Annotated in this window: 109 protein-coding genes, 1 tRNA gene and 1 pseudogene (2 of these 111 only partly in view); 57 read left to right on the top strand and 54 right to left on the bottom strand. The window is 69.3% G+C overall.

The features are described from left to right. Window positions 1–382, bottom strand: the beginning of a protein-coding gene (locus tag ACIBVQ_RS26885) for a histidine kinase (RefSeq protein WP_386190821.1). The gene continues 1,121 nt to the left of window position 1, outside the view; only the first 382 of its 1,503 coding nucleotides appear in the window; it begins with the start codon at window positions 380–382; the stop codon falls past the left edge of the window. Between the two features lie 132 nt (window positions 383–514). Between ACIBVQ_RS26885 and ACIBVQ_RS26890 the strand changes: the two genes are divergently transcribed. The 4 genes from ACIBVQ_RS26890 (at window position 515) to ACIBVQ_RS26905 (ending at window position 3,594) form a co-directional block, all read left to right on the top strand. Further along, window positions 515–1,414 (top strand): ABC transporter ATP-binding protein, encoded by a 900-nt coding sequence (locus ACIBVQ_RS26890; RefSeq protein WP_399180783.1) that lies wholly within the window; start codon window positions 515–517, stop codon window positions 1,412–1,414. A gap of 5 nt (window positions 1,415–1,419) precedes the next feature. Further along, window positions 1,420–2,145, top strand: coding sequence for an ABC transporter permease (locus tag ACIBVQ_RS26895; protein ID WP_362917303.1), 726 nt, complete (start codon window positions 1,420–1,422; stop codon window positions 2,143–2,145). Between the two features lie 81 nt (window positions 2,146–2,226). Then, window positions 2,227–2,802: a TetR family transcriptional regulator gene (locus ACIBVQ_RS26900; RefSeq protein ID WP_352013668.1), complete on the top strand. Its 576-nt coding sequence runs from the start codon at window positions 2,227–2,229 to the stop codon at window positions 2,800–2,802. A 21-nt stretch (window positions 2,803–2,823) separates the two neighbouring features. After that, window positions 2,824–3,594: an SDR family NAD(P)-dependent oxidoreductase gene (locus ACIBVQ_RS26905; RefSeq protein WP_399180785.1), complete on the top strand. Its 771-nt coding sequence runs from the start codon at window positions 2,824–2,826 to the stop codon at window positions 3,592–3,594. On the opposite strand, the gene ACIBVQ_RS26910 is transcribed toward ACIBVQ_RS26905, so the two are convergent. Further along, window positions 3,583–3,987, bottom strand: coding sequence for a helix-turn-helix domain-containing protein (locus ACIBVQ_RS26910; protein ID WP_352013666.1), 405 nt, complete (start codon window positions 3,985–3,987; stop codon window positions 3,583–3,585). The genes ACIBVQ_RS26905 and ACIBVQ_RS26910 overlap by 12 nt on opposite strands. 99 nt (window positions 3,988–4,086) lie before the next feature. Here ACIBVQ_RS26910 and ACIBVQ_RS26915 point away from each other — a divergent pair, with 99 nt between their 5' ends. Together ACIBVQ_RS26915 and ACIBVQ_RS26920 are read left to right on the top strand one after the other, a co-directional pair. Further along, on the top strand, window positions 4,087–5,022 hold the full coding sequence (locus tag ACIBVQ_RS26915; RefSeq protein ID WP_399180992.1) for an NADP-dependent oxidoreductase: 936 nt from the start codon (window positions 4,087–4,089) through the stop codon (window positions 5,020–5,022). A 37-nt stretch (window positions 5,023–5,059) separates the two neighbouring features. Further along, window positions 5,060–5,779: a metallophosphoesterase gene (locus ACIBVQ_RS26920; protein WP_399180788.1), complete on the top strand. Its 720-nt coding sequence runs from the start codon at window positions 5,060–5,062 to the stop codon at window positions 5,777–5,779. 3 nt (window positions 5,780–5,782) lie between these two features. Here the strand turns inward: ACIBVQ_RS26920 and ACIBVQ_RS26925 are convergent, their stop codons facing one another. Both ACIBVQ_RS26925 and ACIBVQ_RS26930 read right to left on the bottom strand, forming a co-directional pair. Next, entirely contained in the window at window positions 5,783–6,358 is a 576-nt protein-coding gene (locus ACIBVQ_RS26925) for a YdeI/OmpD-associated family protein (RefSeq protein WP_362917214.1), read from the bottom strand. 142 nt (window positions 6,359–6,500) lie between these two features. Then, entirely contained in the window at window positions 6,501–9,803 is a 3,303-nt protein-coding gene (locus ACIBVQ_RS26930; protein WP_399180790.1) for a replicative DNA helicase, read from the bottom strand. A 327-nt stretch (window positions 9,804–10,130) separates the two neighbouring features. Here ACIBVQ_RS26930 and ACIBVQ_RS26935 point away from each other — a divergent pair, with 327 nt between their 5' ends. Both ACIBVQ_RS26935 and ACIBVQ_RS26940 read left to right on the top strand, forming a co-directional pair. Continuing rightward, window positions 10,131–11,441: an MATE family efflux transporter gene (locus ACIBVQ_RS26935; protein ID WP_399180792.1), complete on the top strand. Its 1,311-nt coding sequence runs from the start codon at window positions 10,131–10,133 to the stop codon at window positions 11,439–11,441. A gap of 218 nt (window positions 11,442–11,659) precedes the next feature. Continuing rightward, entirely contained in the window at window positions 11,660–13,081 is a 1,422-nt protein-coding gene (locus ACIBVQ_RS26940; protein ID WP_399180794.1) for an APC family permease, read from the top strand. A gap of 3 nt (window positions 13,082–13,084) precedes the next feature. Here the strand turns inward: ACIBVQ_RS26940 and ACIBVQ_RS26945 are convergent, their stop codons facing one another. The 7 genes from ACIBVQ_RS26945 to rpsF form a co-directional block, all read right to left on the bottom strand. Further along, window positions 13,085–13,837, bottom strand: coding sequence for an amino acid ABC transporter ATP-binding protein (locus ACIBVQ_RS26945; RefSeq protein WP_352013659.1), 753 nt, complete (start codon window positions 13,835–13,837; stop codon window positions 13,085–13,087). Continuing rightward, the gene (locus ACIBVQ_RS26950; protein WP_386190848.1) at window positions 13,834–14,697 is read right to left on the bottom strand and encodes an amino acid ABC transporter permease; all 864 of its coding nucleotides are present in this window, start codon (window positions 14,695–14,697) and stop codon (window positions 13,834–13,836) included. Before ACIBVQ_RS26950 ends, ACIBVQ_RS26945 begins: the two co-directional genes overlap by 4 nt. Then, the gene (locus tag ACIBVQ_RS26955; protein WP_399180797.1) at window positions 14,697–15,581 is read right to left on the bottom strand and encodes an ABC transporter substrate-binding protein; all 885 of its coding nucleotides are present in this window, start codon (window positions 15,579–15,581) and stop codon (window positions 14,697–14,699) included. Before ACIBVQ_RS26955 ends, ACIBVQ_RS26950 begins: the two co-directional genes overlap by 1 nt. 167 nt (window positions 15,582–15,748) lie before the next feature. Continuing rightward, window positions 15,749–16,195 carry a 50S ribosomal protein L9 gene (gene rplI, locus ACIBVQ_RS26960; protein WP_352013656.1) on the bottom strand — a complete coding sequence of 149 codons (447 nt, stop codon included), beginning with the start codon at window positions 16,193–16,195 and terminating at the stop codon, window positions 15,749–15,751. A gap of 14 nt (window positions 16,196–16,209) precedes the next feature. After that, window positions 16,210–16,446, bottom strand: coding sequence for a 30S ribosomal protein S18 (gene rpsR, locus ACIBVQ_RS26965; RefSeq protein ID WP_012895699.1), 237 nt, complete (start codon window positions 16,444–16,446; stop codon window positions 16,210–16,212). A gap of 109 nt (window positions 16,447–16,555) precedes the next feature. After that, the gene (locus ACIBVQ_RS26970) at window positions 16,556–17,140 is read right to left on the bottom strand and encodes a single-stranded DNA-binding protein (protein ID WP_352013655.1); all 585 of its coding nucleotides are present in this window, start codon (window positions 17,138–17,140) and stop codon (window positions 16,556–16,558) included. A 76-nt stretch (window positions 17,141–17,216) separates the two neighbouring features. After that, window positions 17,217–17,507 carry a 30S ribosomal protein S6 gene (gene rpsF, locus ACIBVQ_RS26975; protein ID WP_068928239.1) on the bottom strand — a complete coding sequence of 97 codons (291 nt, stop codon included), beginning with the start codon at window positions 17,505–17,507 and terminating at the stop codon, window positions 17,217–17,219. Window positions 17,508–17,796: 289 nt separating this feature from the next. Here rpsF and ACIBVQ_RS26980 point away from each other — a divergent pair, with 289 nt between their 5' ends. Beyond that, the gene (locus ACIBVQ_RS26980) at window positions 17,797–18,033 is read left to right on the top strand and encodes a hypothetical protein (RefSeq protein ID WP_399180800.1); all 237 of its coding nucleotides are present in this window, start codon (window positions 17,797–17,799) and stop codon (window positions 18,031–18,033) included. Here ACIBVQ_RS26980 and ACIBVQ_RS26985 read toward each other — a convergent pair. The 4 genes from ACIBVQ_RS26985 to ACIBVQ_RS27000 all read right to left on the bottom strand — a co-directional run bounded on the left by ACIBVQ_RS26985 (window position 18,024) and on the right by ACIBVQ_RS27000 (window position 23,697). Continuing rightward, a complete protein-coding gene (locus tag ACIBVQ_RS26985) occupies window positions 18,024–18,791 on the bottom strand; it encodes a deoxyribonuclease IV (RefSeq protein WP_399180802.1) in 768 nt (255 codons plus the stop codon). The two genes, ACIBVQ_RS26980 and ACIBVQ_RS26985, sit on opposite strands and share 10 nt — an antisense overlap. A gap of 121 nt (window positions 18,792–18,912) precedes the next feature. Next, a complete protein-coding gene (locus ACIBVQ_RS26990; RefSeq protein ID WP_386190859.1) occupies window positions 18,913–19,779 on the bottom strand; it encodes a hypothetical protein in 867 nt (288 codons plus the stop codon). A 10-nt stretch (window positions 19,780–19,789) separates the two neighbouring features. Next, the gene (locus tag ACIBVQ_RS26995; RefSeq protein ID WP_399180805.1) at window positions 19,790–21,079 is read right to left on the bottom strand and encodes a glycosyltransferase family 87 protein; all 1,290 of its coding nucleotides are present in this window, start codon (window positions 21,077–21,079) and stop codon (window positions 19,790–19,792) included. Between the two features lie 17 nt (window positions 21,080–21,096). Then, window positions 21,097–23,697 (bottom strand): transglycosylase domain-containing protein, encoded by a 2,601-nt coding sequence (locus ACIBVQ_RS27000; protein WP_399180807.1) that lies wholly within the window; start codon window positions 23,695–23,697, stop codon window positions 21,097–21,099. 685 nt (window positions 23,698–24,382) lie between these two features. Here ACIBVQ_RS27000 and ACIBVQ_RS27005 point away from each other — a divergent pair. Together ACIBVQ_RS27005 and ACIBVQ_RS27010 are read left to right on the top strand one after the other, a co-directional pair. Beyond that, complete coding sequence (locus tag ACIBVQ_RS27005) at window positions 24,383–25,051, top strand: PadR family transcriptional regulator (protein ID WP_352013649.1); 669 nt, start codon at window positions 24,383–24,385, stop codon at window positions 25,049–25,051. A 27-nt stretch (window positions 25,052–25,078) separates the two neighbouring features. Next, window positions 25,079–26,158 (top strand): inositol-3-phosphate synthase, encoded by a 1,080-nt coding sequence (locus ACIBVQ_RS27010; protein WP_352013648.1) that lies wholly within the window; start codon window positions 25,079–25,081, stop codon window positions 26,156–26,158. A gap of 82 nt (window positions 26,159–26,240) precedes the next feature. Here ACIBVQ_RS27010 and idi read toward each other — a convergent pair whose 3' ends face one another. Then, complete coding sequence (gene idi / locus ACIBVQ_RS27015) at window positions 26,241–26,828, bottom strand: isopentenyl-diphosphate Delta-isomerase (RefSeq protein WP_399180809.1); 588 nt, start codon at window positions 26,826–26,828, stop codon at window positions 26,241–26,243. Between the two features lie 131 nt (window positions 26,829–26,959). Between idi and ACIBVQ_RS27020 the strand changes: the two genes are divergently transcribed. Next, the gene (locus ACIBVQ_RS27020; RefSeq protein WP_399180811.1) at window positions 26,960–28,261 is read left to right on the top strand and encodes an MFS transporter; all 1,302 of its coding nucleotides are present in this window, start codon (window positions 26,960–26,962) and stop codon (window positions 28,259–28,261) included. Here the strand turns inward: ACIBVQ_RS27020 and ACIBVQ_RS27025 are convergent. Beyond that, window positions 28,212–29,474, bottom strand: a complete 1,263-nt coding sequence (locus ACIBVQ_RS27025; protein WP_399180813.1) for an adenosylmethionine--8-amino-7-oxononanoate transaminase — start codon at window positions 29,472–29,474, stop codon at window positions 28,212–28,214. The two genes, ACIBVQ_RS27020 and ACIBVQ_RS27025, sit on opposite strands and share 50 nt — an antisense overlap. Next, window positions 29,444–30,841: a CCA tRNA nucleotidyltransferase gene (locus ACIBVQ_RS27030; RefSeq protein WP_352013644.1), complete on the bottom strand. Its 1,398-nt coding sequence runs from the start codon at window positions 30,839–30,841 to the stop codon at window positions 29,444–29,446. The genes ACIBVQ_RS27025 and ACIBVQ_RS27030 overlap by 31 nt, the downstream gene beginning before the upstream one ends. 169 nt (window positions 30,842–31,010) lie before the next feature. On the opposite strand from ACIBVQ_RS27030, the gene ACIBVQ_RS27035 reads away from it, so the two are divergent. From ACIBVQ_RS27035 to trxA, 8 genes are all read left to right on the top strand, one after another. Beyond that, the gene (locus ACIBVQ_RS27035; protein WP_362781969.1) at window positions 31,011–31,532 is read left to right on the top strand and encodes a YbaK/EbsC family protein; all 522 of its coding nucleotides are present in this window, start codon (window positions 31,011–31,013) and stop codon (window positions 31,530–31,532) included. 46 nt (window positions 31,533–31,578) lie between these two features. Further along, a complete protein-coding gene (locus tag ACIBVQ_RS27040) occupies window positions 31,579–33,711 on the top strand; it encodes a DUF6049 family protein (RefSeq protein WP_362917188.1) in 2,133 nt (710 codons plus the stop codon). A 58-nt stretch (window positions 33,712–33,769) separates the two neighbouring features. After that, window positions 33,770–35,374: a murein biosynthesis integral membrane protein MurJ gene (gene murJ, locus ACIBVQ_RS27045; RefSeq protein WP_352013641.1), complete on the top strand. Its 1,605-nt coding sequence runs from the start codon at window positions 33,770–33,772 to the stop codon at window positions 35,372–35,374. Window positions 35,375–35,569: 195 nt separating this feature from the next. Further along, window positions 35,570–37,081 (top strand): protein kinase family protein, encoded by a 1,512-nt coding sequence (locus ACIBVQ_RS27050; protein WP_399180816.1) that lies wholly within the window; start codon window positions 35,570–35,572, stop codon window positions 37,079–37,081. A gap of 155 nt (window positions 37,082–37,236) precedes the next feature. Next, entirely contained in the window at window positions 37,237–37,842 is a 606-nt protein-coding gene (gene sigM / locus ACIBVQ_RS27055) for an RNA polymerase sigma factor SigM (protein WP_184716997.1), read from the top strand. Continuing rightward, window positions 37,832–38,737: a hypothetical protein gene (locus ACIBVQ_RS27060; protein WP_362781964.1), complete on the top strand. Its 906-nt coding sequence runs from the start codon at window positions 37,832–37,834 to the stop codon at window positions 38,735–38,737. The genes sigM and ACIBVQ_RS27060 overlap by 11 nt, the downstream gene beginning before the upstream one ends. 143 nt (window positions 38,738–38,880) lie before the next feature. Then, window positions 38,881–39,813 carry a thioredoxin-disulfide reductase gene (trxB, locus tag ACIBVQ_RS27065; protein WP_352013638.1) on the top strand — a complete coding sequence of 311 codons (933 nt, stop codon included), beginning with the start codon at window positions 38,881–38,883 and terminating at the stop codon, window positions 39,811–39,813. Between the two features lie 36 nt (window positions 39,814–39,849). Continuing rightward, a complete protein-coding gene (gene trxA, locus ACIBVQ_RS27070) occupies window positions 39,850–40,173 on the top strand; it encodes a thioredoxin (protein WP_352013637.1) in 324 nt (107 codons plus the stop codon). Between the two features lie 182 nt (window positions 40,174–40,355). Here the strand turns inward: trxA and ACIBVQ_RS27075 are convergent, their stop codons facing one another. Next, entirely contained in the window at window positions 40,356–40,976 is a 621-nt protein-coding gene (locus tag ACIBVQ_RS27075) for a GNAT family N-acetyltransferase (protein WP_184716989.1), read from the bottom strand. Between the two features lie 295 nt (window positions 40,977–41,271). Between ACIBVQ_RS27075 and ACIBVQ_RS27080 the strand changes: the two genes are divergently transcribed. The 3 genes from ACIBVQ_RS27080 to ACIBVQ_RS27090 all read left to right on the top strand — a co-directional run bounded on the left by ACIBVQ_RS27080 (window position 41,272) and on the right by ACIBVQ_RS27090 (window position 44,840). Beyond that, complete coding sequence (locus ACIBVQ_RS27080; protein WP_352013726.1) at window positions 41,272–42,504, top strand: PLP-dependent aminotransferase family protein; 1,233 nt, start codon at window positions 41,272–41,274, stop codon at window positions 42,502–42,504. Window positions 42,505–42,787: 283 nt separating this feature from the next. Next, window positions 42,788–43,744, top strand: a complete 957-nt coding sequence (locus tag ACIBVQ_RS27085) for a D-alanine--D-alanine ligase (protein ID WP_352013636.1) — start codon at window positions 42,788–42,790, stop codon at window positions 43,742–43,744. A 58-nt stretch (window positions 43,745–43,802) separates the two neighbouring features. Beyond that, a complete protein-coding gene (locus ACIBVQ_RS27090; RefSeq protein ID WP_399180819.1) occupies window positions 43,803–44,840 on the top strand; it encodes a threonine aldolase family protein in 1,038 nt (345 codons plus the stop codon). Window positions 44,841–44,897: 57 nt separating this feature from the next. Here ACIBVQ_RS27090 and ACIBVQ_RS27095 read toward each other — a convergent pair whose 3' ends face one another. From ACIBVQ_RS27095 to rpmH, 8 genes are all read right to left on the bottom strand, one after another. Then, window positions 44,898–45,869: a ParB/RepB/Spo0J family partition protein gene (locus ACIBVQ_RS27095; protein WP_352013634.1), complete on the bottom strand. Its 972-nt coding sequence runs from the start codon at window positions 45,867–45,869 to the stop codon at window positions 44,898–44,900. 37 nt (window positions 45,870–45,906) lie between these two features. Next, window positions 45,907–46,761, bottom strand: coding sequence for a ParA family protein (locus tag ACIBVQ_RS27100; protein ID WP_352013633.1), 855 nt, complete (start codon window positions 46,759–46,761; stop codon window positions 45,907–45,909). Between the two features lie 243 nt (window positions 46,762–47,004). Beyond that, window positions 47,005–47,649: a 16S rRNA (guanine(527)-N(7))-methyltransferase RsmG gene (gene rsmG / locus ACIBVQ_RS27105; protein WP_399180994.1), complete on the bottom strand. Its 645-nt coding sequence runs from the start codon at window positions 47,647–47,649 to the stop codon at window positions 47,005–47,007. Window positions 47,650–47,873: 224 nt separating this feature from the next. Beyond that, window positions 47,874–48,377 (bottom strand): R3H domain-containing nucleic acid-binding protein, encoded by a 504-nt coding sequence (locus tag ACIBVQ_RS27110; RefSeq protein WP_352013631.1) that lies wholly within the window; start codon window positions 48,375–48,377, stop codon window positions 47,874–47,876. Between the two features lie 34 nt (window positions 48,378–48,411). Continuing rightward, a complete protein-coding gene (gene yidC / locus ACIBVQ_RS27115) occupies window positions 48,412–49,356 on the bottom strand; it encodes a membrane protein insertase YidC (protein WP_352013630.1) in 945 nt (314 codons plus the stop codon). A 4-nt stretch (window positions 49,357–49,360) separates the two neighbouring features. Further along, window positions 49,361–49,639 carry a membrane protein insertion efficiency factor YidD gene (yidD, locus tag ACIBVQ_RS27120; protein WP_352013725.1) on the bottom strand — a complete coding sequence of 93 codons (279 nt, stop codon included), beginning with the start codon at window positions 49,637–49,639 and terminating at the stop codon, window positions 49,361–49,363. Further along, the gene (gene rnpA, locus ACIBVQ_RS27125; RefSeq protein ID WP_386190973.1) at window positions 49,639–49,992 is read right to left on the bottom strand and encodes a ribonuclease P protein component; all 354 of its coding nucleotides are present in this window, start codon (window positions 49,990–49,992) and stop codon (window positions 49,639–49,641) included. The genes yidD and rnpA overlap by 1 nt, the downstream gene beginning before the upstream one ends. 135 nt (window positions 49,993–50,127) lie before the next feature. Then, window positions 50,128–50,265: a 50S ribosomal protein L34 gene (rpmH, locus tag ACIBVQ_RS27130; protein ID WP_171200567.1), complete on the bottom strand. Its 138-nt coding sequence runs from the start codon at window positions 50,263–50,265 to the stop codon at window positions 50,128–50,130. A gap of 534 nt (window positions 50,266–50,799) precedes the next feature. Here rpmH and dnaA point away from each other — a divergent pair. From dnaA to ACIBVQ_RS27180, 10 genes are all read left to right on the top strand, one after another. Next, entirely contained in the window at window positions 50,800–52,563 is a 1,764-nt protein-coding gene (gene dnaA / locus ACIBVQ_RS27135; RefSeq protein WP_362917181.1) for a chromosomal replication initiator protein DnaA, read from the top strand. Between the two features lie 573 nt (window positions 52,564–53,136). Next, entirely contained in the window at window positions 53,137–54,276 is a 1,140-nt protein-coding gene (dnaN, locus tag ACIBVQ_RS27140; RefSeq protein ID WP_352013628.1) for a DNA polymerase III subunit beta, read from the top strand. Window positions 54,277–54,286: 10 nt separating this feature from the next. Further along, window positions 54,287–55,045 (top strand): 3-keto-5-aminohexanoate cleavage protein, encoded by a 759-nt coding sequence (locus ACIBVQ_RS27145; RefSeq protein WP_399180823.1) that lies wholly within the window; start codon window positions 54,287–54,289, stop codon window positions 55,043–55,045. Window positions 55,046–55,058: 13 nt separating this feature from the next. Continuing rightward, on the top strand, window positions 55,059–56,000 hold the full coding sequence (gnd, locus tag ACIBVQ_RS27150) for a phosphogluconate dehydrogenase (NAD(+)-dependent, decarboxylating) (RefSeq protein ID WP_386190891.1): 942 nt from the start codon (window positions 55,059–55,061) through the stop codon (window positions 55,998–56,000). A gap of 45 nt (window positions 56,001–56,045) precedes the next feature. Beyond that, a complete protein-coding gene (recF, locus tag ACIBVQ_RS27155) occupies window positions 56,046–57,221 on the top strand; it encodes a DNA replication/repair protein RecF (RefSeq protein ID WP_352013625.1) in 1,176 nt (391 codons plus the stop codon). After that, the gene (locus ACIBVQ_RS27160) at window positions 57,211–57,816 is read left to right on the top strand and encodes a DUF721 domain-containing protein (protein WP_399180826.1); all 606 of its coding nucleotides are present in this window, start codon (window positions 57,211–57,213) and stop codon (window positions 57,814–57,816) included. Before recF ends, ACIBVQ_RS27160 begins: the two co-directional genes overlap by 11 nt. Before the next feature lie 301 nt (window positions 57,817–58,117). Beyond that, a complete protein-coding gene (gene gyrB / locus ACIBVQ_RS27165) occupies window positions 58,118–60,064 on the top strand; it encodes a DNA topoisomerase (ATP-hydrolyzing) subunit B (RefSeq protein WP_362917173.1) in 1,947 nt (648 codons plus the stop codon). A 42-nt stretch (window positions 60,065–60,106) separates the two neighbouring features. Beyond that, window positions 60,107–62,599 carry a DNA gyrase subunit A gene (gene gyrA / locus ACIBVQ_RS27170; RefSeq protein WP_352013622.1) on the top strand — a complete coding sequence of 831 codons (2,493 nt, stop codon included), beginning with the start codon at window positions 60,107–60,109 and terminating at the stop codon, window positions 62,597–62,599. Window positions 62,600–62,671: 72 nt separating this feature from the next. Beyond that, window positions 62,672–63,337: a DUF3566 domain-containing protein gene (locus ACIBVQ_RS27175; RefSeq protein WP_399180829.1), complete on the top strand. Its 666-nt coding sequence runs from the start codon at window positions 62,672–62,674 to the stop codon at window positions 63,335–63,337. Between the two features lie 147 nt (window positions 63,338–63,484). After that, window positions 63,485–63,558: transfer RNA gene (locus tag ACIBVQ_RS27180), tRNA-Ile, on the top strand. A gap of 385 nt (window positions 63,559–63,943) precedes the next feature. Here the strand turns inward: ACIBVQ_RS27180 and ACIBVQ_RS27185 are convergent. Next, window positions 63,944–64,567, bottom strand: coding sequence for a DUF6518 family protein (locus tag ACIBVQ_RS27185; RefSeq protein WP_399180831.1), 624 nt, complete (start codon window positions 64,565–64,567; stop codon window positions 63,944–63,946). Window positions 64,568–65,101: 534 nt separating this feature from the next. On the opposite strand from ACIBVQ_RS27185, the gene ACIBVQ_RS27190 reads away from it, so the two are divergent. Further along, window positions 65,102–65,860: a hypothetical protein gene (locus ACIBVQ_RS27190; protein WP_399180833.1), complete on the top strand. Its 759-nt coding sequence runs from the start codon at window positions 65,102–65,104 to the stop codon at window positions 65,858–65,860. Between the two features lie 516 nt (window positions 65,861–66,376). Here the strand turns inward: ACIBVQ_RS27190 and ACIBVQ_RS27195 are convergent. From ACIBVQ_RS27195 to ACIBVQ_RS27220, 6 genes are all read right to left on the bottom strand, one after another. Further along, complete coding sequence (locus tag ACIBVQ_RS27195) at window positions 66,377–66,832, bottom strand: SRPBCC family protein (RefSeq protein WP_386190907.1); 456 nt, start codon at window positions 66,830–66,832, stop codon at window positions 66,377–66,379. 49 nt (window positions 66,833–66,881) lie between these two features. After that, window positions 66,882–67,481, bottom strand: a complete 600-nt coding sequence (locus ACIBVQ_RS27200) for a DUF1707 domain-containing protein (RefSeq protein WP_352013617.1) — start codon at window positions 67,479–67,481, stop codon at window positions 66,882–66,884. Window positions 67,482–67,740: 259 nt separating this feature from the next. Further along, window positions 67,741–68,553, bottom strand: a complete 813-nt coding sequence (locus tag ACIBVQ_RS27205) for an SDR family NAD(P)-dependent oxidoreductase (protein WP_399180836.1) — start codon at window positions 68,551–68,553, stop codon at window positions 67,741–67,743. A 777-nt stretch (window positions 68,554–69,330) separates the two neighbouring features. After that, the gene (locus ACIBVQ_RS27210; protein ID WP_399180838.1) at window positions 69,331–69,804 is read right to left on the bottom strand and encodes an iron chaperone; all 474 of its coding nucleotides are present in this window, start codon (window positions 69,802–69,804) and stop codon (window positions 69,331–69,333) included. Between the two features lie 98 nt (window positions 69,805–69,902). Next, on the bottom strand, window positions 69,903–71,096 hold the full coding sequence (locus tag ACIBVQ_RS27215; protein WP_399180840.1) for a tetratricopeptide repeat protein: 1,194 nt from the start codon (window positions 71,094–71,096) through the stop codon (window positions 69,903–69,905). Next, window positions 71,093–72,412, bottom strand: coding sequence for an AAA family ATPase (locus tag ACIBVQ_RS27220; protein WP_399180842.1), 1,320 nt, complete (start codon window positions 72,410–72,412; stop codon window positions 71,093–71,095). The genes ACIBVQ_RS27215 and ACIBVQ_RS27220 overlap by 4 nt, the downstream gene beginning before the upstream one ends. 194 nt (window positions 72,413–72,606) lie before the next feature. Between ACIBVQ_RS27220 and ACIBVQ_RS27225 the strand changes: the two genes are divergently transcribed. Both ACIBVQ_RS27225 and ACIBVQ_RS27230 read left to right on the top strand, forming a co-directional pair. Further along, entirely contained in the window at window positions 72,607–73,131 is a 525-nt protein-coding gene (locus tag ACIBVQ_RS27225) for an RNA polymerase sigma factor (protein WP_399180844.1), read from the top strand. Further along, on the top strand, window positions 73,128–73,613 hold the full coding sequence (locus tag ACIBVQ_RS27230; RefSeq protein WP_399180846.1) for a hypothetical protein: 486 nt from the start codon (window positions 73,128–73,130) through the stop codon (window positions 73,611–73,613). The genes ACIBVQ_RS27225 and ACIBVQ_RS27230 overlap by 4 nt, the downstream gene beginning before the upstream one ends. Window positions 73,614–73,677: 64 nt before the next feature. Here the strand turns inward: ACIBVQ_RS27230 and ACIBVQ_RS27235 are convergent, their stop codons facing one another. Beyond that, entirely contained in the window at window positions 73,678–74,505 is an 828-nt protein-coding gene (locus ACIBVQ_RS27235) for a DUF6597 domain-containing transcriptional factor (RefSeq protein WP_399180848.1), read from the bottom strand. On the opposite strand from ACIBVQ_RS27235, the gene ACIBVQ_RS27240 reads away from it, so the two are divergent. After that, window positions 74,504–75,058 (top strand): TIGR03086 family metal-binding protein, encoded by a 555-nt coding sequence (locus tag ACIBVQ_RS27240; RefSeq protein WP_362917151.1) that lies wholly within the window; start codon window positions 74,504–74,506, stop codon window positions 75,056–75,058. The genes ACIBVQ_RS27235 and ACIBVQ_RS27240 overlap by 2 nt on opposite strands. A gap of 199 nt (window positions 75,059–75,257) precedes the next feature. Here the strand turns inward: ACIBVQ_RS27240 and ACIBVQ_RS27245 are convergent, their stop codons facing one another. The 3 genes from ACIBVQ_RS27245 to ACIBVQ_RS27255 are packed head-to-tail and all read right to left on the bottom strand — an operon-like array spanning window position 75,258 to window position 80,133. Continuing rightward, window positions 75,258–76,649, bottom strand: a complete 1,392-nt coding sequence (locus ACIBVQ_RS27245; RefSeq protein ID WP_399180850.1) for a VWA domain-containing protein — start codon at window positions 76,647–76,649, stop codon at window positions 75,258–75,260. Further along, window positions 76,646–78,736: a tetratricopeptide repeat protein gene (locus ACIBVQ_RS27250; protein ID WP_399180852.1), complete on the bottom strand. Its 2,091-nt coding sequence runs from the start codon at window positions 78,734–78,736 to the stop codon at window positions 76,646–76,648. The genes ACIBVQ_RS27245 and ACIBVQ_RS27250 overlap by 4 nt, the downstream gene beginning before the upstream one ends. Further along, window positions 78,733–80,133: a serine protease gene (locus ACIBVQ_RS27255; protein WP_399180854.1), complete on the bottom strand. Its 1,401-nt coding sequence runs from the start codon at window positions 80,131–80,133 to the stop codon at window positions 78,733–78,735. The genes ACIBVQ_RS27250 and ACIBVQ_RS27255 overlap by 4 nt, the downstream gene beginning before the upstream one ends. Window positions 80,134–80,331: 198 nt before the next feature. Here ACIBVQ_RS27255 and ACIBVQ_RS27260 point away from each other — a divergent pair, with 198 nt between their 5' ends. The 3 genes from ACIBVQ_RS27260 to ACIBVQ_RS27270 are packed head-to-tail and all read left to right on the top strand — an operon-like array spanning window position 80,332 to window position 82,857. Then, window positions 80,332–81,528 carry a hypothetical protein gene (locus tag ACIBVQ_RS27260; protein WP_399180856.1) on the top strand — a complete coding sequence of 399 codons (1,197 nt, stop codon included), beginning with the start codon at window positions 80,332–80,334 and terminating at the stop codon, window positions 81,526–81,528. Then, on the top strand, window positions 81,525–82,520 hold the full coding sequence (locus ACIBVQ_RS27265) for a transporter substrate-binding domain-containing protein (protein ID WP_352013603.1): 996 nt from the start codon (window positions 81,525–81,527) through the stop codon (window positions 82,518–82,520). Before ACIBVQ_RS27260 ends, ACIBVQ_RS27265 begins: the two co-directional genes overlap by 4 nt. Before the next feature lie 10 nt (window positions 82,521–82,530). Next, the gene (locus ACIBVQ_RS27270) at window positions 82,531–82,857 is read left to right on the top strand and encodes a CU044_2847 family protein (RefSeq protein ID WP_362917143.1); all 327 of its coding nucleotides are present in this window, start codon (window positions 82,531–82,533) and stop codon (window positions 82,855–82,857) included. Here the strand turns inward: ACIBVQ_RS27270 and ACIBVQ_RS27275 are convergent. From ACIBVQ_RS27275 to ACIBVQ_RS27300, 6 genes are all read right to left on the bottom strand, one after another. Next, entirely contained in the window at window positions 82,817–83,605 is a 789-nt protein-coding gene (locus ACIBVQ_RS27275; RefSeq protein ID WP_399180858.1) for an ABC transporter ATP-binding protein, read from the bottom strand. The genes ACIBVQ_RS27270 and ACIBVQ_RS27275 overlap by 41 nt on opposite strands. 7 nt (window positions 83,606–83,612) lie before the next feature. Beyond that, complete coding sequence (locus ACIBVQ_RS27280) at window positions 83,613–84,806, bottom strand: FecCD family ABC transporter permease (RefSeq protein ID WP_399180860.1); 1,194 nt, start codon at window positions 84,804–84,806, stop codon at window positions 83,613–83,615. After that, window positions 84,803–85,837, bottom strand: coding sequence for an ABC transporter substrate-binding protein (locus ACIBVQ_RS27285; protein ID WP_399180862.1), 1,035 nt, complete (start codon window positions 85,835–85,837; stop codon window positions 84,803–84,805). The genes ACIBVQ_RS27280 and ACIBVQ_RS27285 overlap by 4 nt, the downstream gene beginning before the upstream one ends. Continuing rightward, window positions 85,834–87,036 (bottom strand): MFS transporter, encoded by a 1,203-nt coding sequence (locus tag ACIBVQ_RS27290; protein WP_399180864.1) that lies wholly within the window; start codon window positions 87,034–87,036, stop codon window positions 85,834–85,836. The genes ACIBVQ_RS27285 and ACIBVQ_RS27290 overlap by 4 nt, the downstream gene beginning before the upstream one ends. Further along, the gene (locus ACIBVQ_RS27295; protein WP_386190949.1) at window positions 87,033–88,208 is read right to left on the bottom strand and encodes a SagB/ThcOx family dehydrogenase; all 1,176 of its coding nucleotides are present in this window, start codon (window positions 88,206–88,208) and stop codon (window positions 87,033–87,035) included. The genes ACIBVQ_RS27290 and ACIBVQ_RS27295 overlap by 4 nt, the downstream gene beginning before the upstream one ends. Before the next feature lie 641 nt (window positions 88,209–88,849). Further along, a complete protein-coding gene (locus ACIBVQ_RS27300; RefSeq protein ID WP_399180867.1) occupies window positions 88,850–89,251 on the bottom strand; it encodes a hypothetical protein in 402 nt (133 codons plus the stop codon). A gap of 623 nt (window positions 89,252–89,874) precedes the next feature. Here ACIBVQ_RS27300 and ACIBVQ_RS27305 point away from each other — a divergent pair. The 4 genes from ACIBVQ_RS27305 (at window position 89,875) to ACIBVQ_RS27320 (ending at window position 95,731) form a co-directional block, all read left to right on the top strand. Then, window positions 89,875–91,965, top strand: coding sequence for a glycosyl hydrolase family 18 protein (locus ACIBVQ_RS27305; protein ID WP_399180869.1), 2,091 nt, complete (start codon window positions 89,875–89,877; stop codon window positions 91,963–91,965). 198 nt (window positions 91,966–92,163) lie between these two features. Next, the gene (locus ACIBVQ_RS27310) at window positions 92,164–92,955 is read left to right on the top strand and encodes an SDR family oxidoreductase (RefSeq protein ID WP_352013594.1); all 792 of its coding nucleotides are present in this window, start codon (window positions 92,164–92,166) and stop codon (window positions 92,953–92,955) included. Between the two features lie 9 nt (window positions 92,956–92,964). Beyond that, on the top strand, window positions 92,965–93,948 hold the full coding sequence (locus tag ACIBVQ_RS27315) for an RNA polymerase subunit sigma-70 (protein ID WP_399180871.1): 984 nt from the start codon (window positions 92,965–92,967) through the stop codon (window positions 93,946–93,948). A gap of 79 nt (window positions 93,949–94,027) precedes the next feature. Further along, a complete protein-coding gene (locus ACIBVQ_RS27320) occupies window positions 94,028–95,731 on the top strand; it encodes a GAF domain-containing sensor histidine kinase (protein WP_352013592.1) in 1,704 nt (567 codons plus the stop codon). A gap of 63 nt (window positions 95,732–95,794) precedes the next feature. On the opposite strand, the gene ACIBVQ_RS27325 is transcribed toward ACIBVQ_RS27320, so the two are convergent. Together ACIBVQ_RS27325 and ACIBVQ_RS27330 are read right to left on the bottom strand one after the other, a co-directional pair. Further along, complete coding sequence (locus ACIBVQ_RS27325; protein ID WP_362917122.1) at window positions 95,795–96,202, bottom strand: pyridoxamine 5'-phosphate oxidase family protein; 408 nt, start codon at window positions 96,200–96,202, stop codon at window positions 95,795–95,797. A 52-nt stretch (window positions 96,203–96,254) separates the two neighbouring features. Next, entirely contained in the window at window positions 96,255–97,313 is a 1,059-nt protein-coding gene (locus ACIBVQ_RS27330) for a hypothetical protein (protein ID WP_399180873.1), read from the bottom strand. Between the two features lie 256 nt (window positions 97,314–97,569). Here ACIBVQ_RS27330 and ACIBVQ_RS27335 point away from each other — a divergent pair, with 256 nt between their 5' ends. Genes ACIBVQ_RS27335 through ACIBVQ_RS27345 form a run of 3 tightly spaced genes read left to right on the top strand, consistent with a single transcriptional unit; the run spans window position 97,570 to window position 100,198 of the window. Next, window positions 97,570–98,553, top strand: a complete 984-nt coding sequence (locus ACIBVQ_RS27335; protein ID WP_399180875.1) for an Acg family FMN-binding oxidoreductase — start codon at window positions 97,570–97,572, stop codon at window positions 98,551–98,553. Between the two features lie 59 nt (window positions 98,554–98,612). After that, window positions 98,613–99,284, top strand: coding sequence for a TetR/AcrR family transcriptional regulator (locus ACIBVQ_RS27340; RefSeq protein ID WP_352013588.1), 672 nt, complete (start codon window positions 98,613–98,615; stop codon window positions 99,282–99,284). Window positions 99,285–99,301: 17 nt separating this feature from the next. Then, window positions 99,302–100,198: an alpha/beta fold hydrolase gene (locus ACIBVQ_RS27345; protein ID WP_399180878.1), complete on the top strand. Its 897-nt coding sequence runs from the start codon at window positions 99,302–99,304 to the stop codon at window positions 100,196–100,198. Between the two features lie 109 nt (window positions 100,199–100,307). On the opposite strand, the gene ACIBVQ_RS27350 is transcribed toward ACIBVQ_RS27345, so the two are convergent. Continuing rightward, window positions 100,308–100,766, bottom strand: coding sequence for a MarR family winged helix-turn-helix transcriptional regulator (locus ACIBVQ_RS27350; RefSeq protein WP_399180880.1), 459 nt, complete (start codon window positions 100,764–100,766; stop codon window positions 100,308–100,310). 121 nt (window positions 100,767–100,887) lie between these two features. Between ACIBVQ_RS27350 and ACIBVQ_RS27355 the strand changes: the two genes are divergently transcribed. Beyond that, the gene (locus ACIBVQ_RS27355) at window positions 100,888–102,309 is read left to right on the top strand and encodes an amidohydrolase family protein (RefSeq protein WP_399180882.1); all 1,422 of its coding nucleotides are present in this window, start codon (window positions 100,888–100,890) and stop codon (window positions 102,307–102,309) included. A gap of 359 nt (window positions 102,310–102,668) precedes the next feature. On the opposite strand, the gene ACIBVQ_RS27360 is transcribed toward ACIBVQ_RS27355, so the two are convergent. Together ACIBVQ_RS27360 and ACIBVQ_RS27365 are read right to left on the bottom strand one after the other, a co-directional pair. After that, window positions 102,669–102,875 carry a DUF397 domain-containing protein gene (locus tag ACIBVQ_RS27360; protein WP_399180884.1) on the bottom strand — a complete coding sequence of 69 codons (207 nt, stop codon included), beginning with the start codon at window positions 102,873–102,875 and terminating at the stop codon, window positions 102,669–102,671. Further along, window positions 102,863–103,678 (bottom strand): Scr1 family TA system antitoxin-like transcriptional regulator, encoded by an 816-nt coding sequence (locus tag ACIBVQ_RS27365; RefSeq protein WP_399180886.1) that lies wholly within the window; start codon window positions 103,676–103,678, stop codon window positions 102,863–102,865. The genes ACIBVQ_RS27360 and ACIBVQ_RS27365 overlap by 13 nt, the downstream gene beginning before the upstream one ends. A 228-nt stretch (window positions 103,679–103,906) precedes the next feature. Here ACIBVQ_RS27365 and ACIBVQ_RS27370 point away from each other — a divergent pair. The 7 genes and pseudogenes from ACIBVQ_RS27370 to ACIBVQ_RS27400 form a co-directional block, all read left to right on the top strand. Continuing rightward, window positions 103,907–104,302, top strand: a pseudogene (locus ACIBVQ_RS27370) (ATP-binding protein); the annotation flags it as partial. Between the two features lie 672 nt (window positions 104,303–104,974). Beyond that, entirely contained in the window at window positions 104,975–105,199 is a 225-nt protein-coding gene (locus ACIBVQ_RS27375; RefSeq protein ID WP_399180997.1) for a hypothetical protein, read from the top strand. Beyond that, complete coding sequence (locus ACIBVQ_RS27380; protein WP_399180888.1) at window positions 105,196–105,612, top strand: hypothetical protein; 417 nt, start codon at window positions 105,196–105,198, stop codon at window positions 105,610–105,612. Before ACIBVQ_RS27375 ends, ACIBVQ_RS27380 begins: the two co-directional genes overlap by 4 nt. 59 nt (window positions 105,613–105,671) lie before the next feature. Continuing rightward, complete coding sequence (locus ACIBVQ_RS27385; protein ID WP_399180890.1) at window positions 105,672–106,001, top strand: hypothetical protein; 330 nt, start codon at window positions 105,672–105,674, stop codon at window positions 105,999–106,001. A 474-nt stretch (window positions 106,002–106,475) separates the two neighbouring features. Then, entirely contained in the window at window positions 106,476–106,709 is a 234-nt protein-coding gene (locus ACIBVQ_RS27390; RefSeq protein ID WP_399180892.1) for a hypothetical protein, read from the top strand. A gap of 13 nt (window positions 106,710–106,722) precedes the next feature. Continuing rightward, window positions 106,723–106,953: a BldC family transcriptional regulator gene (locus ACIBVQ_RS27395; RefSeq protein WP_399180894.1), complete on the top strand. Its 231-nt coding sequence runs from the start codon at window positions 106,723–106,725 to the stop codon at window positions 106,951–106,953. Between the two features lie 29 nt (window positions 106,954–106,982). Beyond that, entirely contained in the window at window positions 106,983–107,249 is a 267-nt protein-coding gene (locus ACIBVQ_RS27400; RefSeq protein WP_399180897.1) for a hypothetical protein, read from the top strand. Here the strand turns inward: ACIBVQ_RS27400 and ACIBVQ_RS27405 are convergent. Together ACIBVQ_RS27405 and ACIBVQ_RS27410 are read right to left on the bottom strand one after the other, a co-directional pair. Beyond that, entirely contained in the window at window positions 107,246–107,671 is a 426-nt protein-coding gene (locus ACIBVQ_RS27405; RefSeq protein WP_399180899.1) for a hypothetical protein, read from the bottom strand. The two genes, ACIBVQ_RS27400 and ACIBVQ_RS27405, sit on opposite strands and share 4 nt — an antisense overlap. Before the next feature lie 77 nt (window positions 107,672–107,748). After that, window positions 107,749–108,510, bottom strand: coding sequence for a DUF2127 domain-containing protein (locus ACIBVQ_RS27410; RefSeq protein ID WP_399180901.1), 762 nt, complete (start codon window positions 108,508–108,510; stop codon window positions 107,749–107,751). Window positions 108,511–108,644: 134 nt separating this feature from the next. On the opposite strand from ACIBVQ_RS27410, the gene ACIBVQ_RS27415 reads away from it, so the two are divergent. After that, window positions 108,645–108,884 (top strand): hypothetical protein, encoded by a 240-nt coding sequence (locus tag ACIBVQ_RS27415; RefSeq protein WP_352013567.1) that lies wholly within the window; start codon window positions 108,645–108,647, stop codon window positions 108,882–108,884. A 110-nt stretch (window positions 108,885–108,994) separates the two neighbouring features. Here the strand turns inward: ACIBVQ_RS27415 and ACIBVQ_RS27420 are convergent, their stop codons facing one another. Continuing rightward, entirely contained in the window at window positions 108,995–109,537 is a 543-nt protein-coding gene (locus ACIBVQ_RS27420) for a carboxymuconolactone decarboxylase family protein (RefSeq protein ID WP_362911013.1), read from the bottom strand. 176 nt (window positions 109,538–109,713) lie between these two features. Between ACIBVQ_RS27420 and ACIBVQ_RS27425 the strand changes: the two genes are divergently transcribed. Further along, window positions 109,714–111,246, top strand: coding sequence for an NAD(P)-binding domain-containing protein (locus tag ACIBVQ_RS27425; RefSeq protein ID WP_399180903.1), 1,533 nt, complete (start codon window positions 109,714–109,716; stop codon window positions 111,244–111,246). A gap of 42 nt (window positions 111,247–111,288) precedes the next feature. On the opposite strand, the gene ACIBVQ_RS27430 is transcribed toward ACIBVQ_RS27425, so the two are convergent. Then, complete coding sequence (locus ACIBVQ_RS27430) at window positions 111,289–111,951, bottom strand: nitroreductase family protein (RefSeq protein ID WP_399180905.1); 663 nt, start codon at window positions 111,949–111,951, stop codon at window positions 111,289–111,291. 64 nt (window positions 111,952–112,015) lie between these two features. Further along, window positions 112,016–112,407 carry the 3' end of a glutamate--cysteine ligase gene (locus ACIBVQ_RS27435; RefSeq protein ID WP_362783668.1) on the bottom strand. The gene runs 736 nt beyond the window's last position, so 392 of the gene's 1,128 nt are visible here — the last part of the coding sequence; its start codon lies beyond the right edge, outside the window; it ends in the stop codon at window positions 112,016–112,018.

Here is a 112,407-nt window from a genome sequence, read left to right on the forward strand (position 1 = left end):
TCGGGTTGAGCAGGAGCCAGGCCGTGTCACGCCAGGTGGCGGGGTCGGTGAATATCCACTTCGTCCGGTTGTTCCACTCGGGCCACCACGGTGTCTTGTAGAGCTGGCGCTGGTAGCGGTACCAACCGTCGGGCTGGGGCCTGACCGGCGGAGGGGGCGGCAGGTACGGCGGGAGCACCTCGGTGCCGAGCCACCTGCCCGTCAGCCTTCTGGCCATGGCCGTACGCCATCGGATCACCCTGATCACGGGCGGGAAGAAGAAGATCATTCCGATGATGGTGAGCAGCCCGGCGAACATGCTCATCACGAGCAGTACAAGGTCCGCCAGGGTCATCGTCCCCATCGCCAGGGCTCTGCCGACTGCCACCATGTGTCGCCTCATGGATATGAGTGTCGGCGATCCGAACTGGACATCCAATGACAACAACTCCCCTTCGGGGTGTAGAAAACCCCACCTTCGTCGTGTATCCAAACGGCTTCTGCGTTCCGGGCCAGGTTTCCTAGCGTCGTCGGCATGAAGGTGATCGAGGTCAACGGCCTCAGAAAGAAGTACCGCGACCGGTTCGTGGTCGACGGCGTGTCCTTCTCCGTCGAGGAGGGGGAGATCTTCGGCGTCCTCGGCCCGAACGGCGCCGGCAAGTCGACCACCGTCGAGTGCGTCGCGGGGCTGCGCGTCCCGGACGCCGGAACCGTGAAGGTGCTGGGTGGCCTTCATCGTGCCGAGATCAAGGAGCGGCTCGGCGTCCAGCTGCAGAGCTCCGCCATGCCCGCGAAGATCAAGGTGTGGGAGGCGATGGAGCTGTACGCCTCCTTCTACCGGGAGCCCGCCGACTGGCGCGCGCTGATCGAGCGGGTCGGGCTCGCCGAGAAGCGGAACGCGCGGTACGCCACTCTCTCCGGCGGTCAGAAGCAGCGGCTCTCCATCGCGCTGGCGCTGGTCGGCAACCCCAAGGTGGCGATCCTCGACGAGCTGACCACCGGCCTCGACCCGCAGGCCCGCCGGGACACCTGGGAGCTCATCGAGCAGATCAGGGCGGACGGGGTGACGATCCTGCTGGTCACCCACTTCATGGAGGAGGCGGAACGGCTCTGTGACCGGCTCGCGCTGATCGACGCGGGCAGGCTGGTCGCGGTGGACAGCCCCGACGGGCTGATCGCGCGGGTCAGTGACTCCCAGCGGGTCACCTTCCGCGCCCCCGCCCTCTTCGACACGGCGCCGCTCGCCGACCTGCCCCAGGTCAGCGCGGTACGGCGGGACGGCGCCAGGGTCGAGGTCACGGGAAGCGGTGAGCTGCTGCTGGCGGTCACGACCGCCCTGGCCATGGCCGGGGTCGTCCCCAAGGACCTGCGGGCCGAGCAGGCCACTCTCGACGACGCGTTCCTCGCCCTCACCGGAAAGAAGATCTCCACGTGAACAAGATGATCATTATGGAGGCGAAGCTCTTCCTCCGTGACCCGGCGGGGCCGATCTTCGCGATCCTGCTGCCGCTTGGACTGCTGCTGGGGCTGGGCAGCATTCCCTCCTTCCAGGAGGCGAGTGCCGAGATGGGCGGGCAGCGGGTGATCGACACCCAGTTGCCGGGCATGATGGTGATCCTGTCCGTGGTGACGATGGCGTTGTCCGCACTGCCCGCCGTACTGGTGGCCTATCGGGAGAACGGCATTCTGCGCCGGTTGTCCACCACGCCGGTGCCACCGGTTCGGCTGCTGATCGCCCAGGTGGTCAACAACATCGGTGTCGCGGTGCTGTCGACCGTGTTGCTGATCGTGCTGGGCCACGTGACCATCGGGGTTCCCCTGCCGGGGAGCCCGCTGGCCTTCGTCGGGGTGTTCCTGCTGGGCACCGCCTCGCTGCTCGGTCTCGGCCTGCTGATCGCGGCGGTCGCGCCGAGCGTGAAGTCGGCGTCGGGGATCGGCTCGCTGCTGATGTTCCCGCTGTTGTTCGTCGGGGGCATGTGGATTCCCCGCGAGATGCTGCCCGACCTGGTGCGCCGGATCGGTGACTTCCTGCCGCTGGCGCCGTTCGCCCAGGCACTGCGTGACACGTGGGCGGGGCACGCGCCGCAGCCGCTGCACCTGGTGGTGATGGCGGGGACCGTACTGGTCACGGTGACACTGGCGATCCGGCTGTTCCGCTGGGAGTAGGTACGGGTACGGCCCGCGCGCGGGGGCGTGGGCCGTACTTTTATTTGACCGTTCGTTCCAGATAGGCGTAGCCTTCTCCCCATGGCGAGAACGAAGGAGTTCGACCCGGAGGTCGCCCTTGAGGCGGCTCTCCAGCTGTTCTGGGAGCGTGGCTACGAGGCGACCTCCATGAGTGACCTGGTCGACCGGCTGGGCATCGGCAGGGCCAGCCTGTACGCCACCTTCGGCGGCAAGCACGACCTCTACCTGAAGGCGCTGCGGCGCTACGCGAACTCCAGGAACCCCTCGCCGGTCGAGCTGCTGTCCCAGCCCGGAGCCGCACTGCCCGCCGTACGGGGGCTGGTCGAGCTCTACACCGAGGACTCGATCGGCGACCGGCGCGGCTGCATGATCGTGAACGCGGCGGGCGAGCTCCTTCCCGGCGACGAGCGGGTCGCCGGGATCGTCGACGCCAACTGGACCTGCCTGGAGACGGCGCTGACCTCGGCGCTCATCAGGGCGCGGGCGCAGGGGGAACTGCCCGCCGACCGCGATCCCGTGGCGCTCGCCCGGTTCCTGCTGGTCTTCCTGCAGGGGCTGCGGTTGACGGCCAAGGGCCGGTCCGCTCCGGAACGGCTGCGCGACGCGGCCGCTCAGGCACTCAAAATTCTTGACTGATAGTTCCAATATGGAGGGGACATGAGGTTCCACGACAAGGTTGTCCTGGTCACCGGGGGCGGGTCGGGCATCGGCAGGGCCGTCGCCCTCGGCTTCGCCAGGGAGGGCGCCCAGGTGGTGGTCTCCGGCCGTGGACGCGAGGCCCTTGAGCAGACCGTGAAGCTGGCCGACGCCAACGCCGACGCCGACACCGACGGTGGCCGGATCGCCGCGCTGACCGCGGACGTCACCGACTCGGCCTCCGTCGCCGCGCTGGTCGGCGAGATCGTCGGCCGATACGGCAGGCTGGACGTCGCGGTCAACAACGCCGGGGTGCTGGCCACGGGCAAGGTCGCCGACCAGCCGGAGGATGACTTCGCCCGGGTGCTCGACGTCAATCTGACCGGCGTCTTCCTGTCGATGAAGCACGAGATCCCGGCCATGGTCGCCGGGGGCGGCGGAGTGATCGTCAACTTCAGCTCGCAGATCGGCGCGCACAAGCGCCTGCCCGGGTTCGGCGCCTACGCCGCCTCCAAGGCCGCGGTGACCGCGCTGACCCGCACCGCCGCGCTGGAGTACATCGGCCAGGGCGTGCGGATCAACGCCTTCAGCCCCGGCAGTCACGACACGTCGATGTCCATGCGGCCCGGCGAGACCGAGGCCGACCGGGCCGAACGTGTGAAGGGCCAGGTCCCCGCGGGTCGCGTCGGCTCCCTCGACGAGGCGACTGGCACGGTCCTGTGGCTGGCCTCGGCCGACGCGGGGTACGTGGTCGGAGCCGACATCGTCGCCGACGGCGGCTCAACCGCCTGATCGCGCGTCGTAGGCCTCCCTGGCGTCGCGGACCTGCTCGATGTTGCCCTCCGCCCACGACTTGATGGCCAGCATGAGGACCTGGAGGTCACGGCCGAGATCGGTGAGGGCGTAGTCGACCCGCACCGGGACCGAGGGGGTGACCGTCCTTTCGACCAGGCCGTCGCGCTCCAGGCTCCGAAGGGTCTGGGTGAGCATCTTCTGGCTGACTCCGGCGATGATCCTGTCCAGGTCGCTGTAGCGCCTCGGTCCGCCGGACAGCGCGTTCAGGACCAGGCTGACCCACTTGTCGCTGATCGCGTCGAGCAGTTGCCTGGCCGGGCAGGTGGCCAGGAAGGCGTCGTATGCCACCTTCGCCTCCTGCCGCCGCTGCGCCGCCGTACGGGTGGTCATGGCGCCCCTTCCGGTGCGGTACGCACTTCCGGGTGCGTACTTCCTTATGGAGAGTAACACTCCATAGGTTCGCTTCATCGAAACCCTGAGGAGGCGATGATGCGCGCTGTGGTCGTTCGTTCGTTCGGCGGACCGGAAGTGCTTGAGATCGAGGAGGTTCCCGTCCCCGAGACGGGCGTGGGACAGGTCCGGGTCCGGGTCGAGGCGGCGGGCGTCAACCCCGTCGACGTGGCGACCAGGGCGGGAGTCCTCGTCGAAATCGGGCTCGCCGACCGGCGCGACGTGCACGGGATCGGCTGGGACCTGGCCGGGGTGGTCGAGGAGGTCAGCGCGGGCGTCACCGGGTTCGCCCCCGGCGACCGGGTCGTGGGTCTGGTCGACCGGCTCGACCTTCCCCTGGGCGCCTACGCGGAACAGGTCGTGCTGGACGCCGACGCCCTGGCCCTCATCCCCGACGGCGTCACGGCCGTACAGGCGGCCACGCTCCCGCTCAACTCCCTCACCGCCGACCAGGCCCTCGACCTGCTGGAACTGTCCGAAGGCCAGAGCGTTCTGGTCACCGGCGCCGCGGGGGCGGTCGGTGGCCACGCCGTGGAGCTGGCCGTACTGCGCGGGCTGCGGGTCGTCGCCGTCGCGGGCCAGGAGGACGAGGACCTCGTCCGCCGTCTCGGCGCCGAGTTCTTCGTGCCGCGCGGTGCCGAACTCGGCGCGGCCTTGAGGAAACTCGTGCCCGGAGGGGTCGACGGCGCCGTCGACGCCGCCGTGGTCGGTACGGCTGCGCTCACCGCCGTGCGCGGCGGCGGCTCCTTCGTGGCCGTCCTCGACGGCGCGGTCCCCCGCCCGCTGCGCGGCACCAGGGTGTCCAACGTCTGGGTCCGCGCCGACGGCGCACGGCTCGCCGAGCTCGCCGGACTGGCGGGTGAGGGACGGCTGAGCCTCAGGGTCGCCGACACCCTCCCCCTCGACGACGCCGCGAAGGCCCACGAACGGCTCAGCCGGGGCGGCCTCAGGGGGCGTCTCGTCCTGCTCCCCTGACGCATGTCAATCTTGGACGATGCTGACACTGGCCCACGTGAGCGACATCCACATCGATGACTCCCCCCGCAGCGTCGAACGGACCCGAGCCGTCATGCGTCACCTGGACGGTCTGCCCGGTCCGCTCGACGCCGTCATCGTGACCGGGGACATCGCCGACCACGGCACGGTGGAGGAGTACGAGATCGCCAGACAGGCGCTCACCTCACGCCACCCGACCGTGATCTGCCCCGGCAACCACGACTCCCGGGCCGCCTTCCGCAAGGTCCTCCTCGACCAGGACGGCGACGACCCCGTCAACCAGGTCCTGCGGCTCGACGGCCTCGTCGTCGCCCTGTGCGACTCCAGCGTTCCCGGACGGCACGACGGCCTGCTGACGGAGGAGACCCTCGCCTGGCTCGACGGGGTGCTCGCCGAGTCGCCCGACGTCCCGGCCCTCGTGGGCATGCACCACCCGGCCGTCCCGCTGGGCATCCCGTACGTGGACGACATCCGGCTGCGCGAACCCGAGCGGCTCGAAGCCGTCCTGAGCCGTCACCCCCAGGTGGTCGCCGTCCTGGCCGGGCACGCCCACACCCCCGCGAGCACCTGGTTCGCCGGTCGTCCCCTGCTGGTCGCCCCCGGTGTGATCAACACCCTGCTCCTGCCCACGGAGACCGCGGAACGCCGCTCGTTCGACCTCTCCCTGCCGCCGCAGATCGCCCTGCACGTCCTGGACGGCGACCGCCTCACCACCCATGTCCGGCCGATCCTGTAGGGCTCAGGGGTAGATCTTCTTGTGCTCGGCGAGCATCGTGACGTACCGCTCGATGCGGCGTGCCCTGGTCTCCGGTTTCTTGGCGTCCTGGACACGGTAAAGGACCGCGTAGCGGTTACGGCTGTCCAGCGTCGCGAAGAACTCCCGCGCGGCGGGGTTGCCGGCCAGGGCGAGCTCCAGGTCCTCGGGGACGGTCGCGGTCCGCGACCCTTCGTAGGCCGCCTCCCAGCGGCCGTCCTCCTTCGCGCGCTCGACCTCCAGCAGGCCCGCGGGCTGCATCCTGCCCTGTTCGAGCAGTGCGGCGACCTTGTCGCGGTTGACCTTCGACCACCTGCTCCGCGGCCTGCGCGGGGTGAACCGCTGCAACCAGTACGTGGTGTCGAAGCCCTTCTTCTGCCCGTCGATCCAGCCGTAGCACAGCGCCACGTCGAGTGCCTGGGGGTAGTCCAGCGACTCGACCCCCGGCACCTTCCTGGCGACCCTGAGCCAGAGCCCTGACGAGGAGGCGTGGTTGGCGGCCAGCCATTCCTCGAACGCCTCAGCCGAAGGGAAGAAGAGACTCTCCGGATCATCACTCATCGCGCCAGTCAACCACGTGGGAGCCGCCTCCGAAACCACCGCAAACCGGGTACGGCAGGGCCGTGGGACGGCCCCCGGCGAGGGGCACGTACCGGCCCGGGAACGGCCCTGCCCCTCCCGTCCACAACGGACCAGGCGTGTCTCAGTGCGCCATGTCGACGAAACGGCTGTAATGCCCCTGGAAGGCCACGGTGACCGTGGCGGTCGGACCGTTACGGTGCTTGGCCACGATCAGGTCGGCCTCACCCGCCCGGGGCGACTCCCGCTCGTAGGCGTCCTCCCGGTGCAGAAGGATGACCATGTCCGCATCTTGCTCGATGGAGTTGTGGACACTGATGCCGTTCGCCACAAAGTTGTGGGTACCGAGGACCGTGGCGTCGTAGACAGGTTCCTCCCCCTGGCTTTCGATCGACAGCACTTCGTCCCAGAAGACGTCGTTGGTCGCGAGCATCTCAAGTTCGGCGTCGTCCAGGATCACGGCGACCCTGCCCAGACGCTCCCGACTGGGAGCGCGCTTCCACAGGGCGCTACCGCAGAACTGCGTGCCGAGATTGGAGGAGAACTCCCGATGGGTCATCCGCTTGTCCGCCAGCACGTCCTTGACACGATCCCAGACCTCACGAGGAATCGTGTCGAGGTTCGTGTTACCCGTGACCTCACGCAATGCCGCGACGCAGCGCGCGGCCTGTTCGGCCCGTTCACCGTGGACGCCGATGTCGTCGAGGAAGCGGAGCTGGTTCTCCGCACCGTAGACGTGCAACTGGTAGCCCGGACGGTGGTTTCCCTTGCGGACCTGCTTGATCCGTGTCATCACGTTGAAACGCAGCAGGAGCCTGGCGACGTCGTCCACCAGACGCCGGCTCGTCGACGCGTAGTAGACACGTGCCTGGCCGTTCTTCTCGTCCCACCAGACACAGCCGTCGGTCGCCCACAGATGCCTGAGGAAGAGGGCGGTCTGAGACCGGGCCAGTGAGAAGACCTCGTCGGGAACATACTTCTCGTGGCTGCGCAGTCCGAAGAGGCCGAGCGTGTCCAGCCAGGCGGCGATCGGGTTGCGCTTGCCGTGGGTCAGCCGATAGGGGGCGGGCAACCGCAGGGTGGTCACCCTGGCCGCCTCGTAGTCATCCCGGACCGCCGTAACACCGAAGTGCGTGGCCGCCTCGGTCACGGCCGTCAGACACGCCTCGTCTTTGCTGGCGTAGCGAATCGGCTGAGACCTGACGAACGACCCGTCGCCGATCATGTGAGCCAGGAGCACGACCCTCTCCTGCGGCCACTCTTTGAGCTGCCGGGGAGCGGGCACATGCCGGGGTACGGCCAGCCGTGTCCCCTCGCCGAGCCGGTCCAGCGGGAGCCAGCCATCATAGGTCATGAAGGGGTGGTTGGCCGTAGCCCTGATCTCACGCCCCGACTTCATGCGGAGCAGGAAAACCTCCTTCACCCCGCTGGGAAACACGTGGGTCATCGTGCGCGGCACGAGGCGGAGTCGTTCGTCCAGCGACCAGACGGGAATGTCTCGCTCGTCGCGTTCCAGCAGTTCGCCGAGGGAGACCTCGGCTCCGGTGTCGGCACGGAGAACCCTGGTGTCCGCGGTCAGGCATCCGGATTCGCGAAGGTCGCTGACCATGGGGCGTTTGTCGGTTCTCTGTTCCGGACCACGGTTCAGCTGGGAGATCGCGATGACCGGGACCTCAAGCTCCTTGGCGAGGAGCTTGATCGATCGGGAGATCTCCGAGACCTCGTTCTGACGGCTCTCCGTCTTCTTCGGCGAGGACATCAGCTGCAGGTAGTCGATGATGACGAAGCGCAGGTCGTTGCGCTGTTTGAGGCGGCGGCACTTGGCCCGGATCTCCATCATCGACATGTTGGGCGAGTCGTCGATGAACAGCGGCGCCTCGGCCACCTCGCCCATCCGCCTGGCCAGTTTGGCCCAGTCGTCGTCGGTCATCGTGCCCGAGCGCATCGACTGCAGCGACACCTTGGCCTCTGCGGACAGCAGACGCATCGTGATCTCGTTGCGCGACATCTCCAGCGAGAACACGACGGTGGTCATGCCGTGCCTGATCGCGGCGGACCTGGCGAAGTCCAGCCCGAGCGTGCTGTTGTGGGTGGGCACGCAGGCCCTTCCCGCGAGGTAGGTGTGGTCGGCGTTGTCCACCTCGACGCACCTGACCGGCACCGGGGGCACCGCCCTGACGTCCACGACGTGCCGCACCGGCTCGGTGGCGAGGTCGATCACATGGTCGATCACGGACCCGCTCATGGTCGCCCGGTGGCCGAGGGTCAGGGCCAGTTCGAGGACGTCCTCGGCGAGCGGTCCCTCCGTCGCGGGGATCCGGACCCGCTCATCGCCGCCCGTCAGGACCTTGAGCAGCTCGCGGCGCTGTTCCAGGGACGCCCGCAGGTAGGCAGGGGGGATACGCCCGCCCCCGAGTTCGTACGGCGGCACCGGCAGGTCGCGCTCGGGAAGGTCGAACGGCGCCGCGACCGCGACCGCGTGGGCGGGCCCGCCGTCCTCGGCGCGGAGCGTGCGGGCGATCTCCTCGGTCGTCACCACGGCGTGGACCGTCCGCCACTGGTGCAGGGCGTCGGCGACGATCACCGTGCCGTCGTCGAACTCGACCTCGTAGCAGGGTCGTCCGTGCAGCACGTCGGTCACGGCGACAACCCGGGTCGGCCTGCCGTCCGCGCCGATGAGGTGGTCGCCCCGGCCGACCTCGCCCATGGTGGTCCAGCCGTCCGGCGTCGGCAGGGGGGTGTCGAGGGCGAGCGCCTTGCCGATGGCGGGCCGGGCGGCCACGACGATCATCTGGCCGGGGTGGAGGCCGTTGGTGAGGCCGTCGAGGTCCTGGAAGCCGGTGGGGACGCCGACCATCTGGCCGCTTCTGCCGCCGATGGCCTCAAGCTCGTCGAGGGCACCCGGCATGATCTCGGCGAGGGGGACGTAGTCCTCGGAGGTGCGGCGTTCGGTGACCTTGTAGATCTCGGCCTGGGCGCGGTCGACGAGGTCGTCGACCTCCTCGTCCTGCCCGCCGTACCCGAAGGAGACGATGCGGGTGCCCGCCTCGATGAGGCGTCTGAGGATGGCCTGTTCGCGGACGATGCGCGCGTAGTAGCCCGCGTTGGCGGCGGTCGGCACGACGGAGGTCAGCGTGTGGAGGTAGGCGGCGCCGCCGACGCGGGCGACCTCGCCGCGTTTCTGCAGCTCACCGAAGATGGTGACGGCGTCGGCCGGGTCGCCCCTGCCGTACAGGTCGGTGATGATGTCGTAGATGAGCTGGTGGGCGGGGCGGTAGAAGTCGTCGGACTTGAGGATCTCGACGACGTCGGCGATGGCGTCCTTGGACAGGAGCATGCCGCCGAGGACGGACTGTTCGGCCTCGATGTTGTTCGGCGGGGTGCGCTCGAATCCAGGCTCGAAGACAGGTGGCTCCGCGATGCTCACCTCGCACCCCCTCATTCGAACATGGTTTCGCCATCTTAAGGTTTAGCCGACCGGTCTGACAGTCTCGCGTCCCCCGGACGACGTGGCAACGCGGCCTGTCGACAGGGGTGTGGATAAGGTGTGCAGTTCTCGGCCAGACATGTGGGCAGCCTGGGGAAAGTCCTGTGGATAACCAGTGGGGTTTGTCCACAAGGCCTTGCTGAGCTGGGAAAACTTAATCCACCGCCTGTGGAGAAAAGAAAGTTGCGGCGACACGCCGTGAGCCTCCCCGGCCGTCCCGTTGGTCCCGCCGACGGCCTCCTCGGTGGTAAGAGACACAATGCAGCTATGCCGCTTACCTCCCGGACGGGCCGCGACCATGACAGGCAGATCCTGCGTCTGGCGGTCCCCGCCTTCGGAGCGTTGGTGGCCGAACCCCTGTTCCTGCTGACCGACACCGTCGTCGTCGGCCACCTGCCCGCGCCCGCGCTCGGCGCCGTCGGCGTGGCGAGCACGGTGCTCGGCGCGCTGGTCTCCTTGTGCGTCTTCCTCGCCTACGGCACGACGGCCGCGGTGGCCCGTCAGGTCGGCGCGGGCAACACCGCGCGGGCCGTACGGCACGGCGGCGACGGCCTCTGGCTGGCCGCGGCCGCCGGGCTGGCGATCATCGCCGTTGTCTGGCCGCTCGCGCCCTCACTGGTCTCCCTGGTCGGCGCGGAGGGGGAGATGGCCCTGCAGGCGGTGACCTACCTGCGGATCAGCCTGCTCGGCGTGCCCGCCATGCTGCTGGTGCTGGCCGGGACCGGCGTACTGCGGGGCATGCAGGACACCACGACCCCGCTGCTGGTCTCGGTCGGCTCCTTCGCGCTGAACGCGCTGCTCAACGTCCTGTTCGTCCTCGGCCTCGGCTGGGGTGTGGCGGGCTCCGCCTGGGGCACGGTGCTGGCCCAGTCGCTGGGCGCCGTCGTCTACCTGGCCCTCGTCTTCGGCCGGTACGGCGCTCCGGTCCGCCCCGACCTGGCGGGCATCAGGTCGGCGGGAACGGCCGGGGTCGCCCTGATCATCCGTACGGCGTGCCTGCAGGTGGTGCTGGCCGTGGCGGCCACGCTGGCCACCCGCATGGGAGAGGGACAGATCGAGGCCCACACGATCGCCCTCAGGATCTGGACGCTGCTCGCCTTCGCCCTGGACGCCATCGCCATCGCCGGGCAGGCCATCACAGGCCACGCCCTGGGCGCCGGGGACGCCGAGGCGACACGGCAGGCGACCCGCAGGATGGTCGGGTGGGGGGTCGGCTCCGGCGTGGTGCTCGGGCTCCTGGTCCTCGCCGCCAGGCCGTTCGTGCCGGGTGTCTTCGACGCCGACCCCCAGGTCACGGAGCACCTGCTCGGCCCGCTGCTGGTCGTGGCGCTCCTGCAGCCGGTCGCCGGAGTGGTCTTCGTCCTGGACGGGGTGCTCATCGGCGCCGGTGACCAGCGCTACCTCGCCTGGGCGGGCCTGTGGACGACGCTGGCCTACCTGCCGGTCGCGCTGGCGGTCGTGCTGTCGGGCGGCGGTCTGGTCATGCTGTGGCTGGCGCTGGGGGTGTGGATGGGCGCCCGGTTCCTCGCCCTGGGGCTGCGGGCCAGAGGCGGGGCGTGGCTGGTGATCGGTGCGTGATCGGGAGGTGTCCGCCACGTAACCAGCAGACTCTTGTCCCACGGCGCCCCCTGCGGCACTGTGAGCAGTCCGGCAATACGGTTGTCCACCCTCCATGATTGGGACACGTCGTGCCCGAAGGTCACTCCTCGTCGATCGTCCGCCGCCTACCCCCCAGTGAAGCGACAAACCGATGGACCGGCGGCGCGCGCCATGGCCTGCCCAGGGCGTACGGCCCCATGGACCTCGTGGTCATGGGCGTCGGCGTCATGATCGGTGCGGGCATCTTCAGCCTCGCCGGACGCCAGGCGGCCACCATGGCGGGCCCCGGCGTCGTCCTCTCGTTCATGATCGCCGGTATCACCAGCCTGCTCGTCGCCTTCTGCTTCGCCGAGTTATCCTCGGCGCTGCCCACCTCGGGCAGCGCCTACACCTTCACCTACGTCATCTTCGGCGAAGTCTGGGCCTGGGCGGTCGGCTGGGCCCTGGTGCTCGAACTGCTGCTGGCCGGCGCGGGCGTCTCCCGCGTCTGGTCGCTGTACGCCGCCCAGCTGCTCACCGACCTCGGAGTGCGTTTCCCCGAACCCCTGGCCTCGTTCGTCGGCCGCTCCGAGGGGTTCGACCTGTTCACACTGTTCATCCTGGTGCTGATGACGGTCGTGATCACGCTGGGCACCAGGATCGGCCTGCGGGCCCTGCGCGTCATCGTCGCCGCCAAGCTGCTGGCCATCGGCGCCGTCATCGTGGTCGGCGTCACCCACTTCGACCAGCGCAACCTGTCGGCCATCCCGGTTCCCCCGGCCCCCGCCGGGCCGTCCGTCGACGCCCTGCACTCACCGCTGCTCGGCCTGCTGTTCGGCCAGCCGGGCGCGTTCGGCTGGTTCGGCATCTTCGCCGCCTCGGCGGTCATCACCTTCGCCTACATCGGCTTCGACGTCGTGGCCACCGCAGCCGAGGAGGCCGAGGACGCCCCCCTGTCGGTGCCCAAGGGCATCATCCGCAGCCTGATCGTCACCACGGTCGTCTACATCGCGGTCGCGCTGGTGATGGTCGGCATGATCTCCTACGACAGGATCGACACCGAGGCGCCGCTCGCCAACGCCTTCCGCGCGGCGGGTGAGGGCTTCATGGTGCACGTCATCAACCTCGGCGCGGTCCTGGGCCTCACCACGGTCGTCCTGGTGCTGCTCGTCGGCCTGACCCGCGTCATGTTCTCCATGGCCAGGGACGGCCTTTTCCCCCGCTCACTGGCCAGGGTCGACCGGCGTTACCGCAGCCCGACCCGGGTGACGCTGCTCATCGGCGTCGTGGCGATCCTCATGGCCGAGTTCGTACCGGTGCTCACGCTCGAACCGCTGGTCGTGATCGGCACCCTGTTCGTCTTCGTGGCCGTGGCCGCGGGAGTCCTCAGGATGCGGCGGACCATGCCCGACCTGCCCAGGGGCTTCCGCGTGCCGTTCTCCCCCTTCGTGCCGGTCGCCTCGATCGCCGCCTGCCTGTGGCTGCTGGTCAACCTCCAGATCGTCACCTGGCTGTACTTCGCCGCCTGGATGGCCGTCGGCCTGCTCGTCTACCTCCTGTACGGCAGGCACAACAGCGTGCTCGCCGGGAACGGGAGCGGCCCCGTCGGCTCCGGCCTGCGGGGACGGCACAGACGCTGAGGCTCAGATGCGACGGGCGTCGAGCACACTGCGCAGGAACTGCCTGGTCCTCGGCTCCTTGGGGTCGGTGAAGAACTCCTCGGGAGGCGCCTTCTCCAGCAGCACGCCACCGTCGAGGAAGCAGACGGTGTCGGCGATCTCCCGGCAGAAACCCATCTCGTGGGTCGTCAGGATCATGGTCATCCCGCTCGCCTTGAGCTCCCTGACGACCTCAAGGACCTCCGCGACCAGCGCGGGATCGAGCGCGGAGGTCACCTCGTCGAGCAGCATCAGCAGCGGCTTGACGGCCAGCGCCCTGACGATGGCCACCCGCTGCTGCTGACCCCCGGAGAGCCTGTCGGGGTAGGCCCCCGCCTTGTCCGCCAGGCCGAACCTCTCCAGCAGCTCACGGGCCTGCTCCTCGGCCTGCCGTCTGCCGACGCCGTGCACCTTGCGGGGGGCGAGCGTGATGTTGTCGAGCACGGTCATGTGCGGGAAGAGGTTGAAGGCCTGGAAGACCACGCCCATGCGCTTGCGTACCGCGTCCGGATCGGCGCGGACGTCGGTGATGTCCCTGCCGTCGAGGTGGATGGCGCCGTCGTCCACGGTGTCCAGCAGGCTCACGCAGCGCAGCAACGTGGACTTGCCCGACCCCGAGGCGCCGACCAGGCAGACCACCTCGTGAGGCCGTACCTCAAGGTCGATGCCCCGCAGTACGGCGTGGCCGTGGTAGCTCTTCCACAGGCCCTCGACGGTCAGCAGATTCGTGTCCTTCACTGGCCCCTCCGCCGCTGGGACCTGGCCGCCAGATAGTCGGTGAGACGGGCGAGCGGAATGGTCAGCAGGATGAACAGCAACGCCCCGACCAGGTAGGGGGTGTAGTTGAACGTGCTCGCGGCGTGGATCTGGGCCTGGCGCAGCGCTTCGAGCGGACCGATCGTGGCGACGAGCGCGGTGTCCTTCTGCAGCGAGACGAAGTCGTTGAGCAGCGGCGGCACCACCCGCCGTACGGCCTGCGGCAGCACGACGTGCCGCATGGTGCCGCCGTGTCCCAGCCCGAGCGACCTGGCCGCGGCGATCTGACTGGGGTGGACGGAGTCGATGCCCGCCCTGAAGACCTCCGCGACGTAGGCGCCGTAGGACAGCGTGAGCGCGATGACGCCCAGCGTCGCCAGGTCCGTCGGCATGCCCTGCAGACCGAGGGCGGGCAGGCCGAAGCCGACGAGGTAGATGACCAGGATGGTCGGCACACCGCGGAAGACGTCGGTGTAGGCGACCGCGAGGGCGCGCAGCGGGAAGAACACCGGCGACCTGAGGCCGCGGACCAGCGCGACCGCCAGACCGACGAGGAGCACCAGCGGCTCGGCGATCAGGAAGATCTTGACGTTGAGCAGGAAGCCGCTCAGCACGTCGGGGAAGGCCCTGACGAACTGCTCGGGGTCGAAGAACGTCTCCCTGACCCGCACCCAGCCGGGCGAGGCGGTGACGCCCCAGACCAGCAGGACGACCACCAGGAGCGTCGAGACGGTCGCGATCGACCCCGAGCGGACCGAACGCCGCCTGAGCAGGCGTTCGCGCTCCACCTGCCGGGCGCTCTTCACCCAGCCCGAGGCGTCCGGCGAGGGTCGGACGGTCACTACTTCAGCTCCGGAGCGCCCGCCGCCGAGCCGAGCCACTCCTGCTCGATCTTGGCCAGTTCACCGGAGCCGGACAGCTTGCCGATCGCCTCGTTGACGCAGCGCACCAGCGGGCTGCCCTTCTCGAAGACCGCGCCGAAGACCTCGGGCGTGCCGGAGGCGGCGCCGAACTGGCCGACCAGCTTGGAGTTCTCGACCTGGGCCGCGGTCACGTAGAAGGCGGTCGGCAGGTCCACGACCACGGCGTCGACCTGCTTGTTCTTCAGCGCGTTCACCACGTCGATCTGCTCGTTGTAGACGTTCGGCTCGGCGGAGGGCTGGATGACGTCCTTGACCGCCTGCAGCGAGGTCGTCCCGACCTGCACACCGATCTTGGCGGTCTTCAGGGCCGCCAGGTCCGTGGCGGCGGCCGTCTTCGAACCGGCCAGCGCGACGACGGCCTGCTTGACCGTGTAGTAGCCGTCGCTGAAGTCGACGACCTTGGCCCGGTCGGGGGTGACGGAGACCTGGTTGAGGTCGAAGTCGAACTGCTTGGCGCCGGGGGCGAAGGCCGAGTCGAACTTCACCGTCGACCAGGCGACCTCACCGCTCTGGAAGCCGAGCTCCTTGGCGATCGCGTAGACGACGGCGCTCTCGAAGCCCTTGCCGTTGGACGGGTCGTCGTCCTTGAACCACGGCTCGTAGGCCGGCTTGTCGGTGCCGACGGTCAGCTTGCCCGGCGTCTTCAGGGCGAGCTGGTCCTTGGCGCAGGAGGTGGCGGGTGCGGACGCGTCGGCCTTGCCGGCGTCGGCGCCCGTGCCGGTCGTCGAATCCGACGCGGGCGCACAGGCGACCGCGGTGGCGGCGAGGGCGCCGAGTGCGAGCAGCATCGAGGGGCGAAGCATGGAGGACCTCCAGGGGAAACGACAACTCCCGAATTGTACGTATTGTCGGTAACGGTAAGTTAACCAGCCCCATCGGTCGGGAATAGCGCCTCCCAAACGGACAAGGGCCCCCTTCCAGCGGGAAGGGAGCCCTGTCACCGACGATCTCGTACGGTGTCGGCGTGGCCTCAGGCCGCGACGACCTCGACGTCGAGAGCTGCGGAGACCTCCGGGTGCAGCTTGACGCTGACCCGGTGGGAGCCGAGGCTCTTGATCGCGGAGGCGATCTCGATGCGACGGCGGTCGAGCACCGGGCCGCCGGCGGCCTTGACGGCCTCGGCGACGTCACTCGTGGTGATCGAACCGAAGAGACGGCCGGACTCGCCCGCCTTCGTCTTCAGCACCACCTTGAGGGACTTGAGCTGACCGGCGACCTCCTGGGCGGTGCCCAGGTCGCGGATCTCGCGGGCGTCGCGCGCCTTCTTGATCGAGGCGATCTGCTTCTCGCCACCGCGGGTCCACAGGATCGCGAAGCCACGGGGGAGCAGGTAGTTACGGCCGTAGCCGTTCTTGACCTCGACGATGTCGCCGGGGGCGCCGAGGCCGGTGACCTCACTGGTGAGAATGAGCTTCATCTGTCCGGACCTCCTTAGCGCGCGGTGCTCATGTACGGCAGGAGCGCCATCTCACGAGCGTTCTTGATAGCGGTCGCCACGTCACGCTGGTGCTGGGTGCAGTTGCCCGTCACCCGGCGGGCACGGATCTTGCCGCGGTCGGAGATGAACTTCCGAAGCAGCGCCGTGTCCTTGTAGTCGACGTAGGAGATCTTGTCGTGGCAGAACAGGCAAACCTTCTTCTTAGGCTTGCGCAGTGCCGGCTTGGCCATCGTGGTGCTCCTTTCAGAGCCCCGCCGTGCGGCGGGAATGGTCGCTGCGGATATGGACTGGTTTTCTCAGTGCGGCCCCGGCCGTCCCGGAGGACGGCCGTGGATGGACCTAGAAGGGCGGTTCGTCGCTGAAGTCGCCGCCACCGAAGTTGTTGCCGCCGCCGTAGTTGCCGCCCGACGGCTGACCGCCGCCGAAGCCGCCACCCGACTGCTGGCCGCCGTAGTTGCCGCCACCGCCGTAGTTGCCGCCCCCCTGGGGAGCGGGCGCGGCCGAGGCCCACGGGTCGTTGGCGGGACCGCCGCCGAAGCCACCGCCACCGCCCTGACGGGCGGTCTTGTTGACCTTGGCGGTCGCGTTCCTCAAGGACGGGCCGACCTCGTCGACCTCGACCTCGTAGACCGTGCGCTTCTCGCCTTCCTTGGTCTCATAGGACCGCTGGCGCAGCCGTCCCTGAACGATGACCCGCATGCCGCGCTGCAGGCTCTCGGCGACGTTCTCCGCCGCCTGCCGCCACACGTTGCAGGTCAGGAACAGGCCTTCGCCGTCCTTCCACTCGTTGGTCTGCTTGTCCAGGAACCTCGGAGTGGACGCGATGCGGAACCGGGCCACGGCTTGCCCCGTAGGGGTGAAACGCAGCTCGGGGTCGTCGACGAGGTTGCCGACGATGGTGATCGTGGTGTCGCCTGCTGCCATGGCTAGCGTTGCCCTTCCTGCGGCCTTTCGCGGTCTATCGGCTCAGAGTACGGCTGCCTCCCGACAAAAGTCGGGGTTAGTGCACGTCCGGACGCAGGACCTTGGTGCGGAGGATGCCCTCGTTGAGGTTCATCTGCCGGTCGAGCTCCTTGACCGTCGCGGGCTCGGCGGTCAGGTCGATGACGGCGTAGATGCCCTCGGGCTTCTTGGCGATGTCGTAGGAGAGCCTGCGACGACCCCACACGTCGACCTTCTCCACGGTGCCGCCGTCGTTGCGGACGACACTGAGGAACTGGTCGAGGGAAGGGGCCACGGTGCGCTCATCGAGCGAAGGGTCGAGGATGACCATCACTTCGTAACGACGCATGCTGGCTTCCAACCTCCTCTGGACTTTTGCGGTCACGACACCGTGTCGTGACAGGAGGACGCTGACGTCTTCACCGCGGACGCCCATTTCGGCGCCCATGGCGGAGGGTGGCGATGACACACCCATGCGACGTAGCCGTGCCAGCCTACCAGGCTGTCAATGGTTGGACCGTCAGGACGCGGGCACTCCTCTAGCAGAGGAAAGGGGAGGTGGAAACATGTCGGACGCGCCTCGTCTACCTGGGAACCCGATCTCCCGAATACTGGACAACGACGGTCAGCGGCATCCCGTGCAGAACGTCCTGAGCGTCGTCACCATCGCCTGCGGTCTGATCGCCTTCGTCGCCGGGTTCTTCCCCGCCGCGCACGCGGTCGCCTGCTGGCTTGGCGTGGTGGGGTTCGTCGGCGGCCTCTACTCCCAGTACGTCTCGGCGACGACCCCGGAACGCGCCCTCAACATCGTGGGCATCGTGGCCTCCTTCGTAGGCGTCGCCTTCGGCATCTACCACGGCGGCTTCTACCCCTGAGCCAACTCTTTTCTCAGCAGGGCGATGTCCTCCGCCTGGCCGTCGCCGGGGGTTTCGACCACGATGGGGGCGTTGGCCTTCCGGCAGGCGGCGAGGATGAGGTCGGTGTCGATCTGGCCCGCGCCGAGGTTGGCGTGCCGGTCCGCGCCCGAGCCCGCGGCGTCGCGGGAGTCGTTGCAGTGGATCAGGTCGATCCGGCCGGTGATGGCCATGATCTGCTCGACCGCCTGCTCCAGGTCGATGCCTCCGGCCCAGGCATGGCAGGTGTCCAGGCAGAATCCGACGTCGAAGCCGTCGAGGGCCTCCCACAGCCGGGCGATGCTCTCCAGTTTCCGCGCCATGGCGTTGCCGCCGCCCGCGGTGTTCTCGATGAGCACCGGGACCTCGTGCTCCTCAAGGCGTTCGAACACCTTGCGCCAGTTGTCGAAGCCCTTCTGGGGGTCGTCGCCCGCGTTGACGTGGCCGCCGTGCACGATGAGGCCCTTGGCGCCGACCTCGGCCGCCGCCGCCAGATGGGAGCTGAGCAGCTTCCTGCTGGGGATGCGGATCCGGTTGTTCGAGGTGGCCACGTTGATGACGTAGGGGGCGTGGACGTAGGCGGCGACGTCGGAGTCCTTGATGTCCCGTGTCTTGTCCCCGATGACGGGGGCCTTCCAGCCCTGCGGCTCTCCGAGGAAGAACTGCGCCACTTCCGCGCCGCGCGCCCTGGCGTGGGTCAGTGGATCGTCCTGGTCGACATGAGCTCCGATTAGCGGCATGTGTTCGAGCGTAGCCGTTTCGGCAAGCCGTACGGGGGCTCCGCCCACGACAAGGGATGGTAATCCCCAGCCTGTGGATAACTTTTCTGGATTACTTTTCGCCGGAAGTGGGTAGGGATGATCACCCCGCCCTGACGCTCTCCAGATAGGTCAGCGCGTTGAGCAGCATCAGGGGGGTCGTCAGCAGCGCGTAGACGACGAGCACCCACCAGCGTCCCCGGGCGCCGGCCCTGGCCACGAGCACGAAGACGGGCCACCACAGCAGTACGGCGCGCGGAATCGCCAGGTAGGAGGCCGAACAGATCAGAACTCCCGCCTGGAGCCCCACGTAGACGAGTTCGCTCCAGCGCCGCAGGAACAGCAACAGCAGCACCAGCCCGACCGCGAAGACCGCCCCGGCGAGTTCCATCTGGAACAGCAACGCGGAGCGTTCCTCGGCGAGGGCGGAGCGCCAGATCGAGGCCAGCGACTCCCAGGGCCACACGAACCACCGGCCCCAGCCCGCCTCCTGCGCCTGCCCCCAGGTCAGCCAGTCTCCGCCGTTGAGCCGCTGCCAGCCGGAGCGCAGCAGCAACGGCGCGAACGGCAGCGCCAGCCATCCCGCCCGCCGTACCGGGGTGCCGGAGCCGAAGAACTCGACGATCAGGGCGAGGGCGAGGAACAGCCCGGTGATCCGTACGCATGACGCGCCCGCGGCCAGGGCGGCGGCCAGTGGCCAGCGGCCCCGGCGCGCGGCCAGCCAGGCGGGGATCGCCAGGGCCAGGAACAACGACTCGTCGTAGCCCGCCACCAGGAACACCGACGTCGGCCAGAGCAGCAGCGCCACGGCCGCCCGCCGGCCGCCGGGGCGCCGCCCCTCAGGCTCGGCCGTCTCGGTGTCTGCCAGCTTGGCCAGCGCCACCACGGCCACCGCGCAGGCCGCCACCGAGACGAGCGCCCCCGTCAGCGACCAGTCGGTCGTGAACAGGGGCGCGGCGAACAGGGTCAACGGTTGTGTCTCAGGAGAGGGCGAGCCTGAACTTGTCGGGGGCGCCGTCGAAGACCCCGCCCGACCGGTCGTCGATCCCGTCCTGCCTGAGCACGTCCTTGTCCGGCCTGAGGATGTCGCGCACCACGAAGCCCATCATGATCAGGATGGTGATCACCCGGCCCCACACGGCGGTGAAGTAGGTGTCGTCGGTGATGCCGAGGGCCGCGCTCTCCGGCCTCTGGGTCAGGAGGTAGAGCCAGATCGCGAAGAAGTACCAGCACTCGGCGATCTGCCACAGGGCGATCGGCTTCCAGTTCGGCCTGGCCAGGACGGCGAAGGGGATCAGCCACAGGACGTACTGCGGCGACCACACCTTGTTGGTGATCATGAAGGCGGCCAGGGTGAGGAAGCACAGCTGCATCAGCCGGGGCCGCGTCTTGGCCGTCACCGCGAGCACGGCGATCGCCAGGCAGCAGGCGCCGAGCGAGACGATGCCCAGCATGTCGAGCCGTTCCGGATCGCCCAGGAACGGCCACTGCTTGTTGCCGAAGAAGTACCAGATGGAGCCCCAGTCGGCGCGCCGCTCCTGGCTGAAGACGTAGAACTTGCTCCAGCCGGGGAAGGCGGCGAGCATGACCGGGACGTTGACCACGAGCCAGGAGGCCGCGACGCCGCCGACGGTCTGCAGGAACGGCTTCCACTTCCCGGTGCGCACCGTCAGCAGGAACAGCGGGCCGAGGAACATCACCGGGTAGAACTTCGTGGCGATGGCCAGCCCGAGCATGACGCCCGCGAGCCACTGCCGCTGCTTCGACCAGGCGAGCATCGCGGCCAGGGCGAGGGCGCCGGCCGCCAGGTCCCAGTTGATGTAGGCGGTGAGGATCAGCGAGGGGGCCAGGGCGTACCAGAGCGCGTCCCAGCGCCGGGTGGGACCGGCGAGCGCGGCCATGAGCACCACGCCGACGATCAGGCACAGGGCCATGAGGATCACGGTCAGGTCGTAGAAGGCGACCGCGGGATCAGCCATGGAGGAGGCGATCCTACGGAAGATCTCCATGATCCCGCCGATGCCGACGGGGTACTCGACCGGATAGTCGAAGTAGGGGATCTTGCCCTCGCTGAGCTTCTCGTTCCACCACAGCGGATAGATGTCGGTGTAACAGAAGTTCGTGAACTGCAGGGTTCCGTCGTTCCAGGCCCCGCCGAACCGGCAGGGCCACTTCCACAGGAAAGAGAGCACCGCCCCCAGGGCCCCGAAGAGGGCCAGGGGGATGTAGGGGGTGACTCGCGCGCCTAAGGAGGGCAGCGCGACAGGCATTGTCTGGGCGCTCTTCATCAATGGTGTTGTCCTGTCGGTTTTGGATCAGGTACGGCCGCACCCGGCGCGGCTCCCGAGTCGAGCCCGATGCCGTCGCCGGTTCCGTCTCCCGTGCCGTCGCCTATCCCGTCGCCGGTACCGTCACCGGTTCCGTCGCCGGTGCCGTCAGGGTCTTCGCGCTGACCGGTCCCCGTGCCGTTGTCGTCCAGCGACGAGTCGCAGGAGATGTCCCCGGGCTGACACTGGTCACCGCCCTGGTCGCCGTTCCCGTCACCGTCGTAGTCGCCGTAACCACCGTCGCCGTCGTCGGGGTTCTCGGTCGCGGTCGGCGTCGGCGAGGGTTCGGGCTTGGGCGCGAGGTTCTTGTCCGTACCGACGTTGGCGGGCGGCGGGAACTGCATGACCTCCTTGCCGCGCATGGCCTCCTGCATGAAGGCGTGCCACACGCGGGTGGGGTAGGTCGCGCCCTGGATGTCGCCCAGCGAGATCTCAGCGTTGGTCTTCTTCTGCTGGCGGTACATGCCGACCGCGGTGGACAGCTGCGGGGTGAACCCGACGAACCAGGCTTCCTTGTTCTCGTCGTTGGTTCCGGTCTTGCCCGCGACCGGCCGGTCGGACAGGGCGGCGGCGCGGCCGGTACCCCTGGGATCCTTGATCACCTGCTGGAGCGCGACGATGGCGTCGGCGGCGCTGTCGGGGCTGATGACCTGGGTCGGCTGGTCGTTCTCCTTGAGCACCGTCACCTTGTCACGGTCGAGAACCTTGATCACTACGTGGTTGTCGTAGTGCTTGCCGGCGTTGGCGAAGATCGAGTAGCCACCGGCCTGCTCGACCGGGGTGACCTGGCCGGAACCGATCGTGATGGCGAAGGCGTGACGCTGCTCCGCCTCCTTGAGCCGCTCCTCGCTGAGGCCCGCGCCGGAGGCGATGGCGATGACTTTGTCGAGGCCGACCTCCTCGCCCATCTGCACGAAGGCGGTGTTGACGGACTCGGCGGTGGCCCTGACGACGTTCACCGAACCGCCGGGGATGTCGTGGGAGTTCTTGATCGGGTTGGTGCCCGGCGCCTTGATCGGACCCTTGCCCGTCAGGTAGCTGTTGAGGCTGTTGCCCGCCTCAAGCCAGGCGGCCAGCACGTAGGGCTTGAACGCCGAGGCCGCCTGCTTCTGCGACATGAACGCGTCGTTCCACTCGGTCTTGGTGAAGCTGGGACCGCCGTAGAAGGCGAGCACCCGCCCGTTGCGGGGATCGACGGCCGCCAGACCGGTGTGGATCTCGGGGGACAGGCCCGAGGTGTTCTCCTGGACGGCCTTCTTCGCCGCGAGCATCAGCTTCTTGTCGAACGTCGAGTAGATCTTGTAGCCGTTCCGCTTGACGTCTTCCTCACTGATCCCCCGGCGGTTGAGCTCCTTGAGCACCTCGGTGATCATGTAACCGTTGATGCCCTTGTAGTAGTCCTTGTTGGCGTAGGTGACCCGCTTGGGAGCCGTGGGGGTCTTGGTGAGCAGCGAGCCGTACTTGTCGGGGAACATCTCGGCCATGCCCTTGATCACGTAGGTGTAGCGCTCCTGGGTCGGTGCCAGGTTCTTGGCTATCTCCGCGCGGTCGAAGGCGTCGGGGTTCTGGATGCGGCCCGCGAGGTAGGCGCCCATCTCCGGGGTCAGCTCGTCGACGTTCCTGTTGAAGAACGACTTGGCCGCGGCCTGGATGCCTCTGGCTCCGCGGCCGAAGTAGATGGTGTTGAGGTACTGCTCAAGGATCTTGTCCTTTGGCAGCTCTTTGTTGATCTTGATCGCGACGAAGATCTCCTTGATCTTCCGCTGGATCGAGACCTCCTGGCTGAGCCCGTCGTAGTAGTTACGGGCCATCTGCTGGGTGATCGTCGAGGCGCCCTGGACCTGGGCGCCGCTGACCGTACTCCACAGCGATCGGGCCATGCCCCTGAAGTCGATGCCACTGTCCTCGCGGAAGCTGCGGTTCTCCGCGGCGATCACCGCGTCCTTAACGTGCTCGGGCACCTTGTCGATCGAGACGATCGTCCGCTTGACGCCGAGGCGGGCGAGCACGGTCTTGTCGCTGTAGTAGATGACGCTGCCCTCGTCGTCCACGTCCGCCTGGGTGGTGGTGGGGACGGGGATGTTGGCGTAAGCGACGGCGATCATGCCGAAGACGCCCGCGACGAAGATGGTGAAGCCCGCGACCACGATCTTCCAGCTCGGCAGGAATCGCTTCCAGCCCGTACGCCGCGGCTTGCGGTCGTCCTCGTCGTCAGGGCCGCCGGGACCACCGGGACCACTGCCTCCGCCGGGACCCGTGGGGCCACCGCCGCCCGGACCGTCGAGCTGCTCGGCGCCACCCTGTCCCTGGAAGTCGGCCCGCGCCGCGGAGCCGCGGCGCGCGCGCCTGCGTCCGCCGGGGGCCGCCGGGCCTCCTGAGGCGCCCGTGCTCATCTGCGTGGCCGGTCCCGCCGCCTGCATGGGCGAGCCGATCTGGGTGGCCTGGTCGTCCATGGCCGCCCGCGCGCCGGGTCCCGCCTGCGGGGCGGCCTGCGGCATGGGGGACTGGTGCACGGCCGTGTGGGCCGTGGGCGACGAGCCTCCGGCCTGGGCGGCCAGCATGGCCTGGGTGTCCTCGAAGGCGGCCTCCGCCCTGCGCCCACCGAGCGGGGGCGCTTCCTGCCCGCCCTGCCCAGGACCAGGGGCACCGTAAGGCGGCCGTCCCTGGAAGTTCGGCTGGGGGTAAACCTGGGTCGCCTGACCGGCGTCTCCGGTTTGGGGAAGCGGTGGCGGGGGAACCGCGGAGGAAGCGGCTCCCGTGCCTGAGCGACGGCGCCGTCCCTGGCGAGACGCGTCAGGGGCTTGAGAGCGCCCGTACGGCTCCGGGTCATGGCTGTTGCTGTAACTCACGCGTCCTCGTTCGGTCATCGGGGTCTACGACGGCGTGCAGGCGGGTGAGATTACCGCTTGAACGCGATCTTTCTCAGCGCCTTGGCTCACTGGTAGCCGCCCCTTTGGGGCGGATCTCCGTTCCCGAGGACGGGTGAGGCCGTCAGCTGGTTCCACGGACCACGATGGCAGACCACCCCCATCCGAGCGTGGAATTTCCCACATTGGGAAGTGGTCTTGGCCATGCCAGGGGGCAAGCCCGCTGCCGCTCGCTGTGACCACATAAGCGCCAGACTACGGCTTTTTACTGTTTGCGCCCAACCTCTTGGGAAAGTCGTTAATTGCAGAGATATGTTGGGCCGACGTATCCTCAGGATGTATCGGCTCGATACATCGACGCGAGAGGTGGTGGTTTCCCGTGGCCGGCGGACGTGGCGGCGTGCTAGAGCTCGCCGTGCTCGGGTCGCTGCACGAGACCCCGCTCCACGGTTATGAGCTGCGCAAACGGCTCAACTCTCTCCTCGGGATGTTTCGCGCGTTCTCCTACGGCTCGCTCTATCCCTGCCTTCGTCAGCTCCTGACCGACGGGCTCATCGTCGAGGACGACGACTCGGACGTGCCCACCGCCGAGAGCCCCATCACGCTCACCGGCAGACGCTCAAAGATCGTCTACAAGCTGACGACGGAGGGGAAGGAGCGCCTCCAGGAGCTGCTCACCCAGGCCGGTCCATCCGCCTGGGAGGACGAGAGCTTCGGCGTCCACTTCGCCTTCTTCAGGCACACCGAGACAGAGGTGCGGCTGCGGATTCTCGAAGGCCGCCGCAGCAGGCTCGAAGAGCGGCTCGACGGTGTCCGTACGGCTCTGGCCAGGACCCGGGAGCGGCTGGACAGCTACACGCTAGAGCTCCAGCGTCACGGTCTGGAGTCGGTCGAACGCGAAGTGCGCTGGTTGAATGAGCTGATCGCCACGGAGCGACGGAGTTCCGCGTCCGAACAGGAGCGACGCTCCACACAGGAAGGGACCTCCCGGGCGCCCGCGCCCGGCACGGATAACAGGGGGCGGCACCCCGCCTCGGAAGACAATTGACCATTAAGAACAAGGGGAGCGAGTGCCATGGGTTCGGTGCGCGTAGCCATTGTCGGTGTAGGCAACTGCGCCTCGTCGCTCGTGCAGGGCGTGCATTACTACAGGGACGCCGACCCGGGTAGCCGGGTGCCGGGCCTGATGCACGTCAAGTTCGGTGACTACCACGTCGGCGACGTCGAGTTCGTCGCCGCCTTCGACGTGGACGCGAAGAAGGTCGGGCGCGACCTCTCCGAGGCGATCGTCGCCTCGGAGAACAACACCATCAAGATCTGCGACGTGCCGCCGCTCGGCGTCACCGTGCTGCGCGGTCACACCTTCGACGGTCTCGGCGAGTTCTACCGCGACATGATCGAGGAGTCCGACGAGGCCCCGGTGGACGTCGTGCAGGTCCTGAAGGACAACAAGGTCGACGTCCTCGTCTCCTACCTGCCGGTCGGTTCCGAGGAGGCCGACCGTTTCTACGCCCAGTGCGCCATCGACGCCAAGGTCGCCTTCGTCAACGCGCTCCCCGTCTTCATCGCCTCCGACCCCGTGTGGGCGGAGAAGTTCACCGAGGCCGGTGTGCCGATCGTCGGCGACGACATCAAGTCGCAGGTCGGCGCCACCATCACGCACCGGGTGATGGCCAAGCTGTTCGAGGACCGCGGCGTCGAGCTGCTGCGCACCTACCAGCTGAACTTCGGCGGGAACATGGACTTCATGAACATGCTGGAGCGCAAGCGCCTGCAGTCCAAGAAGATCTCCAAGACCCAGTCGGTCACCTCGCAGATCCCGCACGAGATGGGCAAGGCCGACGTGCACATCGGCCCGTCCGACCACGTGCCGTGGCTCGACGACCGCAAGTGGGCCTACGTCCGCCTTGAGGGCAGGTCCTTCGGCGACACCCCGCTGAACCTGGAGTACAAGCTGGAGGTCTGGGACTCGCCCAACTCCGCCGGCATCATCATCGACGCGGTCCGCGCGGCCAAGATCGCTCTTGACCGGGGCATCGCCGGGCCCATCCTGTCGGCCTCCTCCTACTTCATGAAGTCCCCGCCGGAGCAGTACTCCGACGACGAGGCCAGGGAGTACGTGGAGAAGTTCATCCGTGGCGAGGTCGAGCGCTGAAGCCCATCCCGCCGATGACAAGGCCCTCCACCCGGTCCGGGCGGAGGGCCTCGCCGTACGGCCGGGCGGCCGGGTCGAGCCGTCAGGCGGGACGGGCGGCGGGCGGCAGCTCCGCCGGGTCGGCGACCGGCCAGCCGAGCGGGTCGTCGCCGAGCTTCACCAGGTGGGGCACCTGCTCGCGGCACCAGGGGGAGACCGCGAGGTCACCGTTGAGCACCCCGGCTGCGAACTCCCGCCACGGCATCCAGCGCGTCTCCCCGACCTCCTCGGGGTTGGGGACGGCCTCGGCGTCGACCACGGCCCGGTAGACCGGGCACAGCTCCCGCTCGACGATCCCGCTGTCCATGACCGCGCGGTAGGAGAAGTCCGGCAACACCAGGTCGACACCGGTGACGGAGAGGCCGAGCTCGTGGGAGAGCCTGCGCAGCACCGCGCCGGACAGCGGTTCGCCGGGCAGCGGGTGCCCGCAGCAGCTGTTCGTCCACACCCCCGGCCAGGTGATCTTGTGCGACGCCCTGCGGGTGAGCAGCACCCGTCTCAGGCCGTCGAACACGTAGCTGGAGAAGGCGAGGTGCAGAGGCGTGTCGGAACCGTGCACCGTCGCCTTGGGCGCCGTGCCGATCGCGTTTCCCTCGGGGTCGACGAGCACGACGTGTTCATCAGCTGTCACCCGACCGAGGGTACGTGACCATGTCAGCTCGTTCTTCCTGATCAGCGTTACGTCATGAAAGGTGATGAAGTGTCCGGCAAGGCGGGTTCCTCCTGACGTCGTGGCCGATTCGCCACGCGTAGGCTGAGCCCGTGTCATTCGCATCCGACCTACGCGTACTGCTGAGGGGCCAGGACTTCAGGCGGCTGTTCGGTACCCGTCTCGCCTCCCAGTTCTCCGACGGTGTCTTCCAGTTCGCGGTGACCGGATTCGCCTTCTTCAGCCCGGAGAAGAACACCAGCGCGGCGGAGGTCGCCGTCGGGCTGGCCGTGCTGTTCCTGCCGTACTCGATCCTCGGTCCCTTCGTCGGCGTGTTCATCGACCGGTGGTCCCGGCGCCAGATCCTGGTGATCGCGCCGATGGTGCGCGCGACGCTGCTGTTCCTGGCCGCCGCGCTGCTGCTCGTCGGCGTCCCCGACGGGGTCTTCTACGCCGCAGCGCTCGCCGTGCTCGGCGTCAACCGTTTCTTCCTGGCCGCCCTCGGCGCCTCGCTGCCGCACGTCGTCCCCGGCGACCGGCTGCTGGCGGCCAACGCGGTCACCCCCACCTCGGGCACCGTCGTGACCTTCGTCGGCGCGGGGCTCGGCTACCTGCTGAACCGGCTCCTCGGCGGCGACCACCGCAGCACGGCGGCACTGCTGATCATCTCCGGCGTCACCTTCGGTTCGAGCGCGCTGATCGCCAGGACCATGGACAGGCGCCTCCTCGGCCCGGTCCACGACGCGGGCAGGCCGCAGGCCGGCCAGGCGCTGCGCAACGTGGTCGGCGGCCTGGTCGACGGCGCGCGTCACATCGCGGGTCACCGGGCCGCCGCGGCCGCGCTCGGCGCGATGGCCACCCATCGCTTCGTGTACGGCATGTGCACGGCGATGATCGTGATGCTCTCGCGCAACCACTTCGCCCACAGCGCGGAGAACGCGCTGGACGTGGCCTCCCTGGTGCTGGCCACCTCGGGGGTCGGCTACGCCCTGGCCGTGGTGCTGACGCCGTGGGCGACCGAGCGCTTCGAGATCGACATCTGGATCCCGACCATGCTGGCCGGCGCGGGGGTGCTGTCGTTCGCGCTGTGCGCGCCGTTCCAGCAGTGGGGCTTCGCGGTCGGCGGTTTCGTGCTCGGCCTGGCGGGACAGAGCATCAAGATCTGCACCGACACCCGGGTGCAGAGCGACATCGAGGACGTCTACCTCGGCCGGGCCTTCTCCCTCTACGACATGCTCTTCAACGGCACCTACGTGATCGCCGCCGCGATCGCCGCCGCGCTGCTGCCCGCCGACGGCAGGTCCATGCTGGTGCTCGGGCTCATCACCGCCGGATACCTCGGCGGCGCCGTGGTCTACCGGGCGGTCACCTCGGCGGATCGATCGAGAACGCCGCTGCCGTCATCGCGGTCGTGACCAGGCCGAGGTCGTCGCCGATCGAGTAGGGCGGCATCGTGTAGAGCAACCGCCCGAACGGCCGCAGCCAGACCCCGTGATCCATCACCACATCCTGGACGCGCCGGACGTCGATCGGCTCGTGGGTCTCGATGACGCCGATCGCGCCGAGCACCCGCACCTGCCTGACACCGGGTGCCCCGGCGGCCTCGGCCAGCCCCCGGGTCAGGCCCTCCTCGATCAGGGCGACCTCCCGCCGCCAGGGGCGTTCGGCCAGCAGGCCGAGACTGGCGCCCGCGACGGCACAGGCCAGCGGGTTGCCCATGAAGGTCGGGCCGTGCATGAGCGTCCCGATGCCCTCGGCGACCCGCTCCGTGCACAGCGCCGCGGCCAGGGACATGTAGCCGCCCGTCAGCGCCTTGCCCAGGCACATGATGTCGGGGCGGATCCCGGCGTGGTCGCAGCCGAACAGCTCTCCCGTCCTGCCGAAGCCGGTGGCGATCTCGTCGGCGATCAGCAGCAGGCCGTACTCGTCGGCCAGCTCGCGAAGCCTGCGCAGGTAGACGGGGTGGTAGAAGTGCATGCCGCCCGCGCCCTGCACGACCGGCTCCACGATGATCGCCGCCAGTTCGTCCGCGTGCGCGGCGACGGTCTTCTCCAGGTGGGCCAGGTAGTCCTCGTCGAGCGCGGCGGGCGGCCGGTCGGCGAACACGTGCTCGGGCAGGGCGCCGGAGAACAGGTGGTGCATGCCGTTGACCGGGTCGCAGACGGCCATCGCGCCGAAGGTGTCGCCGTGGTAGCCGCCCCTGACCGTGAGCAGGCGGCTCCTCCCGGTGAACTGGAAGGCCATCTTGATCGCGACCTCGACCGCGACCGAGCCCGAGTCGGCCAGGAAGACCCGGGGCAGCCCGGTCATGTCCGCCAGGGTGCTCGCCAGCCGTACGGCGGGCTCGTGCGTGAGGCCGCCGAACATGACGTGCGCCATGTCCCCGAGCTGGTCGGTCAGCGCCTGGTTGAGCCTGGGGTGGTTGTAGCCGTGGACGGCCGCCCACCAGGACGACATGCCGTCGACCAGGCGCCTGCCGTCGGCGAGCGTCAGCCGTACCCCGTCGGCCCTGGAGACCGTGTGCACGGGCACGGCCGGAGGCACCGAGGCGTAGGGGTGCCACACGTGCTCACGGTCGAGGGCCTCCCAGGAGGGGTTCAGGACGAGATCCCGTTCTCCTCGGCCCACTCGCGCAGGGCGAGCGCGGCGGTCTCCTTGCCGACGACCCCCCTGTCCAGGCGCATCTCCAGCAGGAACTTGTAGGCGCGTCCCACGACGGGCCCCGGGGGCACGCCCAGGATCTCCTGGATCTCGTTGCCGTCGAGCTCGGGACGGATCTTGCCGAGCTCCTCCTCCTCGGCCAGCCTGGCGATGCGCTCCTCAAGCTGGTCGTAGGTCTGCGACAGCGTCTGGGCCTTGCGCCTGTTGCGGGTCGTGCAGTCGGCGCGGGTCAGCTTGTGCAGGCGGTCGAGCAGGTGCCCGGCGTCACGGACGTAGCGGCGCACGGCCGAGTCGGTCCACTCGCCGGTGCCGTACCCGTGGAAGCGCAGGTGCAGCTCGACCAGCTTGGAGACGTCGGAGACCACGTCCTTGGGGAACTTCAGCTCCGTCAGGCGCTTCTTGGCGAGCTGGGCGCCGACCACCTCGTGGTGGTGGAAGGAGACCCGGCCCCCGGCCTCGTGGCGGCGGGTCTTCGGCTTGCCGACGTCGTGCAGCAGCGCGGCCCAGCGCAGGATGCCGTCCGCGCCGTTCTCCTCAAGGCCGATCGCCTGCTCAAGCACGATCAGCGTGTGCTCGTAGACGTCCTTGTGCCGGTGGTGCTCGTCGATCTCCAGACGGAGCTTGGGCAGCTCGGGCAGGACGTGGGCGGCCAGGCCCGTCTCGACCAGGATCGTCAGCCCCTCGCGGGGGTGGGCGCCGCGGATGAGCTTGTCCAGCTCGTCACGGATGCGCTCGGCCGAGACGATCTCGATGCGCTCGGCCATCGCGGTCATCGCGGCCAGCGCCGCCGGATCGACCGTGAAGCCGAGCTGGGCGGCGAACCTCGCGGCCCTGAGCATCCGCAGCGGGTCGTCGTCGAAGGAGCGCTCCGGGGGGCCGGGCGTGCGCAGCACCTTGGCGTGCAGGTCGTCCAGACCGCCGTGGGGGTCGACGAACTCGCGTGAGGGCAGGCGCAGCGCCATCGCGTTGACCGCGAAGTCACGCCTGGCCAGGTCGCCTTCGAGCGTGTCACCGTAGGCCACCTCCGGCTTGCGCGAGGCGGGGTCGTAGGACTCGCTGCGGTAGGTGGTGATCTCCAGCTGCCAGCCGTCCTTGCGGGCGCCGACCGTGCCGTAGTCGATGCCGACCGTCCAGACCGAGTCGGCCCAGCCGCGCACGAGGTCGAGGACGGCCTCGGGGCGCGCGTCGGTGGTCAGGTCGAGATCGTTGCCTATCCTCCTGAGGAAGACGTCACGAACCGATCCGCCGACGAGGGCGATCTGGTATCCCTTCGCGGCGAACAGCTCGCCGAGTTCGTCGGCTACGGGGGCGATCTTTCTAAACAGTTCGCTCATACCGTGCCGCTGCTTCTCAGTCAGGTTTGAAAGGGACAAGCCGGGTAGGTCCTTCGGTTACGGAACATGTTCCCCACTGGGGATACACCTCAAGCGATCACCAGGTTACGGTCGGTCAAGAGACCGTCGGGGGCGTGCGTCGAGGCTAGTCGAGGCAAGGAGCACACACATGAAGGACGCCCTCGCGATCCACCGCTGGCTCCTCGCACACCAGGTTCATCATGAGATCGTACGCCTTCCCCGTGTGATGACGTGCGCCGAGGAACTGCCGGAACTGCTGGCCGTGAGCCCGGCGACCTGCGTCGTGGTGACCGTCTTCGAGGCCACGACCTCCGTGGGGCGAGAACCCGTCGCCGTCGTCGCCTCCGCCGCCTCCCCGCCCAAACTCGGCGCCGTCGGCGGCGCGCTCGGCGCCCGCAAGGTCAGGCCCGCCTCCGCCTTCACGGTGAACTCCGCGACCGACTACGCGGCCGGGCTGGTCTGCCCGCTGCTGCTGCCCGACGGACTGACCACGCTGGTCGACGAACGACTCGCCCGCGCCGGCGACCTCGTCCACACCCCCACGGGTGAACGTCGTACGGCGCTGCTCATCAGAACGGAACACCTTCTGTCGCTTGTTTCAGGGAAGACCATCGACCTGGCCCAATCCCGGTCACGGAGGGAGCAGGTGACCTTCCCGCTCGCCGGATAGGCCATAGCATTACGGGCGTGCGCCGTACTCGACCCCGGGCCAGCGCGTGATCCGCAAGGCCACGCTGCTCGCCGTACTGACCGCCACGCTGCTCTCCCCCGCGGCCGTGGCCGTTCCTGGTACGGCGAGTGCCCAGACGACTGAGACCGCCGCCGGGCGGCAGGCGCCCCAGCTGGTGATCGGCGCGCTGACGCCGGACGTGACCCGTGAGCCGACCACCGAGATCAAGTTCTCCGGCACCTTCGTCAACACCGGGACCCAGACGGTCACCGGCATGCGGCGCAGGATGTACTACTCCTCCCAGCCGTTCACGCGGCGCTCCGACATGGAGGCCTACGTCGGCGGAGTGGGCGCCCAGCCGACCTCCTGGCGCGACGAACTCGTCCTGCAGCCGGAGAGCCTCGCGCCGGGGGCCAAGGCCTCCTGGGACTTCACCTTCACCCCGCAGCAACTGAGCCTGACCCGTTTCGGGGTCTATCCGCTCATGGTCGAGGTGCGCGACGTCTACGGGCAGCCGATCGCCGTCCAGCGCACCTTCCTGGTCCACATGCCCGTCGGCACCCAGGTGGCCCGCACCCGGCTGGCCATGGTGCTGCCGATCGTCGACCAGCCCCGCAGGGCCGTCGACGGCGTCTTCCTCGACGACACCCTGTCGGCCTCCATGGCCCCGGGCAAGCGCCTGGGCAACCTGCTCAAGCTCGCCCAGAGCACCGCCTCGGCCAAGAACCTCACCTGGGTCCTTGACCCCTCCCTCATCGACGACGCCCAGACCCTGGGCGAGCCGTACTCGGTGAAGGTCAAGGACAAGGTGGAGAGCCGTTCCGGCGACACCGCGGCGGCGGCCTGGCTCGGCGACCTGCGCACCGCCCTGGTCAACGAGCCGGTTGTGGCGACGCCCTACGCCGACCCCGACGTGGCGGCGCTGGCCCACGGCGGCGTCGACGACTCGGCGAAGACCGCGGTAGAGGCGGCCAGGCTGGTCGGCAGCAGGGCCTTCGGCCGTGACCTCATCACCACCCTGAACTGGCCGGCCAACGGGAAGATCGACTACGACGGCCTCGACCTGCTCGCCGCCCAGGGCGTCAAGACCGTGCTGCTCGACGAGGCCGCCCTGCCGCCGACGACGCCTCCGGCGACCACGCCGGACGCCTCGGCGACCCTGAACACCGTCAACGGCCCGGTCACCGCCCTGCTCACCGACAGGACGCTGAGCGAGGCCCTCGGCGCGGACGTCACGGTGCCCGGCGCCGCCGTGCTGAGCCGCAGGCGCTTCATCGCCGAGACCGCGATGCTCGCCGCCGAGCCGGTGACCACCCGGCGGACCGTGATCGCCGCCCCCCAGCGGCGCTGGTCCCCCGATCCCGCCTATGTGACGGACCTGGTCAAGACGGCCGCCTCACTGCCGTGGCTGGCTCCGGCCAGGCTCGACTCGATCAGGCCGGGCAAGGGCCTCGCGCCGCAGCGGGCCGACCTCACCTACACCGAGCAGGACCGGCGCGCCGAGCTGGCCAAGCCGTACATGAAGAGCGTCAGGCGGGTCGGCCGCCGCGCCGACCTGACCTCGGCGATCACCAAGGCGCAGGACTTCGACGTGTTCGACCTGGCGCTGCTGCGGCTCTCCTCCTCCGCCTGGCGGGAGCGGGGGGACGCCGCGACACCGTACGTCGAGCAGGTGGACACGGCGGTCGACGACCGCATCAAGCAGGTCTCCATCACCGGCAACGAGCAGTCCCCGTTACGCACGCTCGCGGGCACCAACGGCGAGGTGCCGATCAGCGTCCGCAACGGCCTGACCGGGGCGGGCAGCGAGGTCTCGGTCCGCCTCAGGGTGACCTCGGAGCAGCCCAAACTGCTGAAGATCGAGACCTACGAGGACCACCGGACCATCCTGGGCGGTCAGAGCGACACCGTCAGGGTCCCCATGACGGTGCTGGCCAGTGGCCAGACGACGGTCAAGGTCCAGCTGATGACGGACGACGGACGCAGGTACGGCGCGCCCGTCGAGATCACGGTCCGCACGACCGGCTACACCGGGATCGCCCTGGTGATCGTCGGGGCGGCCCTCATGGTCCTGCTGGCCGCGGTCGTCCTGCGCGTCCTGCGGCGCAGGGGAGGCCGCCGGGCGGCGGCGGCCGTACCACCGAGGCGCGCGAGCGCTCCGGCGGGCACCGAGTCGTGACGGCCCGGCGGCCCGGCGATCTGGCGAGCGATTCGAGCGATCTGGCGGAGGAAGAACGATGAGCAGGGTGCTGCGCGCGAGCGCGGTCATGGCGGCGGGCACGATGGTCTCCCGCGTCACGGGATTCGTCCGTACGGCGGTGCTCGCCGCGGCCATCGGCACCCTCGCCCTCGGCGACGCCTACAACGTCGCCTACACGATCCCGCTCATCCTGTTCGACTTCCTCATCGGCGGCGTCCTGAGCAGCGTCGTGGTGCCGATGATCGTCAAGCGGCAGCGCAACGACCCCGACGGGGGCCGGGCCTACGAGCAGCGGCTGATGACGCTCGGGATCATCGTGCTGACGCTGGTCGCCGTGGCGGGCGTGCTGCTGGCCGGGCCGCTGATCAGCCTCTACAGCGCCGACTGGAACCCCAGGAAGACCGAGGTCGCGGTCAGGCTCGCGCAGTTCATCCTTCCGCAGATCGCCTTCTTCGGCGTCGGCGCGATCGCGGGCGCGATCCTCAACACCCGCGACAGGTTCGGCGCCCCGATGTGGGCGCCGGTGCTGAACAACATCGTGATGATCGGCGTCGCCCTGACCTACTACCTCACGCTGGGTACGGCGGGCACGAACATCGGGACCGTCAGCGACGCCAACCTGGCCCTGCTCGGTCTCGGCACGACCGCGGGCATCGTGGCCCAGTGCGCGGTGCTGGTCGTCTCGCTGCACCGGGCGGGCTTCCGGTTCGTGCCCAGGCTCGACCTGCGTGAGGCGGGCCTCGGCGAGATGGGCCGCACCGCGGTGTGGACGTTCGCCTACGTCGGGATCAGCCAGCTCGGCTTCCTGATCACCACCAAGCTCGCCTCCGGCGCCGGTGAGCGGGCCCCCGGCGCGGGCAACTCCGCCTACGCCTACGCCTACCAGTTCTTCCAGCTCCCCTACGGGATCATCGCGGTCTCGGTGATCACGGCGATGCTGCCGAGGATGAGCAGGGCGGTCGCCGACGAGCAGTACGGCGCGGTCACGCAGGAGTTCTCCTCCGGTGTGCGCCTGATCTCGGCGCTGCTGGTGCCCGCCGGGCTGCTGCTGATGGTGCTGGGCCCCGCGGTGACCGTGCTGATCTTCTCCTGGGGCAACATGACCGTCGACTCGGCGGTCTACATCGGCAACGTGCTCCAGGTCTTCGGGCTGGCGCTGGTGCCGTTCTCGCTCTTCCAGCTCCTGCTACGCGTCTTCTACTCCTTCGGCGACACCAGGACGCCGGTCTTCGTCGCCGTCGGCAACGTGGCGGTGAACGGCCTGCTGAGCCTGCTGGCCTACCTGACCCTGCCCGCGCAGTACATCGTGATGGGGCTCGGCTTCTCCTTCACCGTCACCTACGTGCTGGGCACCGCGGTCGCCTGGACCCTGGCCAGCCGCCGGGTCGGCGGTCTCGGGGGACGCGCGGTCGCCGCGGGCCTGTCACGGATGTACGTCGCGGCCCTGCCCGCGGCGCTGCTGGCGCTCGGTGTGCTGTGGGTCTCCCAGGAGCTGACCGGCCTGAACGCGCTCAGCGCGGCCGTGATGCTGTCCGCCGGTGGCGGCCTCGGTATGGTTCTCTACTTGGCCATCGCGCACCGGATGCGCATCCCCGAGGTCAGTTCGGTCGTTGAAATGGTCGCGAGCCGGGTACGCCGGTAATCCGAGAACCTGGTCCCGGCGTCTGACAAGGAGAACACGGGCGGAACCTGCGCGCGACTAACATGGTGTAACGCGTGTGACGACATGCGGCTAATGGAAGCAGGAGGGCGTGGGCGTATCCACCCGGCATCGCGTGATGTGTCCTGATGTGTCAATCTGGTGGGGCGCTGTCGTGTTCTCACTTGTGGAGAGCCCATGAGTTCCTCCGTCGTCGAACCCGGCACCAAGCTGGCTGAGCGTTTCCGGCTTGAGGACCGTGTCCACGAGTCAGACGGCGCGACACTCTGGAAGGCCATCGACGAGGTGCTCGCCAGGCCCGTCGCGGTGTACACCTTCGATCCTGGCTTCCCCCGGCTGGAGCAGGTCATCTCCGCCGCCCGGGTCGCCAGCAGACTGACCGACCCCCGGCTGACCCAGGTCTTCGACGCGACCACCGAGGACGACGGCCGCTCCTACGTCGTCAGCGAGTGGGTCAGCGGCGAGACCCTCACCGACATGGTCGCCGCGGGCCCGCTGGAGCCCGAGCGGGCCGCCGCGCTGGTCGCCGAGGCGGCGGAGGCACTGGCGCACGCCCACGAGGCCGGTCTGGCCCATCTGTGCCTCACCCCCGAGCACCTGGTGTGGACGGCCGCGGGCAGCACGGTCAAGGTGCTCGGCCTCGGCACCGACGCCGCGCTGATGGACGTCACGAGCGAGGACGCGGCCCGTGCCGACACCGAGGGGCTCGGCCGCCTGCTGTACGCCGGACTGACCGGGCACTGGGCGGGCGAGGAGGACTTCGGGCTGCCGCCCGCGCCGCTGAACGACGGGCAGCTCTGCACGCCCCGGCAGGTCACGGCGGGGGTTCCCGGCTATCTCGACGCCATCGCCTGCCGGGCGTTACTGTCCGAGGTCAAGCGTGGGATGCCCCCCTTCGCCACGCCCGCCGAGCTGGCCGAGGCCCTCAGCGCCGTTCCCCGGCCCGTCCCGGTGCCCACGCCGATGCCGGTGGCGCCGCCGCCGGTCACGGCCTCGCGCTCCGACGGTGTGGACACCGCCTCGCCCCAGCGCCCCGCCCCGCAGATCCAGCACGTCCAGCACCGGCCACTGCCCGCCCAGGGCGGCGGGATGCTCGGCAAGGTGGCCATGACCGCGATCGTGCTGCTGGTGATGGCGGCCGTCGGGGTCGGCGCCTGGACGATCGGCCGCAGTATCGGCAACGCGGGCACCCCGACGGCGGGGGTGACCGTCACCCCGACGCAGCCGGTTCCCGTCGAGACCCGTGAGGTCAAGCCGAAGTCGGTCACCGGCTTCGACCCGTTCGGCGCGGACGGCGAGGAGCGGCCCGAGCTCGCGCTCAACGCGGTGGACAGCAAGTCCTCGACCGACTGGCACTCGGAGTCCTACACCTCGGCCGACTTCGGCAACCTGAAGAAGGGGGTCGGCCTCCTGCTCGACCTGGGGCAGAGCGTGCCGGTCAAGCAGGTGACGGTCGACTTCGGCAACCTGAGCCCGAGCGGCACCGTCGAACTGCGGATCGGTGACTCGGCCGACCTGGGCGGCCTGAAGACGGTCCACAAGTTCTCCGGACTGACCGGCAAGAAGACCTACAGCGCCGACTCCACGGAGAAGGGACGCTACGTCCTGATCTGGTTCACCAAGCTGCCCCCCTACCAGGGCATGTTCCGCGGAAGCGTCTTCGACGTGAAGGTGACCGCCGTCAAGTAGCGCCAGAGTGATTTGATCGCTTTTAGTCGAGTTCTTGCCGATCATGTGAGATTTCGTGGCACCATCTATCACGTAATGGTGTTATCCCCGGATCGGCAAGCAGGACTCTTCCCGTGAATTCCCCACCAGAGCCCCCGCCAGCGGCGGGACAGCAGATGGCGCGACCGGCCGTGTCCGACGCCGACCTGCTGACCCGTCACATCGCCGGGGATCCACACGCCTTCAGTGAACTCGTCAAGCGACACCGGGACCGCATGTGGGCGGTCGCCCTGCGCACGCTGGGTGACCCCGACGAGGCGGCCGACGCCGTACAGGACGCCTTCGTCTCGGCCTATCGGAAGGCCGAGAGCTTCCGTGGCGAGGCGGCCGTCACCACGTGGCTGCACCGCATCGTGGTCAACGCCTGCCTCGACCGGATGCGCAGGAAGTCCGTACGGCCCGTCGCGGACGACGAACTCGTCGAGGCCGCCGAGCGGGACACGCCGGTGCTCGACCAGACGGCCGAGCGCGAGGTCTCCATGGAGGTCTCCGCCGCGCTCAAGCTGCTGCCGTCCGACCAGCGGGCGGCGCTCGTACTCGTGGACATGATGGGGTACTCCGTGGAGGACGCGGCCCAGGTCCTTGAGGTGCCGAGCGGCACCGTGAAGAGCAGGTGCGCGCGAGGACGCGCGAAACTTGCCCCGATTCTTTCCCACCTGCGGAACCGATCCGACCTGACTCGCGTCTCATCCGCGAAGGGAGCAGAACTTCGTGACGGGTGATACGCACTACGACCTGGAGACTCTCGCCGAGTTGGCAGAGGGTCTCCTCGACGCCGCCACGGCCCTGCAGGTACGCGAACATCTCGCGATCTGCGACCCCTGTGGCGAAAGCCTCGCCGACCTCGCAGCGGTCCGTGAGGTGCTCGCGGCGACGCCCACTCCGGCGATGCCGATGGGAGTCGCGCTCCGGATCGACCGCGCGCTGGCCGCAGAGGCCCAGAGCTTCCGTGGAGGTGGAATAGGCCTGGTGGAGGCACCGGCCTGGGACGACATCATGCGCGACGCGCCGTGGGAGACGGCGGCGTCCCTGCCCGAGCCCGAGCCGGTCCTGCCGGAACCGGAGCCCGAGCCCGTGCCCGAGTTGGTGCCACGGCTGGGGGTCGTCGGCGACGACGGCACCGTCAGGCCCGTACGGCGGCGCGGGAACCCGCGGCGCCGGTGGGCGCTGTCGGCCGCGGCGGCGGGTGTGGCGGCGGCGATCGCGGGCACGGCCGTGATGACGAGTGGCGCGCTCACCGCGAGCCCCTCTTCAAGCAGCCAGCCCAGTCCGTACGCCATGCCTGTGGTGCCGAAGGGCGACGGGTACCAGCTGACCGACAGCAACTGGAACTACACCGAGGAGCAGCTGCGCGGGCCGCTGCTCGACTACATCGGCCCGGCGCAGATCGTGCTGGCCCAGGAGCAGTCGGAGGGCATCAAGCTCGACGAGTGTGTCAAGCAGGTCTCCGCGAAGGTCGGCAGGGCACCGTTCGCCGTCGACCAGGGCTTCTACAACGGCCAGGAGGCCAACGTCATGCTCTTCTGGAGCAACAAGGCCAGGAACACGGTGCGCGTCTACGTCACGGGCCCGCAGTGTGACAACGTGCGCAAGCCCGCCCTGGCACGCTGGAAGTAGGGCCTCGACCTCTCGAAGTCCTCTCGAACGATCATGGAGCCCGGTATGGATTCGTCCATGCCGGGCTCCGTCGTGACATACGGGAATCACCGGCGCCTAGGATCTGTTGACGCCACTGGCAACGACGGAGGAGAGGCGCAGCAGTGAGTGAAGTCCGGAATGTGATCATCATTGGGTCGGGTCCCGCCGGTTACACCGCGGCTGTTTACTCCGCCCGGGCCGATCTCAAGCCGTTGGTCTTCGAAGGTTCGGTCACCGCGGGCGGCGCGTTGATGAACACGACCGAGGTGGAGAACTTCCCGGGCTTCCCCGACGGCATCATGGGTCCCGACCTCATGGACAACCTGCGCAAGCAGGCCGAGCGGTTCGGTGCCGAGCTGGTCGCCGACGACGTGGTCGAGGTCGACCTGACCGTCACCCCGAAGGTCGTCAAGACCGCCACCGAGACCCACCTCGCCAAGGCCGTGATCCTGGCCACCGGCTCCGGTTACCGTGAGCTCGGCGTGCCCAACGAGAAGCGCCTCTCCGGACGCGGCGTCTCCTGGTGTGCCACCTGTGACGGCTTCTTCTTCCGCGGCCAGGACATCGTGGTCGTCGGCGGCGGCGACACCGCCATGGAGGAGGCCACCTTCCTCACCCGGTTCGCCAACTCGGTGACCATCGTGCACCGCCGTGACGAGCTGCGCGCCAGCAAGATCATGCAGGACCGGGCCTTCTCCAACGAGAAGATCCGCTTCGTCTGGGACAGCGAGGTCGTCGAGGTCCTCGGCGAGAACAAGGTCTCCGCCGTGCGCCTGCGCAACCTCAAGACCGGCGAGGAGAGCGAGCTGGCGGCCACCGGCCTGTTCATCGCCATCGGTCACGACCCGCGCACCGAGCTGGTCAAGGGCCAGGTCGAGCTGGACGACGAGGGCTACATCAAGGTCGACTCCCCCTACACCCGCACCAACCTGGACGGCGTCTTCGCAGCCGGCGACGTCGTCGACCACATCTACCGCCAGGCGATCACCGCCGCCGGCACGGGCACCTCCGCCGCGCTCGACGCCGAGCGGTGGCTCGCCGAGCACGAGAGCTGATCCAGATCACCACCACGAAGAGGGAGTACCGGAACCTTGGGCGCCATCAAGAACGTGACCGAAGCCAGCTTCGACGCTGAGGTCCTCAAGAGCGACAAGCCCGTCATCGTCGACTTCTGGGCGGAGTGGTGCGCCCCGTGCCGCCAGGTCGCCCCGATTCTGGAGGAGATCGCCAACGAGCACGCGGACAAGCTGACCATCGTCAAGATCGATGTGGACGCGAACCCGACGATCGCCGGACAGTACGGTGTACTCCAGATTCCGACCCTGAACGTCTACAAGGGTGGAGAGGTCGTGAAGCAGATCATCGGCGCGAAGCCCAAGTCGATGCTGCTTCGCGAGCTTGAGGGCATCATCTAGACCCTGTCGAAAGGGTCTGTGACGCCCCCTGCGGCTGCGCTCCCCACAGCGGAGCCGTACCACCGCTTCCGAGCGGCACACCCACCCGGCGAAAGCCCCCCGCGACGCGATGCGGGGGGCTTTCGTGACTCTTGAGGTCGATGAGGTCCTCCAGGAGGGCCCTGGAAGGGGCCCAAACCATCTCAGACGGGCCTGAGCGCCCTTTCCGGGGACATGGAGCCGAGCAGCCTCTCCAGGGCGACCTCGACGTCCTCACGCCACGAGACGGCGGACTTGAGTTCGAGGCGCAGCCGGGGGAAGCGCAGGTGCGGCCTGACCGTCTTGAAGCCGACCGAGAGCAGATAGTCCGCGGGCATCACGCACGCGCCGGGCTGCTCCCACTTCAGGTCGCCGAACGCCTCGATCGCCCGCACCCCGCGCCGGGTGAGGTCCTTGGCCACTCCCTGCACCAGCATCCGGCCCAGGCCACCTCCGGAGAACTCCGGGATGATGTGGGCCGTCATCAGCAGCACGGCGTCGGCGCTGACCGGTGAGGTGGGGAAGGCGATGGAGCGGGGCACGTGGTGCGGGGGCGCGTAGAGCACGAAGCCGGCCGCGACGCCGTCCACGTAGACGATCTTCCCGCAGCTTCCCCACTCCAGCAGGGTCGAGGAGATCCAGGCCTCCTTCTCCAGCCCCGGATCACCCGCCTCGATCGCACGGTTGCCGTTCACCGGGTCAAGCTCCCAGAACACGCACCGGCGGCACCGGTACGGCAGGTCGTCAAGATTGTCGAGAGTGACGTTTGCCAGCCGACGCGACACCTGTTGGCCCCAATCCTGGCGAGACGAGCGCAAGCCGTGGCGGAAAACGCGCGAAAACGGCGTCTCCAGCTGGCATCGTAGCTCAGTGAGGCCCTTCGTTTCAGGGTCTCCCGTCCCCACACGCAGACGACAACCATCACTGTCGTACGCTGGTTTCTCTAACTTGAGCACTCGTTGCTCCCCGTAACCAAGGAGGTGGACCGTGCCCCAAGAGTCAGATCACGGTCAGACCATCGCGCCCCAGGGGTCGCGGATCGACGCCTACGTCGACCGGTACGCCGCACGAGCCACCGGGATGGTCGCCTCCGAGGTTCGAGCTCTTTTCGCCGTCGCGTCGAGGCCCGAGGTGGTCTCGCTCGCGGGGGGCATGCCGTACGTCACCGCTCTTCCGCTGGACGTCGTGGGCGAGCTCGTCGCCGACCTGGTGGCCCGCAGGGGCCCGGTCGCGCTCCAGTACGGCTCAGGCCAGGGAGACCCGCACCTGCGCGAGCAGATCTGCGAGGTCATGCGCCTTGAGGGGATCGAGGGCAACGCCAACGACGTCGTGGTGACCGTCGGCTCACAGCAGGCCCTCGACCTGATCACCCGCGTCTTCATCGACCCGGGCGACGTCATCCTGGCCGAGGGGCCCTCCTACGTGGGCGCGCTGGGCACCTTCTCCGCCTACCAGGCCAAGGTCATCCACATCGCCATGGACGACGAGGGGATCATCCCCGAGTCGCTGGCCCAGACGATCTACGCGCTGAAGACCGCGGGCACCAGGATCAAGTTCCTGTACACCATCCCCAACTTCCACAACCCCGCCGGGGTCACGCTCAGCACCGCGCGCAGGCAGCAGATCCTGGACATCTGCCAGCGGGCCGACGTGCTGATCGTGGAGGACAACCCGTACGGCCTGCTCGGCTTCGAGGGCACGACCATGCGGGCGCTGCGGGCCGACTGCCCCGACGGGGTGGTCTACCTCGGTTCCTTCTCCAAGACTCTGGCACCCGGTTTCCGTGTCGGCTGGGCCCTGGCACCGCACGCCATCCGCGACAAGCTGGTGCTGGCGATGGAGTCGGCCGTCCTGTCGCACTCGACCTTCACCCAGCTCGCCGTCGGGCAGTACCTCGCGACCCAGCCGTGGCGCCAGCAGATCAAGACCTTCAGGGAGCTGTACTGCGAGCGCCGTGACGCCATGCTCGGCGCCCTGGAGGCGATGATGCCCGCGGGTTGCTCCTGGACGCGCCCGGCGGGCGGCTTCTTCGTCTGGGCCACGCTTCCCGAGGGGCTGGACTCCAAGGTGCTGCTGCCCCGCGCGGTGGCGGAGCGGGTGGCGTTCGTCCCCGGCGCCGGCTTCTACGCCGACGGCGGCGGCACACGCCACATGCGCCTGTCCTACTGCTATCCCGAGCCGGAGCGCATCCGTGAGGGCGTGCGCCGCCTGGCCGGGGTGATCGAGCAGGAGATGCAGACGCGCGAGACGTTCGGGCCGGACGCGCCCATCGAACGCGGCGGGGTGGACACCCCGGGGCCTGACCTGGCCTGAGGTCCGAGCGGGCTTCCCTGGGCGGTGTGACGGGCGCTTCCGCTCGCCACACCGCCTTCTGCCGTGTGAAGCCTGTGGAGGCTCTCGGCGCGGTGCTCCGTGAAGGGGCTGGTTCGACGGCCGCTTCCGGACGCCCGCCACGCGCCATCCGTGAACCGGTGGGTGACGTCACTTCGGGTGCCGTGCCGTACGGTGACTTCCGGCGCCGTTGTGGCGATCGTCCCCGGCGTGATGAGAGCGACCCCAAAGGCTCGGCGTGGGCCGTGAAGAGAGGTTTTTTCGGATGAGTGATCTGGGCCACGTGCTCGTTCTCGCGGGTGGTCTGTCCTACGAGCGGGAGGTGTCCCTCCGGTCGGGCCGCCGGGTGAGTGAGGCGCTGCGCGCGGTGGGGATCCCGGTGGAGACACGTGACACCGACGCCTCCCTCGTGCCCGCCGTACTCGCCGATCCGCCGGACGCGGTCTTCGTCACCCTGCACGGTGGGGCGGGTGAGGACGGCGCGATCCGCTCGGTGCTCGAACTGCTCTCGGTGCCCTATGTGGGCGCCGATCCCGACGCGTGCCGGGTGGCCTTCGACAAGCCGACCGCCAAGGCCGTCGTCCGTTCCTTCGGCCTGCGCACCCCCGAGTCGGTGACGCTGCCCAAGGAGACCTTCCACGACCTGGGTGCCTCGGCGGTGCTCGACCGGATCGTCGAACGGCTCGGCCTGCCGTTGTTCGTCAAGCCGTCCCGGGGTGGTTCGGCGCTCGGCGCGTCGATGGTCCGCACCGCGCAGGAGCTTCCCTCGGCGATGGTCGGCTGCTTCGCCTACGGCGACACGGCGCTGATCGAGCGCTACATCGAAGGGGTCGAGGTCTCCGTCTCCGTGGTCGACCTCGGCGAGGGCCCGGTCGCCCTGCCTCCGGTGGAGATCGTGCCCGACGCCGGCCTGTACGACTACGCCTCCCGCTACACCGCCGGGCACACCGAGTTCTTCGCCCCGGCCCGGCTGTCCCCCGAGGTCTCGCAGGCCTGCGCCGAGATGGCCGTCACGGCCCACACCGCGCTGGGCCTGCGTGATGTCTCCCGCACCGACCTCATCGTCGACGAGGCGGGCCTGCCGTACTTCCTTGAGGTCAACGTCGCCCCCGGCATGACCGAGACCTCGCTGCTGCCCATGGCGATCGAGGCGGCGGGCGACGATCTTGGCACCCTCTGCCAGGCCCTGCTGGAACAGGCTGCCGCTCGGCACTCTGCTTGAACTGATTTGTCCGGCGCCGGGGGACCGGCGCCGGATTGTTCCACTTATGGTGGACGCCGTGCGTCTTCCCAAGAGTTTCGCCAGTGACAACCACGCCGGAGTGCACCCGGACGTGATCGCCGCCATCGTTGAGGCCAACGTCTCGGACACTCCCGCCTACGGCGGCGATCCCTGGACTCGGGCGATGGAGGAGGCCTTCCGCGCCGAGTTCGGCCCCCAGGTGAGCGCCTACGCCATGTTCAACGGCACCGGCGCCAACGTCGTGGGGCTGGGGCTCGTCCTGCGCTCCTACGACGCCGTCCTGTGCCCGAGCAGCGCCCACATCAACACCAACGAGTGTGGCGCCGCAGAGCGGGTACTCGGCGCCAAGCTCGTTCCGATCCCGACGGACGACGGCAAACTCACCGTCGAGGCCGTCCGCGACCAGCTCTCCATCCTGGGGAACGAGCACCACTCCCAGCCGAGGGTCATCTCCATCTCCCAGGTGACCGAGTGCGGCACCTGCTACACCCCCGATGAGATCGCCGAACTGGCCGACTTCGCCCACGCCCACGGACTCTTCCTCCACATGGACGGCGCCCGCCTGTCCAACGCCGCCGCGGAGCTTGGCTGCTCCCTGCGTGCGCTCACCGGTGACGTCGGAGTGGACCTGCTCAGCTTCGGCGGCACAAAGAACGGCGCCATGGGGGCGGAGGCGCTCGTCATCCTCAGGCCCGAGCTGGATGCTCCCGCGCTGTTCCTCCGCAAGCAGGGCATGCAGCTCGCCTCGAAGATGCGCTTCGTGTCGGCCCAGCTGACCGCGCTCCTCACCGACGACCTCTGGCGCAGGAACGCCTCCCACGCCAACGCCATGGCCCATCGGCTGGCGGACGGCGTCGCCGGCCTTCCCGGTGTCGCGCTCCGCTATCCGGTCCAGTCGAACGCGGTCTTCCCCTCCCTGCCGGAGAAGGTGATCACCGAACTCCAGCAGCGCCATCTCTTCCATGTGTGGGAGGAGGCGGCCCACGTGGTGCGCTGGGTGACGGCCTTCGACACCTCGACCGAGGACGTGGACGCCTTCGCGGCCGATGTACGGCAGACCGTACTGGAGAGCTGAGGGTTTCACGTGAAACACCCGGGCGCCTGTTTCACGTGAAACAGGCGCCCGGGTGTTTCAGTCTTCGGTCTGCTGCATGGTTCCCGGAGCCATCGTGGCAATGATGCGCTCAAGGTCGTCGATGGTCGCGAACTCCACGACGATGCGCCCCTTGCGACGGCCGAAGTCCACCTTCACCCGGGTCTCGAAGCGGTCGGAGAGCCGGTCGGCCAGATGGCGGAGCGTCGGCTCCTCCGACTGACGTGCCCTCGGCACCTTCCGGGTGGTGGGGGCGGGCGCCGCCTTGGCGTCGCCGACCGCCACGATCTCCTCGACCTCGCGAACCGACAGCAGCTCCGCCACGATCCGGTCGGCGAGCCGTTCCTGTGCCACGGGGTCGTTCAGGGAGAGCAGCGCGCGGGCGTGCCCGGCGCTGACCGTCCCGGCGGAGACCCGGAGCTGGACCTTGGCGGGCAGGTTGAGCAGCCGCAGGGTGTTCGACACGTGGGAGCGGGACCGCCCGACACGGGTGGCCAGCTGCTCGTGGGTGGCGCCGAAGTCGTCGAGCAGCTGCCGGTAGGCCGCCGCCTCCTCAAGGGGGTTGAGCTGTTCGCGCTGGAGGTTCTCGATGAGAGCGTCCAGCAGGAGCTTGTCCTCCTCGGTGCTCCGTACGATCGCGGGGATCTTGGAGAGTTCGGCGATCTTCGAGGCACGCCAGCGGCGCTCCCCCATGATCAGTTCATAGCGTCCCTCGCCGGCCGGGCGAACCACGACGGGCTGGAGCAGCCCCACCTCCCGGATGGAGATGGCCAGCTCGTCCAGCGCCTGGTCATCGAAGATGTCCCGGGGCTGACGCGGGTTGGGCGTGATGTCCTCGACGGGGATCTCAAGGAAGTAGGCGCCCGCGACCGGCTTCGGCTGCTGGACCGTGGGCTCGTCCACGACCAGGGTCGAGGTGACGGCCGGTGGCGTCGTCTCCAGCACGGTGGGGCCCGTCGGGATGAGCGCGCCCAGCCCCTTGCCCAGTCCCCTGGGTGTCTTAGCTACCACGGTCCCTCCCCTGCTGTTTCTGCGGATCTCGGCGCGTTCACACGGCGGCGCCACGGTAGGCGATCTCACGGGCGGCGTCCATGTAGGCCATCGCACCGCTGGAGCCCGGGTCGTAGGTCATGACCGACTGGCCGTAGCTCGGCGCCTCGGAGACACGGACACTCCTCGGGATCACGTTCTTCAGCACCGTGTCCCCGAAGTGGGAGCGGACCTCGTCGGCGACCTGGGAGGCGAGCCTGGTCCTGCCGTCGTACATCGTCAGCAGGATGGTGGAGAGGTCGAGCGTGGGATTCAGGTGGGCACGGACCAGGTCAACGTTCCGCAGCAGCTGGCCGAGCCCCTCAAGCGCGTAGTACTCGCACTGGATGGGGATCAGCAGCTCGTTGGCGGCCATCAACGCGTTGACGGTCAGCAGGCCGAGCGAGGGCGGACAGTCGATGAGGATGTAGTCGAACTCGACCTGGGTGTAGGCCGCGAGCGCGCGCTGCAGCCGGGCCTCACGGGCGACCATGGAGACCAGCTCGATCTCGGCACCCGCCAGGTCGATCGTGGCGGGGGCGCAGTAGAGACCCGGCATCTCCGGGACCTCCTTCACGACCTCCGCCAGCGGCACGTCCTCGACCAGGACCTTGTACATGTCGGGGACGTCGCCACGGTGCTCGATGGACAGGGCGGTCGAGGCGTTGCCCTGCGGGTCGAGGTCGACGACGAGCACCCGCAGGCCGTGGATGGACAGCGCCGCCGCCAGGTTCACCGACGTCGTGGTCTTGCCGACGCCGCCCTTCTGGTTGGCGACGGTGAAGATGCGGGTCTTGGGCGGCCGGGGCCAGTCACCGTCCCGGGCGCCGATGGTGTCTCCGGGGGCGGCCGTAGATGTTTCACGTGAAACCACTGAGCTGAGTGCCTCTCGTACCAACGGCGATTCGCCGGGATTAAGGGGGGACTGGGTCACGGTCGTCGTCCTTTCAACCGGCCTGACTGCAGCGGTGGAACCCGATGCGGGCCAACCAAGACCGGAAAGGCGTTCACGAGGCGGGACGACAGGACCCGTGGGCCAGCCGAGACCACCTTCCGCGCTCACAATCGCACTTCCATGGTCATTCACTGGCCTCGCACTCGCTTCGCTCGGTCTGTTCTACTGGCCTCGCGCCCGCTTGGCCCGCGAGACACGCTCCTTACGGCGAGCGCCCTGCCGTACTCCTTCGGGGGCCCGACCGGCGACCACCCGGATGAGAGTTGCGGGCGGCTCGACCTTACCGTGCCCGACCGAAACAAGCTCGGCGGTTCGCACCCCGCTGGTCCTCAATTGTGCCTCGGCGTCCGCCAGCTCCTCCGCTGCCCGTTCGCCCTTGAGGGCGAGCAGCTCCCCGCCCTCGCGCAGCAGGGGGAGCGACCACTTCAGCAGCCGGTCGAGCGGCGCCACCGCCCGGGCGGAGGCCACGTCGAACACGCGCTTGCCGACGAACTCCTCGGCCCGGCCACGCAGCACCTCGACGTTGCCGAGTTTCAGCGTGTCCACGCACTCCTGGAGGAAGACCGTCCGGCGCAGGAGAGGCTCAAGGAGGGTGACATGGATGTCGGGACGCACGATCGCCAGCACCAGGCCGGGCAGCCCGGCACCGGAGCCGATGTCGACCAGGCGCACGTCCGCGGGCACCGCCTCGGCGACCACGGCGCAGTTGAGCAGGTGCCGGTCCCAGATGCGGGGCACCTCGCGAGGACCGAGCAGTCCGCGCACCACCCCGGGGCCGGCCAGCAGACCGGCGAACGTCTCCGCCATGGACCAGGCATCACCGGTGAACACCTCGCGCGCGACCTCGGGCGGCTCGGGGATCTGGTCACTCACTCGGGGCTCACTCTTCCTCGGGACGGGCTTTCTGCAGGGTGTTCTAAGGCTAACGGCCCGCTTCGCGGAGCCGTACAAGGACGGGCCGGGAACGGATCACAAGAAAGGGCCGCCGCCCCTGGTGACCGGGGACGGCGGCCCTTTTCTCCGTCGTGTCGTTACGCGGGGAGGACCACCACGAAGCGCCGGGGCTCCTCGCCCTCGGACTCGCTGCGCAGGCCCGCCGCCGCCACCGCGTCGTGCACGATCTTGCGCTCGAACGGGGTCATCGGCTGCAGGGGCTTGGGCTCGCCGTTGCGCTTGACGTCCGCGGCGATCTTGGTGCCCAGCTCGGTCAGCTCGGTACGGCGGCGCTCACGGTAGCCGGCGATGTCCAGCATGAGCCGAGAGCGCTCGCCCGTCTGACGGTGGACCGCGAGACGGGTCAGCTCCTGGATCGCCTCAAGCACCTCGCCGTGCGGGCCGACGAGATCGCCACCCTTGACATCCACGACAGACACCACGGCACGATCACCCTCGACGTCCATGTCGATGTCACCGTCGATGTCGGCGATGTCGAGCAGACCCTCGACGTAGTCCGCCGCGATCTCGCCCTCCTGCTCCAGCGCAGCGAGATCCGGAGCCGCTTTCACGGTCTCCTTCTCGGCTTCGGCCTCGGTCACGTCCGGCCACTCCTTTGTGCTGTCGGGATGATCGTCAGGACTTCTTGCTGCCCGTCCGCTTGCTGCGGGGCTGGCGGGTGGGCTGTTGGCGGACCATCTTGGGCGCGGGCGCGGGCGGCGCCTCGGGCTCGGGGGCCTTCTTGGCCTTACCCAGCAGGCCCGGCTTGGGCTCGGGCGTCACCATGTTGCCCTTGGCGTCGGCCACCGGAGCGGGGTTGCGGCTGTAGAACCAGTGCTGCTGGCCCAGGGTCCACAGGTTGGTGGTGACCCAGTAGAGGATCAGACCGAGGGGGAAGTTCAGCGAGAAGATGGCGAACAGCGGCGAGATGTACATCAGGATCTTCTGCTGCTGCGCCATCGGGTTGTCCGGCATCTGGGCCATCGAGCGGGTCACGCTCTGCCGGACGGTCAGGAAGGTGGTCAGCGAGCTGACCGCCACGAAGATCGCGAGGACGATCTTCGTCTGGATCGGGTTGGCGCCGAACGCCTGAAGCTGGGCGTCGCTGCTCCAGAAGGTCGCAGGCAACGGCGCACCGAAGATGTGCGCGGCCCTGGCGCTGTCGACCAGCTGCTGGGTCATGCCGAACTTCAGCTCGCCGTGAGCCATCGCGTTCAGCACGGTGAACATCGAGATGAAGATGGGGAACTGGGCCACGACCGGCAGACAGCCGCCGAGCGGGTTGGCCCCCTGCCCCTGGTACAGCGCCATGACCTCCTGGTTCATGCGCTGCTTGTCATTCTTGTAGCGCTTACGGATCTCCTGGACCTTGGGCGCGAGCTCCTGCATCTTCTTCGAGGAGCGCATCTGCTTGAGGAAGAGAGGGAAGATCAGCAGCCTCATCAGCACCGTCAGGGTGATGATGGTCAGCGCCCAGGTCAGCCCGCTGTTCGGGTCGAGGAAGCTGCTATACGCCTGGTGTATCCAGGTGATTACTTGGGCGACGGCCGTGTACAGCCAGTTCAGCCAGGACAGCTCCACCGAGCTAGCTCCCTTGCGTTTCGTCGGACTGGCCCCGGCGTGGGGGCACCGGGTCAAAGCCTCCGGGATGGAATGGGTGGCAACGCCCGATTCTCCGGATCGTCAACCATGTGCCGCGCAGGGCCCCGTGGACGGCAACCGCCTCAAGCCCGTAGGCACTGCACGAGGGGTGGAATCGGCAGCGTGGACCCAGCAGAGGGCTCACATAGCTCCGGTAGAACCGGATGGGAGCCATCAGGGTCCTGGCGGCCGGGGAAACCCCGGCGGTGTGCTGCGCCGTCATCATCGCCCATCCCTGTGAGCCGCGGAGGGCTCACGCCGCCTGAGTAAACGATCCAGCGCGACGTCGAGTTCGGCGGCTAGGCGCTCGCTTCGCGCGGACGCGGCCGGTGGATTGGCGCGTACAACCAGCAGGCTACCTCGCGGAAGACGGTCGAGACGGTCTCGCATGAGGTGTCTCAGCTGACGTTTGACCCGATTCCTCGTGACCGCCCCACCAACCGCACGGCTCACGACGAATCCCACCAAGGGGGGTTCATCCGTTTCTGCGCGCATGCCGAAATGCGCGACCAGTGTGGGGCGGCCTGCACGGCTTCCCTTCCTGACCGCGCCGGCGAACTCCTCGCCCCGGCGCATGCGGGACACGGACGGCAACACGAGAGGACCTTGGTTTGACCCTGGGCAGGTACGGCTATCGCCCGCCGGCGTCACGGCCGACGGGCGACGGTTCGCTTACTGCCCCGGCCCGGCGAACCGGGCACGGCGGACGCGTCAGGCGGAGAGCGCTGCGCGGCCCTTGCGACGACGGGCGGCCAGGATGGCGCGACCGGCGCGGGTGCGCATGCGCAGCCGGAAACCGTGGGTCTTCGCGCGACGGCGGTTGTTCGGCTGGAAAGTACGCTTGCTCACGAGTGGGCTCCAGGCTCAGGACGCGCCCCCAGCACATGGGGACGCTCGACAGTGGCTGGCCTGCCGGAAGCGGGGCATGCGAAAGCCTCCGCGTGACAAGCCGACCGTCGTACGTTACGGGTAAGGCGAGGCCCAGGTCAAACCGGCGAACACCTGACGATAGGTTATCCACGAATCCACAGCCCCGTTTTCCACCGACGCCTCGCCGTCCACAGGATGTGCACTCAGCCTCCCCCACAGTGCCACTAGGCTGTGGACAACGTCTTGAACACAGGCTGTGGACAGGGCTACTGTCGGCCCCTCCAACCCCTTGTCACCACTGCCCGGGCGTGTCTGGCAGCGGCCGTGGGGCTGTGCACAGCATGTGGATGCGGTGTGGATTCGATGTGGATTCCGAGCGGCGACCCCGGACGGGCAGCAGGGGCTCCGACATGTGGAAAACAGGGGAATCCGATGTGCCCGGCGGCCATCGGTGTGGATAACAGATCGCGGTGAGCAGGTGCGGTGACCGCGTCGACAGGAGGATGGCCGGGCATGGACAACTTGGACCTCAGCGAGGTGTGGGAACGGGCGTTGGAGAACTCCCTCAACGCGAGCGTCCCCTCCCAGCAACGGGTCTGGCTCGGCATGACCCGCCCGTTCGGCCTCATGAACGACACCGTGGTCCTCGCCGCCCCGACGGACTTCGCCAGGGACGTCCTGGAGAACAAGCTCCGCCCCCTGATCAGCCACGCGCTCTCCCAGGAGTTCGGCCGCCCCATGCGGGTCGCGGTCATGGTCGACCCCAGCGCGGCCGGTTCCGACCCCGGGGTCTCCAGAGGAGACGGTTATCCCCAGCCGCCCGCGCACGGTTATCCCCAGCCTGGGGGTCCCCAGCAGGGTTATGCACAGCCCGTGACACCCCAGCTCCACAACGCTTCCGGCCTGCAGAACCCCTTCCAGGGGCAGGGACCTGCGCCGACGCCGTCCACCGAATATCCACAGCACGGCCCACAGGGTCACTACGGTTATCAACAGGGTGAGGACGGAGCGCAGCAGCCGTTCCTCCCGGGGGAGCCCTCGGCGCCGGCCCCACAGGAACAGGGGGGCGGGTACGGCCGCGGCGGCTACACCCCGCAGCCCGCGCCCCCGCACCAGGAGTCCGACGGGTTCGAACGGCACGGGCAGAACAACTTCGACCGCCCCTCGCCCCCGCAGGCCGCGGGCCCCGTGCAGAACAGATGGGACGGCCGGGGAGGCCGTACCCAGCAGCAGGGGGAACCCGCCAGGCTCAACCCGAAGTACACCTTCGAGACCTTCGTCATCGGATCGAGCAACCGCTTCGCCCACGCCGCGGCGGTCGCCGTCGCCGAGGCCCCGGCCAAGGCCTACAACCCGCTGTTCATCTACGGCGACTCAGGACTGGGCAAGACGCACCTGCTGCACGCGATCGGCCACTACGCGCAGAGCCTCTACGACGGCGCCCGGGTGAGATACGTCAGCTCGGAGGAGTTCACCAACGACTTCATCAACTCCATCCGCGACCACAAGGCCGACAACTTCCGCGGACGCTACCGGGCTGTGGACATCCTGCTGGTGGACGACATCCAGTTTCTCGAGGGCAAGGAACAGACGCAGGAGGAGTTCTTCCACACCTTCAACACCCTGCACAACGCCAACAAGCAGATCGTCATCTCCAGCGACCGCGCCCCCAAGCAGCTGGTCACCCTGGAGGACCGGCTGCGCAACCGGTTCGAGTGGGGACTGATCACCGACGTGCAACCGCCCGAGCTTGAGACCCGCATCGCGATCCTGCGCAAGAAGGCCATCCAGGAGGGCCTGGCCGCGCCGCCCGAGGTCCTGGAGTACATCGCGAGCCGGATCTCCACCAACATCCGCGAGTTGGAGGGCGCGCTGATCAGGGTCACCGCGTTCGCCAGCCTCAACCGGCAGTCGGTCGACCTGCAGCTCACCGAGGTCGTGCTCAAGGACCTGATCACCGAGGACGCGGGCTCCGAGATAACGATCGCCACGATCATGGCCTCGACCGCGGCCTACTTCGGCCTGTCGATCGACGACCTGTGCGGCGGGTCGCGCTCGCGGGTCCTGGTCACCGCCCGGCAGATCGCCATGTATCTGTGCAGGGAGCTGACCGACATGTCGCTGCCCAAGATCGGCCAGCAGTTCGGTGGACGTGACCACACCACGGTCATGCACGCCGACCGGAAGATCCGTTCCCTCATGGCCGAGCGCCGCTCGATCTACAACCAGGTCAACGAGCTGACCACCAGGATCAAGCAGCAGTCGCGCAATGGATGAGTTTTCCCCGGACGCGATACACAGGCTGTGGAAAACCTTGTGGATCAAATGTACGACTCCGCCTCAGCCAATGGAGGAGGAGTTTCCACCGTGAACATGCCGGTTTCGATGGTTTCAACACGTTTGAGCAAGCTGGGGACAACTCTGGGGAGAACCTGGGGACAACTTGGGGAGAACTCGTGGACAACCTGGGGACGCCCTGTGAAGAGCGTTTTCCACAAGGACAAAACGACCTCTTACCCAGTGGATAACCTGGGGAAACCTCGTGGATAACCGGTGGATGAAGACCCCTCGATCTGGGGACGGCCTGTGGGTACAGCGAGGTTCTCCCCAGGCCGCCGAGTTCTCCACACCCTCCACCCACACCCCCGGTGGATGAAAAAACCTAGTCTGATCTGCGGAAACACAGGATTTCCACAGTATCCACCGCCCCTAATGCGATGACCCCTTGTATCTCTAACTAGAGAACTCAAGACCCACAGAAGGGTTCCGGGGGAGCGCAGGTGCGGGACAGTGAACACTTGAACCCAAGGCACCGAGCGGACAGCGCTCACACACAGGAGGCAGATCCCCGTGATGTTCCGTATCGAGCGAGACGTGCTCGCCGAGGCCGTCGCCTGGACGGCACGCAGCCTGCCGGCGCGTCCTTCCGTGCCGGTGCTCGCCGGCATGCGCCTGGAGGTGACGGACGGCGGGCAGCTGAAGCTCTCCGGCTTCGACTACGAGGTGTCCGCCGAGGTGACCCTCGAACCCCAGACCGGTGAGGCCGGCGTCGTGCTGGTCTCCGGCAAGCTGCTCGCCGAGATCACCAGGGCGCTGCCCGCACAGCCTGTGGACTTCGTCGTCGAGGGCGCCAAGGCGGTCGTCACCTGTGGCAGTGCCCGGTTCACCCTGCTGACCATGCCTGTGGAGGACTACCCCTCCCTGCCGACCATGCCGCCGGCCGCGGGCCGGGTCGGCAGCGACGTGTTCGCCTCCGCCGTCGGCCAGGTCGCCGTCGCCGCGGGCAAGGACGACACGCTGCCGATGCTGACCGGCGTGCGCATGGAGATCGAGGGCGACACCGTCACCCTCGCCGCGACCGACCGCTACCGCCTGGCCGTACGTGAGCTGAAGTGGCAGCCGGGCCAGCCCGACTTCTCCGCCGTCGCCATGATCCCCGGCAAGACCCTCGCCGACGCGGCCAAGGCCCTGGGCAGCACCGGCGCCGAGGTAGAGATCGCGATGAGCTCCGTCGGCGGGACCGGCGAGGGCATGATCGGCTTCTCCAGCGCGGGCCGCCGTACGACCACCCGCCTGCTCGACCCCGAGTTCCCCAAGTACCGCTCGCTGCTGCCGACCGAGTTCTCCGCGAGGGCCGACCTGGCGACCGGCGCCTTCGTCGAGGCCGTCAAGCGCGTGGCCCTGGTCGCCGAGCGCAACACGCCGGTGCGCCTGGCCTTCCGCGACGGCGAGGTCGTCCTTGAGGCGGGCAGCGGCGACGAGGCCCAGGCGGTCGAGGTGCTGCCGGTCGACTTCGAGGGCGACGACATCAACATCGCCTTCAACCACCAGTTCCTGCTTGAGGGGCTGGGCGCGATCGACTCCGACGTGGCCAGGCTGCAGATGACCACCTCGACCAAGCCCGCCATCCTCACCGGCGGCAAGCCTGTGGACGACGGGGGCGTGCCCGACTACCGCTACCTGATCATGCCCATCCGCCTGTCGAGCTGATCCACAGCCTGTGAGCCGGATCACGCTGAAGGCGTGTCTCAACGGCGGCAGACGGCCCGACGAGCACCCCGCGGTCCCTGTGACCCCTCTGGAGCTCGCTGAGGCGGCCCGTGAGGCGCGTGGGGCGGGTGCGACGGCTGTGCACATGCACCCGCGCGACGAGGCGGGCAGGGAGTCTCTCAGCGCCGTCCACATCGGCGCGGCCGTGCGGGCCGTACGGCCGGCCTGCCCCGGGCTGCCCGTCGGGGTGAGCACGGGCCTGTGGATGACCGGGGGCGACGAGGGCGCCAGGCGCGAGGCCGTACGGGGGTGGGCGGCGCTCGCTCCGCAGGACCGGCCCGACTTCGCCTCGGTGAACCTCTCGGAACCCGGCTTCCCCGGCCTGTGGCATGATCTTCGGCGGCTCGGCGTGGACGTCGAGGCCGGGGTCTGGTCCGTCGACGACGCCGAGGCGCTCGCCGCGACCGGTCTCGGGTGCGCACGGGTGCTCGTCGAGATCATCGGCGGCGCCGAGGAGACCGCGGTCTCCCGGGCGCGGGCCGTGCTCGGGCGTCTCGACGAGCTGGCCGTACCCGGCCCCAGGCTGCTCCACGGCGAGGAGGGACCGGCGTGGATACTCGTGGACGAAGCGGGGCAGCTGGGTCTGGCCACGCGTATCGGCCTTGAGGACGTCCTCCACAGCCCCGACGGCGGCCCTGTGGAAGGAAACGCCCACCTGGTACGGCTCGCGCTGGCGCGACTCGGCGACAGGTGGATGATGGAACCCTGAAGGGGGTGCTCGTATGCAGATCGGCATGGTCGGGCTGGGCAAGATGGGCGGCAACATGGCCGAGCGGCTGCGCCGCGGGGGTCACGACGTCGTCGGTTACGACCGTGACCCGGCGGTCAGTGACGTCTCCAGCCTGAAGGAGCTGGTCGAACGGCTCCAGGCGCCGCGCGCGGTGTGGGTCATGGTGCCCGCGGGCGCGCCGACCCAGGCCACCGTCGAGGAGCTTGGCGGTCTGCTGTCCGACGGCGACATCGTGATCGACGGCGGGAACTCGCACTACCTCGACGACCAGAAGCACGCCGCACAGCTCGGCGAGCGGGGCGTCGGCTTCGTCGACTGCGGGGTGAGCGGCGGCGTCTGGGGCCTGCAGAACGGCTACGCCCTCATGGTCGGCGGCGCCGACAACGACGTTCAGCGCCTGATGCCGGTCTTCGAGACCCTCAAGCCGGAGGACGGCGGCTTCGTGCACGCGGGAGCCGTCGGCGCCGGGCACTTCGCGAAGATGGTCCACAACGGCATCGAGTACGGCATGATGCAGGCCTTCGCCGAGGGCTGGGAGCTGCTTGAGGCCTCCGACGTCGTGACCGACGTGGCAGGGGCCTTCTCCAGCTGGCGGCACGGCACCGTCATCCGCTCCTGGCTGCTCGACCTGCTGGTGCGCGCGCTCGACGACGACCCTGAGCTGGCCGACCTGAGGGGCTACGCCGAGGACTCGGGCGAGGGCCGGTGGACGGTCCAGGCGGCCGTCGACCACGCCGTCCCGCTGCCGGTCATCACCGCCGCGCTGTACGCCAGGTTCGCCTCCCGCCAGGACGACTCCCCGGCCATGAAGGTCGTCGCGGCGTTGCGCAACCAGTTCGGCGGGCACGCGGTCACCTCGAAGGAGGGCCAGACCGGCAAGGGCGCCGACGCCCCCGGCGCCGACGTCGTCCCCCCTGTCGAGACGGACCGTTGACCGGCGAGGCGCCGGTGAAGGACGGGGGCGGCTAGTCTTCCTGAGGTGCACGTCGCCCATCTCGCGCTGACCGACTTCCGGTCCTACGACGCCGTCGACCTCGGCCTTGAGCCGGGCGTCACGGCGTTCGTCGGCCCGAACGGCCAGGGCAAGACCAACCTGGTCGAGGCGCTGGGCTACGTGGCGAGCCACTCCAGCCACCGGGTGGCGACCGACGGCCCCCTGGTACGGCAGGGCGCGGCGCGGGCGATCGTGCGCTCGGTCGTCGTGCGTGACGACCGGCGGGCGCTGATCGAGCTGGAGATCAACCCGGGCCGGGCCAACCGGGCCAGGCTGAACCGCTCGCCCGTCTCCCGCCCGCGCGACGTGGTCGGCATGTTGCGCACCGTCCTGTTCGCCCCCGAGGACCTCGCCATGGTCAAGGGCGACCCCGGTGAGCGCCGCCGCTATCTCGACGACCTGCTGGTGGCCAGGGCCCCCCGGTTCGCCGGGGTCAGGGCCGACTACGACCGGGTGCTCAAGCAGCGCGGCGCCCTGCTGCGGGTGGCCGCGCAGTCACGGCGCGGCAGGAGTGGAAGGCGGGCGGAGAGCGACGCCGCCTTCGCCGCGGCCGGGGCGGGAGACCCGCTGAGCACGCTGGAGGTCTGGGACACCCACCTGGCGAAGTTCGGCGCCGAGCTGCTCGCCGCCCGTCTCGGGCTGATCGAGGAGCTGCGCCCGCTCGTCGCCTCCGCCTACGCCTCGCTCGCCCCCACCTCGGCCCCGGCCGTCCTCGACTACCGCGGCACCCTGCCCGAGGACGGACCGGAGGAAACGGCCGGGGAGGACCTTGAGGGGCGCATCCGCGCCGCCCTGCTCGACGTGCGCGCCACCGAGCTCGAACGCGGTGTCACCCTCGTCGGCCCGCACCGCGACGACCTGTTCCTCGGCCTCGGCGAGCTGCCCGCGCGCGGCTACGCCAGCCACGGCGAGTCGTGGTCGTTCGCGCTCGCGCTCAGACTGGCCGCCTACGACCTGCTCAGGAGCGACGGCGGCGACCCGGTGCTGATCCTCGACGACGTCTTCGCCGAGCTGGACAGCCAGCGCCGCCGCCGCCTGGCCGAGATCGTGGCGCCCGCCGAGCAGGTGCTGATCACCGCCGCCGTCGCCGCCGACGTGCCCGCCGAGCTGATCGGCGCCCGCTTCGACGTGACCGAGGGAAGCGTGGCCCGTGTCCGCTGAGGAGCCGGCCGCAGGACGCGCCCAGGGCCCCGCAGAGGGGCCCGCGGGGGGGGCCACAGCGGGGACCGGGAAGGGACCCGCGCGGCAGGCCGGGCAGGAGGCGGCCAAGGCGACCGCCGCCAAGGGCGCCGCGATGGCCAGGGAGAAGCTCGCCCAGGCCAAGGCCGACGCCGCCAAGCGCGGCCAGCTCCCCCGCCGCGAACCCCGGCGCAAGCCGTACGGCCAGCGCAGGGACAGCGGCGACCCGAGGCTTTTCGGCAGCGCCATCGCCGACCTGCTCGCGGACCGGGGCTGGGAGCGGCCGGTCGCGGTCGGCGGGGTGTTCGGCCGCTGGCACGAGATCGTCGGCGTCGACCTGGCCGCGCACACCAGACCGGAGACCTTCGCCGAGGGAGAGGTCGTGGTGATCGCGGACTCCACGGCCTGGGCGACCCAGGTCAGGCTGCTCGCGGCCACGCTCGTCAGGCGGCTGAACGAGGAGCTCGGCGACGGGACCGTACGGCGCGTGCGGGTGCGCGGGCCGCAGAACGGGCCACGGCCGAGCGGTGGCCTGCGTGTCACGGGGAGCCGTGGCCCAGGCGACACCTATGGGTGATGATCAACAACTCGGAAAACGGATCAGCGGCCTTTCTGGCGCGGCTACCCCCCTCCCTGTAGGGGGATGCGTAAGCAGAGGGTCGACGCGCGACAGAGGCCTCCAGAGCCCGTCAATGCCGCACGACACGTCCGGAGACGCTAGAATGAAATCGAATTCCGGACACAGTCCGCTTGCGTGTCACCCCGGCCACCGCGCCGACTTCCCCCGGGTGAGCGCATCGGGGCATTCACGACGGTGACGGGCACGGCGGGGCCGACAGGGCCGTTCGCCGCGTGTCCGCGGCAGGAGGATTTCGCACTTGTCCTACGACGCTAGCTCAATCACCGTCCTCGAAGGACTTGAGGCGGTCCGTAAGCGCCCGGGAATGTACATCGGCTCGACCGGTGAACGTGGTCTTCACCACCTCGTCTACGAGGTCGTGGACAACTCCGTCGACGAGGCCCTGGCCGGGCACGCCGACCGGATCGAGGTGACCCTCCTCGCCGACAACGGCGTCAGGGTCGTCGACAACGGCCGAGGCATTCCCGTCGGCATCGTCGAGGCGGAGGGCCGCCCCGCCGTCGAGGTCGTCCTGACCGTGCTGCACGCGGGAGGCAAGTTCGACAGCAAGTCGTACGCCGTCTCCGGCGGTCTGCACGGCGTCGGTGTCTCGGTGGTGAACGCCCTGTCCACGGCGCTGGACGTGGAGATCCGCACCGACGGCCACTACTGGCGGCAGAACTACTCCCACTCCAAGCCGACCGCTCCCCTGGCGAAGGGCGAGGCGACCGACGAGACCGGCACCTCGATCACCTTCTGGGCCGACGACACCATCTTCGAGACCACCACGTGGAACTTCGAGACGCTCTCGCGGCGCTTCCAGGAGATGGCCTTCCTGAACAAGGGCCTGACCATCTCACTGCGCGACGAGCGGCCGGACCACGCCGTCAACGACGAACCCGTCGAGATCGTCTACCACTACGAGGGCGGCCTGGCCGACTTCGTCAGGCACCTGAACTCCAAGAAGGAACCCGCGCACGTCTCGGTGGTCGACTTCGAGGAGCACGGCGAGGGCATCTCCGTCGAGATCGCCATGCAGTGGAACAACTCCTACTCCGAGTCGGTCTACACCTTCGCCAACACCATCAACACCGCGGAGGGCGGCACCCACGAGGAGGGCTTCCGCGCGGCGCTGACGTCGATCGTCAACCGCTACGCGCGTGAGCAGAAGTTCCTCAAGGAGGGCAAGGACGACAACCTCAGCGGTGAGGACATCCGCGAGGGCCTGACCGCAATCATCTCGGTGAAGCTGGCCGACCCGCAGTTCGAGGGGCAGACCAAGGCCAAGCTGGGCAACACCGAGGCCAAGTCGTTCGTGCAGAAGGCCTGCAACGACCACCTGCGCGACTGGTTCGAGCGCAACCCCGGCGAGGCCAAGGACATCATCAACAAGTCCCTGCAGGCCGCGCGCGCCCGCATCGCGGCCCGCCAGGCCCGCGACCTCACCCGGCGCAAGTCGCTGCTCGAATCGGGTTCCGGCCTGCCGGGCAAGCTGGCCGACTGCCAGTGGAGCGACCCGGAGAAGTGCGAGCTGTTCATCGTCGAGGGTGACTCGGCGGGCGGCTCGGCCAAGGGCGGCCGCGACTCCAAGTTCCAGGCCATCCTGCCCATCCGCGGCAAGATCCTCAACGTGGAGAAGGCCCGCATCGACAAGGTGCTGAAGAACGCCGAGGTCCAGGCGCTGATCACCGCCATGGGCACCGGGGTCCACGACGAGTTCGACATCACCAAACTCCGCTACCACAAGCTCATCCTGATGGCGGACGCCGACGTCGACGGCCAGCACATCAACACGCTGCTGCTGACACTGCTGTTCCGTTTCATGCGCCCGCTGATCGAGGCGGGGCACGTCTACCTCTCCCAGCCGCCGCTCTACAAGATCAAGTGGGACCGCAGGGGCGAGGACGCCTCCTACGCCTACTCCGACCGCGAGCGTGACGCGATCATCGAGGACGGCATACAGCGGGGCAAGCGCGACCCGCGCCTGCACGACGGCATCCAGCGGTTCAAGGGTCTGGGCGAGATGAACGCCGGCCAGCTCTGGGACACGACGATGAACCCCGACACCCGGGTGCTCCTGCAGGTCACCCTCGACGACGCCGCCCAGGCCGACGAGCTGTTCAGCGTCCTCATGGGCGAGGACGTCGAGGCGCGCCGCTCCTTCATCATCAGGAACGCGCGAGACGTCCGTTTCCTCGATGTGTAGCGGTAGCCGTACAGACCTCTCTTTCGTAAAGGACCCATCCCAGTGACGGATGTGAACACTCCGCCGGCGGAGCACCAGCGCATCGAACCCGTCGACATCCAGTCGGAGATGCAGCGCAGCTACATGGACTACGCGATGTCCGTCATCGTGTCCCGCGCGCTGCCCGACGTCCGTGACGGCCTCAAGCCGGTGCACCGTCGTGTGCTCTACGCCATGTACGACGGCGGCTACCGCCCCGACCGCGGCTACTTCAAGTGCTCCCGTGTCGTCGGTGACGTGATGGGTTCCTACCACCCGCACGGCGACTCCTCGATCTACGGAACGGTCGTACGGCTCGCACAGCCGTGGGCGCTGCGCTACACCCTGGTCGACGGCCAGGGCAACTTCGGATCGCCGGGCAACGACATGCCGGCCGCCATGCGTTACACCGAGTGCAAGCTCGCGCCGATCGCCATGGAGATGATCCGTGACATCGACAAGGAGACCGTCGACTTCCAGCCCAACTACGACGGCCGCTCCCAGGAGCCCCTGGTCCTGCCGTCGCGGTTCCCGAACCTGCTGGTCAACGGCTCGGCGGGCATCGCGGTCGGCATGGCGACGAACATCCCGCCGCACAACCTGCGCGAGGTGGCCGACGGCGTCAAGTGGGCCCTGCAGAACCCCGACGCGAGCGACGACGAACTCCTTGAGGAGCTGATCGCCCGGGTCAAGGGCCCCGACTTCCCCACCGGCGCCCTGATCGTGGGCCGCAGGGGCATCGACGACACCTACCGCACCGGACGCGGCTCGATCACCATGCGGGCGATCGTCGAGGTCGAGGAGGACGCCAAGGGCCGTCAGTGCCTGGTCGTCACCGAGCTGCCCTACATCGTCAACCCGGACAACCTCGCGCTGGCCATCGCGGAGTCGGTCAAGGACGGCCGCATCAGCGGCATCGCCGACGTCCGTGACGAGAGTTCCTCGCGGGTCGGCCAGCGCCTGGTCATCGTGCTCAAGCGCGACGCGGTCGCCAAGGTCGTGCTGAACAACCTCTACAAGCACACCCAGCTGCAGACCACCTTCGGCGCCAACATGCTGGCGCTGGTTGACGGCGTGCCCAGGACCCTGCGTCTCGACCAGTTCGTCCGCCACTACGTCGACCACCAGATCGAGGTCGTGGTCCGCAGGACCCGCTACCTGCTGCGCAAGGCCGAGGAGCGGGCCCACATCCTGCGTGCGCTGCTCAAGGCGCTCGACCGGATGGACGAGGTCATCGCGCTGATCCGGCGTTCGCCCTCTGCGGCCGACGCCCAGGGCGGCCTGATGTCCCTGCTGGAGATCGACCAGGTCCAGGCGCAGGCCATCCTCGACATGCAGCTGCGCAAGCTGGCCGCCCTGGAGCGCCAGCAGATCACCGACGAGTACGACGCGTTGATGGCGCACATCATCGACTACCAGGAGATCCTGGCCTCGCCGGAGCGGCAGCGGACCATCGTCTTCGACGAGCTCTCCGAGATCACCGCCAAGTACGGCGACGAGCGCAAGACGGAGATCATCGCCTACGAGGGCGACATGTCGATCGAGGACCTCCTCGCCGAGGAGGACATGGTCGTCACGATCACCCGCGGCGGCTACGCCAAGCGCACCAACACCGACCTCTACCGGGCGCAGAAGCGCGGCGGCAAGGGGGTGCGGGGTGCGCAGCTGCGCCAGGACGACATCGTCGACCACTTCTTCGTCACCACGACCCACCACTGGCTGCTGTTCTTCACGAACAAGGGGCGGGTCTACCGGGTCAAGGCCTACGAGCTGCCCGACTCGGGCAGGGACGCCCGCGGTCAGCACCTGGCCAACCTGCTGGCCATGCAGCCGGACGAGGTCGTCATGGAGGTGCTCGCCCTGCGTGACTACGAGGTCGCGCCGTACCTCGTGCTGGCAACCCGTAGCGGTCTGGTGAAGAAGACGCGCCTTTCCGAGTACGACTCGCCGCGTTCTGGTGGTCTCATTGCCATCAATCTGCGAGAAGATGACGAAGTGATCGCGGCCAGGCTTGTCTCCGAGGAGGACGACCTCCTGCTGATCTCGCGCGGAGCCCAGTCGATCCGCTTCACCGCCTCCGACGAGGCCCTGCGGCCGATGGGCCGGGCGACCAGCGGCGTGATCGGCATGCGTTTCCTCGACGGTGACGAGCTGCTGGCGATGAACCGCATCGCCGACGGCGAAGATGTGTTGGTCGCCACCGAGGGTGGGTATGCAAAGCGCACACCCGCCGACCAGTACCCCGTGCAGGGGCGAGGCGGTAAGGGTGTCCTGACCGCGAAGATCGTCAGTTCCCGTGGCAAGCTGGTCGGGGCGGTCATGGTCAGGCCGGAGGACGAGGTCTTCGCGATCACGTCCGTCGGTGGGGTGATCAGGACCAGCGCAGGAGAGATCAAGCAGTCTGGTCGCCAGACCATGGGGGTGCGTCTGATGAATCTGGTCGATGGAGACAGTGTCGTGGCTCTCGCCCGCAACGCTGACTCTTTGGAGACTGAGGAAAACGGGGAAGGTGAGTAGCCCGTGAGCGCCCAGTCAAGGCCAGGATCGCGACCCGCGTCCTCGTCAACACGTGATCAGGTGACGGAGAAAATGGATAAAGCCGTCGAAGCGGATCCTGCCAAGGCGGGTGAGCCGCCAGCGGGTGGGGGTGGCAGGCCCGCCCCGGAGCCTGACAAGCCGGTGGCCGACGGCAAGGGCAGGCCGGGTACGGCGACCACCGAGGACGGCAAGGTGCCCGACACCACGGTGCACGTCCGTCCGACCCCTCCGCAGGGAAACTCCTCCTGGTCACCCTCGGGAGGGCCGCCCCCGCCCGCGGGCCTGTCGTCCCCGTCGCAGGACTCCAGGAAGCCGGCCTCCGACAACTCGCCGCGTACGCCGCGCAAGGCCCACCTGGTGTTGCGCAGGGTCGAGCCGTGGTCGGCCATGAAGTTCAGCTTCGTGGTCTCCCTGGTCTGCTTCGTGGTGCTGTTCGTCGCCGTCGCGGTGCTCTACATGGTGCTGAACAGCCTCGGCGTGTTCGACAGCATCATCCAGACGGTCAACCAGTTCACCGTCTCCGACGGCAAGCCGTCCGCGAACGGTTTCAACGTCGCCTCCTGGTTCGAGCCGGTCCGCATCCTCGGATACACCGCCCTGATCGGGGCTGTGAACGTCGTCCTGATCACGGCTCTGTCCACTCTGGGTGCGGTGATCTACAACATCGCCTCCGACCTGGTCGGCGGCATCGAGGTCACCTTCAGCGAGGCCGAGTAACCACCGCCGTCGTGTCCCCGGTGCCGCCCCAGGAGTGGGGCCGGGGACATGGCGCGAGCTGGTGTCGGGACAGGGTAAGCTTTTCCCTGTTCGACCGAACGGATTCGCCTCCCAAAGCGGGATACGATACCGTTCTTCATGTCGCAAGGGGCTATAGCTCAGTCGGTTAGAGCGCTTCCCTGATAAGGAAGAGGTCCCAGGTTCAAGTCCTGGTAGCCCCACTTTTCTGACCAGCGAAAAGGCCGCTCTCCGATCTTCGGATGGCGGCCCTTCTGCTTTTCGCGTGACCACCGTTTCCGATCAGGTCTCAAAGACGCGGTTCATGGCCATCACTCTGGAGAACCGGGCGGATCCGCTTGTGGTAAACCCGTTCCGTGACGGCCGTGCCGCTGTGGCCCACCAGGCGAGAGATCTCCTCCAGGGGGACACCGGGGTCTGACAGCGGCGAGACGAAGCCGTGCCGTAGCTCGCGAGGGGGGCCCGGCGGACGTTGGTGGAGTCGCCTGAGCGGCGTCCGAACAGGGATGAGGGAACTGACTCAGTGAAGCCGAAGCCGTGGTCGGCTGACATGGCCTGGCTTACCGTGTCCGCGGTCCGCGATTCACTTCATGCCGACACGTGTTGAAGTGGCAATGAGACGACCAGGTACGCCAGCGCCGCGAGGACCAGGGCCGTCAGCAGGGTCGGCGTCCGTTCTCCTCGACGTGCCATCAGCAGCGGTGCGAGGACGAAGACGGCCAGGCAGGCCCATGCCTGCGGGGCGTAGTGCAGGACGAAGGCATACATGATGCTTTCCATCCCGAAGACGCCTCCCAGCGCGGCGAGGCCGATGACACGGTGACGTACGGTACGTCCGTTCCGCCACCACAGCCCGGCCACGCCGAACAACGGGCCGCTGACGACCGCCATCGCGAGCCAGATCAGCGGATAGGTGAGGCTGCCCATGCCGTCACGGCCGAACTCCGCGTACCCGTAGTACCCAACGACCAGACCGATCGAGGCACACAGGCCGGCGGTGGCAGCCGACCGCGCTGACGCCCAGCCGGCAAGCAGGGCGCCGACGACGAACGCCGGGACACACCAGACAGCACCGGAGTTGGCGACCTGGTTCCAGGCGCCAGGAAGCCAGCCCTGGGCCAGATTGGTGACAACACCGAGTCCCAGGCCCGCCAGGAGCGCGGCTGCCCACGAACCGCTGAGCTTTGCTACCGGGCCGAAGCGGCTGCCCATCAGGAAGATCCCCCTGTCTCCCCTCAGGGGATACCGACAAATCGCAACTATACCGACAAGCAGGTATACCAGTTCGGTGCCGCACGGCCGTGATCTCCTCTTGGCGGGCGAAGGCGGCGATGGCCACCTGGTACGAAACCGTGCGCTCGCCTGGGGAAGTTGTGCGGCCGGACCGGCTCCCCCTTTGCCTGACCCCCTGTTGGACTTTCACACCCGGGTCCCGGCGGTCCCCGTCGGGCCGGGTTGGGGGTGTGACCCCCGAGTAGGGGGATGGCGGGGGTGTGATGTGGCCCTCTCTGTTCTCGCTGGTCAAGGGTCGCGCCCGGGTGTGACCCCCTGTGACCTTGGCGTCGGGCCTGTACGGCCACGCGAGACCCCGGGAGCTGACGGGGTGGGCGGCGTCAGGACCGGGATCCCCCCGACGACGCCCTGTTCGTCGCCGACCACTGGACCCGATCAACGTACTGACAGGGCAACGCCGGTAGGTGTTCGATAAACCTGGGAAGCGTCATCTATTGAAAGCTGGAAACGGATATGCCGGAATCCGGGCCGAGAGAGTCCAGTGAATCCTGCAAGGAAGAGTTATGCGAGTCCGCTGACCAGGCAGACGGAAACGACAGTGCGCCGGAGGTTTCCACGGATCCTGACCCCGCCGGGTCCGTACCTCCTCTCCAGAATGAGCGAACAGGCCTCTCCGAAACAGGCGAGGCCTCCGAGAAACCTCACCCCGGTGACACCCTTTCTGGAAAAAGGAAGCGCGTCTCCTGGTCCCTTTTCCTGGGCCAGAACGTGGGTGAGCGTGCAGGAGTCATCGCCGCGATCACCGGCGTGCTGGCGCTCGTGGTGAGCCTGCTGGCGTGGCTGCTCCCCCAGAGCGGCGACAGGAGCAGCGCTGTGCCGGAGCAGTACCTCGGCACCTGGAGGGGGCAGGTCACAATGACCTTCCCCGACCCCACCAGGGAGGGAAAAGAGGCGGGAACTGACGAGATAACGATAAAGCAGGGCAGTGTCGGCGACACCGTCGCGGACCAGCGTGCCGTCGACTGGGGTCAGGAGGCCGGCTGCTCACGTAGCTGGCAGCTCGCCGAGGTCAACGGCGACCACCTCGTTTTGAAGGCCGGAACCACCGGCGCCCCGGCCAACGCGCCATCGGGGCAGACCTGCCTGGCGGATCTGACAATGAGTGTCCGGCTGACCGGTCAGGAAAGAATGGAGATCCAGGCGAACTACACCATCCTCGGAACAGTCACGGGGGCGTTCAGCGGTTCTCTGGTACGGCAGAGCCGAACGTAGCCGGGTAGCGTTTGGCCACGGCGGAACACGACGGCTCTCGGCACCCCGGTACGGACCTTCACCCTCGCCGTGGTGCTGACCGACGCGTCAGGCGCTCCCCGGCGCGGGGAACGGTCCCAAGGCCGTCAGGTGGGGCGGGCAGATCCTCACGTGCCCCCGCACACGCGGTCGGGGTCTTGCGTGCCCTAACCGCGTGACAACGCCGGGGAACTCGCACGGACGCTGAATCCCTGGTCGGAGGGCGGTTCTCTCAAAGTCCAGAGTATTTGTGATTCCCTGATAAGGGAGAGGCCCCAGGTTCAAATCCTGGTAGCCCCATCGATAAACGCCTCGGAGCGGGCAGATTCCGGGGCGTTTCGCTATGACGGGCTCATTCGAATGGTCTCCTCGTCTTTTGAGACCCCGTGCGTGATCCTGAGCCTCTTGAGCAGCGAGGCGGCCGTGTGCCGCTGAACGTGCGATCGGGCCGGTCTCGTGGTCGTGGTTCTCGTGGTGGTGATCACGCGGCGGACGCGGTCACGGAGCGCTTTCCGCGACCCGCTTGATGTACTGGTTCCGCATGTGGATCAACCTGGGCATGTAATGGCGGAGTACCAGCAGTTCGGCGGCTCTTCCGAGGGGGCCGAGAGGCGCGGCGAACTCGACGATGTCGCTCATCACCGTGCCGCCGTGGTCGTCACCGTGAAAACGGTGGGCGTGGTACCAGCGCTCGAAGGGGCCTGACACCTGCTCGTCGACGAAGTATGCGGGGCGGTCGTAGGCGCTGATCGTGGACGTCATCCTCCAGTGGAGGCCGAAGTGCCGCGCCCGCCATGTGACGGTGTCGCCCAGCCGCATGCCACCGGCGGTCACACCGTCGACCGCCTCCTCCGCGGATCCCGCCATCGAGGCGGAGTGGACGTCCACGTCCAGCGATATGTCGAAGACCCGTTCCGGCGGCGCCATGACATGTGTGACGACCTCGAAGTTCACCGTCGGCCTCGTCCCGTGCGCTCGTGCGCGGCTTACCCGGAGATCCCCGTCACCGCGACTGCTCCCGCTTCAGCTTCCGGCGTTCCCAGCTGTTGGGATGACGGATGACCACACCTCCCGCGCCACCGGTGCCGCTCATGCGGATCAGCGGTGCGCCCGGGAGCCGGGGAGAGGTGACTTTGTCCTTCAGGCCACCGAGGCCCGGATTCACCTCGACGGTCTCCACGGCCCAGCCGTCGGGAACGATGACCGTGACACCGCCCGCCTGGCCGTGCACCTCCAGCTCGACCTCGGGCAGATCACAACCGGCCTGGGTGAAGTCGAGTTTGACCCCACCCATGCCGCCGGACGCGACCACCTTCGCGGGCACCTGCCAGTGACCGGCTCGGGTGACGCCACCGAGACCCCCCTGGAGGACCAGCGGCTTTCTCGGGGCCGATGGAACGTCAGGGGGAAGGTCCGCCGTCAGAGGCGCGAGGTCGGCGTATGTCCTGGCGGTCAGCGCCCGCTCCAGCCGCCCGTCCAGCTCGGCGAGGTCGAGGCGCCCATCGGCCGCCGCCTTGCTCAGCCTTTCCACCACCGCCTCGCGTTCGGTGTGGGAGACGCGCCACTCGCCGGAGTGGACGGGGTGTGAGGGCTCACCGGTCATATAGTCGATGATACGAAAAGGGAGGAGAAGCCGGACCCCTCGTTCCGGTGTTCACCGTTCATCACGGGGAGGACGCGGCATGCGGCGCCCGTGTTCGGCCGCTTCCGTGGTCAGGAAGGAGAGGTCAGACGGACTTCAGGACGTCTGCTGTCTCCTCGGCGACAAGCTCGGGCGCGTCTCTTGTCGTTCACCGCCAAAGGCCTCGGTCGGCGGTCTGCCGTCCCCGTCTCCCGTCTCGTCGGCATCGGGGCACGGTAGGTCATCGCCGCCCGACCCAGAGCACCAAACGCTGGTAGGCGGACCCCAGTGCGCGAACGAGGATCCATGCGATCTTGGCGTCCGCTCCGACGAACACCTGTGCCTGCCGGCGCCTCACGCCGAGCAGGATGATCGCGGCCGCCCTGGAGGCGTCCATCCGTGCGACCTTCGTGTCGAACCTCTTTGTGACGGCGGCGGAGTCTTCGCCTTTCGCGAACCGCCCGTTCCGCATGATCGGTGTACGGACACCGCCCGGATAGACACACGTCACCGAAACAGGGTGCCCGTCGAGTCGCATCTCCTGTCGCAGTGACTCGCTGAATCCACGCACCGCGAACTTCGACGCGCTGTAGGCGGTGTAGCACGGCGCCGAGAAGAATCCGAACGCACTGGAAACGGTCACGACGTGCCCGCCTCCCGAAGAGATCAGAAGAGGCAGAAACGTTTTGGCCGTGTTGACCACGCCCAGCAAATTGACGTTCAGCACGTGATCGAAGTCACTGAATTCGGAGTTGATCAGCCTTCCGGTGTGGATGACACCCGCCACGCAGAAGACCATGTCGACACGGCCGAATTCCTCGTGGACGGCGGCTGAATGGCGGAGAACCGCCTGCCGGTCGGTCACGTCGACCGTGTCCGTGAACACCCGCGCGCCGAACCGCTGACAGCGTCGCGCGGTTTCGGCCACCGCCTCGGCGTTCTGGTCGGACAGCGCCAGCCGCGCGCCCCGCCGAGCCAGGTTCACGGCCAGCGCGCGACCGATTCCCGAGCCCGCCCCCGTGATCACAGCCACCCGATGGGCGTAGTAATCCACTGTTTTCCTTCCGGTGCTTCCTGCTCATCGCCGCGCGCTACGCCGTGATTCGCCGGACGGTGATGAGGCGACCGGCGAAACCGGGCCCATCCGGGTGATCTTTGATCGTACGGTCAAGGCATATCTGTGCAGCCGGTGAGAGAGGAGACGAAACCCTGCCAGGAATGATCTTTCCTCGGATTACTCTAGCTCTTTGATCACCAGGGCTCGACGGGCGAACCGGCCGTGACCGGGAAGTCGTCAGGGATGCGGTTCGAACCGGATTCCCTGTGGCCTGCCGAGGCTTTCCATTTATGTGAAGAAGCTTCCGGAGGACGAATTGATCCCCGAGATCACGACGTCCGCTCTGGGAGCTTCGAGCATCGTCGGCATGTCACGTTCGACGCCGAACCACATGGCCGGGCCGTTCCGTCGGTTCCGGTAGGGGACGCGGCCGGTGTTCACCGATTCGGACGTGGAACGAGGAAAACAGGGAGGAAGATGACGGCCTGAGCCACAGCCGTACCGCGCACCGCCCGATCCGGGCGCCGGTTCCTTCGCCTTTCTCGCACCCGGAATCCCACGCACCCGGAACCCCACGTGGCCGAGGGTACGGCCGGCAGGCCCGGAATCGAGTGTGGTCCCCACCTTGGGCACGTCGCCTCCGGCGAGGCCGGGCACGGTCCGGCGGCTCCGTGCCGGAACTCGTGGTGTCGTGTTGCCGGAGGCGGCCGGCGCGTGGACATGTGAAGTCCGTACGCGCCAGGAAGCCACGCGACGGCGGGGAGGCGGGATGTCTCAGCCGGCGGCCTTCTTGATGAGGGCGGCGATCCGGACTTCGGTCTCGGGGGTCAGGTCGGTCAGGGCGAAGGCGGTGGGCCACATGGTGCCGTCGTCGAGGGTCGCGGGGTCGTTGAAGCCGAGCGTGGCGTACCTCGCCTTGAACTTCTGCGCGGGCTGGAAGAAACAGACGATCTTGCCGTCCCTGGCGTACGCCGGCATGCCGTACCAGAGCTTCGAGGAGAGGGCGGGGGCGTTGTCCTTGACGATGTCGTGGAGCCGCTCGGCGATGGCGCGGTCCGTCCCCTCCATCTCGGCGATCTTCGCGAGCACCTCGACCTCCGGGTCCACCTTGGGGGCTCGGGAGCCACGCTTGGAGGAGGCCTTGAGCTCCTTGGCGCGCTCCTTCATCGCGTCCCGCTCCTCGGCCGTGAACCCGTCGTACTTCTCGGCGGCTTCGGTGTTGGTGGCGGACGACTGGGTGCCCTTCATGGCAGATTTCCTCTCAGAAGGTGCTCGATCTGAACAATCTCATCCTAGGAACCCGAAGCCATGACGGCTTCTCCAAAACTGACCGGTTGCCGCGAGGCTCAGCCGTCGGTGCGGTGTGCCAGGCGGCGGGGGGCGGTCGCGAGCCAGATCGTGGCGAGTGAGGCGTAGGTGGTCAGCAGGGCGACGGTGGTCGTCGTCAGGAGCAGTGACACGACGACGGCGAGGGCGAGCAGGATCGCCCAGCCGTACAGGAGGAGCCGGGCGGGACGGGAGCCGGTGTGGGCCGCCTCCTGGACGGGGGTGACCAGGGCCATGGCCGCGGCGCCCGCCGTACCCACCGCTTCGAGGCCGGCCAGCACGCCCGACGTCAGCAGCGCCGCGCCCACGACCGGGAGCGCGCAGCAGAGCGTCGCCACACGGACCTGGGTGCCTTCGAGCAGCAGCCGGGTCGTACGGCCTCGGTACAGGCGCAGCGTCGCCCAGGCCTCGGCGACCCACGCCGCCCAGTGCAGGACCGCGATGAGCACGAAGACGGCGATGAGCGGCGGCGCCAGGGGCAGCAGCAGCGCCAGACGCAGGCCGCCGCGGAACCTGCCGCGCAGCCGGGTCAGCAGCCGGTAGAGGGGATTGCGGCGTTTGAGCGCCAGGACGAGCAGGTCCCTGGCGTGGTCGAAGCTCGGGTTGAGCCGCAGCGTCTCGCGGAAGGCGTCCGCGGCCACCCCGGGGTCGCCGAAGGCCAGCTGCGCGCGGCCGTAGGCCAGGTGCGCCGCGGCGCTCTCCGGATCGAGGCGTACGGCCAGCGCCGCGGCGGGCACGGCCTCGGCCGCGTCACCGAGCATGACCAGGGCGACCGCCAGCAGGCTCGCCAGGTCGGGGTCCTCGGGATCGAGGCTCAGCCCCTGACGTGCCGCCTTCGCCGCCTCGCTCCACCGGCCGCTCCGTATGTGCACCCGGGCCAGCAACTCCCAGGTGGGGGCGTACTCGGGGTTCAGCTCCAGCGAGGCGGTGACGGCGGGGAGCGCCCGGTCGGCCCGGCCTGAGCGGTGGTGGACCTGTCCGGCGGCGTAGTGCGTGAACCAGGAGTCGGGCGCGAGCCGTACGGCCTCGCCGGCTTCGGCGGCGGCCTCGGCCACCTCGCCCTGTTCGGCCAGGGCTATGGCGAGCAGGGCGTGCGCGGTCGGGTGCTGCGGGTCCTCGGCGACGGCGCCGCGCAGTTCCCTGGCGGCCTCAACCGGACGGTTCAGGCCGAGCAGGCCACGCGCGCGTTCGAGCGCGACCTGGACGGGCGTCATATGCGCTTGATCCACGGCATCAGCTCGTCCCAGGCGCCGGACTCGTTGGCGTGCAGCACGTAGTTGCGGGCGGTGGTCAGCCACTCGCGTACGGCGGTCGGCCTGACCTGGCCGACGGCGGTGACCAGGTCGGCCGTGACCAGGGGGATCATGCGGCCCGCGCTGATCGACTGCTGGAGCTTGGCCTCGACGGCGCGGTCGACCACCCCCTTGAGGTCGGCGCCGGTGAAGCTGTCGGTGATCCGGGCCACCGCGTCGAAGTCCATCTCGGCCAGCGGCTTGTCCCGGCACATGATGCGCAGGATGGCGGCGCGCGCGGCCGGGTCGGGCGGCGGTACGAACACGAGCTGGTCGAACCGGCCGGGCCTGCGGAAGGCCACGTCCACGTACCAGGGAGCGTTCGTGGCCGCCAGCACCAGGACCCCCTCGTTGGCGCCGTCGTCCACGCCGTCGAGTTCGGCCAGGAACTGGTTGACGATCTGACGGTTGTGCGCCTGGCGCATGTCGGACCGGCGGGCGGCCAGCGCGTCGACCTCGTCGAAGAACAGCACGCACGGCCGGTTGCGGCGGGCCATCTCGAACACCGCGCGCAGGTTGCGTTCGCTGGAGCCGATGTACATGTCCAGGATGTCGGCCAGACCGACGCTGACGAACGTCGCGCCGAGCTCACCGGCCGCGGCCCTGGCCAGATGTGTCTTGCCCGCGCCCGGCGGGCCGTAGAGCAGCACCCCGCCGCCCGCCCGCTTGCCGAACGCGGCGAACAGCTCCGGCTGCTGCACGGGCAGCAGGAGCTTGAGGCGCAGTGTCTCCTTGACCGCCTCCATGCCCGCCACGTCGGCGAAGGTGAACCGGGAGCGTTCGACCTCCGAGTCGGCCTCCCGAGGCGGGCTCGGCGGCGCCGTCACGGGCTGCGGCGGCGCCGAGAGCCGGGCGGCCAGGTCGGGGGCGGCGACCGAGGGGTCGCGGGAGACCGCCTCGTGGTAGCGGCGGGCCGCACCGGCCGTCTCGCCCTCACCGAGCAGTGCCCTGGCCGCGATCACGCCCAACCGCGGTGGGTAACCGGCCCTCGCCAGGTGCGGCTCCAGGATCGACAGCGCCGCGCCGTACGCGCTCTGCCGGGTGAACGCCTCCGCCAGGCCGGTTGTGATGTCCGGGTCCTGGGGTGCCAGCATGAGCGCCGCGCGGTACTCCGCCTCGGCCTCGGCGAGGTATCCCTTGGTGAGAAGCTGGTCGGCCAGGTGCCGCCGCAGCGGGAGGTTGTCCGGGGAGAAACGGGCGGCCTCGCGGAGAGCCTGGAGACCGGCATCGTCGAGCACAGGAGACACATCCCTTCTGTCCTGGTTCCGGCGTCAACCTACCAGGGGGCGCGGAGGCGTGATCTTGCGAATCTCGGGACGGCTTCCGGTTGTTCCACGTGAAACATCACCCGATACCAGGTGGAAGGCCCGGTTGTGTGTCCGTGAACCTGATCGCTCCGCCGTCCGACTGTGCAGGGTGACAGGAGGACGCGATGACCGACGAACTACTCGTGGTGCGGGCCCAGCTGGGTGAGCGGGCGGCGCTCACGGAACTGGTCGACCGCTGGCGGGTGCCGGTGTGGACCTATGTGCGGCGCATGCTGGACGCCGAGCGGGCCGACGACGTGGCCCAGGAGGTCTGGCTGGCCGTGGTCCGCGGCCTGCCCCGGCTGCGGGAACCCGACAGGTTCGCGCCCTGGCTGTTCACCATCGCACGCCGGTCGGTGACAGACCGGCTGCGCGGCCGGTACGCCAGGGAGCACGAGGCGCTCGCGGCGGACAGGGCGATCGTCGAGGACCCGGTCGAGGCTCTGGTCGACCGCGCCGAACTGGTGGGTCTCCTGGCGGAGCTGCCGGTGCCGGAGCGGGAGATCCTCGTCCTCTTCTACCTGGAGGACCTGTCGATCGAGGACTGCGCACGGATCTGCCAGGTCCCCGTCGGCACGGTCAAGTCCCGGCTGAACCGGGCCCGTCGGCTGTCGCGTGAGCATCTGGAGAGGAAGGGGTACCGGGCATGACCGAGGAGGAGCCGCGCATGTCGGCGCGGGAGACGATCGAGGGGCTGGAGTCGGCCCTGTCCAAGGGCCGGCGGGTGCGGGCCGTGACGGCGCTGCTGGCGGGGTCGGTCGGTGCGGCCTTCGTCGGCGCGCTGTGGCTGGGCGAGCCCGGACCGCTGCCGGGCCGTACCCGGCTGGCCTTCGCCGTGTTCACGGTGTGCTGTGTGGCCTGGGCGGGATACGGCGGATGGCTGGTGACACGCCGGGTGCCGCTGTTCGCCGCGGACCGGGTGATCGCGGCCTGGATCGGACTGGCCGCCGCCGTCGCCACGACCGCTGTGCTGGTGGTCGCGGCCGTCCAACGTGGCGGAGGGGCCGGGGCCGCGCTGGCGGTCGGCGGGGTGTTCGTGGCGCTGGCGCTGGCGCTGGCCGTACGGGCTCACGCCCGCAGGGCCGCGTTGCTGCGGCGGGTCCGGGAGCTGACCGGCGAGGAAGAGGGGTGAGAGGGCCGGCGAGACCAGAGGCCCTGACCGGCCGCGCGGGAAGGGCCGAGCGTCCCGAGAGAGGTCAGGGGCGTCGGCCGAGGCGGGCGTAGGCCGAGGGGGGCATGCCCACCGCGGCGGTGAAGTCGCGGGTCAGGTGGGCCTGGTCGGTGTAGCCGAGTTCGGCGGCCAACGTGGCCAGGTCGAGGCCCTGATAGATCCGTTCGGCGGCCTCGTGCAGCCGGAAACGGCGGATCACCCACTTGGGGCCGACGCCGACGTGGTCGCGGAACAGCCGTTGCAGCGAGCGCGTCGACCGCCCCGACCTGGCGGCCAGCTCGTCGACCCTGGTCATCGAGGGGTCGTCCTCCGCCAGCGCGACCAGCGCCGCGGCCTCCTCGGCGAGCGGGTCCCGCTCAGGCTCCAGACCGAGCAGGAGCTCCTCGACGAGCGTGATCGCGGCCCGCGCGTCGGGCTCGGCCAGGACCCGCTCGACCAGGGTCGTGCCCGCCGCGCCGAACATCTCGCCGATCTCCGTGAAACGGTCGGTCAGCGTGGAGACCGGGGCGCCGAGGAACGTCCGGAAGCCACCGGGCACGAAGCGCATGCCGAGCACCCGGCCGCTGCCACGCATCGTGTAGGAGAACCCGCCCCTGATCACGCCCACGACCCGGTGGAAGTCCTCGGTGATCACCATGTTCACGGTCGGGTGCGAGACGATGCGCTGCTCGTACGGCTCGGCCAGGCCGGTCCACGTGACGACCCAGAAGTGGTCCACGTGGGCCGCCAGGCCGGGGGCGGGCGCGTGGCGGGCGAAGGCGAAGGCGTCGAGACCCGCGTACGGGTCGACCCAGCCGCGCTGTCGCGTTTCTACAAGCCGCGTTCCCGACGAGCCGGGCAGGATGGCTGCCATGGACGACATGATGCCGCTGATGAGGCGTGCCACCGAACAGACCGCCGACCTGGTCCGCACTGTGGTCCGTACAGCGGGACAGGAGAGGCTGGGAGACCCCACGCCGTGTGCGGAGTTCGACGTCAGAGGCCTGATCAACCACCTTGAGTGGGTGGCCGAGATGTTCGAGTCGGTGGGCGAGGGCGGGCCGCGCGTCGAGCAGGGGCCGTACGCGGGTGACTTCCCCGAGCGGGCCGAGCGCACCCTGGCCGTCTGGTCGCGCCCTGAGGTGTGGGAAGGGGTCAGCCCCGCCATGGGCATGCCGATGACCACGCTGGCCCACATGTTCCTCGTCGACATGGTCGTGCACGGCTGGGACCTGTCCAGGGCGGTCGGCGAGCCGTACGAGCCGGACGCCGAGGCGGTCGAGCGGGCGCTGGACTTCACCGGGCAGATGGCGGAGATGGGCAGGAAGCGCGGCGCCTTCGGGCCGCCGGTCGCGGTGCCCGACGACGCCCCGCCGTTCGACCGGCTGCTCGGCCTCATCGGCAGGGACCCGGCCTGGAAGCCGTGAGGCGGCCCCGGGGCGACAGGGGTTGAGGCAGGTGACGGTCCTGGGGCAACGGGCCGCCGGCTGAGGAACCGCGCTTCGCCCGTACGGCGTGGCCGGCTGTTCCAGGGCGATCGGCAACCCTGGGACAACGGGGCCGCAGGCTGAGGAACGGCACTTCACCCGTGCGGCGTGGTTGACGGCCCTGGCTCTTGGAAGGGGCTCAGGGGCGGCGGTGGTGGCCGCAGTGGATGCAGAAGTTGGCGGCCGAGGGAGAGGTACGGCCGCATTCGCACTCCCAGGGAGGGCCCGCGGGAACGGCGGCGGGTTCCTCCTCCGGTGCCTGTTCGTAGTGGGACAGGGCCACCTTGACCAGCTGGACGTCGTGGTGGCTCAGGTTGGGGCGGGCCCGGACCCGGCCCTCGTCGAGGTCGAGGATCTCCACGAAACGCTGGAGCTCGTCGAGGGCGCGCTGGTTGCCGCAGCGGGCGGCCAGGCGGACCGCGCGGGCCCACTCGCGCTCGGCCCCGGGCAGGTCGTTCCTGCCGTAGGCGGACAGGCCCGCGTCGACGGCCTGGCTCATGTTGTCCTGGGCCTGGTAGAGCGAGATCGTGTGGCTGGTGAACGCCGAGGCGTCCGGATCCTCGCTCCAGTGGACCATGACGTTGGCGGCGCCACGGCGCTCACCGCCGACCACCGCCTCGACGCGGGCCACGCGCAGGTCGGTGAAGTGCGGGGCGCCCTCGTGGGAGACCTCGAAGCGGAGCTGGTAGTCGCGGGACTCCTCACCCCAGGAGCCGCTGGCCAACTCGAAGACGCGGTCCCCGAGCGCGGTGACGTGCCCGGTGAGGTCGGCCCGCTCGGGATAGACCTGCCTGAGGGAGACCAGCCTGCCGGGCGGGGTGGTGGTGAAGCGCAGCGCCATCTTCGGGGTCACCTTGCCGAGAGCCGCCTCGACCATCCTCCTGAACTCGGCCTCAAGCTCGGCGTCGTCGACCACGGCGTCGGCTGAGCCGCGCAGCACGGTGGCGATCCGCTGCAGGTCGTGGGCCACCCAGTCTTCGCCGATGCCCCGGGCGTCGCAGACGAACTCGCCCTCGCAGGCCGCCAGCGCCCGTTCGAACTCCTCGGAGGACTCGTTGTTCCGGCCGTCGGTCAGCAGGATCGCGTGTCTGAGCGCGTTCGGGTGGGGGGCGAGCAGCCGCCGGGCCTCGGTGAGCCAGGCGCCGATGTTGGTGCCGCCGTTGCAGGTCAGCCTGCGTACGGCCGCCCTGGCGTCGGCCCTGGTGCGCTCGCTCGCCGGGGTCGGCGGGTAGACGGTGCGGGCCTCGTGGTCGCCCGCGACGACGGCGAAGAGCACCCCGTCGGGCAGGACGTCGATCGCCGTCATGGTCGCGCTCACCGCGGCTGCGATCTTCAGACGGCGGCCTTCCGACCTGCGGTTCAGCCCGCCCATGGAGCCGGAGCAGTCGATGACGAGGACCTCGCACCGCTCGGCTCGCTCGGCGGGGCCGTCGAGTCGCTGCCCGGCGACCCTGAGGACGGCGTCGAGTTCGGTCCTCCCGATGGTCAGGACCGGGTCCTGGTCGATGTTCAGCTCGAACCTCAGGGTCACAGCAGGCTCCAGGGGTGTACGGAGTGCGCGAGGTCGACCAGCCTGCCCCGGTCCTGCCAGGTGGTGGCCTGCTCGGCGAGTCTCAGATATGACCGTTCCAGTTCCCGGCGCGCCTCGTCGTCCGGCGCGGAGCGGTCACGCGCCTCCCGGACGGCCGCGGTGAGGCGGTCCCTGACCTTGCCGGTCGGCTCTCCCCCGTCGAGGACCAGCGAGGCCAGCAGCCGGGTCGCCCTTGTCAGGTCGTCGGCGCCGGGGAGGTTCCCGCCGGGCAACTCCTCCGACAGCACGCGTACGGCGGCGACCCGGGCGGCGTCGTGGTGCTGGGCGACCTTCGGCACCCCGTCGAGGACGCCGACCGCGGCCGACCGGTCTCCGGCCCGCACCCGCAGCCTGACCAGCCCGAACGCGGCGTTGGTCTGCGAGCGGTCACGCCGCCACACGACGTCGAAGCCCTCTTCTGCGGCACGGAGGTCGCCCAGGAGTTCCTGGCAGAACGCGCGGGCCAGCTTCGGCGCGGTCTCGCCGGGCAACGCGCCGTAGACACGGTCGAAGCACGACAGCGCCGTGCCGTACTCCTCGCGGGCCAGGGCGAGCAGGCCGTGGTGCCAGGTGACCCGCCAGCCGTCGCCGGACAGGCTGCTCTCTGCCTCGTCGAGTTCGTCGAGTTCGAGGTGGGCGCGGCAGCGGCGCAGCCCGACCTCGGGTGACCGGCGGACCTCGGAGAGCTGGTCGAGCAGGCCACGGGCGGTGGTGTTCCCGATGGACGCCAGCAGGCCCGCCGCCGGGTCGTCGGGGTCGGCCTTGGGGACGGGCAGGCCACGGGCGACGAGGGCGGCGGCCGGGGGGAGACCGAGCAGGGCACCGCTCCGGTCACGGGTCCAGCGTTCGAGCGGGGGGGCGGCGCTCAGGCCGCCGTCGAGGAGTTCGGCGCTCGGCTCGAAGACCGTGGACGACTCGAAGGCCGCCGGGACGTGTTCCGGCTGGAAGGATCTGACCTCGCGCAGCACGCCCCTGAGCTGTTCGAGCATCTCCGCTGCCGAGGCGAAGCGTCGCTCCCAGTCCTGGTGCGAGGCGCGCTGGATCAGCCTCCTGAGCGACTCGACGGCCAGCCCTGTGCGGGACGGGCCGCCGACGCCGAGGAGTTTGTCCAGCGTCCTGCCGACGGCGTAGATGTCCGAGCGCACGGTCAGGCCGCGTTCCCTGATCTCCTTGGCGCTCACCTGGAAGCCGTAGGTGCCCACGATCGGGCTGGACCTGTCGTCGTCGCGCCGGACCCCGCCGATGTCGATGACCTTCATCCGCTCGGGGGTGATGATCACGTTGTCGGGCTTCATGTCGCAGTACAGCAGGCCACGGCCGTGCAGGTAGTCCAGCGCCAGGAGGATCTCGTAGCCGTAGGCGAGGACGTGCTCAGGCTCGGGGCGCGCCTGCCGGTTGGCGAGGACCTCGCCGAGCGACTGGCCGTCGAGATACTCCATGACGATGTAGCCGCCGCGTTCCCCCCGGCTGTCGTCGTGGGTGACGAAGTTGTAGATGCGGACGATGTTGGGGTGGTCCAGCGAGATCAGGAAGCGTCGTTCCGAGACCTCAAGGCTCACCGCGGTCGGGTCGTCGGGCTGGATCAGGCCCTTCAGCGCGACGTAGTTGTCGTTGAGGTGGCGGTCACGGGCCAGGTAGACCCAGCCGAGGCCGCCGTGCGCGATGGGGCCGACGACCTCGTACTGGTCGGCGACGAGCTCGCCCGGCGCCAGGCGTGGTTCGAAGTCGAACGGCGTCTGGCAGGTCGGGCAGAACCCCTTCAGCACGGCGGGCTGCCCGGCGTAGGTGAAGTTGATGAAGTGCCCCTTGCGGCACCTCCGGCTGAACCGGACCCGGCCGGGGTCGGAGATCACCCGGGTCGAGGGGTCCTTCCCCGAGGGGACGGGCACGGAGACCAGCCCGTCGGCGGCCCTGAGCGTCCGGCTCCCGGAGACGGCGGGCAGGGAGACCGGGTCGGCGGGCCGGGAGACCGTACCGGCGGGGAGCCCGCATTCGACGCAGAAACCGTCCTCGTCGATCCGGCCGGAACAGAAGGCGCACGGAGTCATCGGTTCTCCTTCAGCGCGCGGATGTAATGGTCGACCGCCTCGCTCGCCGCGGCGAGGTCACATGGCAGGCTGAAAAGCAGGTGGTGGGCCCGCGTGTATCGTTCGGCCAGAATTCGGTCACGTTCAGAGCGCTCGACGCCCGACCCCAAATGGTAGGCCCTCAGAAGGCTTTTGAGGCTTTTGTACTCGTCGTTGATTCTATCGAGTTCCCTATGAGTCTCAGTGGATTTGCGGAGAAGTTCCCTTGTCTCACTCTCGCATTCCTCAAGATCGGGAAGTGTGGGATTTCTGCGCAGGCTCCTGACCCGCAGTTGCAGGGCGGGGCCGTCGTCCGGCCAGTCGGGGACGGGGGTGACCAGCCGGGCGACCCCGCGGTGCCGTGCCCGCGTCGCCCGCGCCGCCGCCCGTGCCTCGGTGACCCGTACGTCCAGGACCTCAAGCCGCCGGGCCACCGAGGGCTGGTCTAGAATCCTGCGCAGCCGGGCGGACTCCTGCCGCAGCCCGGTGATCACCTGATGACCCGCCTCGGTGAGCGGCCTGATCACCTCCTGCGCGAGGGTCTCCGGGTCGTCCGCCGCGTCCACGGCGTCGAACACGAACATCTGCCGCTCCGAGTGCCGTTCGAGGGCGCGGTGCACCTGCCGGGACACCTCGGCGACGGTCATGCCGGAGACGTCCTCCTCGTGCTGCGCGGGCTCGGCCAGCGAGGTGGAGACCGGCGCGTCCCCGGTGACCACGACCATCGCACCGCCGGAACGGCCGGGCCCGAAGAACTCCCTGATCTGGTCGGTGAAGGAGGGACTGTCGGCGACCATCCCGGCCAGGGCGGGAAGGTGGTGGACGATCGTCTCGACCGGGATCATCCACGCCAGCCCGGCGAGCCCGGGAAACTCGCTGACCACGACACCCAGCACGTCGCCGGTCCGCCCGTCGACCACCGGCGCGCCGCTGAACCCACGGCGGATCTCCCGGTACGGCTCGGCGTCCATCTGGATCCACTCGCCACCGGGACCGGCCCGGCCGCCGAGCCGCGCCCGCACCCACAGGCCGTCGTCGAGGAGGGAGGGAAAACCACGCGTGTAGACCTCGCGGCCCCACAGACCGGGCCGCCGTAACACCGGCCGTCTTTCCAGGGGCGCGGGTGAGGCCAGGTCGAGCAGGGCGAGGTCACCGCGCTGGTCGTCGTCCGCCGGGACCCAGGAGACCACCTTCGCCGTGCCGGGACGCGCACCGGGCTGACCGACGAATTCCGCCACGACCTCCTCGGCGCGGTCGGGAATGACGTGCGCGCACGTCAGAACCGTTTTCTGATCGAGCAGCACCCCCGCTCCCAGGACCTCGCCACCGGCCTGTCGGATTCGTACCCACCAGGTTTCCTCTCCCGGCTCAACTCTCACCGTAAAAGACTACGTAACGGCCGGCATTACGGGGAAGATTTGACTATTGGGGTGGTTACCAGGGTTTCTGGAAGCGCCGAACGCTGGTAGGAAAGCCGAGTTTTGTGGCATTCTTGCCGAAGCCGAAGGTGACCAGCTGTATATACGGAGGTCGGTCACATCAGAGTCAGGCACACCCGGACCAGACTTCTGCTGTACATGATTCTCACCGCGACGACGCTGATCGGTGTCGGCGTCACCGGAACCCTCACCGACAACGCCCTGCAGAGGGCGGGCGGGGAACAGGCCGACATGGCCGCCAGGCTGAGCGACGACGCCCAGGTGATCTACCAGTCGCTCGCCAAGGCCGACACCTCGGCCACCGGGCACTTCCTGGCCGGGACCACGACCCAGGCGACCCTGCGAAAGCGCTACGACGACGCGATCGACCGGATCAGGCGGCGCCTGGCCGACGCGGGCGGCCTGACCGGGGGAGACGTCTCGCGGGCGACCAACGTCGCCGAGATCGCCCTGCAGCTTCCCGTCTACACCGGCCTGGTGGATAGGGCGGGCACGCTGATCGCCCCGGCGAAGGACGAGACGGCCGACCCGGACGAGGCGAGGAAGGCCGTGGGGCCCGCCCTGCTCGGGGCCGCCTACCTGCACGAGGCCAGCTCCTACCTGCGCACGGTGCTGCTGCCCGCCGCCGCGCGGCTCCAGCGTGACGAGACCGACAACCTGCGCGACGCCAAGAGCACCGCGCTGCGCACCTCGGCCGCCCACCTTCTGCTGCTCCTGGCGACGATCGCCGGGCTCGTCCTGACGCAGTGGTCGCTGGCGCGCCGTACGCGGCGGGTGCTCAACCTCGGGCTGCTCGGCGCCACGGTCCTGGTGGCCGTCGTGCTCGGCGCCACCGGCTGGTCGTTGCGCAACTGGCCGGAGACCGACCGGCGGCTCGGCGCCATCGAGACGCGCCTGATCGACCAGCGAAGGCTCGTGGACGCAGAACGCGCGGCGCTGACCGCCTACGCCGACACCTACCTGCTGCTCGGCGGCACCAGCCCGTTCAACTGGGAACAGTCGCTGCGCAACTTCCGGCGGAACGCGCGCTGCGCGGAGCGGGAGACCACCTGGTGCCAGACCTACACCATCTCGATCCACCAGGAGCTGATCGCGGGGAACAACGACGGGGCGGTCGCCGCCGCGCTGCCCGGCGGACGGTTCGCGGCGGCCTTCGAGGTGGTCGACCGGGACAACACCACGAAGCTCGAAGACGGGGCCAGGCAGATCCAGGCGCTGGCCGTACAGGTGCCCTCGGCGCCGTCACGGCTCGGACTCCTGACCGTCGCGCTGTGCTGCTGCGCCGTCCTGTCCGCCGGCCTCGGCTTCTGGCCCAGGATCAGGGAGTACCTGTGAGAAGAGCCGCCGTGACCCTGGCCGCCCTGGTGCTCGCGGCCTCCGGCTGCGCCACGCCGTACCGGCCGCCGCCGATCACCGAGCCGACGCCCGCGGGCGCGATGTTCTCCGTGCCGCAGGAACCCGCGAAAAAGAGGGACGAACCGGACTGCGACCCCCGCTACAGCCTGCCTCCGTCCCCGGTACGGCCCCGCCTGGACCGGCTGAAGGTGGGCGTGTCCCAGTCGACCCCCAGGATGTCGTTCCGCAACCCGAGGACGGGGGAGTTCGAGGGCTTCGAGATCGAGCTGGTGATGGAGGTCGCCAAGGCCCTGTTCGGGTCACAGGCCAGGCAGCGGGTCGACTTCGTCACGGTGCCCTTCTCCGAGGGGGTCAGGCGGCTCAACGACGGGACCATCGACCTCTTCGCCCAGTCGATGACCACGACCTGCAGACGGGCCACGGAGATCGCCTATTCGAGCGACTATCTCGACACCGGCCAGACCATGCTGGTCCGCAGGGGGTCCCCCTACCAACGGGTGGAGGACCTGCGCGGGAAACGGGTGTGCTCCGGGGCCTCGACCGTCTCGATCGACCACGTCAGGCAGCTGGAGGTCGGGCTGGTCCCGGTCGTCGCCGCAGTGACCAGCGACTGCCTGCTGATGCTTGAGCAGGGACAGGCCGAGGCCGTCTCCTCCGACGAGAACATCCTGATCGGCCTCAGGGAGATGAGCGGTGACACCCGGATGCTGCCAGGCACGACCCCGCCGCCCGGAGGCGGCAGGTGCGTCTGGAACGTCAACCCCGTCTGCAGCTGGTTCTCCGACGAACCCCACGGCTTCGCCTTCCGCAAGAGGGACGTCCAGCTGCTGAGGTTCACCAACCACGTCCTGGACGAGCTGCGCGCCGACGGCCGGTGGAAGCGGATCCACGACACCTGGCTGTCCGGCCACCCGGACAAGGGGCCACCTCCGGCCCATTACCTGAAGAACGCGACCGCATGGCCGTACTAGGGGAGATTCTGTGTCCGAGTTGATCAGGTTCGAGACCACCGGTGGCCACATCGTGGTGGAGACGGCCGACGAGGAGGGGGTACGGCGGGTCTCAAGGAAGGGGCTGACGGACGTGGCCCGCCGCTTCGGGGAGGTGCTGGCCGAGGTCGAGGTCGCCGCGGCGGACGCCCTTGAGTCCTTCAGGTCGGGCAGGCTCAGGCCGGACCAGATCGAGATCGAGTTCGGCGTCAAGCTCAACGCCGAGGCCGGGGCGCTGATCGCCAAGACCTCGACCGAGGGTCAGCTCACCGTCAAGCTCACCTGGTCGTCGGGCCCCCCTCCGCGGGACGCAGGATGAGGTGCGGCGCGCCGGATCCGGGGACCGAGGTGACGTGCGCGTCCACGCCGAAGATCTCCCTGATGAGCCGCGGGGTGAGCACCTCGTACGGCGGGCCGTCCGCGACCACGCGTCCCTCGGCCAGGACGTAGACGTGGTCGCAGTAGGCGGCGGCCAGGTTGAGGTCGTGCAGGGCCGCCACGACGGTGGTCTTGGCGGAGGTGACCAGGTCGAGCAGGTCGAACTGGTGGCGCACGTCGAGGTGGTTGGTCGGCTCGTCGAGCACCAGGACGGGCGTCTGCTGGGCCAGGGCACGGGCCAGGAGCACCCGTTGCCGCTCACCCCCCGACAGCGTGGCGTAGCGGCGGCCCGCGAGGTGGGCGACCCCGGTGTGGGTGAGGGCGTCGGCGACGGCGGCGACGTCCCGGTCGGTGTCGGCGGCGAAGGGTCGTTTGTGGGGGGTCCGGCCCATCGCGGCCATCTCCCAGACCGTGACGTCGAAGTCCGAACGGGTCTCCTGGGGCAGCGCGGCGACCAGCTGGGCGGCCCGGCGCGGGGTGAGCGCCCACAGGTCCTCGTCCCCGACGGTGATGCTCCCCCCGGCCAGGGGAAGGTGCCGGTAGACGGCCCGCAGCAGGGTGCTCTTGCCGCTGCCGTTCGGCCCGACGATCCCGACGCGCCCGCCGGAGGGCGCGGTGAGGCTGACGCCGGTGACGACCGGGGTCGTGCCGATGGTGACGCGCACGTCGCGCAGGTGCAGGCTCGTCATCGTGGTCTCACAGTCCTGTGGTCTCGCGGGCCCGGGTGTGCACGAGCCAGAGGAACAGCGGGGCGCCGATGACGCTGGTGACGACCCCGACCGGCAGCTCCTGCGGGTGCAGGGCCGTACGGGCGGCGATGTCCACCAGCACCAGGAAGGCCGCCCCGGCGAGGGCCGCGACGGGCAGCAGCCTGCGGTGGTCGCTGCCGACGAGCAGCCGGGCGGCGTGCGGGACGATCAGGCCGATGAAGCCGACACCCCCGGCCAGCGCGACCATCACCCCGGTGAGCAGGGCGACGAGCAGGAACAGGTGCCGGCGCAGCCGGGCGGCGGGGACGCCGAGACCGGCGGCGGTCTCGTCGCCGAGCAGCAGCGCGTTGAGCGGCCTGGCCTGGGCGAGCAGGGCGGCCATCGTCGCGGCCAGGACGACGGCGGGCAGCCCGAGCGAGGCCCAGTTCGCCTCGGCCAGGCTGCCGAACAGCCAGAACAGCACCGAATGGGTGGTGCCCGGGTCGTCGGCCCGCAACACGAGGAAGCTGGTCACCCCGGACAGCGCGTAGGTGACGGCCATCCCGGACAGGACGAGCCGCAGCGGAGCGAGGGCACCGCCGGTACGGGCCAGGGCGTAGACGACGGCGAAGGAGCCCAGCGCCCCGAGGAAGGCGGCCACCCCGGCCGAGGCCCCGCCGAGCGGCGCGATTCCGGTGACGGTGACCGCGACCGCCCCGACGGCCGCGCCGTAGGTGAGGCCGAGCACGTACGGGTCGGCCAGCGGGTTGCGCACCAACGCCTGGGTCGCGGCGCCGGACACGGCCAGGCCCGCGCCGACCAGCGCGGCCAGCAACGCCCTCGGCAGGCGCAGGTTCCACACCACGGTGTCCTGGCTGACGCTCCACGTGGGCTCGCCCTGGCCGGTCAGGTGCCGCATGAGGACGCGGGCCACCGTGTCGGCGGGTACGGCGACGCTGCCGAGCATGACGGAGGCGGCCAGCCCCACGACGAGCAGCCCGCCCAGCACGGCACAGGCCCCCAGGACGACACGGCGCCGCGGAGGGCGGGGCAGGACGGCGGACCGCTTACCGGGGTGTTCGGCGGAACCCTTGCCCGGACGCTCGCCGAGACGATCGTTGGGGCGTTCGCCCGGGTGTTCCGCGGGACGTTCGTTGGGGTGTTCGCCGGGAGGTCCGGCGGGTCGCGGGGGGCCGCTCATCGGGCCCGGCGCAGTTGCCCGGCGAGTTCGACCACGGCGTCGGCGTTGCGCACCCCGCCGACCGAGGCCGTCTCGTAGACCAGCCGGGCGAAACGCCTCTCGGTCACCGCCCGCACGCCACGCAGCGCCGGGCTGGTGGTCAGGAAGCGTTCGGCCTCGGCGAAGCGGGCCTCGTTCGCGGCGGGGCTTCCCCGGTCGTAGACGATGACCAGGATGACCCGTGGATCCCGGGCCACCACCTCCTCCCAGCCGACCTTGGTGTAGGCCTCGTCCCGGTCACCGAAGACGTTGTGGCCCCCGGCGGTCTCGATGACCGCGTTGACCGCCTGTCTGTTGCCCGGCGCGTACGGCGTCGCGGTCCCCTCGTCGTACTCGAACGGGAACACGCTCAGCCGTTCCGCGTCCCTCACCTCCGCCTCGACCGGGGCGATCTTCCGCCGCATCTCCGCGATGACCCGTTCGGCCCGTTCGGGCACCCGGAAGATCCGGCCGAGGTTCGCGAGGTCCCGCCACACCAGGTCGAAGCCGGTCAGCGGGGCGGTCACCGCCGTCTTGCACGCGGTGGACAGGGCCAGGTAGGACGGGATGCCGTCGGCCGCCAGCTCCGCGCGGGACATGGCCCCGGGGGCGTCGAAGTTGCTGGCGAACCCGCCGAGGACCAGGTCGGGTTCCGCGGCGAGCACCTCCTCCCTCGGCACCGGGCGGTAACCGCCGCCCGCGGTGTACTTGCCGGACAGCGACCGCAGGGCGGCGACCTGCGCGGAGAAGCGTTCCGGCAGGCTGCCGGGGCGGGGCTGCTGCCCGATGGCTGTGACCCGGTCGCCGAGACCGAGCCAGAGCATCAGTTCCAGCACGCTCGGGGTGAGCACGACCACCCGTTCCGGCGGGGCCCCGACGTCCGTCGCGGGGCCACCGCAGCCGGTGACGGTTATCGGGGTCGAGGACACGGCCACCCCACCCCCGGGGGCCGCCGCGCAGCCGGTGGCCAGGAGAACGGCGACCAGGGACCAGCGTGTCAGCACACGCATCATGAGCCTTTCCCGGACGGTTGGAGGGCCGCGGCCCCGGCGGTCGCGACGACGGCGGCCAGTACGGCGAAGCCCGCGGCGGCGGCGAACACCACGGCCGACGAGGTGCCCGCGAGCGCGCCCGCGACGAGGTTGCCCAGCGCCGACCCGGTGAAGGTGGCCGTGATCCCCCAGGCGAAGGCCTCGGTCAGCGTCCCCTCCGGGGCGCACCGGCCGATGAGCTCGAAGTTGCAGATGACCATGGGGGCCAGCAGGAGCCCGGCGGGCACGCAGAGCGCGACCAGCGTGGGGACGTTCGGCGCGAGGGTGAGCAGCCCGACGCCGCAGCCGTACCCGGCGAGGATCACCCGCATCCGCACGGCGGCGTCGGCGCGCCACGACCGCGAGCCGTACAGCAGGCCGCCGATGAGGCTGCCCACGCCGAACGCGGCCAGCGCCAGGCCGCTGGAGGCCGGACCGTCGGAGCGTTCACCGGCGAACTCGACGAACCCGAGCCTGAGCACCCCCAGCAGGGCCCCGGTGAGCACCGAGACCGTGAGCAGCACGACGACGCCCGGCGAGCGCAGCGGCCCGGCCAGGCTCGCCCCCCTGCGGGCCGGGGTCCAGGAACGTGAGGGCGGCAGCGTGCTGAACCACACCGTGCCGCCGAGCAGTACGGCCGCGCAGCCGCCGACGGCCCAGGCGGGCCCGAAGGTCGCGCTGACCACGGTGACCAGCAGCGGCCCGGCGACCAGCGCGACGTCGAGCACCATGGCGTCAACCGCGAGCGCGGTGCGCCGTACCGCGTCGTCGTCGATCACGTGCGACCACAGCGCCCGCGCCGCGGCGGCCACCGGCGGCAGCGAGAGGCCGACCGCCGCCGCCCACCCGGCCAGGGCCCCGGTGGCCGGGCCCAGGTGCGCCGTCACCAGCAGGCCGGTGAAGGCGACCGCGTTGACGCAGGCCGTGGCGGTCAGCGGCCTGGTCTGCCCGAAGCGGTCCACGAGCCTGCCGTGCACCGGGACCCCGGCGGCGTAGGCGACGCCGCCGGCCGCCGTCACCACGCCCGCCGCCGGGTAGGAGCCGGTCCGCTCGGCCGCCAGCAGCAGCACCGCGAAGACGTAGGCCTGCAACGGCACCCGGGCGCACACGCCGACCAGCAGCAGTGACGGCACCCACCGCTGCCGCCACAGCCGCACGTACGCCGTGGCCGGAGCGCTCACCCGGCGGCCGGGTGGCGCTTGACGAGCCGGTTGGGGTCGGTGAGCCCGGCACGGGCGATGCCCTCGGGCATCCCGGTCTCGCCGAGGACGGGGTTCCCGGCGCCGAACATGTACAGCACCCCCTCGGAGAAGCCGTCGACGCCGAGTGCCTCGTCGAGCTCCTCGTCCCGGAAGGCGGCGCTCTGCCAGGCGCCGAGTCCGACGGCGGTCGAGGTCAGCACGAAGGTCTGACCCAGGTGCCCGGCGGACAGCAGCGTCACCCGCAGCGCCCGCGAGTGCCGGTACTTGTACATCGTCCGTTCGAAGACCACGGTGACGAAGCAGACGAACGCCGACGGCGTGCACATCTCCGACTCGTAGGTCACCCGGTGCAGCCGTGCCCGGTCGAAGTCGGGGTCGACGAGTTCGAGCGCGTGCGCCTCGGCGTTGTAGTGGTACAGCCCCGGCGGCACGTCCTGGACGTCGAGAACCGCGACGTAGCCCTCAAGCTCGTGCCTGGCACCCCCGCACGGACTGGTCCGCAGGATCAGCGTGCCCAGGTCACCGGCGTCGTAGAGCTGCATCGGCGCGAAGGTGTAGAACAGCGCCGTGGACAGCTGCGCCAGGCTCACCGGCTCCCCGGTGAACACGCGGTGTGTCCGCCGCCGGGTCAGCACCTGCCCGTACGGCTCCGCCAGCGGCAGGAACGCCCTGGGCAGGTAGACCCGTGGCGCGTCCGGATAGGACTTGAAGACGGCCGGCGGGGGACCGCCGGTGCGCCGTACCCAACCGGCGTCGGCGCGGCGTTGCTCCAGGCTGTCGCCGGTGTAGATCGTGTTCCGGGTGCCGAAGTGGAAGAAGCGTGCCTCCTCCCCCCAGTCACGCCAGGCGTCGAGGAAGCGTTCCTCGCGCTCCTCGGCCCCTCTCTCGACCAGCAGCCCGGCCTCGGCCAGGGCCAGGACCGCCTCGCGCACCGAGTCCTGGTCGAACTCGCCCAGGTCGGAGGCGACCTTCTCGACGGTCGTCCAGTCGGTGAAGTGTTCGAGCAGTTCGACCGCCTGGGCGTTCACGGCGACCGCGTTTTCGGCCTCCTCGTCGGTCGAGCGGCTCTCCAGGTAGTTCTCGGCCGTCAGCTCGCCGTCGTGCCAGTAGATCATCAACGTTCGCGCCCGCCGGAACTCGGTCTGCGTCACGCACGCTCCCTCTCGCTCACCTGCTGCTTCTCCTGCCTCTGACCGGCCGCCATCTCTGACCGGCCGCCGCCTCCGGCCGATCACGGTTCCCGGCCGACCGGTCGCCGTCTCCGACCGGTCGCCGCCGGGAGAGCCCGGCGGCGACCGTCCATGACTGGCTCAGCCCTGTCAGCCGTGGTTGTTCAGCAGGCGGCTGCGGGTCTTCTTCCTGCGGGCCACGATGTCGAGCGTCTTCTTGACCATGGACGATCCTCCTTTCTCCCCGGAGGAGGCATGTGGCCTGTCTCCGGTTCTGGACAGTGGATCTGGACGGTGGACATCCGAGTAGTCGGCCGCCGGGCCCCGATGGTTCCCGCCGATCGCCGGACACCCACCGGCCTGGCAGAAAATCCGCGATAAATGGCTGTTTCTCACCTCGTGACGATGACATTCGAATGTCAAGATCCAGTCAAGGAGATCGTATTCGCGGGCGTGTGGAAAACACGCCGCCCGGCCTGTGTTTCCGGACGGCGCCATGACCACCGGACGGCCGGGGCGTCGCTGTCCCCCGGCCGTCCGGTACCACCGGGGCCCCGCTCCGAAGGTGGCCACACCGGCGACCGAACCTGAGCGTCCCGGGGTGGCCCAGGGGACCATAGGGGTCAGGCGTCCCCCATGGACTCCACGGTCTTCGCGGCCCCGGGAGCACCGGCGGCCCCGGCGGAGGGGAGGCTCAGGCGGTCGGCCACGGTTCTGACGCCTGCGGCCAGGGCCGCGATGAGCAGCAGCAGGAACAGTCGCAGCAGGTCATGGCCGTCGAGGGTGAGTTCGGCCTCGGTGTTGACCAGGAACCCGGTGGCGAGCAGCCACGCCAGGACGGCGGTGGCCAGGGCGGCGGGCCAGCGGGGCGTGCGCAGGGCCTGACCGCCGACGGCGATCGCCATGACCAGCAGCCGCCCGCGGACCTGCCCCGGGGTGAAGAGCAACGACGCGACCGCCGTCGCGGTGACGGTGGCGAACAGGCCACCGGCGAGCGAGAAGCCGATCGGTTCTGAGCGGACCATCGCAACCGCCTTTTCCGCTGGAGATCCCTACTTTCTTCATCAAACTTCTGAACCACCATTTTTCAACCTTTGTCTACGCATCTCCTACGCTTTTCCGGATAATCCGTACAGGTTCCCTACCGGATGGCCATCCGCCACGTCCGGCAAAGGTGTCAGGAAACCGGAATCGGGACTGACCAGATTGTTCTTCCGGCACCCTTTCCCGCATTTTCCCCGACCCGGAAACACCCCCGGCCGCACCGGACGCCGACACCGGGCGAGGAGGCCGTGTGGCACACCGCCGACGGTCACGCTCCGTGACCGTCGGCGGGAGCGATGTCCCCGGGTGTACACGCTTGTTCACCCCCCGCTGATAACGCGGGTCTCCGACTCCAAACGAGCGGTATAAGGCCAGGTCAGAGTGGCTGCTGGGAGATTGTTAAGAAACTTACCGGCGGGAATTGTTAAGAAACTTGACAAAAGATACGGGCTGATCCAACCATTAGGTCACACGCGGATCCGCAACCCGTTCTCCCAACTCTGCGTTGAACCACGCATCAGACACGGCATCGGCCTGCCGGATGCGCCACCCCCCATCCCGGGGCCCACTGGGTCCCGCCTGACTTCTGTTACGGGAGTCTGCAATGCACCTAAGAACATCGCTTCGTGCTGCCCTGGCGGCTGTCACCACCGCCGTCACGGTGCTCGGCGTCACCGCCATGGGCACCACGACCGCGAGCGCCACTCCGGACAAGGCCACCGCCCCCGTCAAGGCCGCAGCCGCAGGCCTGCCCGAGCGGGTCTTCGCCCCCTACTTCGAGGCGTGGACCGGTGAGGACCCGGCGACGCTCTCCCAGCAGTCCGGTGCCAAGCACCTGACCATGGCGTTCCTGCAGGCCGCGACCAAGGGGTCGTGCACGGCCTACTGGAACGGCGACACCAGCATGCCGATCTCGACCTCCACCTTCGGCGCCTCGATCAACAAGATCAGGGCGGCGGGCGGCGACGTCATCCCGTCGTTCGGCGGCTACACGGCCGACAACACCGGCACCGAGATCGCCGACAGCTGCACCAACGTCAACTCGATCGCCGCGGTCTTCCAGAACGTCATCAACACCTACGGCGTCACCCGGATCGACCTCGACATCGAGGACAACTCGCTGACCAACAGCGCCGGAATCGACCGCCGCAACAAGGCGATCAAGCAGGTCCAGGACTGGGCCGCCGCCAACGGCAAGAAGATCGAGTTCGCCTACACCCTGCCCACCACGACCAGCGGTCTGGCCGACAGCGGCCTGGCCGTACTGCGCAATGCGGTGGCGAACAACGCCAAGATCGACATCGTCAACATCATGACGTTCGACTACTACGACAACGCCAGCCACAACATGGCCAACGACACGAAGACGGCGGCCCAGGGCCTGCACGACCAGCTGGCGCAGCTGTACCCGAACAAGACGTCGGACCAGCTGTGGAGAATGATCGGCGTCATCGAGATGATCGGCATCGACGACTTCGGTCCCGCCGAGACGTTCAGGGTCGAAGACGCCGCCCCCGTGCTGAACTGGGCGATCAGCAAGAACCTCGCCTACCTGTCGTTCTGGGCGCTCCAGCGTGACAACGGCGGCTGCCCCGGGACCGCCGGCGCCAACGAGTGCTCCGGCATCGAGCAGAGCACCTGGTACTTCAGCCAGGCCTTCGCTCCGTTCACCAGCGGCAGTCAGAACCCGTCCGACGACTTCTCGGTCGCGGTCTCCCCCGCCTCCGGCTCGGTCAACCCGGGTGAGACGGCGACGACGACGGTCAACACCGCCGTCACCAGCGGCGCGGCGCAGACGGTCAACCTCACGGCCGGCGGGGCCCCCGCCGGTGTGACCGCGACCTTCACCCCCGCCTCGGTCACCGCGGGCGGCTCCTCCTCGCTGAAGCTCGCCACCACCTCGTCGGTGACCCCGGGCGTCTACCCGATCACCGTCACCGGCACGGCGGCCTCCGGCAACCACACCGCGACCTACAACCTCACGGTGAAGGGCACGTCGAACGACGACTACTCGATCTCGCTCTCCCCTGCCTCCGGCTCGGTGATCGTCGGGGACGCGACGACGACGACGGTCAACACCGCCGTCACCAGTGGTTCGGCGCAGACGGTCAACCTCGCCGCGACCGGGCTTCCCGCCGGTGCGACCGCGACCTTCACTCCCGCCTCGGTCACCGCGGGCGGCTCCTCCTCGCTGAAGCTGGCCACCACCGCCTCGGTGAGCCCGGGCACCTACACGGTCACCGTCACGGGAACGGGCGCCTCGGCGACCCACACCGCCACCTACACCCTCACGGTCGGCAGCGCCAACCCCGGTGGCACGGTGGCCAACGGTGACTTCGAGTCGGGCTCGCTCAGCCCCTGGAACTGCCAGTCGGGTGGCACCGTGGTCAGCTCCCCGGCCCACGGCGGCACCCACGCCCTGCAGGTCGCGGCGACGAACAGCCAGACCGGTGAGTGCTCCCAGACGGTGACGCTGACCCCCAACCACAGCTACACGCTGAAGGGCTGGGTCCAGGGCAACTACGCCTTCCTCAACGTCTCCGGCGGCGCGACCGGCAGTGCCTGGGCCTCCTCCGGCGGCTGGAGCCAGGTCTCGGTGCCCTTCACCACCGGTTCCTCCGGCACGGTGAAGATCTCCGTCCACGGCTGGTACGGCCAGGGCAACGTCTACGCCGACGACTTCAGCATCTCCTGACGCTCGTCTGAGGCCTGACAGCCCACAGGGGCCGTCGCACCGGATCCGGTGCGATGGCCCTCGTCGTTTCCGAGAGCCGAGAGCCGGGACTCGGGGGCCAGGAGCCCTGGGGAGGTCCCTGGGACATCTCCCGAAAAATCCGGAGAAAAAAGTTTCGTCGCACCGATGAGTTCGCGCCCGAGTCCCCGTTACAGGGGCATGACACAGATTCTGCGGGACAAGAACGTCATCATCTACGGCGCGGGCGGCGGCATCGGCGGCGGCGCGGCAAGGACCTTCGCCAGGGAGGGCGCCAGGGTCTTCCTCGCCGGACGCACCCGCGCGTCGCTCGACGCGGTCGCGGCGGACATCACCGAGGCGGGCGGCCTCGCCGAGGTCGACCAGGTCGACGCGCTCGACGAGCACTCGGTCGAGGAACACTTCCGGTCCGTCGTCTCCCGGGCCGGTGGGGTGGACGTGTCCCTCAACCTGATCACCCGCGGGGACGTGCAGGGCGTCCCGCTGGTCGACATGTCGGCCAAGGACCTCACCACGGCCGTCGTGAACGGCCTGCTGACGAACTTCCTCACCGCCAGGGTCGCCGCCCGCCACATGGCCACCAGGGGCGGTGGGGTCGTCATGACGATCACCAGCGGCTCCTCCCGGGGAACCGCCCCGATGATGGGCAGCACGGGCCCGGCGGACGCGGCGGTCGAGACGTTCCTGCGCTACCTGGCCGCCGAGGCCGGACCGAGCGGGGTGCGGGTCGTCGGCCTGCACACGGCCGGGGTCATCGAGACCCTGACGCGCGAGAAGGTCGTCGAGGTGAACGGCGGGCTGACCGACTTCGACCCCGAGGCGTTCGAGAGGGCGATGGCCGGGATGACCATGCTCGGGCGCATGCCCAGGCTGGCCCAGGTCACCGAGACCCTGGCCTTCCTGGCCTCGGACAGGGCCGCCGGGATCACCGGCACGACCGTCAACGTCTCCTGCGGCCTGGTCGCTGGTTAGGTTCGTACCGTGTGGACAGGTCACCAGGAAACCGGCGAGGACACGCTCGTCACGGCCGCCCTCGCGGGGGACGAGACGGCGTTCGCCACCGTCGTCGAGCGGCACCGCCGGGAGTTGCACGTGCACTGCTACCGGATGCTCGGCTCCTTCGACGAGGCCGAGGACGTCGTCCAGGAGACGTTCCTGAGGGCCTGGCGCGGAAGGGACGGTTTCCAGGGAAACGCGCTCTTCCGGGCCTGGCTCTACAAGATCGCCACAAACGCGTGCATCGACCACTCCCGGCGCGGGGCGCGCTCGGCCACGTCCTTCGCGGACCTGCCGTGGCTGCAGCCGTACCCCGACCGGTTGCTCGACCAGGTGGCGCCGGGCGAGACCGAGCCCGACGCCGTCCTGGTGACCAGGGAGACGATCGAGCTGGCCTTCCTCGCGGTGATCCAGCTCCTGCCGCCGAAGCAGCGGGCGGTCCTCATCCTGCGTGACGTGCTCGAATGGTCGGCGGCCGAGACCGCGGCGGCCCTGGACACGACGGTCGCCTCCGCCAACAGCGCGCTGCAGCGGGCCCGCGCCACGGTCAGGGAGCACCACCCGGTACGGCCGGCCCCCCGGCCGCCGAGCGAGACGGAACGGGAACTGCTCAGGCGCCTCATCGAGGCGCACGAGCGGGCCGACGCCGACGCCGCGCTCGCCCTGATGCGCGAGGACATCCGGATCACGATGCCGCCGCTGCCCATGTGCTACGACGGACTGGCCATGATCGCGCCGCTGCTCCGGCGGGGGCTGACGGACCCCGGAGAGTGGCGGCTGCTGCCGGTCGCCGCGAACCGGATGCCGGCCGCGGCCAGTTACCTCAGGGCGCCAGGGGAGACGGAGTTCAAGGCTTTCAAGATCGACGTCCTGCGGATCGAGGACGGCGCCGTGGCGGAGATCACCACCTTCGACACCCGCCTCTTCCCCGCGTTCGGCCTGCCGCCCGTGCTGGCCATGCCTCGCTGAAAGCCCGATTCGTCGCTTTTTGTGCCAAGGACACTCCCCCATCTTCAGGGCGGGATCTTCGGGTGCGAGACTTCGCTGTATGGGGAGGATCGAGCCCGGTGGCCTGCTGCCGCACCTGAGACTGGACGAGCTGCTCACGGAGCTGCAGAGCCGCCTTGAGGCGGTGCTGGCCACCCGGGACCGGGTGCACGCCCTGCTGGACGCCGTCGTCTCCGTGGGCAGCGACCTGGACCTGGAGACCGTGCTGCGCCGGATCGTGGAGACCGCGACCCATCTGGTCGAGGCCTCCTACGGCGCGCTCGGCGCGATCGGCGAGCAGAACACCCTGGTGCAGTTCATCCCGGTCGGCCTGTCCGAGGAGGAGATCGCCCGCATCGAGCACTGGCCGCACGGCCTCGGCCTGCTCGGCCTGCTCATCAAGGAGCCGAAACCGCTGCGTCTGGCCCACATCTCCGACCACCCCGAGTCCTACGGCTTCCCGCCGGGACACCCGCCGATGGGCTCCTTCCTCGGGGTGCCGATCCGGGTCCGCGAGGAGGTCTTCGGCAACCTCTACCTCACCGAGAAGCGCGGCGGCGGGGCCTTCGACGAGGAGGACGAGGCGATCGTGGTCGCGCTGGCCACCGCCGCCGGTGTGGCCATCGAGAACGCCCGGCTCTACGAGGAGAGCCGCAGGCGGGAGGTGTGGCTGCAGGCCTCCTCCGAGGTGACGACCAGCCTGCTGTCCGGGGCCGACCCGCAGCGGGTGCTGACCCTGATCGCGCGGCGGGCCAGGCAGATGGCGGGCGCCGACGTGGCCGCGGTCCTGCTGCCCGACGGGTCGGGCGACCACCTGAAGGTGATCATCGCCGACGGCCCCGAGGAGGAGGTCCCCGGCACGTGGGAGCGGGTCCCGGTCGGCGCCTCCTTCGAGGGGCAGTCCCTGACCAGCGGGCAGCCGCTCATGGTCACCGCCCCCGCCGAGGCGGCCACCCCGGCCGCGGTCGCCGAGCACATGTCGCTCGGCCCGATCGCCGCGGTGCCCATCGGCGCGGAGGGAGCGGTGCGGGGCGTGCTGTCCCTGGGCAAGCACCCGGGCCGCATGCCGTTCAACCAGGCCGAACTGCTCACCCTGCACGCCTTCGTCGGGCAGGCGGCCATCGCGCTCGAACTGGCCGAGAGCAGGATGGACGCCGAACGGCTCGGCCTCCTCGAAGACCGTGACCGGATCGCCCGCGACCTGCACGACGTGGTGATCCAGCGGCTGTTCGCGGTGGCCATGACGTTGATGAGCACCGTACGGCTGGTCGAACGGCCCGAGGCCTCCTCCCGGCTGCAGAACGCGATCGACGAGCTGGACGCGACCATCAGGCAGATCCGTTCGACGATCTTCGCCCTGCAGACGCCCCAGGGCGACGCCGAGGCCGGGCTGCGCGGGAAGATCGTCGAGCTGGTCGAGGGGGCCCGGGGCCACCTGGGCTTCATGCCGGGGCTGCAGATGGAGGGGCGGCTCGAACACGAGGTCCCCGCCGCGGTCGCCGAACACCTGCTGGCCGTACTGCGGGAGGCGCTGTCCAACGTCGTACGGCACGCCAGGGCGACCAAGGCCGGGGTGAGCGTGGAGGCGCGCGGTGAGTGGCTCATCCTGACGGTGACCGACAACGGCACCGGGATGCCCCAGGACGGCAGGCGCAGCGGGCTGCGCAACCTGGCCGAACGCGCCGAACAGCTCGGCGGCTCCTTCGCCATCGTCTCGCCCCCCGAGGGCGGCACCCACCTCGAATGGAGCGTCCCCCTGGGGTGAGAGCGGGGAACGCGAAAGACCGGGACGGCGTCGGCGCCTCCCGGAGGGTGTCGGAACGTGGTGTCAGCGTCTGAGGCGGCGGCCGGAGACCTGCTCGGCGCGGACCACGATGAAGTGGTTGCGCTCCCCGGGGGCCCAGGTGGTCAGCGGCAGCCGCGAGAGCCGGTCGATCTGCCCGGGATCGGACACGGCGTGCGCGCGGCCGACGGCGGTGACCGACCAGCCGGTGCGGGTGTGAACGTCGAACTCGTCCACCTCGAAGGCGACCACGGTGTGCCTGGTGGCGGCGGCCAGCTTGGAGCCGGTGCCGGTCCGGATGACGATGTCCTCACCGTCGAGATAGAAGGTGACCGGCTGCACCGCCGGCAGGGCGCGATCGGTGAAGACGATCCGTCCGATGATGGCCGAGGAGATCAGGTCCAGGCACTCCTGGCGGGAGAGCACGTCCAGTCCGGCCGAGTCGACGTTCATGCCTGCCAGCTTCGTCTGGTGACCGGTTACCGGGGCAGAGGCGAAAGTCCCATCATCCACGGCGGTCAGCCTCGGCGAACACGCGGGTCCGGGTCAGTCCCCACCCCTCGGCGAAGTCGATCTCCACGGTGGCCCTGCGCGGCCGTGGGGAGACGGCCTGCGCGCGCTGGAAGACGTACAGGTTGAGGACCTGCTGGGCCCGGGGGTCCTCGGCGTACAGGTGCCTGTTCACCCACAGCCGTTCCCAGGCGGTCGCGTGCCGTCTCAACAGCGTCGCGAAGCAGCCCGCACGCACCACGGCCGACCTGGCCGACGCCTCGCTCTCCGTGGCGGCCCGGTCCGCCGAGGTGTAGAGGGCAACGACCTTCTCCACGGTCACCTCCTCGCCCGCCCGCACCCACACGGCGCGGTCGTCGTGCACCCAGCTCTCCTCGACGCCCCTGCCGACGCCCTCCTCGACGACCCGCTCGGCCCGTCCCCCGGCCAGCGTCGTCCTGGCGGCGAGCGCGACCTCGACGCCCGAGGCCGCGATGCGCGTCAGCAGTTCGATCACCCCGTGGGCGGCGTGCGCGCAGATCGGCGTCAGCTCCTCCCACCCGTTCCCGGCTGCCGGGGAGCCGGTGACACGTCCGTCGAGCGCGGAGCGGACCTGGAGCATGCCCTCCCAGTTCTCCGGGACGATCGTCGCGGTCAGGGCGGCCAGGTGCCGGTCGGCCATGGAGACCAGGCGCCGCTGTTCCATCCTGGTGATCCGGCCCGCGGCGTCACGGACCCGCACCAGCCGCGAAAGCGTTCCCTGGCCCATGTCGAGGGTGTGCGTGCAGGTCAGCAGCTCGGCCCCACCGGGGACGAGCCAGTCGCCGCCCTCGGCCCTGAAGGTGAGGGGCAGCCAGTTGGGCACGTTGACCAGGTCCTCGTCCTCGGCGGGCCGTCCGGCAGGCCGGGCGTGGCAGCCGGTGACGTAGGTGCCCGGGTGGTGGACGTCGTCCGCCCGCGCCTCGGGCACGGCGCCCCGGGTGGCGAAGTAGCCGTTGCCGAGCGTCGTGAACATCTCCCGCAGCCCCTCGTGGGCGGGGTCGAAACCGTCGTATGTGAGGAGCCAGGGGTCCACGTTTCCTCCTGTCGGGTCGTGGTCCCGCCAGGTCGCCGTACGGGCGGGGCCGAGGCGGCACGATGCCGCGGCTGCCCGCATTTCACTACGGGAAAGGCCGCTTGACGAGGGTCGGAAGTCCCTGATGCCGGAGTCTTTCGGCCGACTCCAGGTCACGCCGACGGCGGGTGGCCATAGGTCCTCCGAATCGGGGACTTTCGGCGCTGACGTCGCACCGGCCGCCGGGGGATCGTCATGGGGAGAGGGAGGGGAAGCCATGCGGGCCGAGGACGTCACGAAGACGATCGACACGGCGCTCCAGGCGGCGGTGTGGGCGCCGTCCGTGCACAACACCCAACCCTGGTCGTTCGTCGTCGACGGCGAGGAGATCGCCCTGCGGGCCGACAGCGACAGGAGGCTGCGGGCCGGCGACGTCACGGGCAGGGAGATGCTGATCAGCTGCGGCGCCGCCCTGGCGAACATGCGCCTGGCGCTGCGCGCGCTGGGCCACGAGGCGCCGGTGCGGGTGCTCCCCGACCCCGACCGCCCCGCCCTGCTGGCCACCGTACGGCTCGGCGAGCACGTCGAGCCGGACGAGCACACCGTGACGCTGTACGGCCAGGTCGAACGGCGGCGCACCCACCGGGCCGGGTTCGACGACCGGCCGGTTCCGGAGCGGCTGGTCGACGAACTGGTCCAGCAGGCCGCGGTCGAGGGAGCACGCCTGACGCCGATCCGCTCGACGGCCGCGGTGCGGGTGCTGGCCGCGCTCACCGAGGCGGCCCAGGAGGTGCAGTCCCAGGCCACGCTGTTCACCCTCGACGTCATCCGCTGGGGAAGGCCGCCGGAGAGCGGGCACGTGGACGGGGTCCCCGCCGAGGCCTACCCCCGGGAGCCGGTGGCGACGGAGCCCGCCTTCCCCCAGCGCGACTACGCCCACGGCCGTCCGTGGGGTGAGGAGTCCGACCGGTTCACCGCGACCTCGACCGGGCTGGTGGCGGCGCTGACCACCCTGGCCGACTCCAGGGAGGACTGGATCGCGGCCGGGCAGGCGCTCCAGCGCGTCCTGCTGCACGCCGCCGCGCACGACGTCCGGGCGGCCTTCCACACCCAGGCCCTGGAGATGGCCCACCTGCGGGAGTTCGCCCGGCAGGAACTGCTGTCCGGTGAACACCCACAGATGATCATGCGTCTCGGGTTCACCCCGGATGAGGGAGTGGGCGTCAGAAGGCCGGTCGGCGAGGTGCGCGAGGACGGCTAGGCGTCCGTGACGGTTCCCGGTTTTGGATCCGCGCGCGGTTGCCTATTAGGATACGACTCGTGCCGTATCCTAATAGTGCGCCCAGCGCGAAGCCTCCCGGTCGTCCACGCGACGCGGCCAGGGAGAGCGAGATCCTCGCCGTCGTCCTCTCGCTCCTGAGCGAGACCGGCATCGACGGGGTGACGTTCGAGGAGGTGGCCCGCCGGGCCCAGGCCTCGAAGCGGACCCTGTACCGCCGCTGGGCGACGAAGCAGGAGATGGTGGTCGCGGCCATCAAGGCAGGCCCGGCCGCGGGCAACAAACCCGACCCGATCGACACGGGCTCACTCCGCGGCGACCTGCTCGCTCTCCTTGAGCGGCTGGAGGCGACCGTGGAGGCCGGATCTCCGGTCAGTCTCGCCATCATGCAGGCGGGCCTCGGGGACCCCGAACTCTGCCGGCACATCGAGGAGTCCGCGGGCCCCACCGGCGCCCGGATTCCCGACGCCGTCCTGCGGGCCGCGATCGACCGGGGCGAGCTTCCGGCGTCCGCCGACCCGTTCGCCTACGAAGAGGTCGCGGCGGCCGTGCTCGTCATCCGCAAGCTCAACGGCCTCAGCACCGATCGGCGCTACCGCGAGGCGCTTGTCGACTCCGTCCTCATCCCGGCGCTGCGAAGCGGCGTCAGCGCCGACCAGCACGGCATCTTCTCCGGCCGCCCCACCCCGGCCGCCCCCGATCCCCACCAGTGACCGAAGGACCCACCGCCATGACCGACCTCACCATCCCCGGCTTCACCTACGACCGCGTCGCAGGAGCGGGCGGAACCGAACTCAACGTCGCCCACGCGGGCCAGGGCTCGCCCGTCGTCCTCCTGCACGGGTTCCCGCAGACACACCTCATGTGGAGCGCCGTCGCCCAGGAGCTCAGCCGCGACCACACCGTCATCGCACCGGATCTCCGCGGCTACGGCGACAGCGACAAGCCCGACGCCCTTTCACCCGACACCTACTCCAAGCGCACCATGGCCGACGACGTCGTCACGGTCGCCGCGCGGCTCGGGCACGACAGGTTCGCGGTCGTCGGACACGACCGCGGCGCGCTCGTCGCCGTCCGCGCGGGCCTCGACCACCCCGAAACGGTCACCCACGTGGGCATCCTCGACGTGCTCCCGACCATGGACACCTGGGACGTCCTGCACGGCGTCGACGCCAAGGTCGCCTGGCACCTCTACCTCATGGCGCAGCCCCCGGGGCTGCCCGAGAAGATGATCGGCGCCGTGGCCGGGGAGTTCTTCGCGTCGTTCCTCGACGCCTGGGACCCCACGGGAACCACCTTCTCGCCCCGGCTCCGGGAGCACTACATCGCGGCCTCGTCGAAGGCGGTGCCGTCCATCGTCGCCGACTACCGCGCGACCGCGAGCGTCGACCTTGAGATGGACCGGGCGGACCGGGCCGACGGGCGGCGGCTCACCATGCCGGTCGCGGCGATCTCCCAGGACTGGGGAAGCCTGCTCGGGTTCGATCCCACCGAGATCTGGGGGGCCTGGGCACCCGACTTCACCTACGAACCGATCGACGCGGGCCACTTCATGGCCGAGGAGGACCCCGCCCGCGTCACGGCCTTCGTGCGACGACTCCTCACCCGGCAGACCGTCTCCCGCTGACGGCGCTCCACGGCGCCGCCCGGGTCGAACGGGTCGTCACGGACGACGGCTCCCGCTGCCGCGTTCCGCGCGGTGACCTCGTACGCTGCGTCGACGATGTCCCGGCCTCCTACGGCTGGGCGTCGGCCTGGAGGTTGTCGAGGATCTTGGCGGCGACGTCGGCGAACCGTTCGAGCTCCTCAGGGGTGAGGGGATCGACGAACAGGCGCCGGACCTCCCGGGCGTGGCCAGGCGCGGCCCTCCTGAGCGCGGCGAGGCCCTCCGCGGTGAGTACGGCGTACACACCACGGGAACCGCACGGCTCCCTGGTGACCAGGCCCCGCCGTTCCATCCTGGTGAGCTGGTGGTGCATGCGGCTCTTCTCCCAGCCCGCGACCCGGCCGAGTTCGTAGGCGCGCATCCGCCGCTCCGGCGCCTCGGCCAGCAGGACGAGCACGGTGTAGTCGGCGTTGGACAGGCCGCCGTCGGCCTGCAGCTGCTGCTCGACGCGTGTCCTCAGCAGCTCGACCATCAGGAAGGACGTCCGCCAGGCGCGGAGTTCGCGTTCGGTCAGTCCCAGCTGTGCCATGGGGGCACTTTAACCCATGAGTTGACATGTCCACTCATGGGCGTACCGTGGCGAGTAGACACATCAACTCGATATGTCGTGCTCATCCCCCTGTGGCTGGTGCCTCGCGAAGGAGACCCCCATGTCCAGCGAGTGGAACGAGAACGAGCCCGCGCCCCCCGACGGTGGTCGCCTGGTCATCCGGGGCGGGGCGGTGATGTCGATGGACCCGGCCGTCGGCGACTTCGAGGACGCCGACGTCCTGGTCGAGGGCGGCAGGATCGTCGCGGTCGGCCCCGGCCTCGACGCCCAGGACGCGAACGTGATCGACGCCCGGGGACGTGTCGTCATGCCGGGGTTCGTCGACACGCACCACCACCAGTTCGAGACGGCCGAGCGCGCCTTCCTGCCCAACGGCCTGCTCACCGACGACGGGTCGGGCTCGCCAAGCGCCCAGCCCAATTACGGCGAGCACATCCTCGGAAGGTTCGCCCCGGCCTACCGGCCGCAGGACGTGTACGTCAACGTGCTGTTCGCGGGACTCTCGCAACTCGACGCGGGGGTCACCACGGTGCTCGACGTGTCGCAGATCCACCACTCCCCGGAGCACACCGACGCGACGGTCCAGGCGCTGGTCGACACCGGGCGGCGTGCCGCGTTCGGCCTCTTCGAGGGCGCAGGCCGTACCGGGTCCCGGTATCCGGAGGACGCCTACCGCGTCAGGGAACGGTGGTTCCCCACGGACGATCGGCTGGTGACCATGGTCATGGGCGGCGAGATCTACCTCGGCGGGCAGGCGCATCGCCGGTCCTGGGCGATCGCCCGCGAACTGGGCGTGCGGATCGCCGCCCACGCGGTCGGCTCGTGGGGGACGATGCGGCAGGACCTGGAGAGGATCGCGAGGGGTGAGGACGGGGTCCGGGTGGGTCCGGACAACCTCTTCATCCACATGACCGGCATGTCCGACGAGACCTGGAAGCGAATCCGGGACGCGGGCGCACGGGTCTCGCTGGCCTTCCCGATCGAGATGGTCATGCGGCACGGCACCCCGCCGATCCTCACGATGCGGGAACTGGGCATGGAGCCCTCGCTGAGCTCGGACGTCGAGACGACGATGGCCGCGGACCCGTTCACGCTGATGCGCTCCGCGATGACGATGCAGCGCATGGTCGTCAACCAGATGATCCTCGACCGGGGCGGACCCGTGTCACCGGGCACCCCCGAACTGCTCACCGTCCGGGACGTGCTGAGATACGCGACCGTCAACGGCGCCAGGGACCTGGGACTCGACGACAGGACCGGCACGCTCACCCCCGGCAAACAGGCCGACATCGTCATCCTCGACGCCACCGCGCTCAACGTCGCCCCGCTCAACAACGTGCCGGGGGCGGTCGTCTCCCTGATGGACCGAGGCAACGTCGAAACCGTCCTCGTCGCCGGAAAGATCCGCAAATGGCGGGGCCGGCTACTCGACGTCGACCTCGACCGCCTACGACACGACCTTGAGGCCTCCCGCGATCACCTCTTCAAAGCAGCAGGCGTACGACGAGACCTGTTCGCCTAGACCTGGGGTGGTTCGTGGGGCGAGCCTGTGCGGCTTGTCGGCTAGGACTTCGAGGGGACGCGGCAGCCGGTCGCGGAACCCTTCGATGTCACCGATGACCTGCTGTCCGGCCGTGGCGCGATCGGTGAGGAACCCGGGCCCCGATCGACGCCACGGTCGAGACGGGCGGGCCGCGAACCCTTCAGGGTGATGAGGAACTCGGTGTCGTCGCGGTCGATGGTCTCAATGGACAGATCGTGAATCACGGGGTTCCTCGCTTTTGGGTAAGCGGGTCCTGGCTTTCACTGCGTGAGCTGTCTCTGACATGGAAAAGGCCCCGGCGCCGTACGGTGCCAGGGCCTGGCGGGGAGAGCAGGAGATCAGGCGTCGAAGGCGCCGGTGTTCACGTGGCCGATGAACGAGCGCCACTGGGTGGGGGTGAACACCAGGGCCGGTCCGGAGGGGTCCTTGCTGTCGCGGACGGCGACGATGCCAGGGAGATTGGTGGCGACTTCCACGCATTGCCCGTTGTCGCCGCTGGCAGTGGCCTTTCTCCATGAGGCGCCGCCAAGGTTTACCTGGTCCATTTCTTGATCGCATCCTCTATTGTCTGCCGCGTAGCGCTTTTCGGTTGAGCGTCCGCTCTGATGCTGTCATATCGCTGTTTGATGCGTGCTACGGCGTCGTGGTCGGCTGTCACCTGGCCAGACAAGACCGAATCGGTAGAGACCACTTCGGAGCCGTCACGCAGCCGCGCCAACCCGAACGCGCTCATCATGCCAGGCACGCACCCTGCGGCGGTAGGAACCAGTTGGATGGTTATGCGTGGGTGGTGGGCCATCTCCAGCAGGTAGCGCAACTGGGCCGTCAGGACTTTGGAGCCGCCGATGGGGCGGTGCAGTACTCCTTCGTCGATGAGGGCGGTGAAGGTCGGTGGGGGAGAGCCATCGAAGATCGTGATCCGGCTGGTACGGGCCTGGACGCGCTCGTTCACCTGCTCAGGGGTTGAGGTCGTCTGGAAGATCGCGTGGGCGTAATCGGGAGTCTGCAGGATGCCCGGGATCAGCAGCGGGTCCCACGATTGCAGAATGACGGCGCGGGGTTCGATCTCCTCAACCCAGCGAGCGAACCAACCCAGTGCGGGTGACTGGGAGATCTTCGTGAACAGGGCGGCGAAGTGGCCGTCCAGGCCGAAGACGCGGTCAGCGTTCTCGGCGATGTCGAGAGTGGGCGCGCGGCGGCCGGTTTCGACATGGCTGATAAGCGACTCATGGCACCGAATCCGGCTGGCCAGGGTGGCTTGCGTCATTTTTGCGGCTTTGCGGTATTCGGCCAGGTCGGTGGCGAATCGGGCCCGAGGTGATATCTGGTCGCTCACATGAGGATTCACGGGCCTCTCCCTGGCTGCGGGGGCAAAGGGTCATTGTCCATGACCGTACTGCGACATTAACACGACACTCAATACAAGGAAGGTGTATTTCTTTGTCGGCCAGGTATCACGAAGAAGGTGCACCAATGAGCGACCTGAGCCTTCATGCTTGACCTCGACACCGTCGAAGACGACAGATGGTGTGTCTTGGTGAATGGCAGGTCGAAACTCGGATAAGTCGGTGATTTCATGCCAACGGCAACCGCCACCCCTCAGCTCCTAAAAGAGGCATCTGAGGTGGATCAACGGCAAATCACAACACTACGACGCGGCACCCGAACGCCGCACCAGGCACGGCAGACGGTCACGCTCTGGCTCGCCGACTACGGCATAACGCTGAACCCTGACGCTCTCCTCGTCGTTTCTGAACTGGTGACCAACGCCGTTCGTCACGTGCCCGCAGGCCCGCAACGCGACTGGGTCAAGGTCCGGTTCGGCCTTGCTGCCGGATTCATTCGACTGGAAGTGATCGACCCGGGCACTCCAACGTCCGAACCACGCTTCCAGCCGCTCCAGCCGGACTCGATGGGGTTGTCAGGGCGAGGCCTGGACCTGGTCGCGGGGCTGTCACTGCGCTGCGGCACCCAGCTCACCGCACACGGCCACCGCATCGTGTGGGCCGACCTGGCGATCGCTGGAACCAGCAGCGACGCCGCCGGTATTGTGCCCCTGCCCATGGGGTGCGCCCGCTGTGGTCATCCCCCCTACACCCACGGTTGTTCGCAGCAGGACGGGCACGAGTATGTGCAGCCGTCCGGGCTGTTGATGAATGCCCGTCTCCAGGCCCGTCGTGAGTACGGTCCGCAGGTTTTTCCCGCGCCCCGGCCTCCGACAGAGGTCGCGCCCGCCGAGGTGATCCCGCTGGCGCCCGCCCAGCGCCGTCCCGAGCCCGATCCTGAGCCGGAGGCGCCCACAATGGTCCCGGCTGCGAGAGCTGTACCGGATGGTGGTGGGAAGCCGGATTTTGGGCCGGTTGCGGTTCCGGAGTCTGTGCCTGTGAAACCGGTACGGCCCGCGCGGCCACCGCTGCCCAGGAGAGTTCGGCGTCCGTTCCCTCGGGTTCCTCGGTCGGGGGTCATCTGGACGCGGGTGTATCAGCTCCACCACTTCGGTGTACGGCCTCGATGTTCCGTTTCGCGTGCTCGTGCGGCCAGGCGGCCGGTTCGGGTTTCGGCTGTTTCTTGTCTCGTAGGGCAGGCCCGTCTGGCGAACGTCCTGGCCAGGCACGCCTCTGGTCGGATCTTGGAGGTTCAGGTCATGCACAACGCCCCCACGGCCCCGGTGATCCCGGGTTGGCGGTTGCTCATCAGTGACGCGGGCCGGTTCTGGGCCTTCCGCAACCACGTCTTCCCCTTCGCCGCCGTACGGGCCGGGGCCGAGTCGGCTGTGGACGCCGACACCTTCGAGGAGATCCAGGCCGTCGTCGCCGAGCAGGAGAAGACCGCCCGCGCCGCCGCCTTCGTCGAGGAGGTCACCTCATGACGGGACGCCACAGGGACGGCCAGCCGTACGAGCCGGTGTATCGGCGGCTCTGGGACGGACCCGCGCGGGCCGAAGCGGAGCGGATCGACCTGGCCTGGGCCGACTGGACGGTCCTCTACAGCCTGGGGCGACGTTCCTTCTATGCCGTCGCCGCCTGGGACGGTCCCCGGCCGGTGATCGTCGAGGACCCCACGGCCGATGGGCTGGAGGAGCGGATGCGGGAGGCCGAGATGATCCGGGCGATGCGGCTCTCGCCGCAGCCTGCTCCGGCGCCGGTTCGGCGTAGGAGGGGTGGGGCCGGTCGTCCGTCCTCCGGGGCACGGAACGGGGAACCCGGCGGGGAGCGGGGTTCGCCAGGCGGGGAGACGGCATCCGCCGGTGGACGGCGTTCGCCGGGTGGGAGGGCGGCATGATGCTGTCGGCCTGGGCGGATCGTCAAGGATCTGAGCTTTCCGATCGAACCTGTGACTCCGTGCGGACGGCTCACCCGGGCTGGCTGGTGTTCCACAGCTCGACGACCGGGTTGTGGAGTGCCTACCGGAGCGCCCTGTTCGGCAGGCCGTGTCCCGGGGAGGTGCTGCTGGTGCGGGCAGGGTCGGCCGAGGAGTTGGACCGCAAGTTGGCCGCTCAGATGCTTCCGGTGGTGCCGCCGAGCATCCAGGCCGTTGCCGTCGCCCGTGCCATCCAGGCCGCTCGGGTCAGGCAGCTGGCCCGGGTCTCCCGGGTCGGTCAGGCCGTATGTCCTGGTCAGGCGGCTCAACCGGGTCGGGCCACGGTGTTGCGCGGGCTGCTGCGCTCCTGAAAGCCGGTACGGCGGGCGGTGGACATTCATCCCACCCGCTGCCCGCCGTACCCCATGACGTGCGGCTCAGGGATGAGGGACCTGGGCCGCACACCCTCACACCCCCATAAGCGTGCGGTCCAGGCGGGAGGGGTCTGGGCCGCACTCCCTCGCAGGCGGTTTCCGTGCACGTTCCGGGCGTGCTGGGGAAGGGGAGCCGTCTGGCGCACCGGCCCTGTGTCCTGGGGCCGGTCCTCCTCCAGGGTGCCCGGCCAAGTGCTCCCCGGCTCGGGGCCGGGCACCCGCCCTCCCGCAAGGCTTCCCGGCGCCTTCACAAGAAGCTCTCCGGCCGGCTCGAACGATCAAGAGCTCCAGCCGGACGAAGGCTCACGGAGATCCCCGCCCGAGCCAGGACGTCCGGACCTCACGGCCCGGACGAAGGCTCTCCCCGCCTGAACGACGAGTGCCCTGTCCGCCTCCCGAATCAGGACGACCATGACCGACGACGAACGACGGCTGATCAGCCTGCTCGTCAGCACTCACCCTGCCTGGCGGTACGAACGACACGACCTGCCCGGCCTGCCCCGGTGGTGGGCCATCCGCTACGAACCCCTGCGGCTCGACCAGCGAAAGGCCGGGGCCCGCGACGTGCTGGGCCGTACGACCCTGCACCGGTTGGCCGCCGCGTTGGCCTGGCACGACGAGATCCTCCACCGCAGCCGCTACTGAAGGAGAGCCCCCTATGTCTCCCCTCAAGGCCGTAGCCCCGGACGGCACCTTCGCCACCGGGCCCGGCACCACCGAACGACTCCTCACCCCCGGCGAGGTCGCCAGGATCTTCGGCGTGGACCCCAAGACCGTCAACCGGTGGGCCCTCACCGGGCGCATCCCCTCGGTCAGGACCCCCAGCGGCCACCGCCGCTACCGCGAAACCGACATCAAGGCACTCCTCAACGACTCGACGTCGTCCTGACGCGCCCAGGGTGACTCTTCCCTCATGCGGTGCTGGGACTGTTCCGGAAGAACCACGTTCACCTGCGGCGACGCGGCGTCCGCTGCGCCATTCCGGACAGGGGCGGCCAGGCCCGCAACCGCAGGAAACGCGGCTCGCGCGGTGGCCGACCACCGAAGTTCGATCCGCGGTACAAGGTCCGGCACGCGGCCGAGTGCGGCGTCAACCGCCTCAAGAGGCACCGTGCCGTGGCCACGAGGTACGACAAACGCCACGAGGCGACCGCGGCCGGCAACGAACGGCCGTGGCACGCCTAGTCTTCAAAAGGGACGAACTTGGCGAGCGAAGCCCAGTCGAGGGGACGCACGATCGTGGCCAGGTGGGCGAAGGGATCCTGCGTGGCCGTTTGGAACCACATCACCGAGAGCACCGTATGTCCAGGCTCTGCGATGTCCTCGGGCTTCCACCATGACGTCAGCCGAGCGTGAACCGTCTCTCGCGGCAGCCACTCCTCGACCCGCCCCTCCGCGTCGGCCCGGAGCTTGTCGAGATCGTGCACATACAAATGCGGCGTAGCTGCCATCGCCTTCTCAATGCCCATCAGACGAAAGCGGCGGTGTAGGCGCGGCGTCCCTTCGAGCACACCTTCACGGTCGTCACTCACCGTGAGCGCGCGAAGCTCGGCGTGCACCGGTCCCACTTGATAGCTACGCAGCTCGTCATTCCCCATCTGGACCATGGGCAGAGGGTAGGCGTGTCCGACAAGCGGACCAAACGACTTTCGTGGCACGCCTTGGCCGTACTCAACCTCTGTGGTCAGTGCGTCCAGGGCTTCCCGCCGGTCATGGCGGCGCGTTCGATCTCGACGAGGGAGGCGCTTCTGCGTTCGGCCTCGTAGGCGGTCCGGCCGCCCCGCAACCCGAACAGCCGTTTCGTCCAGACGAGGTAGCCGAGCAGGGCCAGGTTGACCAGGAGGGCGCCCAGCCGTAGCGGGGTGACCCGCTGGGTGAGTTCGTGGATCTCCAGGGGGAGGAAGACGCCGGTCGCGACGAACGCGAAGTACTCCCCCCACCGTTTGAGCAGCCACAGCCCCACCGCCTCGACCAGCTCGACCGCGGCGTAGGCGACCAGCGCGACGGTGATCCAGCGCAGGGTCGTCTCGCTGGCGCCGAGCGCGTCCTGGATCCAGGACAGGACACGGGAGTGCTGGACGTCGAGGCCGGCCTGGCCGAGGATCGGCAGTTCCCGTTGGAAGATCTGCTGGAGCGGCTCCCGGTTTCCCCTGAAGCGCCAGACCGCGTACGCCGCCGGGAGCAGCAGGACCGTTCTGAACAGGCGCTCGACGGCGAAGAAGCGCAGCACGACGATGTCGCGCAGGTGGTCGCCCCGGCTCACGTCCGGCGCCAGGTCGGCGGGGCCGCCACCCTGGACGGGCCCCACGGTGAAGTCGGCACAGCGCAGGCAGCGCCACGCCTCACCCGCCGCCGTCGCCGTACGCAGGCGTTCGCGCAGTTCGGGTTCGTCGGGGGCGTAGGTGCGGTGGCCGGTGAAGGCGCAGGTCAGCAGCGACCAGTCCATGACCGCCACCCTAGGCGCGTCCCCGGGGTGTCGGACGGGCCGACACACAAGGGACTCTTTCCGGGTTTAACAGGCCTGCTAAAGCCGGAAAATAATTCGTTTCACGAGAGAGGGTCGCATCGTAGAGTGGGGTTATGTCTCCCAAGGAATCATCCGGTGGACAACCTGGCAGCACCTGGATTTTTCTGACCTTCATCCTCCCCATCATCGGTCTCTCCTCCATCGTCCGCGGCATTCACGATCTCTCCCACGGCGGGGGCTGGTGGACCTACGTCACCGGGACGTTCTTCCTGGTCGTCGGCGCCGGCATCTGGGGTGTCCGGCTGGGTGTCGTGTGGAACCGCCTCATGAGGCGGCGCAAGGTCTCCCGCTAGTCACCGGATAAATCCGCTATCGGCTACATATGTCGGATTAGCCATTCTGGAGCATCCGGAGATATCCATCCGGGCCGTGAAGGAATCACCCTTTCGGCCCGGACTAACATTCAGGACAGATAGCCCGATTCGACAATGCGCCGGGCCGAGGCCTCGTACCCCTCCCCGCCCTCGGGAGCCAGTGTCCCGAGCCCGTCGACGTAGCGGTTGAACATGCAGAACGCCGCCGCGATCAACACGGTGTCGTGGATCTCCAGGTCGGTGGCGCCCTCCTTGCGGGCCGCCTCGACCAGTTCCCGGCTCACCTCGCGGGCGTCGCCACGCACGACGCCCGCGATCCGCAACAGGGCGCGCAGCTTGCCGGAGACCGGCGCCGCGTCCAGGTCGGCGCGCACCTGCTCGACCAGGGTCATCCCCTCGTCGAGCTGGGCGGCGGCGAACGCCGAGTGGGACGCGCAGCAGAAGGAGCACTCGTTCAGACCGGAGACGTAGGCGGCGATCAGCTCGCGCTCACCGGCGGACAGCGGGTGCGGCCCGCGCAGCAGCACCTCGGCCAGTGCGCCGAGCGGCCCGGCCGTCTCCGGCCTGAACCGCATGAGTCCGGAGATGCCAGGAAACGCGTGCTCGTCCACGCCGAGATCGATGTGTGCCATGACGTCACTCCTCGAAGGATCGGTGAAGGCCGATGGTGACACGGCGTCATCCCGCGTGTCTTCGCTGAAAGTGCTCAGAAGGCGACACGTCCTGATCCGGCCAACTACGCGTCATTGACAGTCTTTTGAGGGTCCCCCATGGTCAAAAGGGGTCACGAGCGGAGGCCATGTCACCCATGAGTGAAGCGCACCAGTACGTCATCGTCGGAGCGGGGCCCGCGGGTCTCCAGCTGAGCTACTTCCTGCAGCAGGCGGGCGCCGACTACGTGACGCTGGAACGCGCGGACGCCCCCGCGAGCTTCTTCCGCACCTACCCCCGCCACCGCAGGCTGATCTCCCTCAACAAGGTGCACACCACGAGCACCGACCCGGAGATCAGGCTGCGCTGGGACTGGAACTCGCTGCTCAACGACTCCCCCGGACTGCTGTTCCCCGACTACAGCGCCGAGTACCTCCCCGCGGCCGACGACCTGGTGCGCTACCTGTCCGACTTCCAGAGCCTGCACGGCCTCGCCGTCCGGTACGGCACCGCCGTGAGCCGGATCGAGCGCTCCGGTGACGGCTTCCTCGTGCGCACCGGGGACGACGTGCTGCGCTGCCGGTGCGTCGTCGTGGCCACCGGGTGGGGCGCGCCGTACGTGCCGGAGATCAGGGGCATCGAGCACGCGGTCGGCTACGAGGAGATGGACACCGACCCGGCGGCGTACGCGGGCAAGCGGGTGCTCGTCGTCGGCAAGGGCAACTCGGCGTTCGAGACCGCCAACGCCATCCTCGGCCACGCGGCGATGGTGCACCTGGCCAGCCGCAGACCGCTGCGCCTGGCGTGGAACACCAAACACCCCGGTGACGTACGAGGTCAGTACGGGGCGATCCTGGACAGCTACCAGTTCAAGACGCTGCACTCGGTGCTCGACTGCGTGATCGACGAGATCTCCTGGACCGGGGAGCACTACGAGGTTCGCATCACCTACACCCACGCCGACGGGGAACAGGCCGTGCTCGAATACGACGCGGTCATCCGGTGCACCGGCTTCAGGATGGACACCTCGATCTTCGACCCGTCCTGCCGTCCGGAGACCGAACGCGACGACAGGCTTCCCTCGCTGCACCCGGACTGGCGTTCGTCCAACGTCGACGACCTCTACTTCGCGGGCACCATCGCCCAGGCACGTGACTTCCGCCGGGCGTCCTCGGCCTTCATCGACGGCTTCCGTTACAACCTGCGCACGCTCACCGCCCTGCTGCGCGAACGCTACGAGGGGGTGGCGCTGCCGTACGACACGGTTCCCGCCGACCCGCAGAAGCTGATGGCGCTGGTGCTCGACCGGGTGAACTGGAGCTCGGCGCTGTGGACCCAGTTCGAGTACCTGTGCGACGTGCTGGTGCTCGACGAGGCGAACGGGCTGGTCAGGCACTACACGGACCTGCCGGAGGACTACGCGCTCTCCCGGTTCGGGGACGAGCCCCACTACTACACGGTCACGCTGCGCTGGGGGCGTGAGGACTACGGCGACGTCTTCGCCATCGAACGGCACCCCGAACCCGGCCGGGCGCGGGAGAGCGCGTTCATCCACCCGGTCGTACGGCGCCACCGGGGCACCGAGCAGGTGGCCGAACGGCACCTGCTCGAAGACCTGCTGGCCGACTGGCGCCGTCCCGAACGGCACGTGGAACCGCTGCTGGCCTTCTTCGAGGAGAACCTCACCTGAGCAGCCGGGCGATCCCGGCATGCTCCGCTCGAAGGAGCGGCCTCAGCAGCGGATCATCACCTCCTCCAGCGGCTTGCGGGTCAGGTCGGGCACCCGGACGCCCGCCGCCGGGTAGCCGACCGGCATCACCAGGTAGGGACGCTCCTCCGGGGGCCGGTCGCACACCTCGTTGAGGAAGCGCATCGGGCTGGGCGTGTGGACCAGCGTGGCCAGCCCCGCGTGGTGCAGCGCCGCGATCAGCAGACCGACCGCGATGCCGACCGACTCCTTGACGTAGTAGGGCTTGGGGGTACGCGGCCCCTGGTGCACCTCGAAGATCACGATCACCACCGGGGCGATCTCCAGGAACGGCTTGTGCCAGTCGGTGCCGATCGGGGCGATCACGTCGAGCCACTCGGCGGGGGCCCGGTGCGCGTAGAACTCCCGTTCCTCGGCCTCGGCGGCCGCACGCAGCCGTCGCCTGCGCTCGGGGTCCGTCACGACGACGAACCGCCACGGCTGCAGGTTGGCGCCGCTCGGCGCGCTCGCCGCCGCCCGTACGGCCGCCTCGATCACCCCTTCGGGCACCGGGTCGGGTGCGAACTCCCGCACCGATCTGCGGGCGGTCATCGTGTCGGCGAACGCCCTGGCGTCGCGGGCCATGGCCGAAGGCGGCCTACGGCTGGTGACCAGGGGAATCGTCGGGTGCTCTGCGGTCTCGGTCAACGGAAAACGCCTCCCAGTCCGTCCTGCCTCCCCTCAAGGGTGGACCGGGCGGACCGGGATGTCGTTACGCGGACGTGCTCTCCTCCTGGAGGGCGGGCGGGGCCGTACAGGTGATGAGGTGGTCGACGACCCCGGCGAGCCCGCCGTCCTCGGCGGCGCGGCGCTGGCGGGTGGCCCCGTCGCCCTCCCCGGTCAGGCGCTTCAGCCAGCCGGTGACCAGGTCGAGGTCCCCGTGCTCCTCAAGCCCGGCAGCCGCGGCGTCGAGCATCCGTACGGCCAGCTCGGCGGCGGGCACGGGACGGCCGGTGCGCACGTCAACGCCGTACCCGCCGAGCCCGTCGCGGGCGGCCCGCCAGTAGGCGACCCGCATCAGGTCGGCCGAGACGACCGGCCCCGGATCCCCCCGGTCGACCAGCGTGAGCGAGGTCGTCACCAGGCCTCTGACCAGGGCGGCGA

The sequence above is a fragment of the Streptosporangium sp. NPDC049376 genome, assembly GCF_044466505.1.
Lineage (GTDB): Bacteria > Actinomycetota > Actinomycetes > Streptosporangiales > Streptosporangiaceae > Streptosporangium.

Bases quoted from the DNA above. Each gene is read 5' to 3' on its own strand.
- ACIBVQ_RS26890 (WP_399180783.1), top strand. From the start codon at position 515: ATGAAGGTGATCGAGGTCAACGGCCTCAGAAAGAAGTACCGCGACCGG.
- ACIBVQ_RS26895 (WP_362917303.1), top strand. From the start codon at position 1,420: ATGATCATTATGGAGGCGAAGCTCTTCCTCCGTGACCCGGCGGGGCCG.
- ACIBVQ_RS26900 (WP_352013668.1), top strand. From the start codon at position 2,227: ATGGCGAGAACGAAGGAGTTCGACCCGGAGGTCGCCCTTGAGGCGGCT.
- ACIBVQ_RS26905 (WP_399180785.1), top strand. From the start codon at position 2,824: ATGAGGTTCCACGACAAGGTTGTCCTGGTCACCGGGGGCGGGTCGGGC.
- ACIBVQ_RS26910 (WP_352013666.1), bottom strand. From the start codon at position 3,987: ATGACCACCCGTACGGCGGCGCAGCGGCGGCAGGAGGCGAAGGTGGCA.
- ACIBVQ_RS26915 (WP_399180992.1), top strand. From the start codon at position 4,087: ATGCGCGCTGTGGTCGTTCGTTCGTTCGGCGGACCGGAAGTGCTTGAG.
- ACIBVQ_RS26925 (WP_362917214.1), bottom strand. From the start codon at position 6,358: ATGAGTGATGATCCGGAGAGTCTCTTCTTCCCTTCGGCTGAGGCGTTC.
- ACIBVQ_RS26935 (WP_399180792.1), top strand. From the start codon at position 10,131: ATGCCGCTTACCTCCCGGACGGGCCGCGACCATGACAGGCAGATCCTG.
- ACIBVQ_RS26940 (WP_399180794.1), top strand. From the start codon at position 11,660: ATGGACCTCGTGGTCATGGGCGTCGGCGTCATGATCGGTGCGGGCATC.
- ACIBVQ_RS26955 (WP_399180797.1), bottom strand. From the start codon at position 15,581: ATGCTTCGCCCCTCGATGCTGCTCGCACTCGGCGCCCTCGCCGCCACC.
- rplI (WP_352013656.1), bottom strand. From the start codon at position 16,195: ATGAAGCTCATTCTCACCAGTGAGGTCACCGGCCTCGGCGCCCCCGGC.
- rpsR (WP_012895699.1), bottom strand. From the start codon at position 16,446: ATGGCCAAGCCGGCACTGCGCAAGCCTAAGAAGAAGGTTTGCCTGTTC.
- ACIBVQ_RS26970 (WP_352013655.1), bottom strand. From the start codon at position 17,140: ATGGCAGCAGGCGACACCACGATCACCATCGTCGGCAACCTCGTCGAC.
- rpsF (WP_068928239.1), bottom strand. From the start codon at position 17,507: ATGCGTCGTTACGAAGTGATGGTCATCCTCGACCCTTCGCTCGATGAG.
- ACIBVQ_RS26985 (WP_399180802.1), bottom strand. From the start codon at position 18,791: ATGCCGCTAATCGGAGCTCATGTCGACCAGGACGATCCACTGACCCAC.
- ACIBVQ_RS26995 (WP_399180805.1), bottom strand. From the start codon at position 21,079: ATGCCTGTCGCGCTGCCCTCCTTAGGCGCGCGAGTCACCCCCTACATC.
- ACIBVQ_RS27000 (WP_399180807.1), bottom strand. From the start codon at position 23,697: ATGCTGGCCGCCCAGGCCGGAGGCTCGTCGCCCACGGCCCACACGGCC.
- ACIBVQ_RS27010 (WP_352013648.1), top strand. From the start codon at position 25,079: ATGGGTTCGGTGCGCGTAGCCATTGTCGGTGTAGGCAACTGCGCCTCG.
- ACIBVQ_RS27030 (WP_352013644.1), bottom strand. From the start codon at position 30,841: ATGAGCGAACTGTTTAGAAAGATCGCCCCCGTAGCCGACGAACTCGGC.
- ACIBVQ_RS27035 (WP_362781969.1), top strand. From the start codon at position 31,011: ATGAAGGACGCCCTCGCGATCCACCGCTGGCTCCTCGCACACCAGGTT.
- murJ (WP_352013641.1), top strand. From the start codon at position 33,770: ATGAGCAGGGTGCTGCGCGCGAGCGCGGTCATGGCGGCGGGCACGATG.
- ACIBVQ_RS27050 (WP_399180816.1), top strand. From the start codon at position 35,570: ATGAGTTCCTCCGTCGTCGAACCCGGCACCAAGCTGGCTGAGCGTTTC.
- sigM (WP_184716997.1), top strand. From the start codon at position 37,237: ATGGCGCGACCGGCCGTGTCCGACGCCGACCTGCTGACCCGTCACATC.
- ACIBVQ_RS27080 (WP_352013726.1), top strand. From the start codon at position 41,272: ATGGTCGCCTCCGAGGTTCGAGCTCTTTTCGCCGTCGCGTCGAGGCCC.
- ACIBVQ_RS27085 (WP_352013636.1), top strand. From the start codon at position 42,788: ATGAGTGATCTGGGCCACGTGCTCGTTCTCGCGGGTGGTCTGTCCTAC.
- rsmG (WP_399180994.1), bottom strand. From the start codon at position 47,649: ATGGCGGAGACGTTCGCCGGTCTGCTGGCCGGCCCCGGGGTGGTGCGC.
- yidD (WP_352013725.1), bottom strand. From the start codon at position 49,639: ATGACGGCGCAGCACACCGCCGGGGTTTCCCCGGCCGCCAGGACCCTG.
- rnpA (WP_386190973.1), bottom strand. From the start codon at position 49,992: ATGCGCCGGGGCGAGGAGTTCGCCGGCGCGGTCAGGAAGGGAAGCCGT.
- dnaA (WP_362917181.1), top strand. From the start codon at position 50,800: ATGGACAACTTGGACCTCAGCGAGGTGTGGGAACGGGCGTTGGAGAAC.
- gnd (WP_386190891.1), top strand. From the start codon at position 55,059: ATGCAGATCGGCATGGTCGGGCTGGGCAAGATGGGCGGCAACATGGCC.
- ACIBVQ_RS27175 (WP_399180829.1), top strand. From the start codon at position 62,672: ATGGATAAAGCCGTCGAAGCGGATCCTGCCAAGGCGGGTGAGCCGCCA.
- ACIBVQ_RS27185 (WP_399180831.1), bottom strand. From the start codon at position 64,567: ATGGGCAGCCGCTTCGGCCCGGTAGCAAAGCTCAGCGGTTCGTGGGCA.
- ACIBVQ_RS27190 (WP_399180833.1), top strand. From the start codon at position 65,102: ATGCCGGAATCCGGGCCGAGAGAGTCCAGTGAATCCTGCAAGGAAGAG.
- ACIBVQ_RS27200 (WP_352013617.1), bottom strand. From the start codon at position 67,481: ATGACCGGTGAGCCCTCACACCCCGTCCACTCCGGCGAGTGGCGCGTC.
- ACIBVQ_RS27210 (WP_399180838.1), bottom strand. From the start codon at position 69,804: ATGAAGGGCACCCAGTCGTCCGCCACCAACACCGAAGCCGCCGAGAAG.
- ACIBVQ_RS27215 (WP_399180840.1), bottom strand. From the start codon at position 71,096: ATGACGCCCGTCCAGGTCGCGCTCGAACGCGCGCGTGGCCTGCTCGGC.
- ACIBVQ_RS27225 (WP_399180844.1), top strand. From the start codon at position 72,607: ATGACCGACGAACTACTCGTGGTGCGGGCCCAGCTGGGTGAGCGGGCG.
- ACIBVQ_RS27230 (WP_399180846.1), top strand. From the start codon at position 73,128: ATGACCGAGGAGGAGCCGCGCATGTCGGCGCGGGAGACGATCGAGGGG.
- ACIBVQ_RS27240 (WP_362917151.1), top strand. From the start codon at position 74,504: ATGGACGACATGATGCCGCTGATGAGGCGTGCCACCGAACAGACCGCC.
- ACIBVQ_RS27235 (WP_399180848.1), bottom strand. From the start codon at position 74,505: ATGGCAGCCATCCTGCCCGGCTCGTCGGGAACGCGGCTTGTAGAAACG.
- ACIBVQ_RS27250 (WP_399180852.1), bottom strand. From the start codon at position 78,736: ATGACTCCGTGCGCCTTCTGTTCCGGCCGGATCGACGAGGACGGTTTC.
- ACIBVQ_RS27260 (WP_399180856.1), top strand. From the start codon at position 80,332: ATGATTCTCACCGCGACGACGCTGATCGGTGTCGGCGTCACCGGAACC.
- ACIBVQ_RS27275 (WP_399180858.1), bottom strand. From the start codon at position 83,605: ATGACGAGCCTGCACCTGCGCGACGTGCGCGTCACCATCGGCACGACC.
- ACIBVQ_RS27280 (WP_399180860.1), bottom strand. From the start codon at position 84,806: ATGAGCGGCCCCCCGCGACCCGCCGGACCTCCCGGCGAACACCCCAAC.
- ACIBVQ_RS27285 (WP_399180862.1), bottom strand. From the start codon at position 85,837: ATGATGCGTGTGCTGACACGCTGGTCCCTGGTCGCCGTTCTCCTGGCC.
- ACIBVQ_RS27300 (WP_399180867.1), bottom strand. From the start codon at position 89,251: ATGGTCCGCTCAGAACCGATCGGCTTCTCGCTCGCCGGTGGCCTGTTC.
- ACIBVQ_RS27305 (WP_399180869.1), top strand. From the start codon at position 89,875: ATGCACCTAAGAACATCGCTTCGTGCTGCCCTGGCGGCTGTCACCACC.
- ACIBVQ_RS27310 (WP_352013594.1), top strand. From the start codon at position 92,164: ATGACACAGATTCTGCGGGACAAGAACGTCATCATCTACGGCGCGGGC.
- ACIBVQ_RS27320 (WP_352013592.1), top strand. From the start codon at position 94,028: ATGGGGAGGATCGAGCCCGGTGGCCTGCTGCCGCACCTGAGACTGGAC.
- ACIBVQ_RS27325 (WP_362917122.1), bottom strand. From the start codon at position 96,202: ATGAACGTCGACTCGGCCGGACTGGACGTGCTCTCCCGCCAGGAGTGC.
- ACIBVQ_RS27335 (WP_399180875.1), top strand. From the start codon at position 97,570: ATGCGGGCCGAGGACGTCACGAAGACGATCGACACGGCGCTCCAGGCG.
- ACIBVQ_RS27345 (WP_399180878.1), top strand. From the start codon at position 99,302: ATGACCGACCTCACCATCCCCGGCTTCACCTACGACCGCGTCGCAGGA.
- ACIBVQ_RS27350 (WP_399180880.1), bottom strand. From the start codon at position 100,766: ATGGCACAGCTGGGACTGACCGAACGCGAACTCCGCGCCTGGCGGACG.
- ACIBVQ_RS27355 (WP_399180882.1), top strand. From the start codon at position 100,888: ATGTCCAGCGAGTGGAACGAGAACGAGCCCGCGCCCCCCGACGGTGGT.
- ACIBVQ_RS27360 (WP_399180884.1), bottom strand. From the start codon at position 102,875: ATGGACCAGGTAAACCTTGGCGGCGCCTCATGGAGAAAGGCCACTGCC.
- ACIBVQ_RS27375 (WP_399180997.1), top strand. From the start codon at position 104,975: ATGCACAACGCCCCCACGGCCCCGGTGATCCCGGGTTGGCGGTTGCTC.
- ACIBVQ_RS27380 (WP_399180888.1), top strand. From the start codon at position 105,196: ATGACGGGACGCCACAGGGACGGCCAGCCGTACGAGCCGGTGTATCGG.
- ACIBVQ_RS27390 (WP_399180892.1), top strand. From the start codon at position 106,476: ATGACCGACGACGAACGACGGCTGATCAGCCTGCTCGTCAGCACTCAC.
- ACIBVQ_RS27395 (WP_399180894.1), top strand. From the start codon at position 106,723: ATGTCTCCCCTCAAGGCCGTAGCCCCGGACGGCACCTTCGCCACCGGG.
- ACIBVQ_RS27405 (WP_399180899.1), bottom strand. From the start codon at position 107,671: ATGGTCCAGATGGGGAATGACGAGCTGCGTAGCTATCAAGTGGGACCG.
- ACIBVQ_RS27410 (WP_399180901.1), bottom strand. From the start codon at position 108,510: ATGGACTGGTCGCTGCTGACCTGCGCCTTCACCGGCCACCGCACCTAC.
- ACIBVQ_RS27415 (WP_352013567.1), top strand. From the start codon at position 108,645: ATGTCTCCCAAGGAATCATCCGGTGGACAACCTGGCAGCACCTGGATT.
- ACIBVQ_RS27420 (WP_362911013.1), bottom strand. From the start codon at position 109,537: ATGGCACACATCGATCTCGGCGTGGACGAGCACGCGTTTCCTGGCATC.
- ACIBVQ_RS27425 (WP_399180903.1), top strand. From the start codon at position 109,714: ATGAGTGAAGCGCACCAGTACGTCATCGTCGGAGCGGGGCCCGCGGGT.